The organism is Bizionia sediminis, assembly GCF_042684585.1.
Classification (GTDB): Bacteria; Bacteroidota; Bacteroidia; order Flavobacteriales; family Flavobacteriaceae; genus Algorimicrobium; species Algorimicrobium sediminis.
This window is the reverse complement of sequence record NZ_JBHULS010000001.1, coordinates 666,783-782,125: the sequence shown is the minus strand read 5'-3', so window position 1 is coordinate 782,125 and position 115,343 is coordinate 666,783. Positions and strand designations below refer to the sequence as shown.

At 36.4% G+C, this 115,343-nt stretch carries 107 protein-coding genes and 1 pseudogene; 61 read left to right on the top strand and 47 right to left on the bottom strand.

Annotation, left to right across the window (positions count from 1 at the left end; all coding sequences use genetic code 11):
- Nucleotides 1-71: 71 nt before the first annotated feature.
- From ACFSQP_RS03490 to tpx, 4 genes are all read right to left on the bottom strand, one after another.
- Nucleotides 72-710: a LolA family protein gene (locus ACFSQP_RS03490; RefSeq protein ID WP_376891807.1), complete on the bottom strand. Its 639-nt coding sequence runs from the start codon at nt 708-710 to the stop codon at nt 72-74.
- A 44-nt stretch (nt 711-754) separates the two neighbouring features.
- A complete protein-coding gene (locus ACFSQP_RS03485) occupies nt 755-3,139 on the bottom strand; it encodes a DNA translocase FtsK (protein WP_376891805.1) in 2,385 nt (794 codons plus the stop codon).
- Between the two features lie 104 nt (nt 3,140-3,243).
- A complete protein-coding gene (locus ACFSQP_RS03480) occupies nt 3,244-3,633 on the bottom strand; it encodes a diacylglycerol kinase family protein (protein ID WP_376891803.1) in 390 nt (129 codons plus the stop codon).
- Nucleotides 3,626-4,132: a thiol peroxidase gene (gene tpx, locus ACFSQP_RS03475; RefSeq protein WP_376891801.1), complete on the bottom strand. Its 507-nt coding sequence runs from the start codon at nt 4,130-4,132 to the stop codon at nt 3,626-3,628. Before tpx ends, ACFSQP_RS03480 begins: the two co-directional genes overlap by 8 nt.
- Nucleotides 4,133-4,283: 151 nt before the next feature.
- On the opposite strand from tpx, the gene ACFSQP_RS03470 reads away from it, so the two are divergent.
- Nucleotides 4,284-4,805 (top strand): fasciclin domain-containing protein, encoded by a 522-nt coding sequence (locus ACFSQP_RS03470; RefSeq protein ID WP_376891799.1) that lies wholly within the window; start codon nt 4,284-4,286, stop codon nt 4,803-4,805.
- Nucleotides 4,806-5,027: 222 nt separating this feature from the next.
- Here ACFSQP_RS03470 and ACFSQP_RS03465 read toward each other — a convergent pair whose 3' ends face one another.
- From ACFSQP_RS03465 to ACFSQP_RS03445, 5 genes are all read right to left on the bottom strand, one after another.
- Nucleotides 5,028-5,285, bottom strand: coding sequence for a DUF6952 family protein (locus ACFSQP_RS03465; RefSeq protein WP_376891797.1), 258 nt, complete (start codon nt 5,283-5,285; stop codon nt 5,028-5,030).
- A gap of 5 nt (nt 5,286-5,290) precedes the next feature.
- Nucleotides 5,291-5,599, bottom strand: a complete 309-nt coding sequence (locus ACFSQP_RS03460) for a thioredoxin family protein (RefSeq protein ID WP_376891796.1) — start codon at nt 5,597-5,599, stop codon at nt 5,291-5,293.
- A 107-nt stretch (nt 5,600-5,706) separates the two neighbouring features.
- Nucleotides 5,707-6,345 (bottom strand): peroxiredoxin, encoded by a 639-nt coding sequence (locus tag ACFSQP_RS03455; RefSeq protein WP_376891794.1) that lies wholly within the window; start codon nt 6,343-6,345, stop codon nt 5,707-5,709.
- A gap of 142 nt (nt 6,346-6,487) precedes the next feature.
- Complete coding sequence (gene nhaC / locus ACFSQP_RS03450) at nt 6,488-7,954, bottom strand: Na+/H+ antiporter NhaC (protein WP_376891791.1); 1,467 nt, start codon at nt 7,952-7,954, stop codon at nt 6,488-6,490.
- 246 nt (nt 7,955-8,200) lie between these two features.
- On the bottom strand, nt 8,201-9,400 hold the full coding sequence (locus tag ACFSQP_RS03445) for an aminotransferase class I/II-fold pyridoxal phosphate-dependent enzyme (protein WP_376891789.1): 1,200 nt from the start codon (nt 9,398-9,400) through the stop codon (nt 8,201-8,203).
- Nucleotides 9,401-9,569: 169 nt separating this feature from the next.
- On the opposite strand from ACFSQP_RS03445, the gene ACFSQP_RS03440 reads away from it, so the two are divergent.
- The 4 genes from ACFSQP_RS03440 to ACFSQP_RS03425 all read left to right on the top strand — a co-directional run bounded on the left by ACFSQP_RS03440 (nt 9,570) and on the right by ACFSQP_RS03425 (nt 13,824).
- On the top strand, nt 9,570-10,028 hold the full coding sequence (locus ACFSQP_RS03440) for an Lrp/AsnC family transcriptional regulator (RefSeq protein ID WP_376891787.1): 459 nt from the start codon (nt 9,570-9,572) through the stop codon (nt 10,026-10,028).
- A 56-nt stretch (nt 10,029-10,084) separates the two neighbouring features.
- The gene (locus ACFSQP_RS03435) at nt 10,085-11,668 is read left to right on the top strand and encodes a S41 family peptidase (protein ID WP_376891786.1); all 1,584 of its coding nucleotides are present in this window, start codon (nt 10,085-10,087) and stop codon (nt 11,666-11,668) included.
- Nucleotides 11,669-11,832: 164 nt separating this feature from the next.
- A complete protein-coding gene (lpdA, locus tag ACFSQP_RS03430) occupies nt 11,833-13,233 on the top strand; it encodes a dihydrolipoyl dehydrogenase (RefSeq protein WP_376891785.1) in 1,401 nt (466 codons plus the stop codon).
- A gap of 216 nt (nt 13,234-13,449) precedes the next feature.
- Nucleotides 13,450-13,824 carry a DoxX family protein gene (locus ACFSQP_RS03425; protein WP_376891784.1) on the top strand — a complete coding sequence of 125 codons (375 nt, stop codon included), beginning with the start codon at nt 13,450-13,452 and terminating at the stop codon, nt 13,822-13,824.
- 12 nt (nt 13,825-13,836) lie between these two features.
- Here ACFSQP_RS03425 and ACFSQP_RS03420 read toward each other — a convergent pair whose 3' ends face one another.
- Nucleotides 13,837-14,223, bottom strand: a complete 387-nt coding sequence (locus ACFSQP_RS03420; protein ID WP_376891783.1) for a DoxX family protein — start codon at nt 14,221-14,223, stop codon at nt 13,837-13,839.
- Between the two features lie 159 nt (nt 14,224-14,382).
- On the opposite strand from ACFSQP_RS03420, the gene ACFSQP_RS03415 reads away from it, so the two are divergent.
- On the top strand, nt 14,383-15,717 hold the full coding sequence (locus tag ACFSQP_RS03415; protein ID WP_376891781.1) for a DEAD/DEAH box helicase: 1,335 nt from the start codon (nt 14,383-14,385) through the stop codon (nt 15,715-15,717).
- A 110-nt stretch (nt 15,718-15,827) separates the two neighbouring features.
- On the top strand, nt 15,828-16,772 hold the full coding sequence (locus ACFSQP_RS03410) for a hypothetical protein (protein ID WP_376891780.1): 945 nt from the start codon (nt 15,828-15,830) through the stop codon (nt 16,770-16,772).
- Between the two features lie 364 nt (nt 16,773-17,136).
- On the opposite strand, the gene ACFSQP_RS03405 is transcribed toward ACFSQP_RS03410, so the two are convergent.
- Together ACFSQP_RS03405 and ACFSQP_RS03400 are read right to left on the bottom strand one after the other, a co-directional pair.
- Entirely contained in the window at nt 17,137-18,186 is a 1,050-nt protein-coding gene (locus ACFSQP_RS03405; protein ID WP_376891779.1) for an NAD(P)-dependent alcohol dehydrogenase, read from the bottom strand.
- Between the two features lie 67 nt (nt 18,187-18,253).
- Complete coding sequence (locus ACFSQP_RS03400; protein WP_376891778.1) at nt 18,254-19,357, bottom strand: alkene reductase; 1,104 nt, start codon at nt 19,355-19,357, stop codon at nt 18,254-18,256.
- 386 nt (nt 19,358-19,743) lie between these two features.
- Here ACFSQP_RS03400 and ACFSQP_RS03395 point away from each other — a divergent pair, with 386 nt between their 5' ends.
- The 12 genes from ACFSQP_RS03395 (at nt 19,744) to ACFSQP_RS03340 (ending at nt 31,274) form a co-directional block, all read left to right on the top strand.
- On the top strand, nt 19,744-20,661 hold the full coding sequence (locus ACFSQP_RS03395; RefSeq protein ID WP_376891776.1) for a peptidoglycan DD-metalloendopeptidase family protein: 918 nt from the start codon (nt 19,744-19,746) through the stop codon (nt 20,659-20,661).
- A 154-nt stretch (nt 20,662-20,815) separates the two neighbouring features.
- The gene (locus ACFSQP_RS03390; protein ID WP_376891774.1) at nt 20,816-23,110 is read left to right on the top strand and encodes a type IA DNA topoisomerase; all 2,295 of its coding nucleotides are present in this window, start codon (nt 20,816-20,818) and stop codon (nt 23,108-23,110) included.
- A gap of 90 nt (nt 23,111-23,200) precedes the next feature.
- Nucleotides 23,201-23,368, top strand: coding sequence for a hypothetical protein (locus tag ACFSQP_RS03385; RefSeq protein WP_376891773.1), 168 nt, complete (start codon nt 23,201-23,203; stop codon nt 23,366-23,368).
- An 86-nt stretch (nt 23,369-23,454) separates the two neighbouring features.
- Nucleotides 23,455-24,066, top strand: coding sequence for a TetR/AcrR family transcriptional regulator (locus ACFSQP_RS03380; RefSeq protein ID WP_376891771.1), 612 nt, complete (start codon nt 23,455-23,457; stop codon nt 24,064-24,066).
- A gap of 5 nt (nt 24,067-24,071) precedes the next feature.
- Entirely contained in the window at nt 24,072-25,325 is a 1,254-nt protein-coding gene (locus ACFSQP_RS03375) for a TolC family protein (protein ID WP_376891769.1), read from the top strand.
- A gap of 79 nt (nt 25,326-25,404) precedes the next feature.
- Nucleotides 25,405-26,307 (top strand): HlyD family secretion protein, encoded by a 903-nt coding sequence (locus tag ACFSQP_RS03370; RefSeq protein ID WP_376891768.1) that lies wholly within the window; start codon nt 25,405-25,407, stop codon nt 26,305-26,307.
- A 15-nt stretch (nt 26,308-26,322) separates the two neighbouring features.
- Nucleotides 26,323-26,823 carry a hypothetical protein gene (locus ACFSQP_RS03365; RefSeq protein WP_376891766.1) on the top strand — a complete coding sequence of 167 codons (501 nt, stop codon included), beginning with the start codon at nt 26,323-26,325 and terminating at the stop codon, nt 26,821-26,823.
- An 18-nt stretch (nt 26,824-26,841) separates the two neighbouring features.
- Nucleotides 26,842-27,300: an OsmC family protein gene (locus ACFSQP_RS03360; protein WP_376891764.1), complete on the top strand. Its 459-nt coding sequence runs from the start codon at nt 26,842-26,844 to the stop codon at nt 27,298-27,300.
- Between the two features lie 6 nt (nt 27,301-27,306).
- Nucleotides 27,307-28,209 (top strand): ABC transporter ATP-binding protein, encoded by a 903-nt coding sequence (locus tag ACFSQP_RS03355; RefSeq protein WP_376891762.1) that lies wholly within the window; start codon nt 27,307-27,309, stop codon nt 28,207-28,209.
- Nucleotides 28,210-28,286: 77 nt separating this feature from the next.
- A complete protein-coding gene (locus ACFSQP_RS03350) occupies nt 28,287-29,021 on the top strand; it encodes an ABC transporter ATP-binding protein (RefSeq protein WP_376891761.1) in 735 nt (244 codons plus the stop codon).
- A 28-nt stretch (nt 29,022-29,049) separates the two neighbouring features.
- Entirely contained in the window at nt 29,050-30,156 is a 1,107-nt protein-coding gene (locus ACFSQP_RS03345; protein ID WP_376891759.1) for an ABC transporter permease, read from the top strand.
- On the top strand, nt 30,153-31,274 hold the full coding sequence (locus ACFSQP_RS03340; protein ID WP_376891757.1) for an ABC transporter permease: 1,122 nt from the start codon (nt 30,153-30,155) through the stop codon (nt 31,272-31,274). The genes ACFSQP_RS03345 and ACFSQP_RS03340 overlap by 4 nt, the downstream gene beginning before the upstream one ends.
- Nucleotides 31,275-31,283: 9 nt before the next feature.
- Here the strand turns inward: ACFSQP_RS03340 and ACFSQP_RS03335 are convergent, their stop codons facing one another.
- From ACFSQP_RS03335 to ACFSQP_RS03320, 4 genes are all read right to left on the bottom strand, one after another.
- Nucleotides 31,284-32,285 (bottom strand): metal-dependent hydrolase, encoded by a 1,002-nt coding sequence (locus tag ACFSQP_RS03335; RefSeq protein WP_376891755.1) that lies wholly within the window; start codon nt 32,283-32,285, stop codon nt 31,284-31,286.
- 32 nt (nt 32,286-32,317) lie between these two features.
- On the bottom strand, nt 32,318-33,517 hold the full coding sequence (locus ACFSQP_RS03330) for a porin (RefSeq protein WP_376891754.1): 1,200 nt from the start codon (nt 33,515-33,517) through the stop codon (nt 32,318-32,320).
- 46 nt (nt 33,518-33,563) lie between these two features.
- The gene (locus ACFSQP_RS03325) at nt 33,564-34,022 is read right to left on the bottom strand and encodes a cold-shock protein (protein WP_376891752.1); all 459 of its coding nucleotides are present in this window, start codon (nt 34,020-34,022) and stop codon (nt 33,564-33,566) included.
- Between the two features lie 161 nt (nt 34,023-34,183).
- Nucleotides 34,184-35,302, bottom strand: coding sequence for a DEAD/DEAH box helicase (locus ACFSQP_RS03320; RefSeq protein ID WP_376891750.1), 1,119 nt, complete (start codon nt 35,300-35,302; stop codon nt 34,184-34,186).
- Nucleotides 35,303-35,421: 119 nt separating this feature from the next.
- On the opposite strand from ACFSQP_RS03320, the gene rlmF reads away from it, so the two are divergent.
- Nucleotides 35,422-36,276 carry a 23S rRNA (adenine(1618)-N(6))-methyltransferase RlmF gene (rlmF, locus tag ACFSQP_RS03315; RefSeq protein ID WP_376891748.1) on the top strand — a complete coding sequence of 285 codons (855 nt, stop codon included), beginning with the start codon at nt 35,422-35,424 and terminating at the stop codon, nt 36,274-36,276.
- On the opposite strand, the gene ACFSQP_RS03310 is transcribed toward rlmF, so the two are convergent.
- Entirely contained in the window at nt 36,273-37,493 is a 1,221-nt protein-coding gene (locus ACFSQP_RS03310) for a class I SAM-dependent rRNA methyltransferase (RefSeq protein ID WP_376891747.1), read from the bottom strand. The genes rlmF and ACFSQP_RS03310 overlap by 4 nt on opposite strands.
- 213 nt (nt 37,494-37,706) lie before the next feature.
- Complete coding sequence (locus ACFSQP_RS03305; RefSeq protein WP_376891745.1) at nt 37,707-39,056, bottom strand: T9SS type A sorting domain-containing protein; 1,350 nt, start codon at nt 39,054-39,056, stop codon at nt 37,707-37,709.
- Nucleotides 39,057-39,264: 208 nt separating this feature from the next.
- Between ACFSQP_RS03305 and ACFSQP_RS03300 the strand changes: the two genes are divergently transcribed.
- From ACFSQP_RS03300 to ACFSQP_RS03290, 3 genes are read left to right on the top strand one after another with little or no spacing between them, the layout of a single operon-like run.
- Nucleotides 39,265-39,549 carry a DUF3817 domain-containing protein gene (locus ACFSQP_RS03300; RefSeq protein ID WP_376891744.1) on the top strand — a complete coding sequence of 95 codons (285 nt, stop codon included), beginning with the start codon at nt 39,265-39,267 and terminating at the stop codon, nt 39,547-39,549.
- Nucleotides 39,549-40,805 carry a mechanosensitive ion channel family protein gene (locus ACFSQP_RS03295; protein WP_376891743.1) on the top strand — a complete coding sequence of 419 codons (1,257 nt, stop codon included), beginning with the start codon at nt 39,549-39,551 and terminating at the stop codon, nt 40,803-40,805. Before ACFSQP_RS03300 ends, ACFSQP_RS03295 begins: the two co-directional genes overlap by 1 nt.
- A 15-nt stretch (nt 40,806-40,820) precedes the next feature.
- Nucleotides 40,821-41,636 carry a DUF1853 family protein gene (locus ACFSQP_RS03290; protein WP_376891741.1) on the top strand — a complete coding sequence of 272 codons (816 nt, stop codon included), beginning with the start codon at nt 40,821-40,823 and terminating at the stop codon, nt 41,634-41,636.
- A 12-nt stretch (nt 41,637-41,648) separates the two neighbouring features.
- Here the strand turns inward: ACFSQP_RS03290 and ACFSQP_RS03285 are convergent, their stop codons facing one another.
- Entirely contained in the window at nt 41,649-43,205 is a 1,557-nt protein-coding gene (locus ACFSQP_RS03285) for a DEAD/DEAH box helicase (protein WP_376891739.1), read from the bottom strand.
- Nucleotides 43,206-43,342: 137 nt separating this feature from the next.
- Here ACFSQP_RS03285 and ACFSQP_RS03280 point away from each other — a divergent pair, with 137 nt between their 5' ends.
- Nucleotides 43,343-43,924, top strand: coding sequence for a pseudouridine synthase (locus tag ACFSQP_RS03280; RefSeq protein ID WP_376891738.1), 582 nt, complete (start codon nt 43,343-43,345; stop codon nt 43,922-43,924).
- Nucleotides 43,925-43,926: 2 nt separating this feature from the next.
- Here ACFSQP_RS03280 and ACFSQP_RS03275 read toward each other — a convergent pair whose 3' ends face one another.
- The gene (locus tag ACFSQP_RS03275; protein ID WP_376891737.1) at nt 43,927-44,610 is read right to left on the bottom strand and encodes a hypothetical protein; all 684 of its coding nucleotides are present in this window, start codon (nt 44,608-44,610) and stop codon (nt 43,927-43,929) included.
- Between the two features lie 348 nt (nt 44,611-44,958).
- Between ACFSQP_RS03275 and ACFSQP_RS03270 the strand changes: the two genes are divergently transcribed.
- The gene (locus tag ACFSQP_RS03270) at nt 44,959-46,308 is read left to right on the top strand and encodes a dipeptidase (protein WP_376891735.1); all 1,350 of its coding nucleotides are present in this window, start codon (nt 44,959-44,961) and stop codon (nt 46,306-46,308) included.
- Between the two features lie 82 nt (nt 46,309-46,390).
- Here ACFSQP_RS03270 and ACFSQP_RS03265 read toward each other — a convergent pair whose 3' ends face one another.
- Nucleotides 46,391-48,397 (bottom strand): alpha-ketoacid dehydrogenase subunit alpha/beta, encoded by a 2,007-nt coding sequence (locus ACFSQP_RS03265; RefSeq protein WP_376891733.1) that lies wholly within the window; start codon nt 48,395-48,397, stop codon nt 46,391-46,393.
- Nucleotides 48,398-48,523: 126 nt separating this feature from the next.
- On the opposite strand from ACFSQP_RS03265, the gene ACFSQP_RS03260 reads away from it, so the two are divergent.
- The 5 genes from ACFSQP_RS03260 to ACFSQP_RS03240 all read left to right on the top strand — a co-directional run bounded on the left by ACFSQP_RS03260 (nt 48,524) and on the right by ACFSQP_RS03240 (nt 52,170).
- A complete protein-coding gene (locus tag ACFSQP_RS03260) occupies nt 48,524-49,474 on the top strand; it encodes an isopenicillin N synthase family dioxygenase (RefSeq protein ID WP_376891732.1) in 951 nt (316 codons plus the stop codon).
- A gap of 1 nt (nt 49,475) precedes the next feature.
- Nucleotides 49,476-49,805, top strand: coding sequence for a translation initiation factor (locus ACFSQP_RS03255; RefSeq protein WP_376891730.1), 330 nt, complete (start codon nt 49,476-49,478; stop codon nt 49,803-49,805).
- 267 nt (nt 49,806-50,072) lie between these two features.
- The gene (locus tag ACFSQP_RS03250; protein WP_376891729.1) at nt 50,073-50,945 is read left to right on the top strand and encodes a nucleoside phosphorylase; all 873 of its coding nucleotides are present in this window, start codon (nt 50,073-50,075) and stop codon (nt 50,943-50,945) included.
- Entirely contained in the window at nt 50,942-51,796 is an 855-nt protein-coding gene (locus ACFSQP_RS03245) for a substrate-binding domain-containing protein (protein ID WP_376891728.1), read from the top strand. Before ACFSQP_RS03250 ends, ACFSQP_RS03245 begins: the two co-directional genes overlap by 4 nt.
- 188 nt (nt 51,797-51,984) lie before the next feature.
- The gene (locus tag ACFSQP_RS03240; protein WP_376891727.1) at nt 51,985-52,170 is read left to right on the top strand and encodes a hypothetical protein; all 186 of its coding nucleotides are present in this window, start codon (nt 51,985-51,987) and stop codon (nt 52,168-52,170) included.
- A gap of 31 nt (nt 52,171-52,201) precedes the next feature.
- Here ACFSQP_RS03240 and ACFSQP_RS03235 read toward each other — a convergent pair whose 3' ends face one another.
- Nucleotides 52,202-52,867, bottom strand: coding sequence for a uracil-DNA glycosylase (locus ACFSQP_RS03235; protein WP_376891726.1), 666 nt, complete (start codon nt 52,865-52,867; stop codon nt 52,202-52,204).
- 67 nt (nt 52,868-52,934) lie between these two features.
- On the opposite strand from ACFSQP_RS03235, the gene ACFSQP_RS03230 reads away from it, so the two are divergent.
- The 7 genes from ACFSQP_RS03230 to ACFSQP_RS03200 all read left to right on the top strand — a co-directional run bounded on the left by ACFSQP_RS03230 (nt 52,935) and on the right by ACFSQP_RS03200 (nt 61,566).
- Nucleotides 52,935-54,428 carry a YfcC family protein gene (locus tag ACFSQP_RS03230; RefSeq protein ID WP_376891725.1) on the top strand — a complete coding sequence of 498 codons (1,494 nt, stop codon included), beginning with the start codon at nt 52,935-52,937 and terminating at the stop codon, nt 54,426-54,428.
- A gap of 210 nt (nt 54,429-54,638) precedes the next feature.
- The gene (locus ACFSQP_RS03225; RefSeq protein ID WP_376891724.1) at nt 54,639-56,810 is read left to right on the top strand and encodes an endonuclease MutS2; all 2,172 of its coding nucleotides are present in this window, start codon (nt 54,639-54,641) and stop codon (nt 56,808-56,810) included.
- Nucleotides 56,811-56,854: 44 nt separating this feature from the next.
- Nucleotides 56,855-57,274, top strand: coding sequence for a thiol-disulfide oxidoreductase DCC family protein (locus ACFSQP_RS03220; protein ID WP_376891723.1), 420 nt, complete (start codon nt 56,855-56,857; stop codon nt 57,272-57,274).
- Nucleotides 57,275-57,373: 99 nt separating this feature from the next.
- The gene (locus tag ACFSQP_RS03215) at nt 57,374-58,042 is read left to right on the top strand and encodes a hypothetical protein (protein WP_376891721.1); all 669 of its coding nucleotides are present in this window, start codon (nt 57,374-57,376) and stop codon (nt 58,040-58,042) included.
- A 146-nt stretch (nt 58,043-58,188) separates the two neighbouring features.
- A complete protein-coding gene (locus tag ACFSQP_RS03210) occupies nt 58,189-59,100 on the top strand; it encodes an EamA family transporter (RefSeq protein ID WP_376891719.1) in 912 nt (303 codons plus the stop codon).
- 159 nt (nt 59,101-59,259) lie between these two features.
- Nucleotides 59,260-60,036 (top strand): TIGR02757 family protein, encoded by a 777-nt coding sequence (locus ACFSQP_RS03205; RefSeq protein WP_376891718.1) that lies wholly within the window; start codon nt 59,260-59,262, stop codon nt 60,034-60,036.
- 45 nt (nt 60,037-60,081) lie between these two features.
- Complete coding sequence (locus tag ACFSQP_RS03200) at nt 60,082-61,566, top strand: S10 family peptidase (RefSeq protein WP_376891717.1); 1,485 nt, start codon at nt 60,082-60,084, stop codon at nt 61,564-61,566.
- A gap of 112 nt (nt 61,567-61,678) precedes the next feature.
- Here the strand turns inward: ACFSQP_RS03200 and ACFSQP_RS03195 are convergent, their stop codons facing one another.
- A complete protein-coding gene (locus ACFSQP_RS03195) occupies nt 61,679-63,571 on the bottom strand; it encodes a M61 family metallopeptidase (protein WP_376891715.1) in 1,893 nt (630 codons plus the stop codon).
- Nucleotides 63,572-63,652: 81 nt separating this feature from the next.
- Between ACFSQP_RS03195 and ACFSQP_RS03190 the strand changes: the two genes are divergently transcribed.
- The 5 genes from ACFSQP_RS03190 to ACFSQP_RS03170 all read left to right on the top strand — a co-directional run bounded on the left by ACFSQP_RS03190 (nt 63,653) and on the right by ACFSQP_RS03170 (nt 68,924).
- Nucleotides 63,653-64,684, top strand: a complete 1,032-nt coding sequence (locus ACFSQP_RS03190) for a glycosyltransferase (protein WP_376891713.1) — start codon at nt 63,653-63,655, stop codon at nt 64,682-64,684.
- Nucleotides 64,685-64,755: 71 nt separating this feature from the next.
- Complete coding sequence (locus ACFSQP_RS03185) at nt 64,756-66,687, top strand: vWA domain-containing protein (RefSeq protein ID WP_376891712.1); 1,932 nt, start codon at nt 64,756-64,758, stop codon at nt 66,685-66,687.
- The gene (locus tag ACFSQP_RS03180) at nt 66,684-67,937 is read left to right on the top strand and encodes a dihydroorotase (protein WP_376891710.1); all 1,254 of its coding nucleotides are present in this window, start codon (nt 66,684-66,686) and stop codon (nt 67,935-67,937) included. The genes ACFSQP_RS03185 and ACFSQP_RS03180 overlap by 4 nt, the downstream gene beginning before the upstream one ends.
- Before the next feature lie 4 nt (nt 67,938-67,941).
- Entirely contained in the window at nt 67,942-68,271 is a 330-nt protein-coding gene (locus ACFSQP_RS03175) for a hypothetical protein (protein ID WP_376891708.1), read from the top strand.
- A 2-nt stretch (nt 68,272-68,273) separates the two neighbouring features.
- A complete protein-coding gene (locus tag ACFSQP_RS03170) occupies nt 68,274-68,924 on the top strand; it encodes an alpha/beta hydrolase (RefSeq protein ID WP_376891706.1) in 651 nt (216 codons plus the stop codon).
- Here the strand turns inward: ACFSQP_RS03170 and ACFSQP_RS03165 are convergent.
- Nucleotides 68,907-69,422, bottom strand: a complete 516-nt coding sequence (locus ACFSQP_RS03165) for a hydrolase (RefSeq protein WP_376891705.1) — start codon at nt 69,420-69,422, stop codon at nt 68,907-68,909. The genes ACFSQP_RS03170 and ACFSQP_RS03165 overlap by 18 nt on opposite strands.
- Nucleotides 69,422-70,183 (bottom strand): MBL fold metallo-hydrolase, encoded by a 762-nt coding sequence (locus ACFSQP_RS03160; protein ID WP_376891703.1) that lies wholly within the window; start codon nt 70,181-70,183, stop codon nt 69,422-69,424. Before ACFSQP_RS03160 ends, ACFSQP_RS03165 begins: the two co-directional genes overlap by 1 nt.
- 90 nt (nt 70,184-70,273) lie before the next feature.
- On the opposite strand from ACFSQP_RS03160, the gene ACFSQP_RS03155 reads away from it, so the two are divergent.
- Genes ACFSQP_RS03155 through ACFSQP_RS03145 form a run of 3 tightly spaced genes read left to right on the top strand, consistent with a single transcriptional unit; the run spans nt 70,274 to nt 72,517 of the window.
- A complete protein-coding gene (locus ACFSQP_RS03155) occupies nt 70,274-71,737 on the top strand; it encodes a TonB-dependent receptor (RefSeq protein WP_376891701.1) in 1,464 nt (487 codons plus the stop codon).
- 11 nt (nt 71,738-71,748) lie between these two features.
- Entirely contained in the window at nt 71,749-72,303 is a 555-nt protein-coding gene (locus tag ACFSQP_RS03150) for a thioredoxin family protein (protein ID WP_376891700.1), read from the top strand.
- A gap of 28 nt (nt 72,304-72,331) precedes the next feature.
- The gene (locus ACFSQP_RS03145; protein WP_376891699.1) at nt 72,332-72,517 is read left to right on the top strand and encodes a hypothetical protein; all 186 of its coding nucleotides are present in this window, start codon (nt 72,332-72,334) and stop codon (nt 72,515-72,517) included.
- 178 nt (nt 72,518-72,695) lie between these two features.
- Here ACFSQP_RS03145 and ettA read toward each other — a convergent pair whose 3' ends face one another.
- From ettA to ACFSQP_RS03130, 3 genes are all read right to left on the bottom strand, one after another.
- The gene (gene ettA, locus ACFSQP_RS03140) at nt 72,696-74,387 is read right to left on the bottom strand and encodes an energy-dependent translational throttle protein EttA (protein ID WP_376891697.1); all 1,692 of its coding nucleotides are present in this window, start codon (nt 74,385-74,387) and stop codon (nt 72,696-72,698) included.
- Between the two features lie 41 nt (nt 74,388-74,428).
- Complete coding sequence (locus tag ACFSQP_RS03135) at nt 74,429-74,611, bottom strand: CAL67264 family membrane protein (RefSeq protein WP_376891695.1); 183 nt, start codon at nt 74,609-74,611, stop codon at nt 74,429-74,431.
- 452 nt (nt 74,612-75,063) lie between these two features.
- Complete coding sequence (locus ACFSQP_RS03130) at nt 75,064-75,648, bottom strand: RNA polymerase sigma factor (protein WP_376891694.1); 585 nt, start codon at nt 75,646-75,648, stop codon at nt 75,064-75,066.
- Nucleotides 75,649-75,884: 236 nt separating this feature from the next.
- On the opposite strand from ACFSQP_RS03130, the gene uvrA reads away from it, so the two are divergent.
- Nucleotides 75,885-78,671, top strand: coding sequence for an excinuclease ABC subunit UvrA (gene uvrA / locus ACFSQP_RS03125; protein WP_376892114.1), 2,787 nt, complete (start codon nt 75,885-75,887; stop codon nt 78,669-78,671).
- On the opposite strand, the gene ACFSQP_RS03120 is transcribed toward uvrA, so the two are convergent.
- Nucleotides 78,668-79,762, bottom strand: coding sequence for a DUF3667 domain-containing protein (locus ACFSQP_RS03120; protein WP_376891692.1), 1,095 nt, complete (start codon nt 79,760-79,762; stop codon nt 78,668-78,670). The genes uvrA and ACFSQP_RS03120 overlap by 4 nt on opposite strands.
- A 165-nt stretch (nt 79,763-79,927) precedes the next feature.
- Here ACFSQP_RS03120 and ACFSQP_RS03115 point away from each other — a divergent pair, with 165 nt between their 5' ends.
- Entirely contained in the window at nt 79,928-80,647 is a 720-nt protein-coding gene (locus ACFSQP_RS03115) for a hypothetical protein (protein WP_376891691.1), read from the top strand.
- A gap of 176 nt (nt 80,648-80,823) precedes the next feature.
- On the opposite strand, the gene ACFSQP_RS03110 is transcribed toward ACFSQP_RS03115, so the two are convergent.
- Genes ACFSQP_RS03110 through ACFSQP_RS03095 form a run of 4 tightly spaced genes read right to left on the bottom strand, consistent with a single transcriptional unit; the run spans nt 80,824 to nt 86,291 of the window.
- Nucleotides 80,824-82,284 carry a lipopolysaccharide biosynthesis protein gene (locus ACFSQP_RS03110; RefSeq protein WP_376891690.1) on the bottom strand — a complete coding sequence of 487 codons (1,461 nt, stop codon included), beginning with the start codon at nt 82,282-82,284 and terminating at the stop codon, nt 80,824-80,826.
- Entirely contained in the window at nt 82,272-83,561 is a 1,290-nt protein-coding gene (locus tag ACFSQP_RS03105) for a glycosyltransferase family 4 protein (protein WP_376891689.1), read from the bottom strand. The genes ACFSQP_RS03110 and ACFSQP_RS03105 overlap by 13 nt, the downstream gene beginning before the upstream one ends.
- Nucleotide 83,562: 1 nt before the next feature.
- Nucleotides 83,563-85,974, bottom strand: a complete 2,412-nt coding sequence (locus tag ACFSQP_RS03100) for a YfhO family protein (RefSeq protein WP_376891687.1) — start codon at nt 85,972-85,974, stop codon at nt 83,563-83,565.
- Between the two features lie 29 nt (nt 85,975-86,003).
- The gene (locus tag ACFSQP_RS03095) at nt 86,004-86,291 is read right to left on the bottom strand and encodes a DUF4834 family protein (protein ID WP_376891686.1); all 288 of its coding nucleotides are present in this window, start codon (nt 86,289-86,291) and stop codon (nt 86,004-86,006) included.
- A 102-nt stretch (nt 86,292-86,393) separates the two neighbouring features.
- Here ACFSQP_RS03095 and ACFSQP_RS03090 point away from each other — a divergent pair, with 102 nt between their 5' ends.
- Both ACFSQP_RS03090 and ACFSQP_RS03085 read left to right on the top strand, forming a co-directional pair.
- The gene (locus ACFSQP_RS03090; RefSeq protein ID WP_376891685.1) at nt 86,394-87,374 is read left to right on the top strand and encodes a transporter; all 981 of its coding nucleotides are present in this window, start codon (nt 86,394-86,396) and stop codon (nt 87,372-87,374) included.
- A gap of 17 nt (nt 87,375-87,391) precedes the next feature.
- The gene (locus ACFSQP_RS03085; protein ID WP_376891683.1) at nt 87,392-88,510 is read left to right on the top strand and encodes a GTP cyclohydrolase; all 1,119 of its coding nucleotides are present in this window, start codon (nt 87,392-87,394) and stop codon (nt 88,508-88,510) included.
- Between the two features lie 196 nt (nt 88,511-88,706).
- On the opposite strand, the gene ACFSQP_RS03080 is transcribed toward ACFSQP_RS03085, so the two are convergent.
- From ACFSQP_RS03080 to ACFSQP_RS03070, 3 genes are all read right to left on the bottom strand, one after another.
- Nucleotides 88,707-89,966, bottom strand: coding sequence for an aminotransferase class I/II-fold pyridoxal phosphate-dependent enzyme (locus ACFSQP_RS03080; protein WP_376891682.1), 1,260 nt, complete (start codon nt 89,964-89,966; stop codon nt 88,707-88,709).
- A 137-nt stretch (nt 89,967-90,103) separates the two neighbouring features.
- Nucleotides 90,104-91,141: a PLP-dependent cysteine synthase family protein gene (locus ACFSQP_RS03075; protein WP_376891681.1), complete on the bottom strand. Its 1,038-nt coding sequence runs from the start codon at nt 91,139-91,141 to the stop codon at nt 90,104-90,106.
- Nucleotides 91,142-91,217: 76 nt separating this feature from the next.
- Nucleotides 91,218-93,275: a S9 family peptidase gene (locus ACFSQP_RS03070; protein ID WP_376891679.1), complete on the bottom strand. Its 2,058-nt coding sequence runs from the start codon at nt 93,273-93,275 to the stop codon at nt 91,218-91,220.
- A gap of 73 nt (nt 93,276-93,348) precedes the next feature.
- On the opposite strand from ACFSQP_RS03070, the gene ACFSQP_RS03065 reads away from it, so the two are divergent.
- Nucleotides 93,349-93,672 carry a YbaB/EbfC family nucleoid-associated protein gene (locus ACFSQP_RS03065; protein ID WP_376891677.1) on the top strand — a complete coding sequence of 108 codons (324 nt, stop codon included), beginning with the start codon at nt 93,349-93,351 and terminating at the stop codon, nt 93,670-93,672.
- Nucleotides 93,673-93,732: 60 nt separating this feature from the next.
- Here the strand turns inward: ACFSQP_RS03065 and ACFSQP_RS03060 are convergent, their stop codons facing one another.
- Nucleotides 93,733-94,758, bottom strand: coding sequence for a threonine aldolase family protein (locus ACFSQP_RS03060; RefSeq protein ID WP_376891675.1), 1,026 nt, complete (start codon nt 94,756-94,758; stop codon nt 93,733-93,735).
- A gap of 89 nt (nt 94,759-94,847) precedes the next feature.
- Between ACFSQP_RS03060 and prfB the strand changes: the two genes are divergently transcribed.
- The 3 genes from prfB to ACFSQP_RS03045 all read left to right on the top strand — a co-directional run bounded on the left by prfB (nt 94,848) and on the right by ACFSQP_RS03045 (nt 98,899).
- Nucleotides 94,848-95,958, top strand: a protein-coding gene (gene prfB, locus ACFSQP_RS03055) for a peptide chain release factor 2 (RefSeq protein WP_376891674.1) whose coding sequence is annotated in 2 segments (ribosomal slippage) — nt 94,848-94,910 and nt 94,912-95,958 — 1,110 coding nt in all. Because the reading frame shifts where the segments join, the coding sequence is not laid out codon by codon here.
- Between the two features lie 14 nt (nt 95,959-95,972).
- Complete coding sequence (gene arsC / locus ACFSQP_RS03050; RefSeq protein WP_376891672.1) at nt 95,973-96,314, top strand: arsenate reductase (glutaredoxin); 342 nt, start codon at nt 95,973-95,975, stop codon at nt 96,312-96,314.
- Between the two features lie 107 nt (nt 96,315-96,421).
- The gene (locus tag ACFSQP_RS03045) at nt 96,422-98,899 is read left to right on the top strand and encodes a TonB-dependent receptor domain-containing protein (RefSeq protein WP_376891670.1); all 2,478 of its coding nucleotides are present in this window, start codon (nt 96,422-96,424) and stop codon (nt 98,897-98,899) included.
- 200 nt (nt 98,900-99,099) lie between these two features.
- Here ACFSQP_RS03045 and ACFSQP_RS03040 read toward each other — a convergent pair whose 3' ends face one another.
- Entirely contained in the window at nt 99,100-99,285 is a 186-nt protein-coding gene (locus ACFSQP_RS03040; RefSeq protein WP_376891669.1) for a hypothetical protein, read from the bottom strand.
- Between the two features lie 315 nt (nt 99,286-99,600).
- Here ACFSQP_RS03040 and fumC point away from each other — a divergent pair, with 315 nt between their 5' ends.
- Both fumC and hutI read left to right on the top strand, forming a co-directional pair.
- On the top strand, nt 99,601-101,001 hold the full coding sequence (gene fumC, locus ACFSQP_RS03035) for a class II fumarate hydratase (protein WP_376891668.1): 1,401 nt from the start codon (nt 99,601-99,603) through the stop codon (nt 100,999-101,001).
- A gap of 177 nt (nt 101,002-101,178) precedes the next feature.
- Nucleotides 101,179-102,417, top strand: coding sequence for an imidazolonepropionase (gene hutI, locus ACFSQP_RS03030; protein ID WP_376891666.1), 1,239 nt, complete (start codon nt 101,179-101,181; stop codon nt 102,415-102,417).
- A 95-nt stretch (nt 102,418-102,512) separates the two neighbouring features.
- Here the strand turns inward: hutI and ACFSQP_RS03025 are convergent, their stop codons facing one another.
- On the bottom strand, nt 102,513-103,397 hold the full coding sequence (locus tag ACFSQP_RS03025) for a chromosome partitioning protein ParA (protein ID WP_376891664.1): 885 nt from the start codon (nt 103,395-103,397) through the stop codon (nt 102,513-102,515).
- A gap of 128 nt (nt 103,398-103,525) precedes the next feature.
- On the opposite strand from ACFSQP_RS03025, the gene ACFSQP_RS03020 reads away from it, so the two are divergent.
- Together ACFSQP_RS03020 and ACFSQP_RS03015 are read left to right on the top strand one after the other, a co-directional pair.
- A complete protein-coding gene (locus ACFSQP_RS03020) occupies nt 103,526-104,566 on the top strand; it encodes a formimidoylglutamase (RefSeq protein ID WP_376891663.1) in 1,041 nt (346 codons plus the stop codon).
- Nucleotides 104,567-104,794: 228 nt separating this feature from the next.
- A complete protein-coding gene (locus ACFSQP_RS03015) occupies nt 104,795-105,037 on the top strand; it encodes a hypothetical protein (RefSeq protein ID WP_376891662.1) in 243 nt (80 codons plus the stop codon).
- Between the two features lie 90 nt (nt 105,038-105,127).
- Here ACFSQP_RS03015 and bcp read toward each other — a convergent pair whose 3' ends face one another.
- Entirely contained in the window at nt 105,128-105,580 is a 453-nt protein-coding gene (gene bcp, locus ACFSQP_RS03010; protein WP_376891660.1) for a thioredoxin-dependent thiol peroxidase, read from the bottom strand.
- Nucleotides 105,581-105,621: 41 nt separating this feature from the next.
- Between bcp and ACFSQP_RS03005 the strand changes: the two genes are divergently transcribed.
- The gene (locus ACFSQP_RS03005) at nt 105,622-106,278 is read left to right on the top strand and encodes an endonuclease III domain-containing protein (RefSeq protein WP_376891658.1); all 657 of its coding nucleotides are present in this window, start codon (nt 105,622-105,624) and stop codon (nt 106,276-106,278) included.
- Nucleotides 106,279-106,347: 69 nt separating this feature from the next.
- Here the strand turns inward: ACFSQP_RS03005 and ACFSQP_RS03000 are convergent, their stop codons facing one another.
- From ACFSQP_RS03000 to ACFSQP_RS02990, 3 genes are read right to left on the bottom strand one after another with little or no spacing between them, the layout of a single operon-like run.
- Nucleotides 106,348-106,785 carry a MarR family winged helix-turn-helix transcriptional regulator gene (locus ACFSQP_RS03000; protein WP_376891656.1) on the bottom strand — a complete coding sequence of 146 codons (438 nt, stop codon included), beginning with the start codon at nt 106,783-106,785 and terminating at the stop codon, nt 106,348-106,350.
- 16 nt (nt 106,786-106,801) lie between these two features.
- On the bottom strand, nt 106,802-107,086 hold the full coding sequence (locus ACFSQP_RS02995; protein ID WP_376891654.1) for a GNAT family N-acetyltransferase: 285 nt from the start codon (nt 107,084-107,086) through the stop codon (nt 106,802-106,804).
- Nucleotides 107,076-107,624, bottom strand: a complete 549-nt coding sequence (locus ACFSQP_RS02990) for an NADPH-dependent FMN reductase (RefSeq protein ID WP_376891652.1) — start codon at nt 107,622-107,624, stop codon at nt 107,076-107,078. The genes ACFSQP_RS02995 and ACFSQP_RS02990 overlap by 11 nt, the downstream gene beginning before the upstream one ends.
- Nucleotides 107,625-107,779: 155 nt before the next feature.
- Between ACFSQP_RS02990 and ACFSQP_RS02985 the strand changes: the two genes are divergently transcribed.
- Nucleotides 107,780-109,408, top strand: a complete 1,629-nt coding sequence (locus tag ACFSQP_RS02985) for an acyl-CoA carboxylase subunit beta (protein ID WP_376891651.1) — start codon at nt 107,780-107,782, stop codon at nt 109,406-109,408.
- Nucleotides 109,408-110,664, top strand: a complete 1,257-nt coding sequence (locus ACFSQP_RS02980) for an MFS transporter (RefSeq protein WP_376891650.1) — start codon at nt 109,408-109,410, stop codon at nt 110,662-110,664. The genes ACFSQP_RS02985 and ACFSQP_RS02980 overlap by 1 nt, the downstream gene beginning before the upstream one ends.
- Before the next feature lie 45 nt (nt 110,665-110,709).
- Here the strand turns inward: ACFSQP_RS02980 and ACFSQP_RS02975 are convergent, their stop codons facing one another.
- Genes ACFSQP_RS02975 through ACFSQP_RS02965 form a run of 3 tightly spaced genes read right to left on the bottom strand, consistent with a single transcriptional unit; the run spans nt 110,710 to nt 113,802 of the window.
- A complete protein-coding gene (locus tag ACFSQP_RS02975) occupies nt 110,710-111,789 on the bottom strand; it encodes an AMP-binding protein (RefSeq protein WP_376891648.1) in 1,080 nt (359 codons plus the stop codon).
- Between the two features lie 4 nt (nt 111,790-111,793).
- Complete coding sequence (locus ACFSQP_RS02970; RefSeq protein WP_376891647.1) at nt 111,794-112,747, bottom strand: CPBP family intramembrane glutamic endopeptidase; 954 nt, start codon at nt 112,745-112,747, stop codon at nt 111,794-111,796.
- A 2-nt stretch (nt 112,748-112,749) separates the two neighbouring features.
- The gene (locus ACFSQP_RS02965; RefSeq protein ID WP_376891646.1) at nt 112,750-113,802 is read right to left on the bottom strand and encodes an o-succinylbenzoate synthase; all 1,053 of its coding nucleotides are present in this window, start codon (nt 113,800-113,802) and stop codon (nt 112,750-112,752) included.
- Nucleotides 113,803-113,858: 56 nt separating this feature from the next.
- Here ACFSQP_RS02965 and ACFSQP_RS02960 point away from each other — a divergent pair, with 56 nt between their 5' ends.
- Nucleotides 113,859-114,773 (top strand): sterol desaturase family protein, encoded by a 915-nt coding sequence (locus ACFSQP_RS02960; protein WP_376891644.1) that lies wholly within the window; start codon nt 113,859-113,861, stop codon nt 114,771-114,773.
- 209 nt (nt 114,774-114,982) lie between these two features.
- Here the strand turns inward: ACFSQP_RS02960 and ACFSQP_RS02955 are convergent.
- Nucleotides 114,983-115,343: pseudogene (locus tag ACFSQP_RS02955) on the bottom strand (hypothetical protein); the annotation flags it as partial.

Below are 115,343 nucleotides of genomic sequence, written 5' to 3'. Positions count from 1 at the left end.
AACTACCTAAAATTTAAAAGTTCTGAATACAAACGTTGTATTTAGGTTGTTACAGGGGGTTTTTAGCAGCATTAATCTAGCTTATTAATGTAATGATCCTTGTATTTATTGGCGTCAAAGGTAAATAAGGTTTTTGAAAGCGGTTCGTTAGTTTTAAAAGAATTAACGGTTAAGGTTGTTTTTGTACTGTTTTTCCCGGTTTCTATTAGGTTATAAATATGAAACGTTTGGGCATCAATACCAAGAAGAATATTTTTAATTTCTGAATTTGAATCGATTGGGGTTAACTTAACGTACTGAATTTTCCGCCCTTGCACATTCTGCATGATATCCATTTTATAGGTGTAGCCGTCTTCGTAAAACGATAGCATTTTGCTAGGTGTAATGCTGTTTTCGTCTTCGGTATTGTTGGATGAAATGGTGACTTCTTCATCGTCTGGACTAATGCTATATAAAGTTTTGCCATCAAAAATTCGGGTAATTCCCAAAATATTTAAACGATATTTATCGCCTTCAATGACCACATCGCCACGAGTTTCCTGACGAATGTTTTCTTTTTCGTTGTGTAAAGCGTATTTAAAATCGATTGAAATATTGTTGTAACTCTTTACTTTTTTAGACACTTTGTTCAACAATTCTTTTGCCTCTTTATCTTGCGCAAATGAGAAGGAAGTAGTGAGCACTAAAAATAATACCAATAATTTTTTCATTCTGTGTGTTGTTAGTTTAAACGGTTTTAAAAAAGCGTGTTATATTATGTGTTTTCGTTATCTAATAATTGGTTTAAGGCAGTTAAATCGGGCACCAGCACTTGCCGTGCTTTACTGCCTTCAAAACCACCAACAATACCTGCTGCCTCTAGCTGGTCTATAAGTCGGCCGGCTCTGTTATAACCTAATTTAAGCTTACGCTGCAATAAGGATGCCGAGCCCTGTTGCGCGGTTACAATAATTTCTGCGGCATCTCTAAACAACGCATCTCTGTCGCTAATATCCACATCAATACTTGTGCCACTTTCTTCGCCCACATACTCGGGAAGCAGGTGTGCATCTGGATAGGCTTTTTGCGACCCAATAAAGTCGGTTATTTTTTCAACCTCTGGAGTATCTACAAAGGCACATTGTAACCTAATCATTTCGTTTCCTTGGGTAAATAGCATGTCGCCTCTACCAATAAGTTGGTCGGCTCCAGCACCGTCTAAAATGGTTCTAGAATCTATTTTACTGGTTACCCGGAATGCAATACGCGCAGGAAAGTTTGCCTTAATAATACCGGTAATGACATTTACCGATGGCCGTTGCGTGGCCACTATTAGGTGAATACCAATAGCTCGGGCTAACTGTGCCAAACGCGCTATAGGTGTTTCTACCTCTTTTCCGGCAGTCATAATTAAATCGGCAAACTCATCGACCACCAAAACAATATATGGTAAAAACTGATGGCCGTCATTCGGGTTTAATTTTCGGGCCTTAAATTTAGCGTTGTATTCTGCAATGTTTCGGCAAAACGCATTTTTTAGAAGCTCATACCTATTATCCATTTCAATACACAAGGAGTTTAAGGTATTAATAACCTTGGTATTGTCCGTTATAATGGCTTCCTCGCTATCGGGTAGTTTTGCCAAATAATGGCGTTCAATTTTATTAAATAAGGTTAGTTCCACCTTTTTCGGATCGACTAAAACAAATTTAACTTCAGCCGGATGCTTTTTGTATAATAAGGATGTTAAAACCGCATTTAAACCAACAGATTTACCTTGTCCGGTGGCACCAGCCATAAGCAAGTGAGGCATTTTGGCTAAATCTACTACAAACGTTTCATTGCTAATGGTTTTACCTAATGCAATGGGCAAAGCCATTTCTGATTTTTGAAATTTTTGCGAGGCAATAACCGAACGCATAGATACTATGGTAGCGTTTTTATTGGGCACCTCAATACCAATAGTACCTTTTCCAGGAATAGGCGCTATTATACGAATACCAAGAGCAGATAGGGACAAGGCAATATCGTCTTCTAAATTTTTTATTTTTGAAATACGCACACCCGCATCTGGAATAATTTCATACAAGGTTACCGTAGGGCCAATGGTAGCTTTTATATTGGTAATTCCTATTTTGTAGTTGTTTAGGGTTTCTACAATTTTGTCTTTATTTTCCTCTAATTCTGATTGATTAATGGTAATGCCTTCAGAATCGTATTTTTTTAATAAATCTAAAGAAGGAAATTGGTAATTACCAAGCTCTAATGTTGGATCAAACTGACCAAAATCTGCTACCAACTTATTAGCTAAATTATCGGTTTCAGATAGTTCCTCGGGCGTTTCTTCCACCTCAATAGTCATTTCTGGAGTTTCCACATCTACCTGAAAGCTTGGCGCTGTATCAGTTGGTTTTTCGGGTTTAGGTGGCTCTGATTGTTTCGTGTTTTCTGTTTGCTTTTCAACATCTAGTGCGAATGCGGTTTTAATGGCTTCGGCCTCTTCGGCTAAATTATTATCCAAAGGCACCATGTCGTCTGTGTCTGTTTTGGTGTTTTGAATGTTACTTTCTACACCAGATTTTACGCGAAAAAATAGATTTTTAATATGGTCGAAGGTTAGTTTAAACCGAATAGCCAAATACGTTATTAAACCAAAAAGGAGTAGGAGGATGGTGCCAATTTTACCTATATATATTTGTAAATAGGCATTCATTTCATAGCCTATTACACCTCCTAATAAAGGCCATGTTTTAGAAAAGAAACCAAATAATACAGCAAACCAAACAGTAATTAATATGCCCCAAAACCAGTGTTTGCGTAGCTTTGCTAGCGGACTATTGGTAATTACAAAAATACCCGACAAAAACACCAGTCCTGCAAACATAAAGGCAGCAACGCCAAAGCCTTTGTAAATGAAAAAATGACTTAACCAAGCACCTAATTTACTTAACCAGTTTTTGGATGCTACTGTTTTGTTGGTGAATTCGGAAAGCGTGCTTTGATCTTGTGTGCCCGTAAAAAAATAGGAAATAAAAGAAATGAAAAGCAGTACCCCAGCAATAAGTAAAAAACTACCAAGTATCAGTTTTTGCTGATTTGATAGTTTTAAACGCGGTTTTGACAACTTGGTTTTGGTTGCTTTTGTTTTCTTTTTAGCCATACATATTTTCCGTAAACGGAAAAATTTAATTTATTATTTAAAGCCTTATTTATGGGCGTTGTCCACGTTGGGACAACCAAGGCAAAAATACAAATAGTTAGCGTTTATCCTAAACCAAAATGTATTTTAAAAACTTTGGGAATGTAAATAATTAAACCCATAATAATGGCTATTATAGCAAATAAAAAAACAGCACCAGCGGCTATGTCTTTTATAACACCAATTTCCTTGTGCTGATGCGGATGCACAAAATCTGCCAATTTTTCAATGGCAGTATTAAGTCCTTCAAGGGCTATTACAATACCAATTACCCCAATTTGAATTAACCATTCTGTTGGCGATATGGCATAATAATAGCCCGCAAATGTTACTATAAACCCAATAACTATTTGCACTTGCAAACTAGCTTCGGTACGTATTAAAATACACGCTCCGTTAACAGCATAAGCAATGCTTTTTAATCGGTTTATAATAAAGGACTCTTTTTTAGGCATCCATTAAGGCCTCTAAAGCGGCTTTGTAATTAGGCTCGTTTGCTGTTTCTTGTACTTGTTCGGTATGTAAAACCGTACCGTCTTCATTTAACACTACCACGCTGCGCGACAATAAACTTTCTAAAGGTCCTGTGGTAAAGGTAACCCCGTAACTAGCGCCAAAATTACCATCCTTAAAATCGGATAAGGATACAACATTGTCCAAACCTTCCGCTGCACAAAAACGGTTTAAAGCAAAAGGTAAATCTTTAGAAATACACAAAACTTTGGTATTATCTAGTTCGCTTGCTTCTTGGTTAAATTGCCTAACCGAGGCCGCGCAAGTACCTGTATCAATACTCGGGAAAATATTTAATACCACTTTATGACCTGCATAATCTTGCAAGGATTTAGTTGCTAAATTGGTATCTGTTAGTTTAAAATCAGGCGCTTTGCTTCCTACTTTTGGAAGGTTTCCTTTTGTTTCTATGTTATCGCCATGTAATGTAACTGTTGCCATTTTTTATATTTTAAAATTGAACTTAAATGTAAGAAATTAAGTGGAAATATCAGGTTCATTTTAAAAAGGCTAACGTTAAAGTTTTGGTAAAAGGATCTTATTTGTTTAACTTTAATCTATATTTGTTAAACAAAAAATAAACAAAATTGCTATGAAAAAGAAAAATTTAGTAAAAACGCTTGCTGTTAGTTTTATGATTTTAATCGCTATGAACGTGCAAGCACAGGACAAAAACATTGTTGAAACTGCGGCAGCATCAGCCGATTTTAGCACCTTGGTAGCCGCTGTAAAGGCAGCCGATTTGGTAACTGTATTATCTGGAAAAGGACCTTTTACAGTGTTTGCACCAACTAATGAGGCCTTTGGAAAATTGCCAGCTGGCACTGTTGAAGGTTTATTGAAACCTGAAAACAAAGAAACCCTTCAAACTATTTTAAAATACCACGTGGTGTCTGGATCTGTTATGGCAGCCGATGTTGTGGCATTAATTAAAAAGTCGAACGGAAAAGCACAAATTGAAACGGTTGTTGGTGGGAAACTAACGGCCCAAATGAAAGATGGCGCTGTTTATTTAGTGGACGAAAAAGGTAACTGGTCGCAAGTAACGGCAACCGACTTAAAAACTTCTAATGGTGTGATACATGTTATAGACACCGTAGTCATGCCCAACTAAACCTACTTTAATGTTATTTAAAAGCCACCTTTTACAGGTGGTTTTTTTTATATTAATGTTTTGGATTTCGTTACAGATATACTACGACAATTACTAAAACCTAAAGAAGTATCAATCACATTCTGTTGTACAAAAAATAAAAGACAAGCCCTTTTAAAGGGCAAAAAAAAACCTTTAAACGTTTCCAGTTTAAAGGTTTTTTTGGTTTGGCTCAAAGCAAATTTACTTATCTATAGCACCTAAAACACGTTTCATAAAATTATTTAACGCTTCTTTTTTAGGCGTGCCCTCTTTAATCATTGTATTCACCTCAATGGCACCATACATATTGGAAATTAATTCGCCAATAACATCCAGTTCTTCATCTTTTAGCGATGGCACCTCTGTAAGGGCTTCCAATGTTTCTATAGTTTCTAGAACAAAATCTTCATCGTTTTCTTCTATAAACTGGGTTAAATGTTTAATTACAGGAAGTTTCATAGTATTTAAATTACGTTAGCCACCAAATCCTTTAAAACATCGAACTTGTTTGTTTGTTCTTGGCCAACAAATGCGCCCTTTTTAAACGTTGCAAAAGTAGGTAAGTTGTTTACTGATGCTAGTTTTCTACTTTCAGGGAATTTTTCAGCATCCACAATAACAAAAGTTGCGTTTTCGTGCTCTGTAGCTAATTTTTTAAATTTAGGTTTCATAATACGGCAATTACCGCACCATGTAGCTGAATATTGAACGATTACAGTATCGTTGGTATTTACAATTTCTTGTAAGTTATCTTGATTAAGTTCCTGTACCATTGTTGTTTATTTTTAGGTAATTAAAGCCCTCCTGTAACAGAAGGACTTTAATTATAATGATTAAAAAATTTGTAAATATTGGGTTTAAAAAACCTAACAGAAGTGCTTTAGTGAGAAGCTAAATAAGCTGCTGTACCTTTAGCATTAGCTTGCATAGCGTCTTTGCCTTCTTCCCAGTTTGCTGGACAAACCTCGCCATTCTTTTGAACGTGCGCGTAAGCATCAATTAAGCGTAAAAATTCGTTTACATTTCTACCTACAGGCATGTGGTTAATACCTTCGTGAAACACCGTTCCTTCCTCGTCAATTAAGTAAGTAGCACGGTATGTTACGTTGTCTCCTTCAACAGTTACAATACCTGTTTCTTCGTTGTACTGCTCGTTTGTAATATCTAATATACCTAACGTAGAAGATAGGTTTCTGTTGCTATCCGCTAATATTGGATACGTTACGCCTTCAATACCACCGTTGTCTTTTGCTGTGTTTAACCAAGCAAAATGTACCTCTGGTGTATCGCAAGACGCACCTATAACAATAGTATTACGCTTTTCAAACTCTTTTAATGCTTCTTGGAAAGCGTGTAACTCCGTTGGACATACAAACGTAAAATCTTTTGGATACCAAAACAACAATACTTTTTTCTTGTTATTTACTGCTTCTTCTAATACGTTTAATTTAAATGTATCGCCCATTTCGTTCATTGCGTCTACGTTTAAATCTGGGAATTTTTTTCCTACAAATGCCATGTTTTTATATTTAATTGTTAATACTAATTACTCTGATGCAAATATAGGAACAAGCAAGCGTTATATGCTGTTTTTGAAATTCAAATTTCTTATTGAAGTATAGTTTTAAACTATTGTTTTGATAGAGGTCAATAGTTTAGCGTTATTTAGTTTTTAACGTTCTAATTTTTAGGTTTATAGCCGCAAAAAATAGGGTCATAAAAGGGCTTAACCAGTTAAAAATGGCGTACACAAAATAATCTGCCACGGATACCCCTAAAACACTACTTTGATATGCTCCGCAGGTATTCCAAGGAATTAAAACCGAGGTTACGGTTCCAGAATCCTCTAAAGTACGACTTAAATTTTCGGGTGCTAGGCCTTTATCTTGGTAGGCTTTTTTGAACATTTTTCCTGGAATAACAATAGCCAAATACTGATCGCTTGCAATGGTATTTAAACCTAAACAGCTTATAACAGTACTTGCAAACAATCCGAAAATAGTTGTAGCAAAGGATAGCAACACTTTAGTAATGCGTGCTAATGCGCCAATGGCATCCATAACACCGCCAAAAAACATGGCGCAACATATTAAAAGAATGGTCCATATCATACCTTTCATACCTCCAGCCGCAAATAAATCGTTTAGTTTACTGTTATCGGTTACAATTTGTGTGTCTGTAAAAATGGCATTAATGGTAGCACGAATTTTACTTTCTGCTAACGTATCCAGAATATTAGGTTGAAAAATAAAAGCAAATACAGCCGCTAGCAAAACACCCACGCCCAAAGCTATTAGTGGTTTTGTTTTTAGAAGTATTAAAATAATAACCACCAATGGTACAATAAAAAGAAATGGCGTGATGGTAAAGGTGCTCTCAATGCTTTGTAATAAACTACTTAAATCGGCTGTACCAGTTGTGTTTATAGTCATGCTCATAATGGTAAAAGCTATTAAGGTTATTATAACCGTTGGAACAGTAGTAAAAGCCATATACCTAATGTGCGTAAACAAATCGGTTCCCGCCATGGCTGGTGCCAAGTTAGTAGTATCGCTTAATGGCGACATTTTATCGCCAAAGTAGGCGCCGGAAATAGCAGCACCTGCAATCATTCCGGTGGGTATGCCCAACGCACTTCCAATACCAATAAGCGCAATACCTACCGTGGCCGCGGTGGTCCATGAACTTCCAGTAGCAATGGAAATAATGGCACAAATAATAACCGAAGCTGGCAAAAAAATAGCCGGACTTAATACTTGTAAGCCGTAATAAACCATGGCAGGAATTACGCCGCTTATAAGCCAAGTACCAGCCAAAGCACCGACTAAAAAAAGAATCATGATAGGTACAAAAACACTCTGAAGATTCTCCCAAACCTCCTTTGCCATAGCCTGAATTTTAACTTTGTTAAAAAAACCAACTATAGCAGCAATTCCCGCACCAATTAATAGTATAAATTGATTGGAATATTCGCCTAAAGCTTCGCCATCGGCTAGAAATATATTGTAAGCTAACATACACATTAACAATAGTACTGGGGTTAAGGCTTCCCAAATTGTCAACTCTTTGTTTTCAATTATTGTTTCATCCTCCAATCCCATGTTGGAGCTAGTGTTGTCATTCTGCATCTGTTTTTTGAATTTGTTGGGGCTGTAATGTTACGATTTTCAGATAAAGTATGCAAATGCCTGTTATGCTCTGTTTTGTTAATATTTTAGTTGGAACAGAGCTAGCATCATATATGTTACCCAAAATTACCTTTTTCTTAAAAAATGGAATTTTATGTTTTTACCTCTCTCTTTATATAATTTTGAACAAAAAAAAGGAGTTTAGTGAATAAACTCCTTGATATGTAAGTAACAACCAACACGGCGTTATAATATGTTAAGTGTTGTCATGCATTCACGCATCATTTTATAGGTACGCTCAATATCGGCATCCAAACCTATGGAGAAACGGATTAAACCATCGCTTAACCCCATTTCTTTTTGCTCTTCTTCCGGAATTTCAGAGGATGTAGAACTTCCTGGAGCTGAAAATAAGGTTTTGTAAAATCCTAGACTAACCGCCAGGTATCCAAGATTTTTTTCTTGCATTAATTCCATTAAAGCGTTTGCCTTTTCTAACGAACCCACATCTATAGTAAGCATGCCACCAAAGCCATAGGTATCGTTCATCATAGCTTTAAATATGTTGTGAGATGGATGCGAGGCTAGGCCAGGATAAACAGTTTTTAAGCCATCTGCTTCAAATTTTTCAGCTAAATAATGTGCATTTACACTATGCTGTTTTACACGAATATGCAAGGTGCGCAAGTTTTTTAATATCGACGCAGCACGCAAACTGTCCATAGTAGCCCCTAACAACATGCAAGCGCCATCGTTTACGTTGCGCAAATTGTTTATAAATTCTTCTGTACCACAAATAACACCGCCTACGGTATCGCTGGAACCGTTTATAAACTTCGTTAAACTATGAATTACAATATCGGCACCTAATTGTGCTGGTGAAATAGACAATGGTGAAAACGTATTATCTACTACCAGCTTTAAATCGTGTTTTTTAGCTATTGCAGCTAAACTTGCAATATCTGCAACCTCTAATAATGGATTACTTACGGCCTCGCAATATAAAATTTTAGTGGTGGGAGTAATAGCTGCCTCTACAGCCTCTAAATTTGTTATGTCTACAAAACTAGTTGTTACTTGAAATCGAGGTGCAAAATTCTTTAAAAACGCGTAAGTACCACCATAAATAGTTCGACTAGACACTACGTGGTCGCCAGCGCCACATAGCTGCATAATAACCGGCGTTATGGCACCCATTCCAGAAGCGGTTACATTAGCTGTTTCCGTACCTTCCATAGCCGCTAGCGCTTGCCCTAAATAAAGGTTGGAAGGCGTGGAGTGACGCGAATATAAATAACAACCATCTGCGTTGCCCTCAAAAGTATCGAACATGGTTTTTGCAGATAAAAAAGTATAGGTTGATGAATCGGAAATAGATGGGTTTACACCCCCAAATTCGCCAAAATATTGTAAATCTTGAATGTTGTTTGCTGGTTTGAATGCCATTTGCTACAGGAATTTAAATTAATATTATGGTAAAAATCGTAAATTTTAGATAATTAATCAATGTTCATGCTATCATTTAAACTATAAAACTAAAAAAATAGTCTTTTATAGATTCTGTTTCTTTAAATATGATTATTATTGTTTTTTAAAGGAAAAATTATCCAAAAAGATGACTTTTGATACTACCGATATTCAGTTGCTGCATTATTTGCAAGCAGATGCCAAACAAACTACTAAAGAGCTCGCTCATAAATTAAACCTATCTGTTACAGCAGTTTACGAACGCATTAAAAAGTTAGAGCGCAGTGGTGTTATTGCGCAATATGTAGCGCTAGTAGATAAAAACAAAATAGATAGAAGTTTTGTTGCCTTTTGCCACATAAAACTGGTACAACATACGCAAGATAATATTGTAAAATTTGAGCGGGAAGTTACTAGTTTAAAAGAGGTTGTGGCTTGTTACCATATAAGTGGCGATTATGATTATCTTTTAAAAGTAGTGGTACAGGATATGGAAAAATTTAGGGACTTTATGGTTAAAAAATTAACATCTATTAGTCATATAGGCAGTACACACAGTATGTTTGTAATTAATGAAGTAAAGCATACCACTGCTATTCGTTTGTAATAACAGTTTTACGCTTTCTTACTTATAATTATATTAAAACCATTTTAAACGTGTTTATGAAACCACATCTTATTTTGGCAGCACTGTGCTTCTTACTGTTTAACGCTTGCAAGAGTGTCAAAAAACACAATATGTTGGTTGCTAGTTTGCATCCGGTACAGCACTTGCATGAAGATGTGGATGCCGTGCACAAAAAACTAAAAAAACACCATCCGCGTTTATACCAATACATAAGTAAGTCTGCATTAGATTTTAAATTTGATAGCTTAAAATTAAGTATTTCCAAACCGTTAAGCAGTGCTGAATTTTATGAAAAATTAGCACCTGTTTTAATGGCTGTAAAACAAGGCCACATTGGCGTAGCACCGCCACAAAAGTGGTTTACAAAATCTGAAAGACGCGTGCTTGGCAAAAGCAAATTTGAATTTTATGATTTGGAATTTAAGTACCTAGATTCTGCCTTATATGTTTCTAACACAAAACCAGACTCCCTTTTATTGGGTAGCCAGGTTTTGGCGGTAGGGGGAGACCCGGTATCCACTTTAATAGAAAAATACAAAACGCTTTTTGCTTCAGACGGCTACAACACCACATTATTTAACCGGCAAATTGGCAGTAGCTTCCACAAACTCTATTTCCGAGATCAAGGTTTTTCAGATAGCTTACAAGTTACCTTCAAAAAAAGTGACTCGGTGTTTACGCGCATGTTTAGACGTATTCCCAAAGATACCCCGCAAACAGAACGCAGTAATAAAACCCATGTAACAGAAAACATAAAACAACTTACCCGAACAGAAAAACTTCGGAAAAAACAAATAGCTCGAGAAAAACGCCAACGCGATAAAATTTACGGTTTAGAGAAGGAAGCTGGCATTTACACCCGAAACTTTAATTTTGCACCAGCCGATAGTAGTGTAGCTATCATGAAAATTAGAGCCTTTAGCAACGGTAATTACAAAAGATTTTACAAACAAAGTTTTGCGCTACTAGATAGCTTAAAAACACCTCATTTAATCTTGGATTTACGTGATAATGGGGGTGGTCGTATTTCGGAAATAGCTTATTTGTTCCGTTTTTTAGCCCGAGAGGACTATCAATTTATAAACCCAAGTCAAGTAACTAGCAGACTGCCCATTTTAGATTATGCCTTTAGTAATGGCGCGCCCGTATCCTTAAAAATAGTAGCTGGGGTGTTTTCACCGTTTATTGCAACGCATAACCTAATTAAAACAAAAAAAATTAACGACACCATTTATTACCGTTTTCGTTATTCCAAAACGCAATCGCCATTTAAAAAGGCTTTTAAAGGCCATATGTATGTGCTAATAAATGGTAATTCCTTTTCGGCCTCGGCTATATTGGCAACTAACCTTCACGGGCACAAACTAGCAACATTTATAGGAGAAGAAACCGGAGGCGCTTATAACGGAACGGTTGCTGGGCTATTTAAAATTTATAACCTACCACACAGCCGTATAAAAGTGCGTTTAGGTATTATGCAAATAGAAGCACCTTTTAAAACAGAACCCGATGGCTATGGCATAAAACCCGACGTGTCTATAAAACCAACTTGGCAGGATATTGTAAACAAAAACGACCCCGAACTTGAATGGCTATTGGAGGCCATTAATAAGCATTAGCACATGCATTTCTATACAGCAGCATGTTAACTTTGCATGCGCCTGTATTATCCAACATCTTTTTTATTGTCTACCTGTAAAACATTTGTATTTTTGTGGTAGTTAAAAAAAACGGCCTATTTACAGTGCCAAAGAAAATCTTTTATAATTAAAGAAACAACACTATGAATTCATACGATGTAGCCATTATTGGCTCGGGACCTGGAGGTTATGTAGCAGCCATTCGTTGCGCCCAACTTGGATTAAAAACAGCAATAATAGAAAAATATCCAACCATGGGAGGAACTTGCCTAAATGTGGGCTGTATACCTAGTAAAGCCTTACTGGACTCCAGTCATCATTACGAAGATGCTGTCAAGCATTTTGAAGAGCATGGTATCGATATTCCAGGAGAAATTAAGGTGAATTTAAAACAAATGATTGCTCGTAAGCAAGCTGTTGTAGATACAACCACTGGTGGTATAAATTTCCTGATGAAGAAAAACAATATAGATGTTTACCAAGGGGTGGGAAGTTTTAAGGATGCTACGCATATTGAAATTTCGGGTGATAAATCATTAGAAATTGAAGCAAAAAATACCATTATTGCCACTGGAAGTAAACCTTCTAATTTACCTTTTATTAAGCTGGATAAAGACCGTATCATAACATCTACCGAAGCTTTAAAACTAAAAGAAATCCCAAAACACATGATTGTTATTGGTGGTGGTGTTATTGGTTTGGAACTCGGGCAAGTATACAAGCGTTTAGGTGCAGAGGTTTCTGTTATAGAATACATGGACCGGATAATCCCAACTATGGATTCTGGTTTATCTAAAGAATTAACCAAGGTATTAAAAAAGCAAAAGTTCAAAATTAATACCTCGCACAAAGTGAAATCGGTTGAGCGCATAGATAACGAGGTGATTGTAAAAGCGGAAAACAAAAAAGGAGAGGAAGTTACGTTTAAAGGCGACTATTGTTTGGTTTCTGTTGGTAGAAGTCCCTATACTGCAGGCTTAAATGCCCAGGCAGCGGGTGTAAACCTGAATGAACGCGGCCAAATTGAAGTTAATGAGCACTTACAAACAAGTACAAAAAATATTTATGCCATTGGCGATGTTATAAAAGGCGCCATGCTGGCACATAAAGCCGAGGAGGAAGGTGTGTTTGTTGCCGAAACTATTGCAGGACAAAAACCACATATAGATTACAATTTAATTCCAGGTGTTGTTTACACGTGGCCTGAAGTTGCTTCTGTTGGAAAAACAGAAGAGCAGTTAAAAGAAGCTGGTGTAGCCTATAAAACAGGACAGTTTCCTATGCGTGCCTTGGGCAGAAGTAGAGCGAGTATGGATTTAGACGGTTTTGTTAAAATTCTAGCCGATGAAACCACAGATGAAATTTTAGGTGTTCACATGATAGGTGCCCGTGCAGCCGACTTAATTGCGGAGGCTGTTGTGGCCATGGAGTACCGTGCCTCTGCCGAAGATATTTCGCGTATGTCTCATGCCCACCCAACCTTTGCAGAAGCCGTAAAAGAGGCTGCTTTAGCTGCTACGGAAAACCGTGCTTTACACGTTTAAACCTTATAAATAGTCGTAAAAAGCGATAACTAATTTAAAGTATAATTAAAACCACTTCTGTATTGAAGTGGTTTTTTGCTTTCTAATAAGGTTATCTCTAGCCAGTATATTGCCTATTTATTCTAATTTTAAAGCGGTAAGAAATATAATAGTAATAAAACCGAATTGCTATAAGTTAATTTTGTAAATTGTTGGAAATGAATTAAAAAACCAACTATGCAGTTTACAGATTATTTAAGTATTACCCTAAAAATTATTGTTTCATTAAGCATTTTAAACGTGTGGTTGGTACAGTTCAACAAACCAACCAGATGGCGCGGCGGCGATGCAAAAACAATATTGGAAGAGTTTAAAGTTTACGGATTATCAAAAACGCAGTATTATATTATTGGGTTTCTTAAAATAAGTCTGGCACTTGTGTTATTAGTGTCCATACAATTTCAAAACCTTACCCTTTTAGGAAGTTTAGGATTGGCACTATTATTACTCGGTTCTATAGCCATGCACCTTAAAATAAAAGACCCACTGTACAAATCCTTTCCTGCGTTTTTGTTTTTAGTAATGACCGTAGTAATAGCCATTTTAGCTTGAAAATAAGCAATTTTATAAGGGTTTATAATGAATAAGGTAGGTAAATACAGCTATACTAGCTTGCAATAGCGCAAAAAAACATGCTGGCAAGCTCTGAAAAAAACTATCCTTAATGCGTATGCGAACTACAAATCCTGCTAGCATTAAAATACTTAAACCAACCGAAGCTGCTAGGAGCCAAGATGGCTTATAATAATAACCATATAACAAGCCTAAAGCACCCGCAATTTGCAAATAACCCGTAAGTTGTCTGTATTTAGGCAGCCCATAGCGTAAAAATTCTGTTTTTATAAAGTTGGAAACAAAGCAATTAATTCCAAAATAAAGGAATGCCAAACTAGAAAACCATATTAATACTGCCAAAAAATGCACCTTATCATTAAAAGTTGAAATGGCCATAAAGTATAACCACGATGTAAGGTTACAATAAAAAAGCGTGGTTTTTGCCACAAAACACCGTCTTTATTCATAAAAAACTATTTTACCCCACTAATTAGTTTCGTTGTTTTATGCCCGCCGCTCTTAAAAGAGTGTTTATATTTGTTGAAAATTACAAATATGTTAAAACAATTTTCAGCGTTAGGAATTAGAAGGGATCTTCAAGAAAGCTTAAAAAACTTGGGTATTACCGCGCCTACATCCATTCAAATAAAAACCATTCCAGTTTTATTAAATACGTCAAGCGATGCGGTTGTTTTAGCAAAAACAGGAACCGGCAAAACGGTAGCCTTTGGTTTGCCTATTTTACAACTTACTAATACGGATAGTACCCATATTCAATCCATTATTTTGGCGCCCACTCGCGAGTTAAGTCAGCAAATTTTTACGAATTTAGAATCATTTGCCAGCAACAGTCCAGATATTTCAATAGCCTTACTTTGTGGAGGCGTGCCCATAAAGCCACAAATTGAGCGCTTAAAAAAAACCACGCATATAGTAGTAGCAACACCCGGACGACTAGTAGATTTAATAGAGCGAGGCGCTATTAATCTGGAACATGTAGCCCAACTGGTGCTAGATGAGGCAGACGAAATGATAAGTGCTTTAAAAGAAGCTGTGGATGTTATTATTAAAAAACTTCCTAAAAACAGAAGACATTTGCTATTTACAGCAACCATGCCCGGAACCATTAAACAAGTAGTTCAAAACTATATGTCTAAACATGTTACCTATATAGAAAACGATATGGAAACAGTGGGGCACTCTGGTATTGAGCACGCCTATATTGTAGTTGAACCTATTGAAAAGCTTGATGTGTTATTACATTTTATTAACACGCAAGACGGCCAACAGGGACTAATTTTTTGTAAAACCAAAGCAGCCGTAAACAAATTAGCCAAAAAATTGGCGGCAAACAAATTTTCTGCAAGTGCCTTGCACGGCAGTTTGGCTCCAAGTATTCGAAATCGGGTCATGCAGCAGTTTAAGGATGGTTATATTAAAATTTTAGTAGCTACAGATTTGGCAGCACGTGGCATAGATGTTAAAAACATGGCTTATGTGGTTCATTACCATTTACCCGACACCTACGAAACTTACGTACACCGAAGCGGCCGAACAGCTAGAGTAGGGGCCAGTGGGTTATCGTTAAGCATTATACAAGCAGAGGAAGAACAAGATATTCCTGATTTTGAGCAAGAACTGGGTATTCAATTTCATACATATAAAAAGGCCGATCCGCAAAGTATTGCCGAAAACAACACCCTTATTTGGGCTAAAAAACTCTTTAAAACAAAACCAAATAAAACAGTTTCTGCCGATTTAAAAGCGCGTGTAAAAACTATTTTTCATCATTTATCGAAAGAGGAACTCGTAGAAAAACTTTTAGCAAATTATTTAGCGGAAACGAGCATAGAAACAACCAAAAAAGAGCATAAAACCAAACATTCGTAGCTGCTTTCAGTATGTCTATAAGGTACAGAACTAATAAAAAAAACGGGGATGTTTCCTCAAAATCTTGTATCTTTAAATTAAAATTGAAGAGCCTAAAAAGAATAAATTCTATGAAATATTTATCCGTTCTTACCTGCATATTGCTTTTATTTGTTAGTAGTTGTAATGAGGTAAATCCGAAGGGCGAAAAAGACTTGCGTGACTTTGTAACCCAATGGAACAACTTACATACCCAACTTAAAGCCCCATACCTGGAAAGTCTTTATATGCCCACCGTTACGTATTTTGGAAAAGCACGTACCCGGGTTCAGGTGCAGGCCGATAAAAACAGACTGTTTCAAGAATTCCCGAATTACACGCAAGAAATTTTAAATAACAACATAACTATTGCTAAAAAAGGCGCCAATTATTTGGTAACCTTTGTTATGCGCGTTTCCTACAACAATATTGAAGAAAATTACCCATTTTTTATCTCCGCCATGTTGCGTAATGGCGAATTTAAAATTTTAAGAGAAGGCTTAGCAGAAGATGCCGTAAACACAAATGCACCCATTTTTCCAAATTCCGAAATTTCCAGAGAAATAATATCCAAAAACAGGAAAGTTTATGGCGATTTTGATGGCGATGGGTTATCGGATTATGCAACGGTAATAGGACCTGAAATTATTGAAAATGATATAAATAGCACCTCGCAACAACCCAATTGTAACGGGCCGTGCAATAGTATTATTTCCTTTAGTAGTTCAAAATTAACCAATATTGTTGTTTTAAACTCATACCAATCTGATTTAGAGAATTTAAAAGATTTAAACAGCGATGGAGCCGACGAATTAGGATATTGGGATATTAAACCCAATACCAAAACATTGTATATATATAATGCTGTAACCGGAACCTTGTTGGCAGAGCCGGTTGTTATAAACACAGCGGTGCATAAAAACTTGAAACTTATTGATGTATTCAAAAAAACTGGTCCTAATAAGATAACAACCACTCAAAGTGCTTTCGAAAACGGCAAATGGATGCTTAAAACAACAACCGTTTATTTAGATTAGTTGGGCCGTTTATAAATTATAAAGTGATTTTTTGGGTTTATATTTTCTGAAATGGTAACTCGTGAGAATCGCGTATTTGAAATTTTAAGCATACTTATTCAGAATACGAAAGTTTTCAGCAGTTAAAAAACCCTGGTGTTTAGAAATTATAAATAGAGCTTGTTGAAGTAGCACATGTTAAAGCAATTTGTCAGATTATAGATTTATAAACTAGTAACTCGTAAAATCAGGTATTTGAAATTCGATGCTCAAAATAAGGAAAATCAAATTATTTAAAAAACATATATTGTATCATAATTTATATTATGTAAAATAGAATAAATTAAACAAAGGGAATGCGTTTGGTTGCATTCCCCTTTAGCTTTTACTTCAAACTTGCCATGTCTATAACAAACCGATACTTAACATCATTTTTAAGTACCCGTTCGTAAGCTTCATTAATATCGGTTATGTTAATAGTTTCAACATCTGAAACAATGTTGTGTTCCCCACAAAAATCTAACATTTCTTGTGTTTCTTTAATACCACCAATTAACGATCCGGCTACACGTTTACGACCTAACACCAAATTACCGCCATGAAAGGGTTTCATACTTTCAATAGCGCCAACCAAAACCATGGTAGCATCTAGACCTAATAAACTTAAATATGGGTCCATTTCATGTCCTACAGGTATGGTATTTAATATAAAATCGAAACTATTGGCATGCGCTTTCATAGCTTCAGTATCTGTTGATATTAAAACCTCATGAGCTCCCAAAGCTTCAGCATCTGCGGCTTTACTTGGCGATGTTGTTATCATAACCACGTGGGCACCCAATGCATTAGCAAATTTTACACCCATATGGCCCAAACCGCCTAATCCTACTACACCTACCTTATCACCTTTTTTAACATTCCAATGGCGTAAAGGCGACCACGTAGTTATTCCGGCACATAATAGCGGCGCTGCACCTTTTGGATCGATATTTTCAGGAACTTTTAAAACAAAGGCTTCGCTACAAACAATAGATGTACTATAGCCTCCATAGGTTTGGCCGCCTAAATGTTTATCCACGCTATTATAGGTGTACGTTTTATCGTTTTGGCAAAACTGTTCTAAATCTTGAGCACAGCTTGGACAGGTCTGACACGAATCTACCAAGCACCCTACTCCTACTAAATCACCTTCTTTAAATTTGGTAACATCGGCACCAACAGCCTTTACACGACCAACTATTTCATGGCCTGGCACTACAGGATAAGTAGTACTTTTCCAATCATTTCGTGCGGTATGAATATCTGAATGACACACGCCACAGTACAGAATATCAATATCTACGTCGGTAGCTTTTAAATCGCGACGCGCAATAGTCATTGGCTCTAAATTTGCTTGGGCACTGCTTGCACCATAAGCTTTTATATTATTTGTCATTTGTTTTGTTTTTAGGTTACTATTAAACACCTTAACTTTTAAGGCGTTTATTTACAGTCTAGCTTGGCTATTCTGTAACTTTTTCGTAATCGGTGTAGCCTTTTTTTCCTGGTACATAAAAGGTGGCTTCGTCCCAATCTGTTAAAGCTATGTTTTTTTCAAAACGTGCTACCAAATCCGGATTAGAAATAAAAGGTTTACCAAAGGCAACCAAATCGGCATCGCCACTTTCTATAACGGCATTTCCAGATTGTTGATTAAAATTAGAATTAATCATTAATGTGCCTTTATATATTTTTCGGTAGCGTTTAGCTATTTGAGTTTCAGCGTGTGGCACCTCTGAAACATCTGTAAAAGGTTCAGAAATATGCACATAAGCCAAATTATACGCGTTTAATTTTTCTAATATATAATCGAAAGTTGGTATGCTTTCTTCATCTAATGTCATTCCAAAAATACCGTGTAACGACGGGTTAAACCGGGCACCAATTTTATTTTCTGGTATAACAGATTTGATAGCGTCTAGTACTTCAAAGAAAAATCGCGCTCTATTTTCTATGCTGCCACCATACGCATCGGTTCGCGTATTGGATGTAGCACTAAAAAACTGATGAAACAAATAACCGTTTGAAGAGTGAATTTCCACACCATCAAAACCAGCCTCCATGGCATTTATGGCAGCTTGTTTAAAATCGGCTATCGTTCTGTTAATATCTTCTTGGGTCATAGCCTTTGGCGTTTCGGTGTCTTTAAAACCCTCCGGCGTGTAAGTTTGAGCATTCGGATTAATAGCAGAGGGCGCCAAAGGCAATTTGCCTTCGTGAAAATCGGGATGCGACATGCGACCTACATGCCATAATTGAATAAAAATTTTACCTCCTGCATCATGCACCTTTTTAGTAACTAATTGCCAACCTGCAACTTGCTTCTCTGTGTAAATACCAGGTGTATTTATGTAACCAACGGCTTCTTTTGAAACCTGCGAGCCTTCTGTAATGATTAATCCTGCCGTTGCGCGTTGCTCGTAATACGTGGCTTCTAATGCTTCTGTGGGTACGTTATCTGGGTTATCTGCGCGACTACGTGTCATGGGAGCCATAACGACCCGGTTTTTTAAAATTATGTCTTCGGTTAATTTATAAGGTTCTAATAGGGCTTGTTTGGTACTCATATTATATTGAATTGTATTTAAAATTAAGTTGTGTAAAAATACAAAGCATAAAACAGATACGTGCATCTTAAAGCCCAATCCGCTGTTAAATTTTCCTTAAGATTATGATGTAGGTTTTATTACAACCTCTGCAAATTGTTGTAATTAATGTCTAGTTATTGTATCTATTTAAATACCTAAACTACTCATTATCAAGCACAAAGCACCAATTTACTCGTAATTTTTTATTGGTTAGAATTTCCGTATTACAGGCGTTGGTTTTAGCTTTTGGTGCCTAGCAAGGGTTAATTTTAAAATTTGTTTCATTATTTTTCCTATTTTCGGCCACCTTAAATACTAAACGGCACTTTTTGGCGTTAAGGCATGTTTTATAATCAGATACTTGTATGCGGAAGTTTATTTATATTGTATTTTTTTTATGTCCTTTAATACAGGCATTCGGACAAATTATTGCCACCAATGGCGTATCTTCTAATTTACGAAAATTTGTTGCCAGTAGCTACGATTTGCTTGAAACCTACGAAGCAGAAGCCCCTGCTCCACTTACCGAAACAGCCGATATTACAACCAATTACTGGGATACTAATAAACTCACTATTGCCTACGAAACCGATTTAAAATTCCCGATTCATTTACAGTTTAACGACTCTAGTTACGTATCGCCCATTGCTAAAAATAAGGTAATAACCTCCCGTTATGGCTGGCGTAAAGGTAGAGCGCACAAAGGCATAGACATCGATTTGGAAACTGGCGATAGTTTATTTGCCATGTTTGATGGCATTATACGCTTTGCCAAGTACAGTTCCGGACACGGCCATACAGTTGTGGTGCGTCATTTTAATGGTTTGGAAACCGTGTATGCACACTTATCGCGATACGGTGTAAAAATAAACGATACTGTAAAAGCCGGAGATTACTTGGGTAAAGGAGGTGCATCTGGTAATGCCCGAGGAAGTCATTTACATTTAGAGGTAAGCTACCAAGGTATTCAAATTAATCCGGAATACTTGCTTCAGTTTAACGATTCTAACAAAATTCGCGCAAAAGAACTTTGGATAACAAAGGACATGACACGCCCCGAATTATTTAACAGTAAACGCAAACCAGATGTTGCCGTTGTAACATCGGAGGCCGATGCTTTAAAACAGGCCAGCAAACCCAAAACTATTTACGTGGTAAAACGCGGCGATACCTTATCCCGAATCTCTGCAAAAACTAATATGAGTATCAGTGCGTTGTGTAAATTAAATAATATTCAGAAAAATGCTATTCTAAAAATTGGTCAGCGCTTACAGGTTATTTAATTAGTTTGCATTTCTTAATCAGGCCCATTAGCAGGTACTATCTTGCTTTACACTGTTGCTTGTTGTTATTTACTTTTGTAATGATGCCTGTAAAATAGCTGTTTATTTTTTCATAAAATTCTGTACTTTGCAGGCTCGTTAAAAACCAGTTATTGTGAAAGTTTGTATTGCCGAAAAACCAAGTGTTGCCCGAGAAATTGCCTCTGTATTAGGTGCAAACACGCGGCATGATGGTTATTTTGAAGGTAACGGCTATCAAGTAACCTATACATTTGGCCACTTATGCACCTTATTAGAACCAAACGATTATAAACCGCATTGGAAACGTTGGGATTTAAATAACTTACCCATGCTCCCCGAGAAATTTAAAACGAAAGTGGTTGCTAATTCGGGTATTCAAAAGCAATTTAAAATTGTAAAAAACTTATTCCAAAAAGCCGATTTAGTAATAAACTGTGGCGATGCTGGCCAAGAAGGTGAACTTATTCAGCGCTGGGTAATAGACCAAGCCAATTATAAAGGACCCGTGCAGCGTTTATGGATTTCATCGCTAACAACAGAGGCCATAAAAGAAGGTTTTGATAACTTAAAACCAGCAACAGATTACGATAATTTGTACTATGCTGGATTTTCCAGAGCTATTGGCGATTGGCTTTTAGGTATGAATGCTACCCGCTTATACACCCTAAAACATGGCGGCTACAAGCAAGTATTATCTGTAGGACGCGTACAAACGCCAACACTTGCCATGGTAGTAAATAGGTTTAAAGAAATTGAAAACTTTAAACCCCAACCCTACTGGGAATTACAAACACAATACCGACATACACTTTTTAGCTACGAAGAGGGCCGTTTTTTAAATATGGCTGACGGCGAAGTGCTAGCTAATAAAGTAAAAGAATCGGACTTTGAAATTATTTCAATAACCAAAAAGAAGGGAAAAGAATATGCTCCAAAATTATTCGATTTAACGGGCTTACAAGTACATTGCAACAAAAAATTTGGCTTTACAGCCGATGAAACTTTGAAATTAGTTCAGAGCTTATACGAACAAAAAGTAGTTACCTACCCACGTGTAGATACCACCTTTTTACCCAACGATGTATATCCTAAAGTAGCCGGTATTTTAAAAAAGTTAACAAAATATGCCGCATTAACTGCCCCTATTTTAGATAAAAAAATAAAAAAATCGACAAAAGTATTCAACGATAAAAAAGTAACAGACCACCATGCTATTATTCCAACAGGTGTAGAAATGACCTTGCAATACAATCAGCAACTAGTTTACAATAGTATCGTAAAACGCTTTATAGCCGTATTTTATGACGATTGCCAAGTGTCCAATACCACGGTTATAGGAGAAGCGGCAAGTGTTAATTTTAAAACAACAGGGAAAGAAATACTAAAAAAAGGCTGGCGGGTTGTCTTTGAAAATCCAGAAAAAGAACAAAAAACACCCGATACCCTTCCCGCCTTTGTTGAAGGCGAAAAGGGTCCGCACGAACCTTCTTTTTTAGAAAAACAAACCAAACCACCAAACCAGTTTACAGAGGCATCCCTATTGCGCGCCATGGAAACAGCTGGCAAACAAGTGGACGACGATGCTTTAAGAGAATTAATGAAAGATAACGGTATTGGAAGACCTTCTACGCGCGCAAATATTATTGAAACACTGTTTAAGCGCAAATACATTACTAGAAATAAAAAACAAGTTTTACCAACCACTACGGGCATTCAGTTAATTGAAACCATTCAAAATGATTTATTAAAGTCGGCCGAACTAACAGGAACCTGGGAGAAGCAGTTAAAGGATATTGAAAAAGGCACTTTTAAAGCGAGTACCTTCATAAAAAATATGAAACGTATGGTGGACGAATTGGTATACGAAGTCCGTAGCGAAACCCAACGTGCCAATATTTCATTTGCAGCCGAAAAGCAGGAAATACCCAGAAAAAAAACATCAAAAAAAACAACAGATTTAGCTGCCGAAACCTGTCCAAAATGTAAGCAAGGCCAATTAATTAAAGGAAAAACAGCCTACGGCTGTTCCAGTTATAAATCCGGTTGCACCTTTGTACTGCCTTTTAAAGTACATGGCAAAACGGTTTCAGAAAAACAGTTTATTCGTATGCTGCAAAAAGGATCCACGGTAAATTTAAAAGGTTTTAAAACGGAAGCAGGAAGCGTCCAGGGCTTATTGCGTTTTGACGCTCATTTTAACTTGGTATTAGAACCTAAAAAAAGCAAACAACTGGCCGTTCCAGACATTATACATTGTCCAAAATGTAAAACAGGCACCATAGCTAAAGGTAAAACAGCCTACGGCTGCACCCATTACGGTAAAAATTGTACTTTTTTGTTGCCCTTCCCAACCTTAAGAGCACGCGCAAACGGAGAAAAACTTACTAAAGAACTGGTTTACAATATTATTCAAAACCACAAAGAATAGGATTTTTTTTATAAATTGTGATAAATATCATATTTAAAACGGCTTGTTACCTATAACTTTACCGTCTATTAATAACCAAAACTAACAACTATGATTGCTCAAAACCTTGCACTGTACAACTGGACTAACGGTGTTATTATGATAGCCATTTTTGCGCTAGTGTGTATAACTTTAGTCGGTTTCTTAATTAAATTTATGATGAGTGGAAAGCCTAAAGAGGAATCGCAGGACCAAGATAATACCACTACAACCCTATAATATTTAAATTAGTTGAACAATTCATTCGCGTAATGAATTGTTTTTTGTAAGTTTGTTAACCAAATGGTTAAACTTAAAAGTTAGTTATGGCAAAAAAGAAAGACGACACAACGGAGTTACAAATATTAGAAGCTGCAAAAAAGATATTTCAAGCCAAAGGTATGGCAGGCGCACGTATGCAAGAAATTGCAGATGCCGCCAATATAAACAAAGCAATGTTGCATTATTATTACCGCAACAAACAACTTTTATTTGAAGCTGTTTTTAAACAGGCTTTTGCCCTATTAGCGCCGCAATTAAATACCATTTTGAATGATGATACCTCTGTAGAAGAAAAGGTGAAAAATTTTTCGGCTAGTTACATACCTTTTATAATGAAACACCCCTATTTACCCAGCTTTGTAATTCAGGAATTAAACCAAAATCCAAACTTTATTCAAAACTTACCTCATGAAACGGCGCCACTACAAAGCACAAAATTTGAAGCGCGCGTAAAACAAGAAGTGGACCAAGGAATTTTAAAGCCTATTTGTGGTAAACAACTTTTTATTAACATATTGGCTCTAAATATGTTTCCTTTTTTAGCCAAACCCTTGGTTAAAACCTTTACAAGCGATACCGAAGCCAGTTTTAACGCTTTAATGGAACAACGCCAGCATGCGGTATCGGAATTTATAATTAGTGCGATAAAAAAATAGGCTCTATGAAACCAGCAGTTACCTTTTTGTGGCTTATAATATTCCCTTATATAGGGGTATCGCAAGCCACCATTTCCTTGGAAACTTGTTACAACTTACTGGCAGAAAATTATCCGTTGGTGCAACAAAAAATGCTAATAGAAAATCAACGAACTTTAAATTTAGCAGAAATAAATGCAGGTAAATTACCGCAAATAAATTTAGATGCGCAGGCTGTATACTTATCCGATGTTACACAAATTCCTTTACCGGATGTAGCAGTAAATCCACCAAATAACGATCAGTACAAAGCCACACTATCCATAAATCAGCTAATTTTTGGCAACGGCCAAATTGCTGCGCTAAAAAGTGTAAAAAGCGCCGAATTAAATACCCAACAAAAACATTTGGATGTACAGCTGTACAATTTAAAACAGCAGGTTAATAGTTTCTACTTTTCCATATTGCACCAAATGGAACACCATCGCTTGCTGCAGGCAAAAAAAAGACAGTTGGAGCAAAAACTTCAAGAGGTTAAATCGGGGATTGCATATGGGGTTATACTACCCGCATCCGACAATGTTATTGTAGCCGAATTGTTAAAAATAGAACAACAATCTACCGAAGTAATCAGTACAAAAACAGTTTTAATGCAATCGCTTTCCGCCCTTTTAGGAACGCCTATTTCAATTAACACCACCTTTGAAACACCTGAAATTACAGTTCATATTTCCGATAGTATTAACCGGCCAGAAATGGCGTTGTTTGCCTTAAAAAAAGAAGAAATTGAAAGCAAAAAAGAACTCATTCAAAAGGAAATTAGTCCTAAATTAGTCGGATTCGCCTCGGGAGGTTATGGCAATCCAGGCTTAAATATGTTAGACAATTCCTTTCAAACTTTTTATACTGTTGGGGTTAAATTACAATGGTCTGTTTTTGACTGGCAAATAAATAAAAAGAAACGCCAATCGCTTCAAATAAATCAGAATAGATTGGATAATGATGCCGAAATATTTCACTTAAATACATCTATAGCAGTTAACGCCTATGAACAAGAAATTTCAAAAATTTCGAGTATGCTTCAAATGGATCTTGAAATTATTGCGCTTCGGAAACATGTTTTAAAAAGCACGGAATCGCAACTCCAAAACGGTGTCATACCCGTTTCCAACTATATAACAGAATTAACCAATTTATTTGAAGCTGAAAATCGTTTTGCGCAACACAGTTTAACCTTACAATTAGCAAAAGCCAATTACAATTTAGCCAAAGGCCATTAAATTAATTCAAAAAAATGTGGTGCACAGCAACCTTTACAAAGTCAAACCATATAAAACCATCTAAAAGTTAGAAAATTAAATGAAAACCAACACATATTTATTAGGATTAAGTGTTATGCTTACCAGCCTTATTTCGTGCAGCAATGGCTCGGAAAAAGCAGATGGCTACGGCAATTTTGAAGCTACTGAAGTTATTATATCTGCCGAAAATTCAGGAAAACTCATGCAGTTTTTAGTTGAAGAGGGTGTTACTTTACAGGCAGCCAATTTTGTAGGTTATATTGATACACTACCCTTACATTTAAAACGTACGCAATTACAAATAAATAAAGATATTATAACTAGCAAATCTGCCGGCGTATTATCGGAGATTCATGTTTTAAAAGCCCAATTAGAAACCGCAACGAAAAACAAAACTAGAATTAAAAACTTACTAAAGGACCAAGCAGCTACCCCACAACAATTGGATAATATTTTGGGTGAAATTGCTGTTATTAATAGTCAAATTCGTCGGGTGGAAATTCAAAATGCACCGGTGGTAAACGAATTAAAATTAATTGACATACAAATTGAGCAAATTAAAGATCAGATTAAGAAAAGTACGCTTATAAACCCGGTAAAAGGAACTGTTTTAACAAGTTTTATGGAAGCAAACGAGATAGCAACCTTTGGCAAACCGCTATATAAAATTGCAAATTTAGACACCATGGAATTGCGTGTTTTTGTAAGTCAGACACAGCTTGCTAATATAACATTGGGAGAAACCGTGACAGTAAAAATTGATAAAAACGACGGTTTAAAATCCTATAAAGGTACCGTTATATGGATTGCTAATGAAGCGGAATTTACTCCAAAAATTATTCAAACAAAACAAGAGCGTGTAGCTTTAGTATACGCCGTAAAAATTGCCGTAAAAAACGATGGCGATTTAAAAATAGGTATGCCCGCAGAGATGTGGCTAAACACGGAATTAATAAATTAATTAAAACTTAAAATTATGAAACAAGTCATGCTTACATTTTGTGTGCTAGCCTTTTTAGGCTGCAAAAATAATAACAACAGCCAGTCCGGTAACACGGTTAGTCAGGATACAAATAATCCGGTTAGAGAGGTGCCAAAAGATGAGCAAAATCACGACAATAGTCCTATTTACACCAACAACTGGACAACAGAAATACAGTTAAATAATGGCGAAAAATGGGAAGCCGATGCCACCACCAACAACGGCGCACAACAGCTTGAAAACGCTATAAATAGTATGCAACCAAATTCTATTAAAGAGTACCATGAGTTGGCTAAAGAACTAAATGAAGTTAAAAACTTCCTAGTTAAAAATTGTTCTATGACGGGTCCTGCTCACGATAATTTACATATTTGGTTACATCCGTTAATTGATAAAATAAATGCACTTTTAATAGTTGACAATTTAGATGATGCTAAAAAATTAGAGCAGGCAATTACAGTAAATATTGAGGCCTACACGCAATATTTTAATTAATATACAACTTCAGTTATCATGGAAAAACACAAATATCATGTTCATATAAAATGGACTGAAAACAGAAAAGGACTAATGTGTTCCCCCGAATTGGAAAACACACAAACAAACGAAACCAATTGCATTCCTGTAGCCACGCCGCCCGAGTTTCCGGGTGGTGTACCACATATATGGTCGCCAGAACATTTGTTTACCGCTGCGGTAAGCAGTTGTTTAATGACCACATTTTTGGCAATAGCAGAAATGTCTAAATTAGACTATGTAAGTTTTACATGCGCTTCCGAAGGAATTTTGGAAAAAGTAGATGGCAAATTTATAATGAGCGAGATACACTTATTTCCCGAAGTAGTAATAACAGATGCCAGCAAGCAAGAACGTGCCAAACGCATAGTAGAGAAAGCAGAAGCGGCATGTTTAATTTCAAACTCAATAAAGTCGAAAGTCATTATGACAACCAAAATAACCATTCAAAACTAATTAGTTATGGGGATTTCGGTAAATGGGGTAAGCAAAAATTACAAAGCAGTTAAAGCCTTACAAGACATTTCATTTCAAGTAAAACCAAATGAACTTTTTGGCTTAATTGGTCCCGATGGCGCTGGTAAAACAACTTTATTTAGGATATTAACAACCCTTTTAAAGCCTAGTACCGGCACCGCATCTGTAGCGGGTTTAGATGTTGTAAACCATTTTAAAGATATCCGAAATCAGGTTGGCTACATGCCAGGAAAATTTTCGCTATATCAGGATTTAACCATTGCCGAAAATTTGGCGTTTTTTGCCACTATTTTTGGAACAACTATAGAAGAAAATTACGATTTAATTAAAGATATTTATGTGCAAATTGAGCCTTTTAAAAACAGGCCTGCAGGTAAACTATCGGGTGGAATGAAACAAAAGCTTGCCTTGTGTTGTGCCTTAATTCATAAGCCAAAAGTTCTTTTTTTAGATGAACCAACAACCGGTGTAGATCCCGTTTCCAGAACCGAATTTTGGGTCATGCTAAAACGCTTACAGAAAAAAAATATTACCATTTTAGTTTCTACTCCCTATATGGATGAAGCTGCCATGTGCGACAGAATTGCACTGATACAAGATGGTAAAATTTTACAAATTAATACGCCCGAAGCCTTGGTAGCGCAATACCCTAAAACCATTTTTAATATAAGTGCAAACAATATGTATTTATTAATTAAAAGTTTGCAGGCATATCCGTACCAACACAGCGTGTATCCGTTTGGTGAGTTTGTTCATTATTCAGATACCCGCGATACCTTTTCAATAGAGGCCTTAAAAACCTATTTAGAAAATAACCAGTTAAGCCATATTTATATTGAAGAAACACAGGCCACCATTGAAGACAGTTTTATGGCCTTGGCACGCTAAAAAAGGTGAGTCCAGAGCTATTTTAAACCTGCTAGCAATTAAAAAAAGTATCTACCACATCCATAACCAGTAATACTATGTACCCAGATAATAACACCGTAATTGAAGTGAATAAACTAACAAAAATGTTTGGAAATTTTACAGCTGTAAATGCCCTATCATTTAAAGTTTATAAAGGCGAAATATTTGGGTTTTTAGGAGCTAACGGTGCCGGAAAAACAACGGCTATAAAAATGCTTATTGGCATTTCAAACCCCAGTTCTGGTGCTGCAAAAGTAGCAGGTTTTGATGTGTTTACAGAAACCGAAAGCCTTAAAAAAAGTATTGGTTATATGAGTCAGAAATTTGCTTTATACGATGATTTAACCGTAACCGAAAACATTACTTTTTTTGGTGGCATTTACGGCTTATCAAAATTGCAGATAAAAGAAAAAGCAGCAGCATTGATAGCCGACTTAAACCTGGAAGCGGTTTCCAATAATTTAGTTGGTGCCTTGCCGTTGGGCTGGAAACAAAAATTAGCATTTTCAGTGGCTTTACTTCACGATCCAAAAATTGTCTTTTTAGACGAACCTACAGGCGGTGTGGACCCCATTACACGACGGCAATTTTGGGAATTAATTTACCGTGCTGCTAACAAAGGCACCACCATTTTTGTAACAACGCATTACATGGATGAAGCAGAATATTGCAATCGGGTTTCTATAATGGTAAAAGGAAATATAGAGGCTTTGGATACACCAAAAAACTTAAAAAAATTATTTAATGCGGCAAGTATGAACGATGTTTTTTTAAAATTAGCAAGAACATAAAAATCAAAAATCTTTATAGGTACACCAAATGAAACGTTTTAAAGGCTTTATAAAAAAAGAGTTTTTTCACATTTTTAGAGATAAACGCTCGTTGTTTATTCTTTTTGGTATGCCCATTGTTCAAATTCTTTTATTTGGTTTTGCCATAACTAATGAAATTAATAATGTAGATATTGCCATTTTAGACCGTGCAAATGATAGCGCCTCGAAAGCCTTAATCCAAAAAATTTCAGCCTCAAACTATTTTAGTGTAAAGCAATTTATAACGAACGAAGAAGCTATTGAAACGGCATTCAAAAAAGGAAAAATTAAGGCTGTTTTACATATAAATATTCATTTTAATCAAGAGCTTATTAAAACTAAAACTGCTTCAGTTCAAATAATTACGGATGCCACAGACCCCAATACGGCCAATACCGTAGCAAATTATATGGGCTCCATAATTAGTCACTATTCAAAAGAACGCAATGCAGCTATTCCAGTTAACCAGGTAGTTGTTTCGGAAACCCGAATGGCCTACAATCCAGAATTAAAAAGTGTGTATATGTTTGTGCCTGGTGTCATGACGGTTATACTTATGCTTGTTTCGGCCATGATGACCTCCATTTCAATAACTCGGGAAAAAGAACTCGGTACCATGGAAATACTTCTGGTGTCGCCAATTACGCCTTTACAAGTTATACTGGGTAAAGTATTTCCTTATGTTTTCCTGTCTGTTATTAACGCCACTGTTATCGTGCTGTTAAGCATTTTTGTATTTAACATGCCGCTACAGGGAAGTTTGTGGCTGTTGGCGCTGGAAAGTATTCTTTTTATCATTTCGGCTTTAGCATTAGGTATATTAATTTCAACCATTTCAGCAACGCAACAAACGGCTATGATGATTTCCTTAATGGGATTAATGCTACCCGTTATTTTGTTATCTGGTTTTATTTTTCCAATAAGCAGCATGCCTCTGCCTTTGCAATATATAAGCAACATTATTCCTGCAAAATGGTTTATAATTATTGTAAAAGGTATTATGCTAAAAGGAGTTGGATTAGAAGTTTTATGGAAAGAAACGGTTACTTTAATAGCCATGACCGTGGTGTTTATTGGCATTAGTATTAAAAAGTATAAAATAAGATTGGAGTGAAAACAATAGGCTATATTATTCAGAAGGAATTCAGACAGATATTTAGAAATAAAGGGATGTTACCTATTATTTTTATTCTGCCACTACTCCAATTAATTATTTTATCGAATGCAGCTACATTCGAAGTTAAAGCCATAAAATTTGCCTTTGTGGATAACGATGGCAGTGCTTGTTCGCGCGCGTTAATAGATAAGTTTCAGGCCTCTAATTATTTTAACGTTGTGGCTAACTACCCTACACATGGTTACGCCAATAAAGCCATGCAAGCTGGTTATGTAGATGTTATTTTAGAGATACCCACTAATTTTGAACGGCATTTAAAAAATGAAAAATCGCAAGCACTTGGCGTTACCGTTAATGCCATTGATGGCGCTGCCGCCGGACTTGTTAACGTTTACGTATCGGAAATTATTAAGCGTTTTAATAGCGGTGTTCGCCCAACCTATATAACGGCAAGCAACACCGTTTATATGCCTGTTAGCATAACCACCATACCACTTTTTTGGTACAACGAAACCTTAAATTATAAAACCTATATGGTTCCTGGTATTTTGGTGCTATTGGTTACTATGATTACACTTTTTTTATCGGGAATGAATATTGTTCGAGAAAAAGAGATAGGAACTTTGGAACAAATAAATGTAACCCCCATAAAAAAAAGTCAGTTTATTATTGGCAAACTCTTGCCTTTTTGGATAATAGGACTCGGAATTCTCTCGGTTGGTTTGTTAATAGCCACATTCATTTTTAAAATACCAGTAATAGGTAGTTTGCTATTAATTTATGGTTACACCAGCATTTATTTACTGGTAATTCTAGGAATTGGTTTGTTCATTTCCAACTTTACCCATACCCAACAACAGGCTATGTTTATAGCTTGGTTTTTTACGGTTATTTTTATTTTAATGAGTGGCTTATTTACGCCTATAGAAAGTATGCCTTATTGGGCGCAAATACTTACCGAGTTTAATCCAATTAGGTATTTTGTTGAAGTCATGCGCATGGTTATGCTTAAGGGTTCTGGATTTATGGATATACTCCCGCAAATATTAAAGACCTTGCTTTATGCCTTTATAATGAATACGTTAGCCGTTTGGCGCTACAGAAAAACCACCTAACCTGGTGATTTAGGTCCCTTTTATGCGCTGCCAAAGTTCGGATAACAGTTTTTTCGCGTCTCTAGGGCGCTTGGGAAGTTCTGTAAATTGAAGGTTATTTGTTTGCGAATCATACTCTATTAAAAACTGAAATACGAAACTATCCGAACCCGGTTCTAAACTTAATAACCCAAAACGCAAATCGTTAAAATACAACTGATTATTGCGCTCGGAAATGGTGTACCAACCTTTCGATATATGAATCATGCGCTGCATTTTTTCATGATCCTTAAGGTGCTTGATTAAATGTTGGTTTTTTGGATAAGCTACAAAACTTATGGGTTGGGTATCGAAAAATGAATACGAACCGAGTAAAAAAGAAGTTTCAGTTTCAATATTGGCACTCCATAAAATGGTATTTAATGGTGAAGGCCTTGTATCTATTTTATTGTAGCTTATATTCTGGGCGGCTAGTGCTGACTCAAATTTAGTATAGGCCGTCCACTTTAACACCAATGTAAGCGCTAGATAGGCAGTACTTATAAAAAGTCCTGTTCTATTATATATACGGCGTTTTTTGGATGTCCGCTCCTGAAACATGGTTAAAATTAGAAATACCAGCAGTGGTAGTGTGTACAACGGGTCTATTACAAAAATAGTTTTAAAAGCAAGGCGTAAATCCAATGGCCATAAAAGTTGGGTTCCCCAAGTGGTATGGGCGTCTAAAATAGGATGCGTTAAAAAAGCCCAAAAGAAAAGTAAGGCCCAACCTTTAAAGGATTTATAACGCTCGTAACGCGAAACAAGCCAACCAAACAGGGGCCCAAATATAACCGAAAACACCACCGAATGTGTAAAACCTCTGTGAATTTCAAGTGCCGTAACGGTGTCGGTGTAAAAATTGGCAATAATATCTAAATCTGGAATAGTACCCGCAATAGCGCCATAAAACATAGCGCGATTACCTACTTTTTTTCCTAAAACAGCCTCTCCTACAGCCGCTCCTAAAACAATTTGGGTTAAAGAATCCATGGCAGCCTAACAGCGATTATGTCCAACATTTATTAGAAAGAAATATCCCATTGAACTCTAAAACGCCATTGGTTATCGCTTATGTTATCAATTGTTTTGTAAGAAAATCGGGTTATCTCCATGGTAAGCTTATTTCTATGCTCTTTAAAAAACCAATTAAACGCCACACCATACTCTTGTTCATAGCTATTGCTAAAATCCGTATCCGGGGTATAATTAGCAAAAATACCAGCCACTTCCAACGGGGCCGGAACAAAATCTGCTATATTGGAAAAGAAATACCCTGCTTGTAAGTAGTAACCCGAAAGTGTTTTATCGGTATTTGTTTCGTAGTCCGTAATTTTTTTCAAATGCGATTCGTGCTGCCAAGAAAATCCGCGGTATTTAAACGCTGTTTCAATTAATCCTTGATTAATACGATATTGCCCAGGGGCGTTACTAGTATATCCTTCTAAATTACCACCTCCAGAGGTTGAAAATCGGGTAAACTGACTTCTATTCGTGGCAGCAGCAAAGGCTAAGGAAGCCGTTGGTTTGTCGTGAAACTTTAAATCGGATCCAGTAATTTCTAGTTCTCTACCAAACATATTCCACTGCAAACGGCCTACATACATTAAATGCGAATCGTCATTCCTTGTCGCGCCTCTGCCTGTACCTGTTAATACCGAAACATGGTAAGTAAAGTCTGCCAACGTTTCTGGAAACACGCGCCCAGAAAAGGCAACACCCGTTTGTCTGTCTATGGTAAAAGCTCGGTTTATAATAGAACGGTCCATCATTTGCTGTTTACCAGATGAAATGGTTCGTTCTCTACTATAAGCAGTTTTCCACTGCCCTAGTTCTACCTTAAAAAAGTCCCAACGATCTAGCGTTACCCTAAAATCCAATAAAGTACCGCGCGCATAATCGTATTGTATGGCGTATTTAAACCACGGCTTGTATGCATGTCCTCCAATTTTTAAACGTGCCCTATGAATTTTAAATCCGGTTTCGTCTGGTTTTGAAAAATCATCGAAAGCCGTTGGACTCTGATCTGTTGGTGTAAAAAATCGAAATTGAATTTGCGATTGTATGTGCATGGCATAATTATCATCTGCAGTACTAAAGGTAAATCCCTTTTTTGTGTAATCTACTTTTATCTTATTTACGGCAGTGGTATCGGTTTGTGCCAAAGCACTATTAAACCCAGAAAATACAAGAACAAAAACTAATAATAGCGTGGTTACTTTCATATGGAAACAAAAAATTTATTGAGAGAATACAAAAATAATGCTTTTTTTAAATACGGGTAACCTTAACGGCGTTCATACCTTTCATGCCTTTTTCAAGTTCGAAAGAAACCGCATCGTTTTCGGCTATATCGTCTACTAACCCGCTAACGTGACAAAAATATTTTTCTTGGTTTTCCGAATCAATTATAAAACCAAAGCCTTTGGAGTTATCGAAAAACGACACCTTTCCAGTACGAACAGGATCGAAAGCTTCCACCTCGCTGTCATCGCGTTTTGGAATGCTAACCTCTATACTTTCGGCATCTACTTTTACACGCATAGACGGATCGGGAGGCGTGTCGGTAAGATTTCCGTTAAAATCTACGTAGGCAAATTGAATGCCATCGGAACCACCAGCTTCTTTATTCATTTTTCTGGCTTCCATTTTTTTGCGTTTTTCTTCGCGTTTTTTTAAACGTTTTTTTTCTTTTTCACTTTTATTAAATGTCTGTTGAGATTTTGCCATTTTTATTTTATGGAAATAGTTTTAAGGGTTAAATTGAAGAAATAAAATAATAAAAGCCTGTTATAAAAAAGAACCACGGTAGTATTATTAATCCAAATTCCTTGTTTGGATTACTCCTGCAACGTCTACAAAGATAAGACTTTAATTTTCTTTTTTAAAAACTACCGGTGGAATTCTGTAAATTGGATGCCTAACTTTTTTTCAAGCTCTTGAATGTTTTTTTGTTCATCGTCCAGAATTAAAGCTATAGAACGGCCTTTTTTACCCGCACGAGCTGTCCTGCCACTGCGGTGCGTATAATAAGCAGCTTGCTCGGGCAATTGATGGTGAATTACAAAGGCTAAATTGCTTACATCAATGCCTCTAGCCGATACGTCGGTGGATATTAATATCTGAATTCGTTCGTTTTTAAAGGCTCGCATGACCTTGTCTCGCTCCTTTTGGGGCATATCGCCTTCCAATGCGCCAACTAAAAAGCCTTCGTTTTTTAGAATATTATATACGTTTTGGGTACTGGCTTTGGTGTTGCAAAATACAATACCGCGCTGTTTGTCAAATTGATCCAACAAGCTTATTAAAACAGTTTCTTTACGCTTTAAGGCGGTTCGTACAAATTGGTGACTAATATTGGTGTTTACTACTTCCTGTTTGTTAACCGCTATTTTTATGGTTTTAGGCGACATGTAGGTTTTTACAATGCTTTGAATTTCGGGCGGCATTGTTGCCGAAAACAACCACGTATTACAATGGGTAGTAGCATATTTTAGGATTTTATTCAAATCGTTTTTAAAACCCATGCTTAACATTTCGTCTGCCTCATCTAAAATAAGCGTTTGTATTTGCTTAATATTTACAGCATCTCGTTCTATTAAATCCAATAATCGGCCTGGTGTAGCAACAACAATATGAGACGGCCGTTTTAGGGCTTTTATTTGCCGGTCTATTTTCTCACCGCCATAAACGCCTTCACAATAAACCGAATCATTACAATATTTGGTAAATTTAAAAAGTTGTTTCTTTATTTGTTGCACCAATTCGCGCGTGGGTGCCAAAATAAGCGCCTGAACTTCTAAATTTAAAGGGCTAATTATATGTAGTAGCGGTAAACCATAAGCAGCCGTTTTGCCGGTACCTGTTTGAGCTAAACCTATAAAATCGGTTTGGTTATTTAAAAGTATCGGTATGGTTTGCGCTTGTATAGCTGTTGGTGCTATAATATTTAATTCCTTTAGGGCTTTTACGTATTCTTTTTGAATACCTAAATGAGCAAATGTTGTCATGACGCTTGTAAATTGAGCGGTAAAGGTATTGTTATTTAAGCAGTTTTATATTATTTGCAGCAAAAACTAGTTACAAAAACAGAAAGTATATATTTGTTACCTCCTTTAATTTAAACACCATGCACGTTAAAAACATACACAATAAACCGTATAATTTTAGCAAATTAACGGCCGCCAATCCGGCTTTAAAACCTTATGTTTTTACAAACGAATATCATAAAGAATCTGTAAATTTTGCGCTACCAGAAGCCGTTTTCGAGCTTAACAAAGCCTTACTAATGGCGCATTATGGTTTGGTAGACTATCAGTTACCTGTAGGATATTTATGTCCACCTGTTCCTAGTAGAGCCGATTATTTATGGCATTTAAAAGACTTAATTACTCCAAAATTTAATATGGTGAAAGGCCTAGATATTGGTGTTGGCGCAAATGCAATTTATTCTATTTTGGGCGCGCAACTATTTGGTTGGCAAATGCTTGGTGTGGATACAAATGAAAAATCGGTACAACTTGCCGAACATAACTGCCTTTTAACTCCAAATGTTTCAAAACTTGTAACCATCCGATTGCAAAATTATCCCGGATTTATTTTCAAGAATATTATTGAGCCAGATAATTATCTAGACTTTACCATGTGCAACCCGCCGTTTCATAGCTCCCCGGAGGCTGCTTTAAAAGGCACTAATAGGAAGCTTAAAAATTTGAATTTACAAGCAGCACCTCGTTTAAACTTTGGTGGTCAGGCACACGAACTTTGGTGCAATGGTGGCGAAGCCTTGTTTATTAAGCGCATGATTAAGGAAAGTGTTCAATTTAGTAATCAAGTAGGCTGGTTTACAACGTTAGTGTCTAAAGCAGCCCACCTACCGAAGTTAATAAAACAGTTAGAAAAATTGAAAGCCGAGCACCGTATAATAAACATGGAACAAGGCCAAAAAATAACGCGCATTTTAGCTTGGAGGTTTACAACTTAATCCAATTGATAATAACCACATTTTAAATAAGCACCCTCTGCAAAGCCGATTGGGTGGTCTACATCATGGCCTGTTTTTAAAATAACTTTAAAAGGACGTTTGGTACCACTCAAGGCATTGTGGTTAATTGCGAAAAAAGCTTCTGCTAAAATTCTGGATGAACACGAAGCCAACACCAGAATACCTTTGAAAGCCGTAAGCTGCATGCCCAAAAGCGCTAATTGTCGGTATTTTTTTTTAGCCAGTGCTATTTCCGATTGCTGTTTTGCAAAGCTAGGCGGATCTATAACCACGATATCGTAGGTTTTTCCTGCCTGAATAAGTTGCTTCATTTCTGTAAAAGCATCGCCAGCTATGGTATAATGCTTACCGGTATACGCATTTAGTTTACCATTTGCCACGGCTACATTTAACGCCTGTTTACTTATGTCCAAACTGGTAACAGATGTGGCTTGATTTGCTAACGCATGAACAGAAAAACCACCAGCATACGAGAAAACGTCTAAAACCGTTTTTCCGCGACTTAAAGCACCCACGCGTTGCCTATTATGACGGTGATCTAGAAAGTAGCCGGTTTTATGACCTTTTATAACATTAGCAGAAAATTGAACGCCGTGTTCTGTAAACGGAACCACTTCTTGCGCTAAAGATCCATATATAACAGAGCCATCTGTTACGCGTTTAGTAGTTTGTTGCAGGTGTCTGCTTAATCGTAACACAACAGTGCTTACGCCAGATACCTGAATTAGATTTTTAACAATTGTGGGTAAATAAGGTAGCCAAATTTCGGAATACAATTTTACAACCAATACAGAACTGTAAACGTCTGCAATAAGACCAGGAAAGCCATCATTTTCACCAAACAATAAGCGGTAACTTGTGGTATTGGTTTTTAATAAGGTAGCTCTTTTTTTAAAGGCGTCATTAATAGCGGTTTCAAAAAAAGTGGCATTTATAATTTTGGGCAATCCGCTATGTAATATTTTTATGCGAATAGGCGAACTAGGGTCGAATAAGCCAACGCCTATAAAAGCATTATCCCGTTTTCTAAAAATTACAGCCACCTGCCCCATTTCGCCTTTTTTATTTAGCTTCTCAATACTATTTTCAAAAACCCACGGGTGTCCTTGTACCACAGAACGTTCTGCATTAGCATTTAATTTAACGGCTAAACGGGTTGATGGCTCCGGAATATGCGGTAATTTTATATCGGGCATGTGCTTCTTAATTTCAGCAAAAATAGAAAATGCAAGGCAGCTTTAAACCTCCGAAACATTTTTAATTACAATTTCGTAAAACCAAAAGGGTTTTGCTTGCATTTTAAATAAGAAAACCAGAATGTGGAGCGTCTTAAATTACCACATTTGTTTACCACAATCGTTTTAAAACCGTGATGATATTGGTTGGGTTTTGCTCAAATAGTGTCCCAATTATTTGATAATAATTTTTTGGCTTTGCGTGCCAGTTACTGTTTTAATTTGAAGGATGTATAAACCAGAAGCTAAATCGGATACCATTATTTGCGTGCTACCCATTAGGGTCGTGTTATTTTTAATTAGCTGTCCGTTGGCATTAAACAAGGCTATACGGGCATTAGCTTCCAAATTTTTAATGTTAATAACGTTGCTTGCCGGGTTTGGATAAACAACCAAATTAGTCTTATTTTCCTCTGACGGATTAAGGCTCAAGGCGTTGCAAGCGGTGGAACTTTGAACAAAATTTGAATTGGCGTCTATTGTCCAATTTAATAAATAATCGGCATCTACATTGTCTACCATAATGCAAGATAAATTGGTATTACCCAAGGTAGAAAACATTGAAATAGTTTGATTGCTATTATTTCGGATGTCCAATGTTTGCAGATTGTTATTGGCTAATCTTACAAACCGCAAAGCCGTATTTAAGGATACATCTAAATTTTCTAATTGGTTTCCACTTGCAAAAAGCAACATTAAATTAGGCGCATGGAACAAATCTAAATTTGAAATCTGGTTGTTTTCAATGAATAAACGCACTAGCGAGTTATTTTCACTTAAATCCAATTCAGAAAAACGGTTGCCACTAATATCCAAATAAGAAATTACCGAATGGTTATTAAACGCAATAGCATTTAAGTTGTTATTAGGTGCCATAAGCGTATGCAAGCTGTGGTTTTGCGACACGTTTAAATTATCCAAATAATTGTCGCCACAGGCCAACGTTTGTAAAAGTTGGTTATTGGTAACATCCAAAGTTGACAGGGCATTATTATAACACCAAAGTACTTCTAAATTGGTATTTTGAGAAACATTAAGTTGCGTTAAATTATTTAAACTGCATGACAGTAATTCCAAACCTACTAGGTGGCCAATTTCCAAAACTTCTAATTGGTTATTTGCCACGTATAACTCCTTTATGTTGGCATTTTGCGAAATATTAAGAGTTTGTAAATTATTTGATTCCACATCTACAATTTCCAATTGTAAATTAGCAGACAAATTTAAGGTTGCTATGTTATTGTTGTAAGCCGATAAATAGGTTAAATTTTCGAACGCTTCAATACCTTCAAGACTAGATATGTTTTTCTCGAATACGTTTAAAGCCGTTACCATAGCGGCATCTGTATTTAAAATAGTACCGTTAAATCCGTTGGTATCAATGCCCAAATCTATAAGCGCTTGCTCAAAATTTGGATCGATTATATTGGTTGTATTTTGAGAAAAAATAGTGTTGGAAGTTGCAAACAATGCAAGAATTAACAAGACGTTAAGCTGTAGATTTTTAGGTAAAAGTGTAATCAAAATAAAATAGGTTTAGAGCAATATTGAGGCAAATTTATTAGCTTATTGTGTATGAGCCTATTAAAATCGTTATCCGCAATGTAAAATTCGGTAAGCTACTGTGTTGTGCAGTTTATCGGTGAAATTGACAGAAAAAATAGTGTTAAATGCTTAAAGTCTTTACTACCTGTATTGTATTTTTGTAATCCATTTTTAAATTTTATTCGTTATGTTACAATTGTTTAGGCTTATTGCATTTTTAGAAGGTGTTTCGTATGTATTATTATTATTTATTGCAACACCCATAAAATATCTGTCTGACGACCCACAATATGTAAAAATGCTAGGCATGCCTCATGGCGTTTTATTTATGGCCTACGTTATTTTTGCGCTTATAATTAGCAAACGTATGCACTGGAACAATTCGGATTTATTTAAAGTATTAATCGCTTCAATTATACCTTTTGGAACATTTTATGTAGAATATAAATACCTAAAACGCCCACAACTGTAATGCAACAAATACAAAGTTTTATATACGATTATGCGCTAAACGCTGGTTTTTCGGAGAATGCAGCCAAGTTACTAAACACCTTTGCTTTAATGCTGGGGTTGCTAATTATTATTGTAATTTCAGATTACATAACCAGAAAATTTTTACTTAATATTTTTAGCAAATTTGCATCTCGGTCTAAAACTAATTTCGACGATTTGTTGGTGGACCATAAGGCGCCCAGAAATATAGCACACATTGTTCCGCTTTTAATTACCCTGCAATTATTTCCTTTTGTTTTTTATCATTATCCGGAATTAGAAGAGAACATAATCATTTTAATTCGTGTTTACGGTGTTTTATTAACGGTATGGATTATTAGAAGCATTTTAAAGACTTTCGAATCGTACTTCAAAACCTTACCCAGATTAAAAGATAAACCAATAGATAGCTACATACAAGTAGCCATGCTTTTTATATGGGTTATTGGTGCTGCCTCTATATTTGCTGTTGTTATTAATTTATCTTTCATCGAATTTTTTACAACATTAGGTGCAGCTTCTGCCGTTTTACTCTTAATTTTTAAAGATACCATTTTAGGATTCGTGGCCAGTATTCAAGTAGCTATAAACGATTCTGTTCGGATTGGCGATTGGATAACCATGGATAAATATGGCGCGGATGGCGATGTTATAGAAATAAACTTATCCACCGTTCAGGTACAAAATTTCGATAAAACCATTACACACATCCCAACATATGCCCTTATTTCCGATTCGTTTAAAAATTGGCGCGGTATGGAATCTTCGGGAGGTCGACGCATAAAACGTGCTATATTACTAAAAGCGAAAAGTGTGCAATATTTAACAGAAGCCCATATTTCTGAATTAAAAAACATTCAACTTATTACCGCCTATTTAGAAAGCAGACAGCAAGACATTAATACGTATAATACCAATAATAATATCGATAAATCTACCCTAATTAACGGTCGAAATTTAACCAATTTAGGTGTTTTTAGGAAGTATATTCAATCCTATATTGAAAATCATTCGGCCATAAATAAAGATATGACAATTATGGTGCGACAATTAGCGCCAACTCCACAAGGTATTCCTCTAGAAATTTATGCTTTTAGTAGCGATAAACGCTGGGCTAATTATGAATATATTATGTCCGATATTTTTGATCACGCTCTGGCAGCTGTCCCTTATTTTAAGTTAGAATTATTTGAAATTCCCACCACGTTTACAACCGAAATTTTAAATACCGACTAATATGCCTTGTTTTTAATGCACAGCGAAAAAAACAGCATACAGGACCAATACTTTGGATATGTAAACACACCTAACTTATGGCACAACAAATCGGTTTTTAATATTCAGCAGTTTGATTTTGCTAAAAATTTAACCAAAACTACTTTTAAAAGAATATTACCACCCAATTTACGATTAGGGAAACGCGTAGAACAATTTGTTTTAAACAATCTGGAACAACAAAAAGGCCTTAAAATTCTAGCCGAAACTATTCAAATTCAGCAAAACAAAGAAACCATAGGCGAATTGGATGCCATACTTACCTATAATTTGGTGCCCATTCATCTGGAAATTGTCTATAAATTTTATGTATACGACCCAACGGTTGGAAGTTCGGAAATAGACCATTTAATTGGGCCAAATAGAAAAGACCTTTTAACTGAAAAATTAAACAAGTTAAAAAACAAACAGTTTCCACTACTTTACCGGCCAGAAACCCAACCCTATTTGGAACATTTAGGGCTAAATGCCGCCCAATGCCAACAAGCTGTATGCTTTAAAGCCCAATTATTTGTACCTCTAAACATAAATATCAAGTTAACCACTGTTAACCAAGCTTGTGTGGTTGGTTATTATATTTCGATTGCCGAAGTCCTGCAGTTCAAAAACAGTTTGTTTTATTTTCCGAGTAAAGCAGATTGGCTAATATTCCCACACCATCAGGTAGTTTGGGAGTCTTTTACTGGCATACAACGACGTTTACAAAACATAAAAAACAATCAATATGCTGCTTGCTGTTGGATTAAGCAAGCTAACAAGCCTCTTATAAAAGTGTTTATTGTTTGGTGGTAATGTTTTTGGTTATTACTCGGCTGGTTTACCGTGAATTTCCAAAAACACCTCGTCGAAATTAGATCTTAAATAAGCTCGTAATTTTTTACGATAATCGTCTTTAAGCCATTCCACAAAATTAAACGTACTTTTACTAATACATTTGGTATAGCGTTGAATGCGGTAATCTATATCGTCGCCCAATTGTTTGGCCAAATCTAAAGCATCGTATAAATCTTCCGAATTTTCCACACAAATTTTTGCATGGTGTTCTATGGAACGTTCTAGTACCACTTTAGAGGATTCCCCTGCTCTAACTGCTGCAATGTATGTTTTTTTGATATCGAAATACACATCTTCGGATGCTGCAAATAGGTCGCGCAAATGTTGCGGCATTTCATACCTAAAGTTTTCTTCAATTTCTTCATCGCCCAGTATACCATCTAAATAGAAGTTAGGCGATCTGAAAATGCGATGCCAATCCAAATCGGCTCCCCAAGGCCCAAAACGGTGTAAGTTGTTACCTAAATCCAGAACAATAAATTTCTTTTTATCCTTATAAATACGCGACCCTCTACCAATCATTTGGTAATACAAGGTTAAGGATTTAGTGGCTCTGTTTAAAATAATAGCTTCTACCGAAGGCTCATCGAAACCTGTGGTAAGAATACTTACCGAGGTTAAAATAGCATCTGGGGTTTCTTTAAACCACTTTAATATTTTTTTTCGCTCTTTTTTGGTGTTGGTATTATCTAAATGTGCAACGGGGTAACCTGCCATTCTAAACGTATCGTACACATGTAGCGAGGTGTTTATACCATTATTAAAAATAAGTGTTTTTTTACCCTTACAACGCTCTTCATACGCTTGCAATAGCTTTGTAAGCATGTCGTTATTAGTGTATAAATCTTCGGAAGACTTTACGGTATAATCGCCGTTTGCTCCTACCACCAACGATGTTAAACCTACATTATAGGAATACACCTCGGCTTTTGCCAAAAACTCATTAGAGATTAACGATTCAATACTTTCACCTACAATAAGTTCATCATAATTATCCTTCATCGGTAATTTTATGTTTGAACTTAACGGGGTTGCCGTAACACCCAAAATAAAGGATTTTTCAAAAAACTTAAATAGCTTGGTAAACGAGTTGTAGTGAGCCTCGTCTATAATAACCAACCCAATATCCGAAATATCTAATTTATCTTCGTTTAAACGGTTGTTAAGGGTTTCAACCATGGCCACAAAACAGCTATATTGCGCCTGGTCGTCCAGGTTGGCTTTACTGTTTACCACTTTATTTTCAACACCAAACTCGGTTAGCATACCGGATGTTTGACGGCACAACTCGATGCGGTGCGTCATGACAAGCACCTTCTTTTTGTGGTGTTTTAAATACTGTCTTACAATTTCGGAAAAAATTACTGTTTTACCACCACCCGTAGGCAATTGGTACAGCAAATGGTAATCATCCGGAGCCTCTTCAAAACTTTTAAAAATTTTATTTATGGCGCCTTTTTGATAGCTATACAGGTTTTTACCCTCTTTTCTGTCTTCTAATTCTGATAGTGAAATACGCGTGCTCATAGATTTTTTCAATGTGCAAAAATACGTTCTTTTCAAGGTTTATCAAGAATTTTTTTAAAATAATTGTTTACTGTTTTCTTTCTCAAAGAAATTAAAGGCTAATTTTACCGTCACTTTTACGAAGCTCCATACCAATTATGACCAAAAAAGCCGACAAACACTATAAACTTTTTAAACCATACGGATTTATTAGTCAGTTTGTTATAAACGGTAAACAAAAACGCCATAAACGTTTGCTGGGCGAATTATACGATTTTCCCAGTGGCACAATGGCTATTGGGCGTTTAGATGAAACATCGGAAGGTTTATTGTTATTAACAACCTCTGGTGCCACCAGCACCTATATTACCAGCACAGGTATTGAAAAAGAATATTACGTACAAGTAGACGGCCTTATTACAAACCAAGCACTAGAAACCTTACAAAACGGCGTAAACATTACTATAAACGGAAAAAAATATCTGACAAAATCATGCAAAGCGGCTGTTTTATTACAGGCACCAGATTTTCCGCGGCGCGGTAAAAAGATAAGAGACTCAAGGCATGGCCCTACTTCCTGGCTGTCCATAACGCTTACAGAAGGTAAATTTAGACAAATTAGAAAAATGACTGCCGCTGTTGGATTTCCAACGCTTCGCTTGGTGCGTGTAAGAATAGGAACTATTACATTAGGTAATTTACAAATGGGCGCCGTGGCACCTTTACAGACTATTCAATAAAGCTAATCTTTTACCACAATAAGGGTGGCTTTTACGCCTGTGGCTAAATTCCATTGACTGGCCGCAATAATATTTCCAGACTCATCTAAAATTTGAAGTTCGGCCGTGTTAGGTCCGGATTCGCCTTGATTCAAGGCTTGAAAATCTATTTTATTAAATCCCTTTTCCAACGGCAAATAAAATCCAGAAAACGACGAATGTAGCAAAACATTTGGTTGCACAACTTGGTCGTTTACAAATACACGAACTTTGTCGCCATCAGGATACATGTGGTCTCTGTACCGAATATTTACCCGTTCCGCTTTGGTAATAAAATCGCCTAAATATTGTGTTGTGGTACTACCACTTTGCGTATTTCTAGGGTCGTTTTCAGCATATTTCAAATGTTTATTAACCTGTTTTTCGTAACGCTCGCCTGGATTGCCAAATTCTTCTCCAAACATAGAAAATGGCCTATTGGTAGATGGCAATGGGGTGGTTTTAGGCACTGAAAGCCCGTTAAAGGTATTGGCATTAGGTTGCAGTAAACCACTATTTTCATTCGGTTTAAATTCTAAACCACTGGCATCAGATTCGCTTTTTACAGCAGGAATTGAAGTTGATAAACCGGAATTACTGTCTATTTGTGCCGCACTTTCTGCAAAGCACAAAAAAACAAATGCAGTAAATAAAGTATACCGTATCATGGTCATAAAAACTGTTAGGGTGTTTTTTTATAAGCCTATTCCAAAAATCGTACCCAAAATTAATTTGGTATAAATATAGCAGAATTCAGATATAATTTTGAACACTTAGGCGTTTTTTATGAAAATTATTAAAGCGTCATAGGGTGTAATTATATGCGGTAATAAACCCTTTTTCACATTCAAAAAAACCGTTTCGGACGATACGGATTAGGCCTTATATATTTTTTAAACCCCCTTTACCGATAAAAGTGTGCAAATTGCCGCATATTTAGGAAGTATGTTAGTAAGTAACTGTTAAATTTCTCACTTTTTTGTAACTTTCAAGACGCATACTTAAATCCTGAAAATATGGCTAATAAAACCCTATTTATTATTTGCCTCCTACTTACAATAAGTTGTAAAAATAAATCTGAACCAATACCTACAAAAAATACCGATCCCGCAGTGGCTTCTGTTATTCCACCAAATAAAGACCTAATTGCGCTCGCACAAAAAATTCATGACAGTGTGATAATTATGGATACGCACATCGATTTTAGCGTTAAAAACTTCACGGATTCTATTAATTATACGCAAAATTTAAAATCGCAAGTTACGCTGCCAAAAATGAAAACTGGCGGTTTGGATGTGGCATGGTTTAGTGTTTATACCGGGCAAGATTCTTTAAACGAAGCCGGATATACCAAAGCCTACGAAACGGCTATGGGCAAATTTAACGCCATTCACCGGCTAGTTACAGACATTGCGCCTAACGCCATAGAACTTGCCGTAAATTCCAACGATGTTAGGCGCATACATGCCTCTGGTAAAAAAGTGGCTATGATTGGTATTGAAAATGGCTACCCTGTAGGCCTAAATATAAGTAATGTGGGTAAGTTTTATAATTTAGGAGGTCGCTACATGTCGCTTGCCCATAATGGCCATAGTCAGTTATCCGACAGCCATACAGGAGAGAAGGACAGCCTTTGGTTGCACAATGGTTTAAGTGCATTTGGCAAAGACGTTATTATTGAAATGAACCGATTGGGTATGATGATTGATGTTTCGCACCCTTCCAAAGAGGCGATGCGCCAAATTATAGCGCTTACCAAAGCACCCATTATAGCCTCGCATTCTTCGGCAAGAGCTTTATGTAACCACAGTCGCAATTTAGATGATGAGCAATTACAATGGATAAAAACCAACAATGGTGTGGTACAAACGGTTGCTTTTGATGCTTATTTGCATACCGAAAAAACTAATAAACGCAAAGAAGCCATGAAAGCTTTACAACAAGAAGTTGCCGACTCTTTGGGCGTGCAGTGGCATACATCGCGGGAGGCGGTAATGGCATTAAGCAAAGACGAAAGAAAACAGTTTTACAATTATTATAACGATGTAATACGTTTGGCCGAAGAAAAAGCTACCAAAAAACAAGATTTTCCCCCTGCGGTTAATGTATCGGATTTAGTAGACCATATTGACTATATGGTGAACAAAATAGGTATTAATCATGTTGGTATTAGTAGCGATTTTGATGGTGGTGGTGGCATAGACGGTTGGCGCGACGCTTCAGAAACATTTAATGTGACGCTAGAATTGGTTAAACGCGGTTACACGGCTGAAGATATAGGTAAACTGTGGAGCGGTAACCTTTTGCGCGTTTTAGATGCTGTTGAAAAGGTAGCCAAAAATATACAAGATGCCGCCAATAGCTAAAACCTATTTTTAACAACAAAAAAACAGCATTTTCAAAAAGTCTTGAAAATGCTGTTTTTATTTATCTAGTTTGTTGCTTTAATTAGTAGGCCAACAATGTTTTCAGCGCATCTTCAAACTTGCCTTTTCCTAAATATTGCGCTTCCAGTTGGTTTATAAACGGAATAGGTGTTTCCATACTGGCCACGCGTGTTACTGGTGCGTCTAGATATTCAAAACAGGTTTCCATTATAAGCGCAGAAATATCTGATGCAATACCACCAAACAAGGAATCTTCTTGTACAATTATGGCACGTCCTGTTTTTCTAACCGAATCAAAAATGGCCTCGGTATCTAGTGGTTGTAAACTACGCAGGTCTATTAAATCGGCTTTAATATCTGGGTTCTTGTCTAAGGTTTCCAAAGCCCAATGTACAGCGGCACCATAAGCTATAATGGTAACATCTGTTCCTTCGCGTAAACGCGCTGCTTTACCAAACGGAATTGTAAAGTAATCTGTAGGAACATCCTGACGGATGCTACGGTAAAGCGCTTTATGTTCAAAATACAACACAGGGTTAGGATCGTTTATAGCGGTAGCTAACAAGCCTTTTGCATCGTAAGGAAAAGCAGGGTATACCACTTTTAAACCTGGTGTTTTGGTAAACCAGGCCTCATTAGTTTGCGAATGAAACGGTCCGGCAGCAACACCGGCACCACAAGGCATTCTAATTACCACGTTAGCCTCTTGATTCCATCGGTAATGAGATTTCGCTAAATAGTTAACTATCGGATTAAAGCCAGACGTAGCAAAATCTGCAAATTGCATTTCCATAACCGCTTTCATACCAGCTATAGAAAGCCCCATAGCAGCCTCCACTATAGCCGATTCGCAAATTGGTGTGTTTCTAACACGTTCTTTACCAAAAAGTTCTACAAAACCATCGGTTATTTTAAAAACGCCACCGTATTCTGCAACATCTTGTCCCATAATAACCAAATCGTCGTGGCGCTCCATAGATTGTTTTAAACCTTCGGAAATCGCATCAATAAAACGTAACTCTTGGGTCTTTTCACCGGGTTTGTGCTCGTTATAGGTAAAAGCTTTGTAAACGTCTGCTAATTCTTCCGTTTCACTTGGTTGAATAGGACTTTCATCGAAAGCCATTTGCAGATGGGCATTAATTTCGTGCACAATGGCCTCTTTCATGGCCACTTCGGCTGTTTCGGTTAGGATGTTTTCGTCCCTTAAAAATGCTTGAAAGTTTTCTAACGGATCCTTTTTAGCCCAGGCATCCATTAAATCTTGCGGCACATATTTGGTACCGCTCGCTTCTTCGTGTCCGCGCATTCTAAAAGTTTTAAACTCAATTAAAACAGGACGTGGATTTTTGCGAACATCGGCGGCTAAATCGCGCATTCTGGTATACACTTCAATAATATTGTTACCATCTATAATATGCGATTCCATACCATAACCAATACCACGTTCTGCTAAATGTTCGCAATTGTACTGTTCGCTAGTTGGGGTAGATAGCCCATAGCCATTGTTTTCAATGCAAAATAAAACCGGTAACTGCCAAACCGAGGCAACGTTTAAAGCCTCATGAAAATCGCCTTCACTTGTGCCTCCCTCGCCGGTAAAAACGGCTGTTACTTGGTTTAAGTTTTTAAGCTTACTAGCTAAAGCAATACCATCGGCAACCCCTAATTGTGGGCCTAAATGAGAAATCATGCCCACAATATTGTAGTCTTGCGTTCCAAAATGAAACGACCTATCGCGTCCTTTTGTAAACCCGTTAGCTTTTCCTTGCCATTGACTAAATAGACGGTGCAGTGGAATGTCTCGAGTGGTAAATACACCTAAATTTCGGTGCATGGGTAAAATGTATTCTTCGGGCTTTAGGGCCATTGTTACCCCTACCGAAATGGCTTCCTGCCCTATTCCGGCAAACCATTTGGAAACTTTGCCCTGTCGTAACAGGATTAGCATTTTTTCTTCAATTAAACGTGGCTTTAGCATGCGTTCGTAAAGATGAAGTAAGGTGTTGGTATCCAAACCCGATTTATTGTATTTTATAGTGCTCATTGATGTTGCTGTATGGCTCATAATTAATGTTTGTCAAATATACTATAAATTGATAATTCCAAATAACAATCCTTCAATAAATAGTCATTCAAACTTTGTAATGTTTTTGTACATTTGTAGTCTATGTACGTATAAAAAATAACCATCATGAAAACCATACCAAGCGTTAATTTAAACGATTTTACATCCGGCAATCCAGAACGTAAACAACAATTTGTGGATGCCATAGGCAAAGCTTACGAAGACATTGGATTTGTAGCCTTAAAAGGTCATTTTCTGGATGATTTGTTGGTAGATAAATTATATGCAGAGGTGAAAAATTTCTTTGCACTACCTCTAGAAACAAAACGCAAATATGAAATTGAAGGTATTGGTGGCCAACGTGGTTATATTTCGTTTGGAAAAGAAAGTGCAAAAGGAAAAAAAGAAGGCGACTTAAAAGAGTTTTGGCACTTTGGGCAATATGTGGAAAACAATCCAAAATTAGAAGCCGAGTATCCACAGAATGTTATTGTTGAAGAATTACCCGAATTTAATAAAGTTGGTAAAGAAGCCTATAAAATGCTAGAAAAAACTGCCAAATATGTGCTCCGTGCGCTGGCGCTGCATTTAAATTTAGAAGAAACCTATTTTGACAATTACATACAGAACGGCAACAGTATTTTACGTCCTATTCATTACCCCCCTATTTTAGAAGAACCAAAAAATGCGGTTCGAGCAGCTGCACATGGCGATATTAATTTAATTACATTATTAATGGGTGCCCAAGGGAGAGGTTTACAGGTTCAAAATCATGAAGGCGAATGGCTAGATGCTATTGCCGAGCCAGATGAATTAATGATTAATGTTGGCGATATGCTTTCCAGACATACCAATAATAAATTAAAATCTACCATACACCGCGTTATAAATCCGCCAAGAGAACTCTGGGGAACCTCCAGATACTCTATTCCATTTTTTATGCATCCGGTTAGCGATATGAAACTGGATGTACTGGAAAGTTGTGTAGATGCAGACAACCCAAAACAATTTGAACCTATTACAGCAGGTGCGTTTTTAAATGAGCGACTTGTAGAGTTGGGTTTAATAAAAAAATAGAATGGATTTAAAAGACCAATTAAAAAACTTGTTTCCAGATCATGTTTCAGAAACACCAGAACCGGAAAACAACACCCAGAACGACCTGTGGATTCAGGACGACCCACTCTTGTGCAAATACGAAAAACGAAAGGGCAAACCTATAACAATTATAGCTGGTTATACAGGTGCTACAGAAGATTTTAAGGCTTTGGCCAAAGAACTAAAAACCACATTAAGTGTAGGTGGTAGCTTTAAGGACGATACCATTATAATTCAGGGTGATTACAGAGATAAAATTATGACCATTTTAAAAGAAAAAGGATTTTTAGTGAAACGCGTAGGTGGCTAACTTTTAAGGCATGGCACAGCCCAATAAAACCATCAAAAGGTTTGTAAATACTATTTACTTTAGTAACTTTCAGTTTTGTTTAACCGAAATTTTTAGTGCCTATTCAGTTTAAATTGGTAGCATCCAAATAGCCATAGGACGATACCATTTTAGCGAGTTCTTTACCCCTAATTTCTGCGTCGTAGCATAACACATAACAGTAATTTTAGGCAACAACCATTTTAATGGTAAACCAATATTTTGAAAAAAAACCAAATACACAAGCACATGAATATTAAAGAATCTGAATTAATATTAAATCCAGATGGTAGTGTTTATCATTTAAATTTAAAACCAGAAAACATTGCCAATACCATCCTTTTTGTTGGCGATCAGGGTCGTGTTGAGAAAATTACCAAGCATTTTGACACCATTGAATTTAAAACACAAAAACGTGAGTTTAAAACCCAAACAGGTACCTATAAGGGTAAAAGGCTAACTGTAATATCCACAGGTATTGGTCCAGATAATATTGATATTGTTATGAATGAGTTGGACGCTTTGGTAAATATCGATTTAGAAACCAGAAAAGCAAAACCAGTACAAACAGCTTTGAATATTATCCGTGTTGGTACATCTGGCTCTTTACAAGCAGATATACCAGTAGATAGTTTTGTAATGGGTTCGCATGGATTAGACTTAACAGGCTTACTTCACTTTTATCAAATAGACCAATTTACACACCCCGAAATAGAAGACGCTTTTAAGTCACATACCCAGTGGTACTCAAGAAAAGCGGATCCACTTATTATTAGCAATAGCTCTTTTCTAGAAAAGCATTTTGCCTCTGCACAAACCTTTATTGGTATAACAGGAACGGCTATTGGTTTTTACGGTCCACAAGGCAGAGTTTTACGCTTACCGGTGCAAAATCCAGAATTAAACCATAAAATGGATACTTTTAATTTTAAAGGCATGCGCATAACTAATTTGGAAATGGAAACATCTGCTATTTATGGATTATCAAAACTACTAGGACATCACGCACTTTCACTAAACGCTATTATAGCCAATCGTGCCAATGGTACTTTTAGTAAAAATCCACATGCCGCAATTGAAAACCTCATTCAATACACCTTACAGAAAGTGATTACCTTATGAAAACCATAAACATTGGTGGTGTTCCCGAACATTTTAATCTAGCTTGGTATTTAACCCTAAAGGAAGGTCTTTACAAAAAAGACCAGATAAACCTACGTTGGCACGACTACCCCGATGGAACCGGTGCAATGTGTGAGGCGCTTCGGGACGGTCATATTGATATGGCTGTTATTTTAACCGAGGGCATTATTAAAGATGTAATAGCCGGAAACCCTACCAAGATTATTCAAACCTTTGTGAAAACACCTTTAATTTGGGGTATTCATGTGGCGGCAAAATCGCAATTTCAAGCCATTTCAGACTTAAAAGGCAAAAAAGCCGCTATTAGCAGATACGGATCAGGATCGCACCTCATGACATATATCCATGCGAAAAATAATGGGTGGGATTTAAAAAATGATTTAAAATTTACCGTTGTAGATACCTTGGAAGGTGCTGTTACAGCCCTAAATAATGGGACTGCAGATTATTTTATGTGGGAAAAATTTATGACAAAACCCTTGGTAGATACAGGTGTTTTTAGGCGTTTAGGAAAATGTCCTACGCCATGGCCTTGCTTTGTTATTGCTGCTAGAACTAATTTTATTAGCCAAAATAAACCCGAACTTCAAAACATCATAAACACTATAAACAAAGCTACCAAACAGTTTAAAAGCATTCCCGATATAGACAAGCTAATAGCAGCACGTTATAACCAACAATTGGCAGATGTTCAAGAATGGTTATCTTTAACAGAGTGGTCCGACAAGCAGCCTTCAGAGGCCACAATTTACGATATACAGCAACAATTACTAGCTCTAGATATTATACCTAAAACCGTACCCTACAATGCCTTGGTACACCTGTTTTAAAAAATAAATAAGACGGTAATAAGTTAGTCGCCTAGCCTACTGAAGCACGTTTAATAAATTATTAAGTAAGGACAGGTTAGTTATACTTGGGCTAAAGTGGGGCTTTAATGAGTTTTTGTTAAAATTTCTTTAAATTTTAAAATAATTCTCTTATATTGAGGGTATCAATTAAACTAAAACCCTTTTTCATGCTTTTAACCATCACAATTTCCTTGGTTATTTTGGTGGGTATTAATTTTTTGTTGCTTACCTATAGTTGTAATAAAATAAGCAAACATCCCAGCAAAATAAAAAAGGAAGCGTTTTCCGCCCAAATCCAGAACAGGCGTAAACCAGTGGAGAATCCAACAGAGTTGGCGCCAACTGGCAGTTAAGCGGATACACGTTGTTTAGGATAATAACCAATTACCATTTTATAGGTAGTTGGTTATTATTTTTTAGCACCCTATTTGTTTCACTAAAATGTTTATTTCCAAACCAAAAACCACGATTAGCGCTTAAGGGCGACGGATGGCCACTGGTTAAAATAGTATGTATGGGATTGGTAATAAGTTTTGCTTTCTTTTTTGCAAATCCACCCCAAAGTAAAAAAACAACGGGTGTTTGTTTCCTATTAATTATTTTAATGGCGGCATCTGTTAAAATCTCCCAACCGGCGTTTTTATGACTTCCGGGCTCATGGGCCCTAACACTTAATATAGTATTTAGTAAAAAAACACCCTGCTTTGCCCATGCTATTAAATCCCCGCTTTGTGGATAAGGTTTTTTTAAGTCCATTTCTAATTCTTTAAAAATGTTTCGCAAGGAAGGTGGATGCGCTATCTGTTCATGTACGCTAAAACATAAACCATTAGCTTGATTAGGTCCATGATAAGGATCTTGCCCAATAATAACCACACGAATATTGGTTAAACCCGTTGTTTCAAAAGCTTTAAAAATTTCATTTTTTTGAGGGTAACAGGTATTATTAGCATATTCGCGATTAATAAAGGTTTCCAATTCTTTAAAATAAGAAGCCTTTTTCTGTTCAGCAAAAAAAGGCTGCCAACTGTTATTTATTTTTATGTCCATTTGTGAAATCTTTTTTACCAACACACTAAATTAATATTATCTTTAAGGCCACAAAATTATATACGTCTTGAAAAAAATAAAATTCCCTACAGCTCAAACCATTTTATTAATTATTGCCGCATTGGTGGCCTTACTAACCTGGTTTGTACCCGCGGGAAAATACGACACTTTAACCTATAATAAAATTGACAATAGTTTTACTAAAACACATTTAGAAACAGAGTCGAAACTACCAGCCACTCAAGAAACCCTAGAAGCTTTAGCTATTAAAATACCTTTAGAAAAATTTACTAACGGCGATATCTGGAAACCCATATCGATACCCAATACCTATCAAGTTGTTAGTGCAAAGCCTCAAAATTTAGTTGCTTTTTTTAAGGCTCCCATAAAAGGTATTATTGAAGCAGCTGATATTATTTTTCTGGTGCTAATAATAGGTGGATTAATTGGTATTATGAATTATACCGGTGCCTTTGATGCTGGAATTTCTTGGCTGGCCAAAGCCCTAAAAGGCCATGAGTATGTTTTAATTATTTTGGTTACAGCACTGGTAGCATTAGGTGGTACTACTTTTGGTTTAGCCGAAGAAACGATAGCCTTCTACCCTATTTTAATTCCCATGTTTTTAGCTGCTAAATACGACGCCATGGTACCGCTTGCAGCTATATATTTAGGCTCTTCCATTGGAACCATGTTTTCCACCGTAAACCCGTTTAGCACTATAATTGCTTCCGATGCTGCTGGAATAAATTGGACTACAGGGCTTACAGGGCGCGTAGTTGCGCTTGTAATTGGCGTTGCTATTTGTATTATTTACATTTTAGTGTATGCACAAAAAGTAAAGAAGGATCCTTCAAAATCTATTATTTACCATCAAAAAACCGAAATTGAAGCGCATTTCGGAACAAAAACTAAAAATATTTTGGCCTTAAGTACCCGTTTGCGGCTAATCCTTCTTGTTTTTTCTGCCTGTTTTGTGGTTATGATTTACGGCGTTTCGCAATTAGAATGGTGGTTTGTTGAAATGACTACGGTCTTTTTTGTTGGTGCTATTTTAATTGGTATTATAGGCAAGATTCAAGAAACTACTTTCGTGGAAACCTTTATTAAAGGTGCAGCCGATTTACTGGGTGTGGCGCTTATTATTGGTATTGCCCGCGGTGTGTCTGTTTTAATGAACGATGGCCTTATTAGCGACACCATGCTCTACCATGCTAGTACTGTTACAGAAGGCATGAACAAAGGTGTATTTGCAAATGCGATGCTGTTTATTTATAGCGGTTTATCATTCTTTATTCCAAGTTCTTCAGGAATGGCGGTTTTAACCATGCCTATCATGTCGCCTTTGGCAGATACGGTTGGTTTTGGCAGAGAAGTTATTGTTAACTGTTACCAGTATGGTATGGGTTTATTTGCTTTTATAAATCCTACAGGTTTAATTTTAGCATCACTAGCCATTGTAAAAATTGGTTATAATAAATGGTTAAAATTTGTACTTCCATTATTGTTAATACTCACCATTTTTACCATGATTATTATTACCATTCAAGCTTTTTATTAGAAGGAAAACACCCATTTTTAATCTGAAGGTGTTAGGGTTCATACAAAAAACACCATCAGGTTATTAGCGTAACCAACACTGTTTAATCCAGTAATGCCCTCTGAAATCTGTTTGGAATAAACCAAACAGGCTGTTTAAGTACGTGAGGTTTTAAAACATTATCCGTATTTTTACAAGCTCATAAATGAGATTTTCATCAGCTAAAACTATATGATACATATTCACGAAAAAACACGCCAAGATCTGGAATTTTCTACCGTTTTGCAACAAGTAAGCGCTTTGTGCATAACGCCTTTAGGACAACAGGCCGCTTTGGAAATTAGTCCCTTAAAAACCCACGACCAGGTTGTGAAATCCTTATCATATACCAACGAATATTTAGCATCCTTGTATAACGATAACCGGATTCCAAACCATGGTTTTGATGCCATAACAAAAGAATTAAAACTACTTAAAATAGAAAACACCTTTCTGGAAACACCTAGTTTAAAGAAACTTGTTAGTATGTCTATTACAGTTAATGCACTGGTTGTTTTTCTGAAAAAATTTAAAGAATATTATATAAATCTTAATGAGTATGCATCACATATTGAGGTTACAAAGGTATTAATTGAAGAAATTGATAGCATAGTAGATAGGTTTGGCGACATAAAAGACAGCGCATCGCCTTTGTTGCAAGAGCTACGGCAAAGTATTAATAAAGTAAAAGGAAAAATAAATAGCAGTTTTGGTGCTGCCCTAAATACGTATCATCAATTAGACTATCTGGATGATATTCGGGAATCGGTAGTAGACAACAAACGGGTACTAGCTGTAAAAGCCATGTACCGTCGTAAAGTAAAGGGCGCCATTATGGGCGGAAGTAAAACCGGAAGTATTGTATATATCGAGCCGGAAACCACATTACAGCACACCCGCGAATTAAACAATTTAGAATATGAAGAACACGAAGAAGTTATTCGCATTTTAAAGGATGTTACCAATTTTATCCGACCATTTATACCACTGTTAGAGGACTATCAAAGCTTTTTAATAAATATTGATGTTATTTCGGCCAAGGCAAAATATGCCAAATCTATGAACGCCGTGTTGCCAGAAATTAATACCAATCGGGAACTTAACTTACGCGATGCCTACCACCCGTTATTATACTTAAGCAATACCCAAAAAAATCAAAAAACATATCCGCAGTCCATAAAATTAACACAAGAAAACCGGATTATTGTTATTTCTGGACCTAATGCTGGCGGAAAAAGTATTACTTTAAAAACGGTAGGATTGTTGCAAGTAATGCTGCAATCGGGGTTTTTAATACCAGTACATGAACGCAGTAGTGTTTTTTTATTCAAGCGAATTATTACGGATATAGGCGATAATCAATCTATTGAAAACCATTTAAGCACTTATAGCTACCGCTTAAAACAAATGAATTATTTCCTTAAAAAATGCCATAAAGACACCTTGTTTTTAATAGATGAGTTTGGCACTGGTTCCGATCCAGAATTGGGAGGTGCTTTGGCAGAAACCTTTTTAGAGGAATTTTACCACCGCGAAGCATTTGGTATTATAACCACACACTATGCAAACCTGAAAATGTTAGCCAATGAGCTACCGTTTATGCAAAATGCCAACATGATGTTTGACGAAAAAACATTAGAACCCGTTTATAAACTGGCTTTAGGACAAGCAGGGAGTTCCTTTACGTTTGAAGTAGCCCAAAAAAACGGCATCCCCTATTCTTTAATAAATAGGGCCAAAAAGAAAATTGAAAAAGGCAAAGTTCGTTTTGATAGAACCATAGCAAAGCTTCAAAAAGAACGATCTAAATTAGAGAAAACGGAACAGTCGTTAAAAGAAAACGAACGCAAGAAACAAACAGAGGCCGAAAAATTAGAGGAAATCAATTTAAAAGTTCAGAAGAAGTTAGAAAGCTATCAAGAGCTATACGATACCAACCAGCGCCTCATTTATTTAGGGCAGAAAGTAAACGATTTATCTGAAAAATATTTCAACAACAAACAGAAAAAAGCACTCTTGAGTGAACTATTTAAACTAGTTCAAATTGAAAACTCCAAACGCAAAAAAATCTCTGTTAAAAAACAAAAGGCTGAAAAAGCAAAAGTTGAGAAAATAAAAGAAGAAGCTGAAAAAAAAGTAGCCGTTATTAGGGAGAAAAAAAAGGCTGAAAAAGCAAAAGAAAAAAACAAACCAGCACCGCCAAAACCCGTTTTAAAAATTGGCGACCGGGTTAGAATGCAGGATGGCCGCGCGGTTGGAAGCATAGATAGTATTGAAAAAAATAAAGCTGTTGTTAATTATGGCATGTTTACAACAAATGTCAGTTTGGAACAATTAGAACTTGTGGAAGCTGTAAACAAATAAACGCTTTGTTTTTTAGCTTAAAACCACTAAAAACACCTGCTATTATGATAAAAAATCTGCCAGAAAACAAACATTTAATACTATTTGATGGGGTATGTAATTTGTGTAATAACGCCATTAACTACGTTATTAAACACGATAAAAATAATGTTTTTGTGTTTGCTCCATTACAAAGCAACATTGGAAATCAGGTCCTAGAGGCCCACCAAATAGATACTACTAAATTGGACTCTATTTTATTGTATACTGCTAATAAACAACTTCATTACAAATCTACCGCAGCCTTAAAAATAGCTTCTAAACTAGGGTTCCCAAGAAATTTATTACCAATTTTTTTCATTGTTCCTGCATTTATTCGCAATTGGGTTTACGATGTTATTGCTAAAAATAGGTATAAATGGTTTGGAAAAAAAGAAGCGTGTATGATACCTACCAAGGAATTAAAAGCAAAATTTTTAGAATAAAGAGGCAGTTTGTTTTTTTATGCTATTTTTGACTCGTTATTAGCTTTTTGAAATAAAATGTCTAAATAAAAATATCTTAATAAACTTAACACCAATTTTATGAAAAACACGTTCACATTAGCAGTGCTACTTTTAATTTTTGCTTCTAGCTGCTCCAGTATTAAAGTTTTGGATGCTTGGAAATCCGATTCCATTAGCGACTTTCAAGATAATAAAGTTCTAGTTATTTCCAGAACCGATAATAAATCTGTTAGAATTGCTTTTGAAACGGAGTTAGCCAAGGAACTTCGAGCTAATGGTATTCAGGCTACTGAAAGTTTTAAAGAAATGCCAGAATTTAGCCATGACAAGGAACTAAATCAAGAACAATTAACAAACTTTCGATCGTTTTTGAAAAATGAAGGTTATAACGGTATTGTACTAACTGTTGTAAAAGATTACCAAGAACGCACCCAAACAACACAGGATGGTGGTTACTATGCCGGCGCTACATACTGGCCTTCCTATTACCCTGCTTATTACGGTGGTTTTTATGGTTATTATGCCAATCCGTTTTCGTATTCAACATACGGATCTTATGTTCCAATGACGGCCACCACACAAGTTATTAAAACTTATGTGGTTGAAACAGTTGCTTACGATTTAACAAAAGCAGACGGCAAACAATTAGCTGCGGTAGTAACAACACAAATTGACGACCCGCAAAATATTCGTAAAAATGCCGCCGATTATACAGCTAAAATAACAAAAGCACTTACGCGTAAATAAGCTAAAAAGCGTTTTTTAAACAACTAAGCCTCGGTACTATTATCGGGGCTTTTTTTTTGGGCTTTAATAGCAAGCAAATTATAACTAGAAATTGCCTTGCAACTTTATAAATTAAAGCTACATTTGCCCATTATTTAAGTTGCAAAATGAATACCACCAAACATTATCTAGCCGCCACCCTTGCCTTTACAATTTGGGGATTTTTTAGCCTGGTTTTAAAACCGTTGTCGGCGTTCTCTGCTTTCGATATTTTAAGTTATCGCTCTGTGGTATCTGTTGCCATTATGCTTGTAGTAAGTCTTTTATTTAGGCCAAAGGTTTTAAAAAATACCCTAAAGCGCTACCAAGCGCTGGAGAAAAAAGAGAAAATTCGCATTGCAGTAATTAATTTAGCTAGTGGCTTGTTTTTGGCTTTAAATTGGTACGTATTTATTTATGTAATGAATAATGTAAGTGTAAAAGCCACATCATTAGCTTACTTAATTTGCCCAATTTTAACCATGGTTTTAGCTTTTATCATTCTGAAAGAAAAATTGTTTAAATTACAATGGCTGGCGGTTACCTTAAGTTTTTTGGCTTGTTTAATTATTTCGTTAGGAAATTTTACCGATTTATTTTACAGCATGCTTATAGCATTAAGCTACGCCATTTACCTTATTTTACAACGTCGAAATCAGGAACTCGATCGGTTTTTAATATTAACTGTTCAAATAGCATTTGCTGTAATTTTATTAATACCTTTTTTTGCCACACACCAGTACAATACACCTAAAACACCTTACTTTTATAGCATGATAGCTGTTATTGCTGTTGGTTTTACCATTTTACCCATGTTTCTTAACATTTATGCCCTTCGTGGTTTAAATTCGGCTGTGGTAGGAATATTTATTTATTTAAATCCGCTAATTAACTTTTTTCTAGCTGTATTTTACTTTAAAGAAACCATCACCACTGCTCAAGCTTTAAGTTATAGCCTGATTATTACCTCGGTTATTATCTTCAATATACCAGCTATTAAACATCGTATTAATAAACGGCGTGCAGCTCATATTCAATAAAAACTTATAAAAATTACCTGCTATTTTGTAGCTTCTTAAAAAAGCGTCTAATTTTATTAACCCTCCTGGAATGTGTATTTTTGCCCAATATAAACGTTGCAAATTGGTTTTTTTAACCATGTAAGCAACTAGAATGTAACCAAACCTAAATCCCTATACGTGCAAAAATTATTATCTAGTTCGGAATTAAAAGCATTTCTGGATGCTAAAGTTAACTATTACAACACCCCAGAGTTTCTAGATACCGATCCTATTAAAATACCTCATACCTTTTCAAAAAAAGAGGATATTGAAATAGCTGCTTTTTTAACCGCTACTATTTCTTGGGGAAATAGAAAAAGTATTATTACCAATGCGCAACGTATGATGGCACTTCTGGAACAAGACCCATACCATTTTGTTATGCACCACCAAGAGCCTGATTTAAAAAAACTACTACCTTTTGTGCACCGCACTTTTAATGGTACAGATTTCATAACTTTTATATCTGGATTAAAACATATTTATAGCAATTACAACGGCTTGGAAACTATTTTTGCCGAGCATGCTAAAAGCACGCATTTACAAGCCGCTATTCATACGTTTAAACAACGTTTTTTTGAAATACCACACCTAACACGAACCGAAAAACACATTTCGGATCCCCTAAAAAATTCTGCTGCAAAGCGCATTAATATGTTTTTGCGTTGGATGGTAAGACCAGCAGATACTGGTGTGGATTTTGGTTTATGGAAATCGGTTCATACCAAACAATTATCCTGTCCGTTGGATGTACACTCCGGAAATGTAGCCAGAAAACTGGGTCTGCTTACCCGAAACCAAAACGATGCCAAAGCTGTTCTAGAGCTTGATACCAATTTGCGACAATTAGACCCAAACGATCCTGTAAAATACGATTTTGCACTTTTTGGATTGGGTGTTTTTGAGGGGTTTTAAGTAATTTCTGTATCTTTATTCCGAAAACCTTTTTAATAAAAATCTATGAAAAAAATTCTTTTTTGCATGGCGGCTCTAGCGCTGCTTACCGCTCACGCACAAAACAGGCAAATACCAACAGATACGGTGGTTGTTACCAACCATAAGGCAACAATTAACAATGTTAATTTAGAGTATAAAGCCTTTACTGGCACGCAACCCGTGTGGAATAAATCTGGTGAACCTATGGCAACATTATTTTACACCTATTACGAGCGCAGTAATGTAAAGAACCAAGCCAACCGACCTTTGGTTATTTCGTTTAACGGCGGTCCTGGTTCTGCATCGGTATGGATGCATATTGCCTACACCGGACCACAAATTTTAAATATTGATGATGAAGGATATCCTGTGCAGCCATATGGTGTTAAAAACAATCCTTATTCTATTTTGGATGTTGCGGATATTGTTTTTGTAAACCCTGTTAACACCGGTTACTCGCGCATGATAGAAGATAAGGATGGTAAACTTCCAAACAGAGACCAATTTTTTGGTATAAATGCCGATATACGCTATTTAGCAGAGTGGATAAATACCTTTGTTACACGATACAACCGCTGGGAATCGCCAAAATACTTAATTGGTGAAAGTTATGGCGGACCACGTGTTATGGGATTGGCAGAAGAATTACAAAACAACCAATGGATGTATTTAAATGGGGTTATTTTAGTATCGCCAGCCGATTATAAAATCTATTCAACCGATCAGCCCATTTATTCTGCTTTAAATTTACCCTATTTTACAGCAGCAGCCTGGCACCAAAAAGCATTACCACCGCAGCTTCAACAAAAAGATTTAACCGAAATTTTACCGGAAGTAGAAACATTCGCTATCAATACTTTAATGCCTGCCATAGCAAAAGGAGGTTTTATTTCGGCTGAAGAGCGCAACCAAGTAGCCGAAAAAATGAGTTTGTATTCTGGCTTAAGTAAAACAGCTATTTTACAACACAACCTAAATATACCAACGCGATTTTTTTGGAAAGAATTGCTCCGTGATCGCGGTTATACTATTGGTAGGTTGGATTCTCGCTATTTAGGTATTGATAAAATGGCGGCGGGAAATGCGCCCGATTATAATGCCGAATTGTCCTCGTGGTTGCATTCCTTTACCCCTGCCATAAACTATTATTTACGCGAACATTTAAATTTTAAAACAGATATTAAATACAATATGTTTGGCGATGTACATCCTTGGGACCGCCAAAATGATACAACGCGTGAACGGTTGCGTCAAGCTATGGCACAAAATCCGTATTTAAAAGTTCTTGTGCAGTCTGGTTACTACGATGGTGCTACAACCTATTTTGCTGCAAAATATACGGTTGGCCAGTTGGATCCTTCGGGTGTCATGAAAGATAGATTTACTTTTAAAACCTACAGAAGTGGCCATATGATGTATTTAAGAAAAGCCGATTTAGAGGCTTCTAATAATGATATTCGCGAATTTATTGCCAATTCATTAACCAACGGAAAGCCAGCTAAATATTAACGATGGTTTTTAGCTTATAAGCCTTATCGTTACAGAAAGGTTAAAAAAAGAAACACCTGATAGCCTACAAAATCTATCAGGTGTTTTTTATTAAAGTGGTTTTAAAGTTGTTTTACCCTTTTAACCAAGCATTTCGTAAGGCTATTTGGTCTGGCGTGGCAGTATCTTTCTCTATAATGCGTTTGCCTGTAGTAAAAGTAGGTGTTAACGTTGTGTTGATAACAATTTCCTTACCACCTCTATCAAGTATTACGGAAACTTCTCGGCCTGCTTCCCAAGAAAATACCTCTTGAAAAACCTGATTGGCTGTTTGTAACGTTACTGTTGTGCCATCTATGGCTTTAATTACATCGTTTGGCATGGCTCCTTGTGCTTTCCAAAAGCTATTGCCCAACACGTTTTCTGTAAAAAATATAGTCCCTTCACTTTGGTCTGCAGATACAATTAAGGCTCCATTACCTTGAATATAATTGGTTTCTACAGCGCCTTCGCCAATTTCTAAACCAACTTTCTCAAAGAAATCTTCGTAAGGTATAGGCGTATTCCCTATGACATGCGCATCAAAAAAGTCGCGTAAACTAGGATATGTCATGGCTACAATTTCATCAATTAAGGCATCATCTTCAAAGGGTTTGTTTTTACCATATTTGTTGGACAATTCTTTCATTAACGATAAAATACCGCGGTTGCCATTACTGCCTTCACGAATTAAAATATCTAAGCACATACCAATTAAAGCACCTTTTTGGTACACATTATAGTACTGGCTTGCATAGGGTTCGTCCAATACATTTTCGCTCATCTCTGTAAAACTCATGCTATCGTTCATACTTCGCGATGCCGAAATTTTACCCAATATTTTATTGTAAAAATCCGTTTCAGAAACAATACCTTGATCTACTTGAAATAAGGTAGCAAAATATTCGGTTACCCCTTCATACATCCATAAATGTTTAGAAAATGTTGGGTTGTTGTAATCAAAATAATGTACATCTTCAGAATGCACACTTAAAGGCGTTACAATATGGAAAAATTCGTGCGATACGATATCAATCATACTATTATCAAGCGCTTTTTGTGGCATAGACTCTGGCATAACCACTACGGTAGACGTATGGTGCTCTAGGGCTCCAAATCCTTTTGGAGAATCTGCTTTTCCTTCAGACAAATACACATATATGTCGTAACGTGGTGTACTATCAATATCGCCCATGTAAGCTTTTTGACCCTTCATCATGGTTTCCATAGCACTCTTCATAGAAGCTGCAGTATGCTTGCCGTTAGGTGAGTACACACTTAAAACGATTTTAATACCCCCAATTTCAAATTCTTCAACATCCAGATTACCGTACATCATAGGATTATCTGTAATATCAAAATAACGCGGTGCAAAATATGAGGAGGTTATAACCTTACCATCGGCACTTGTTGTGGCTTTTGATTGTTGCAAGGCCGAGGACCGCACAAAATCGGCCGGCGCGATAACATCCAGCGTGTATTGGTTATTTTTAAGTGAATCGAAATACCCAATAAAACCGTGTAAATTTAGTACATAGTTGTCAGGTTCAATGTTAGTACCTGCAGGCGAAAATGGCACATCACCTCCTATACCACCTACTTCTTCTTGGTCGAACGTATCATTAACCAAGTAGCTTACATAATCTAGCTCGGTAGCATTGGTAATAATCCAAGAGTTGGTATCAATTTTATTTACTGGTAATGTATTACCATCATAATCGAATGCTTGAAGTCCTTCAATATATTTTCCAAAGTCACTAACAGAATATGTTCCTTGCACCACTTTTGGTAACCTGTAAGTTACGGTATCTGTTGTAAAACGGCCTGGATTTATAGTTACTGGCACTTTATCGTCCGATACTTTGGTTATATCAATAACGGAAGCTATTGGCGTATTAGTAGCCAAATTAGCTGTAGTTGATTTTGAAGAAGAGCCACAGGCTGCAAGTAGTAAAGACATACCTACAAGGGCTAATGTTTTTTTCATGATAAAAGAATTAAATAAAAAGGTTAATTACTGTTCAAAAATACAATGTGCTTGCAATAAATAACACAACTTTATGTTAAAATGAAGAATCGCTATCTTCGCAACATGGAACAGGAGCTAATAAGCATTATTACGCCTTTTAAAAACACCGAATCCTTTCTTGCAGAATGTGTTCAATCTATTATTAATCAGTGTTATACAAACTGGGAATTACTAATAGTGGACGATGGTTCAACCGATGCTAGTTACCGTATTGTAAGTGCGTTTGCAAAAAACGATAGGCGTATAAAATTATACAAAAATCCGGGTACGGGTATTATTAGTGCGCTGCAATATGGCTTTTCTAATAGCCGTGGCACTTTTATAACACGCATGGATAGCGATGACGTTATGACACCAAATAAATTGGCAGTTTTAGCACATAATTTAAAAACATTTGGTAAGGGTCATGTGGCCGTAGGACAAGTTCGTTATTTCCGAAAAGACGGCTTAAGTTTGGGCTACAAATCATACCAAAATTGGCTTAATTCGTTAACGCAAACAGGTAACAATTACTCTGAAATTTATAAAGAATGTGTTATTCCTTCGCCTTGCTGGATGGTATATAGACAAGATTTTATAAACTGCAATGCTTTTAATAACCAAATATACCCAGAGGATTACGATTTGGCTTTCCGGTTTTATGAAAACCAGTTAACCATTATACCCTGTTCCAAAAAAATACATTTATGGCGGGATTATAGTACCCGAACTTCTAGAACCCACGAGCATTATGCAGAAAACCATTTTTTACCGCTTAAATTAAAATACTATTTAAAACTAGATTACAATCCAAAACAACCGCTTGTAATTTGGGGCGCCGGAAAAAAAGGAAAAACAGTGGCGAAATTGCTGTTAGAAAATGCCGTTAACTTTATTTGGATTTGCGATAATTCGAAAAAAATTGGTAAAGAAATTTATGGGATTGTTATGCACGATATTTCCCGTTTAAAAACACTTACCAATCCGCAATGCTTAATAACGGTAGCCAATAAAGCAGAACAAAAAACCATTCAGGCCTATTTACAGTCTATAGGACTATTGCCCAGTAAGCACTATTTCTTTTTATGTTAGGACGTTAATTTATGTTGAAAAGGTTTACTTTCTCATGTTAAACACTATTTTTGTAATAAATTATCCGTGGAATGCAGTTTAAACATCCAGAAATACTTTACGCGTTATTTTTACTAGTAATTCCAATAATTGTACACTTATTTCAATTACGAAAATTTCAAAAGGAATCCTTTACCAATGTGGCGTTTTTAAAGCAAATAACGCTTCAAACACGTAAAAGTTCGCAGATAAAAAAATGGCTTACCTTGCTTACGCGCATGCTTTTGCTGGCTTGCTTAATTTTTGCTTTTGCACAACCTTATACAGCTTCAAAAAACCAGTTTAATACCCAGCCCGAAACGGTTATTTATTTGGACAACAGTTATAGTATGGAGGCCAAAGGCGAAAAGGGCCCCCTGTTGAAGCGCGCTATTCAAGAACTCATTGAAAATCTTGACCCAGAAGCGCCAATTTCTGTGGTTACCAATACAACTTCTTTTAGCAATACTAATTTAAAGAGTATTCAAAACGAACTCTTACAATTACCCTACGCACCAAACGCACTGCCGTTTGAAGCTGCATTGCTTAAAAGTGAAAAGCTTTTTTCAAATAAACCGAACAGTCCTAAAAATTTAGTATTTATTTCGGATTTTCAGGAACAACAAAAACCGTTTTCCAAACCACTAGATACCAGTTACACCTTACATGCTGTAAAACTAAAACCACAAGTAGAAAGTAATGTTTCTGTGGATAGTGTTGCCGTAACCGGAAAAGAATTAGGTAAATTAAAGTTACGTGTATTTTTAAAAGCCACTGGACCAACAGCTGGTACTGTACCTGTTTCGGTATATAATAATCAGACTTTATTAGCTAAAGCTACCATTGATTTTTCAGAAACTAATGTAACCACTTTTACACTAACGGAAAACCACATACCTAATGGTAAAATAGTTATCGAGGATGCGGGCCTACCCTTTGATAATGTGTTGTATTTTAGTTTAAACAAGCCTGAAAAAACCAAGGTGTTACACATACACCATCAGGATAATTTAGATGTTTCGTATATAGAACGTTTATTTAATAACCCGGAATTTGAATTTTCTACAACCTTTTTAAACAATTTAAACTACAGCGTTATAGAAAACCAGCAACTGCTTATTTTAAACGAATTAACTACCATTCCAAGCTCCCTTATAAACGCTATTCAAAGCTTTATAAAGCGCGGCGGCTATGTTTTAATGATACCAAATAGTCTAGCAAACCTCCAAACATATAATGCATTTTTGGAGCCTTATAATATGGTCATGCAAGCGGGTATAACAAGTGAAAAGCGGGTGTCTAAAATCAGTTATGCCCATCCACTTTACAAAAACGTTTTTGAAAAGCAAGAAACAAACTTTCAGTACCCAAAAGTAGCCAGTTATTATCCTGTTAAAGCCAACACGAGTTCTGTGGCTTTGGCTTTTGAAGATGGCAAACCATTTTTAGTCACCCAAAACCAATTGGCCCTATTTACAAGTCCTTTAAATAAAACTAATTCCAACTTTAGCGAATACGATTTAATTGTTCCAACCTTTTATAACATAGCACAGCAAAGTTTAAAAACGGCGCGACTTTATTTTACAATAGGCGAAGAAAACAGTTTTGATGTACCAGTTGCTATGCAAGCCGATGGCGTATTAACATTGCATTATAACGAACAAACAACCATACCGCTCCAGCAGTATTTTAACAATAAGGTTACCATAACCACAACAGATATTCCAGATGTTGCAGGATTTTACCAGGTTCAAGATAAGCAAAATCCTATAAGTACGGTTAGTTACAATTACGCCAGAGCAGAAAGTAAATTAAGCTACCAAAATTTAGAAAACCTGGAACAAGTTCAAGTAAGTAGCGCTATTAACACTGCTTTTGATACAATAAAAAGTGATACCAAAATTAATGCCTTATGGAAATGGTTTGTTATTTTTGCCTTGGTATTTACTTGTATCGAAATGCTCATCTTAAAATATTTTAAATGAACGCACTCATAAAATCTGCCAAAATTATAGACCCTAAAAGCGATTTCCACAATCAGGTAGTGGATATTTGTATCGAAAACGGCAGCATTACTAAAATAGCACCAAATATCTCCAATTCACATAATTTTAAAGAAGTAACGCGGCCTAATTTGCATGTGTCGCCAGGCTGGTTTGATAGCAGTGTTAGTTTGGGTGAACCAGGATTTGAGGAGCGTGAAACCATTCAAAATGGTTTGCAAACGGCGGCACTTTCAGGTTTTACGGCCATTGCTTTAAATCCGAATACAAATCCTGTATTAGACAGCTTTGCCGATATTTCCTTTGTAAAAACCAAAGCACAAAATCATGCCGTTTCATTATATCCTATTGGCGCATTAACAAGCGGATCGGATGGTAACAACATGGCAGAATTATACGACATGAGCCAAGCTGGTGCCGTGGCTTTTTACGATTACCAAAAACCTTTAAATAATCCAAACCTAATGAAAATTGCTTTACAATATGCTAGCAATTTTAATGGTTTAATCTTTTCATTTCCACAGGAATCGCGTATTGCTCGTAACGGGGTTATGAATGAGCACGTTTCCAGCACTAAATTAGGTTTAAGCGGGATACCGGCCTTGGCAGAGGAACTTCAAATAGCAAGAGATTTATTTTTATTGGAATATACTGGGGGCAGTTTGCACATACCTACAATTTCCACAGCCAAAGCGGTAGCACTTATTCGTGAAGCGAAACAAAATAAATTAAATGTTACCTGCAGTGTTGCCATTCACAATCTTATATTTACGGATAGTGTTTTAAATACTTTCGACACAAAATTTAAAGTACTACCACCTTTAAGAACTGAAACAGATACAGCTGCGCTTATTGCAGGTTTATCCGATGGTACTATTGATATGGTTACAACGGATCATAACCCATTAAATATGGAACTAAAAAAAGTGGAGTTCGAGCAAGCTAAATTTGGCACCATAGGATTGGAATCGGCTTTTGGCGCCTTGCAAACCATTTTCTCTACAGAGCAAGCGGTGTCTTTATTAACTAAAGGTAAAAGCCGCTTTGGTATAACCCAATATACTATAAACCAAGGAGAAACAGCCAACTTAAGTCTGTTTAACCCAAATACAACTTACCATTTTAATAAAGCAAATATCCAATCTACTTCCAAAAATGCCATTTTTGAAGGGGCCTCGTTGGTTGGAGAGGTTTATGGTGTGTTTGCAAATAATAAACTGATTTTAAAATAATTAAATGACAGCACAAGATATTAACGACGGGAAAACAATGGCTATTGTAGCCTATTTAACCATAATTGGTACCATAATAGCTATTATTATGAATAGCGATAAAAAAAATCCGTTTACCTCTTTTCATGCCAAACAAGGTCTAGGTTTAAATGCAACATATTTGGTTTTAGGCTATTTTATAAGTGCTTTCGATAGCTTTGCCATATCCATCGGATTTTGGATTGCTATGAGCATTTTATTCCTTTATGGTATATTTTTAGCGGTAACAGGCGCTTGTAAAGAGGTGCCTGTTTTAGGAGCCACGTATCAAAAACTATTTGCAAGCATTGCTTAATTATGACCACACCAAACTTACATTATATTACCAGACCATCTACATTAAAAGAAAATGCACCTTTATTAATATTGTGTCATGGTTACGGCAGCGATGAAAACGATTTGTTTTCGTTTGCTTCCGAACTCCCTGAAACATTATTCATTATTTCATTACAAGCACCTTATAAGCTACAACCTTATGGTAACGCTTGGTATGCTATTAATTTTGATGCCCAGAATGGAAAATGGAGCGACGATGAGCAAGCTAAAACCTCGCGCGATAAAATAGCAGACTTTATAGACTATGCTTGTAACACCTATCCGGTAAATAGAAATAACGTGAGTTTGTTAGGCTTTAGCCAAGGCACTATTTTAAGCTACGCAGTGGCATTAACCTATCCAGAAAAAGTAAAAAATATTATTGCCTTAAGCGGCTATATAAATTCGGAAATTATTCCTGAAAATCCGCAATCCCAAAACTATAAGCATTTACAGTTTTATTGTTCGCATGGCAGCGCCGATCAGGTAATTCCTGTAGATTGGGCCAGAAAAGCGCCACAATTTCTTAAACATTTAAACGTGGCGCACCAATATTCAGAATTTCCTGTAGGCCATGGCGTGGCTCCACAGAATTTTTATGAGTTTAGAAGTTGGTTAATTGATAGGATATAGAAACGATTCCACCACTTTAAAGCTTAATTGTTTATCTTCCGAAATGGAATAGGTTAAAAACATTTCGCCCCAGTATTTACCATCTGTAAAATTAGCTATAATCCATTTATGGTTTAAAATGCGTATTTGATCTATCATCATTTTACCGCCGTTAAGAGCAGCGTACGGAATTAAAGGATGCTCCTCGCCTTTTACCAGGTTTAATTCATAAAGGGCATCCTTTACAAAGGGAATTAACTCGTCTACACGATAACCTTCGGCTTCTATATAGCTTAAAGCCGCTTCGGTATTCATAACAGAAAATTCTGATAACCGGAGTACATCATCACGAAGTTTTGAAATGGTATCCTGATATTTGGTAATTGATTTTTCGAAATTAGCTTCCTTTTTATCAATTATACCTTCATAAGAATCTAAAATACGTTTCGAATTTACAAATTGAAACACCAACAAAAGCGCCACAAAAATAAACAGGTAGTTAAAAATTTTCTTTTTCATTATAGAGTTATTTGTAAATTATCGTAGGCTAAAAATACGTTGTCTGGTAACTTGCTTTCTACTTCATCATGGAAGCCTAACAAATGACTTATATGGGTAAGGTAGGCCTTTTTAGGTTGTAGTTTTTTAATTATTTCCAAGGCTTCTGGTAAATTTAAATGCGACGGATGCTCGGTTTCACGCAAAGCATTTAAAACCAATACGTCTAAATTTTTCAGTTTTTGAAGCTCTGTTTCCTCAATAGTTTTCATATCGGTTAGGTAAGCAAAATTGTGAAAACGGAAGCCAAAAACCTGTAAGTTATAATGGGTACCGTTTATGGGTAAAACCGATTTGTTTTCAAGCCTAAAAGGCTCATTTTTAATTTCGTGCTGTATCACGCTAGGAGCACCAGGGTATTTATTTTCAGTCTGAAAAATATAATCAAAACGCCTGGTTAATTCGTTTAAAACACGCTTGTGGGCGTATACATGAAGCGGACCTTGTTTAAAGAAAAAAGGCCTGATATCGTCCAAACCAGCAGTATGGTCTGCATGCTCATGGGTAAAAATTATGCCGTCTATTTTTGGGCAATTGGTACGCAACATTTGTTGTCTAAAATCAGGACCACAGTCTACAACATACGTTTTAGAATCCCACTCTATTAAAACAGAAACACGTAGGCGTTTATCTTTAGGATTAGTGCTTAAACACACTGGGTGTTTGCTTCCTATAACTGGTATCCCTTGCGAGGTTCCGGTACCTAAAAATGTAACTTTCAATTGTATTAATTTTGAAACAAAAATAAGGTTATTTTTTTGTTTAACCTGCTGTTTTGGTACCTTTGTAATACAAAAACTCAATTATTTATAATGGAAATAAGCTTAAAAGGCGATAAAGAATTTGATGATGTACCATCAATAAAAACAAAGGCTCTCCGCATAAATTTGAATGAAAACATTTATGGAACCTTCGCCGAAATTGGTGCTGGCCAAGAAACTGTACGGCAATTTTTTAGAGCTGGTGGTGGCTCCGGCACTATAGCCAAAGCCATGTCTGCTTACGACAAGGATTTTAGCGATGCCATTTACGGTGTGGAATCGGATGGCCGCTATGTTACCGAAGCACGCTTATTAAAAATGCTTAACCATGAAATTAATTTAATGGAAAAGCGTTTGCCACGCGATAAACATCCAAATAAATTGTTTTTTTCTTTTGCCAATACAGTGGCTACTATAGATTTTGCTAAAAAATATAAAGGCCATGGCTGGGTTGGTATTAGGTATCAAATAGATGCTGACGACCCTACCTACAACGAAATTTCGCTGCATTTGCGTTTTAAAGAAAATGATGCACGTTTGCAACAAGAAACACTCGGAATTTTAGGTACCAACTTAATTTACGGCGCTTTTTATAAATATAAAGAGCCTAAAAAATTACTGCGCTACTTATACGATCATTTAGACCAAGATCAATTAGAGATTGATACCATTAATTTTTCTGGTCCCGTGTTTAAAAATGTGGACAACCGATTAATGAGTTTGCAACTGGTAAAAAATGGCATGACCGATGCGGTTATGTTTGCTCCCGACGGTAATAATGTGCTACCTGCCAGAATCCTTTACAAAAAGAATATTTTAGCCCTTCGAGGTAGTTTTAGGCCTGTTACAAAGGTGAATATAGACATGTTTCAAAAATCGTACGACATGTTTATAAAAGAAAATAAAGTAGATGTAAACAAAACGCAGGTTGTTTTCGAGATTACATTATCTAATTTACGTGCAGAAGGCGAAATTAACGAACAGGATTTTATGGATCGTGCCAAATTACTTTGCTCATTAGGGCACACGGTTTTAATTTCAAACTTCCAAGAATATTACAGATTGGTAGAATATTTTTCGCAGTATACCAAACTCCGTATGGGATTAGCCATGGGTGTAAATAATTTAGTGGATATTTTTGACGAAAAATATTACCGCCATTTAAGTGGTGGTATTTTAGAGGCCTTTGGTAAATTATTTTTTAAAGACTTACGCGTATACCTATATCCTATGCAGGATGAACATGGCGAACTTACCACTAGCGAGAATTTAAAAGTTCATCCTCGTATGAAAGAGCTTTACAAGTTTTTTAAATACAACGGAAAAGTGGTGGACATTACGGATTACGACAGCAACATTTTAAACGTGTTTTCACGCGATGTTTTGAAAAAAATTGCCAACAATGAAAATAACTGGGAAACCATGCTCCCTGAAGGCGTTTCGAAATTAATAAAAGAAAAGTGTTTATTTGGCTATGCCCCACAAGAGGCTGTAACCGACATTAAAAATAATTAAACCATACCGCTATGATTAGTAAACAGCTTGTTGCTTTCTGCCTTTTTTTTACCACATTTTTTGCCTTAACGCCATTACAGGCACAAACAAAGGTTGCCCAAGGCACCGATTGCACAGGCGATTGCCACTTGGTAGGTAAATTTGATAGAAGGGTTTTAGAAAGCAATGAAACCTACGCTTCTTGGTTTTTGAAAAATTATAATGATTACCAGATAGATGCTACCATTCTAGATACCTTACAAGCATTATCAAAAAACAACATAACGTTTAAAATAATTATGGGTACTTGGTGTAGCGATAGCCAGCGTGATGTACCCCGATTTTCAAAAATTTTAGATACCTTACAAATAAGTAGCGAAGCTATTACCTATTATGCTTTGGATACCAATAAACAATCTGCTGAAAAAATTGAGGAAACTTATAATGTACGTTTTGTACCAACTTTCATAATTTTAGAAAATGGTGTGGAACGCAACCGTATTGTGGAAATGTCTATACAAACTTTGGAAGCCGATTTATTAAATATTTTAACCAGTAACACCTATAAGCACGTTTATGCCGAGTAGTTTTACACTATGAAACCCACCATTCATTATGAACAAATTAAAATTAGTTTTATACACGTTGTTAGTGCTCGCTTTGGTTGTTAATTTTTTAGTAAATGGTTTGCCAGAGAATTTAACGGGTTACCAAAGTATGGGTATTATTGCTATTTTAATTTTGTTGGTTGTTTTAATTGGTTATCAAATTTTAAAAATTAAAAAAAATAAGTCGCATTAACTGTTTTTAAAACGCTCTAAAAAAACATACGTTAAAGCGTTTATATTAGTCTGCTTGTTCCATAAAAAACGAGCCGCATCAAAAAAACAAAAAAGAGTCAAAAAAAATATTTTTTTTGACTCTTTTGCTTTATAAATTCTGGTTATACCAGAAAAGTTAGAATGTACGGTACTAGTATTTACCGAACCAATTTTTTATATTTAATACGTTTTGGCGTTAAATCGCCACCCAATCGTTTTTTCTTATTTTCTTCATATTCGCTAAAACTCCCCTCAAAAAAGTACACTTCACTATTTCCTTCAAAAGCTAAAATATGGGTACAGATTCTATCTAAAAACCAGCGATCGTGACTTATAACTACGGCACAACCAGCAAAATTTTCTAAACCTTCTTCTAGGGCTCGCAGTGTGTTAACATCCAAATCGTTAGTAGGCTCGTCCAATAATAACACGTTTCCTTCCTCTTTCAAGGTCATTGCTAAATGCAAGCGGTTTCGTTCGCCACCCGAAAGTAGTTTTACCTTTTTATTTTGTTCGCCACCAGAAAAATTAAAACGACTTAAATATGCGCGAGAATTAACTTCCTTGCCTCCCATCATAATAAGGTCTTGCTCGTCGCTAAAGTTTTGCCAAATAGTTTTTTCGGGGTCTATATTGGCATGCGACTGGTCCACGTAGGCAATTTTGGCCGTATCGCCCACAAGAAACTCACCTTTATCGGGTTTAATTTCGCCCATTATCATTTTAAAGATGGTTGTTTTACCAGCGCCGTTAGGTCCAATAATACCAACAATGCCCGCTTGTGGCAGATTAAAGTTTAAATTATCGTAAAGTAATTTATCGTCGTAAGCCTTACTAACACCAACAGCCTCTATAACATTGGTTCCCAAACGCGGTCCGTTAGGAATATATATTTCCAGTTTTTCATCCAATTGTTTTTGGTCCTGGCTCATTAACTTATCATAATTTTTTAAACGCGCCTTTTGCTTGGTTTGTCTGCCTTTTGCACCTTGACGCACCCACTCCAATTCGCGTTCTAATGTTTTTTGACGTTTAGAAGCCACTTTATTTTCTTGCGCTAAACGCTTGGATTTTTGATCTAACCAAGAGGAATAATTTCCTTTCCACGGTATGCCTTCACCTCTATCCAATTCCAAAATCCAGCCTGCCACATTATCTAAAAAGTACCTATCGTGGGTAACAGCTATTACGGTTCCTTTATACTGGGCTAAATGTTGCTCTAGCCAATGTACAGATTCAGCGTCCAAATGGTTGGTAGGCTCGTCCAGAAGTAATACATCTGGTTCCTGCAACAGCAAACGGCATAGTGCCACTCGCCTGCGCTCGCCACCAGAAAGAACACCAATTTTTTTAGCACCATCGGGGGTTCTTAAAGCATCCATTGCAATTTCTAGTTTGGTGTCAAGCTCCCAAGCATTTAAGGCATCTATTTTGTCCTGAAGTTCGGCTTGGCGGTTCATAAGCTTCTCCATTTTATCAGGATTAGAGTATACTTCCTCCAAACCAAACATATCGTTTATTTTGTTGTATTCATCCAGAATAGCCACCGTTTCGGCCGCACCCTCTCTTACAACTTCCATAACCGTTTTGTTATCATCCAATTGTGGTTCCTGCTCCAGGTAACCCACAGAATAATCTTGTAAAAAGGTAACATCGCCTTGATAGTTTTTATCCTGTCCGGCAATAATTTTAAGTAAAGTAGATTTACCCGAACCATTAAGACCTAAAATGCCAATTTTAGCGCCATAAAAGAAACTTAAATAAATATTTTTTAACACTGGTGTATTGGCACCCTGAAATGTCTTGGTTAAGCCAGACATGGAGAAAATAACTTTTTTATCGTCGCTCATAATATTTTAGTATTGTAAAGTGTGTGTAAAATGTATTGTGGTTATACTCTACCTTTTAGTGCATTAAAAACCCACGCTACAGAAAAAAAACCAATTCCAACAGCGGCAAATCCCCAACCAGCTACATCATCGTACCGGAATGCGCCCAATGCAATAAGTCCTAATCCTACAAAAATCATAATCCATGTTGCCCATGCTAAAACGGTATTTTTATTCATTGCCATAGTTTATTAAATTAAAAGTTAGCAATCACAAATATCGGTATTTATTATAAAAAAGGAAGTAATTTATTGCTTTTTAATAGCTAATTAACGGGGCTCCAATACTACAAAATAAAAGGCATTAAAGTCAACGGGTTAACAAGTTTAACCGCCACATTAGTAGAGATATTTATAAAAATAAGAAAACGCAAGTACCCGTATTAAGTTTGCAACAAAAAAAAGTCCTGAGACTAATCAGGACTTTTCAAAGTTTAGTTGAGAAGCGCTTCAAACTTCATCTTATTACAATTTATAACACTTAAAGCCTTCGAGTAATCAAGAAGAAATTTTATGGTTTCTTCTTTTGGGTTCACATTAATAGGGGTTTGTTGTTTTTTTGAGTAAAGTTTTGCCATGCAATTTCATATTTATATGGTTTCTACTTTACAAAACGCACCTAGTTAATTAATATTGTGCTAATTAGTTAAAATAATATTATTTTTCTCAATTATTTTTCGCATGTTAATTAAGGCGTAGCGCATACGCCCCAAAGCCGTATTTATACTAACTCCTGTTTTTTCTGAAATTTCTTTAAAGCTCATGTTATTGTACATACGCATTATTAAAACTTCTTTTTGATCGTCTGGGAGTTCTTCTATTAACCGCCTAATATCATGCGCTACTTGGTCTTTTATAATGCTACCTTCGGCATCTAGCGCATTATCGTGCAACACCGAAAAAATATTAAAATCGCCTGTATTACTAAATTTGGGCATTCTATTATTTTTTCTAAAATGATCGATTATTAAATTATGAGCAATACGCATTACCCATGGCAAAAACTTACCCTCTTCGTTGTATTTACCTAATTTTAGCGTTTTAATTACCTTTACAAAAGTATCCTGAAAAATATCGTCGGTAATATCCCGATCGTATACTTTGGAATAAATAAAACTAAAAATACGCTGTTTGTGCCTATTAATTAAAACTTCAATAGCCTGTTCGTTTCCGTGAATATAATTGGTAACCAATGTAGCATCTGCAACAAGATTGTTTTGCATAATCATAACTTTTTTTTGCCGAAACACATCGGCAGTAATTAAAAAAACGTTGTTTAGTAAAGTTATGCTTATAGGCTACTGTTATGATTTTTAGGTTTGTAGAACTCAAATATAACAACAAAACTTCTTAAAAAACAAACTTATTTTAAATTTTTACGAAAAATATTTGCATACTAAACCATTTTCTAATGGCATTTTCTTATAGTATCTTTACAGCCTTAATGAGGCCAAAGCTTATGACTACTAATATTTCTGAAGTTAACCCAAAAGAAAACATTATTATTAAGGGTGCTAAATTGCATAATCTAAAAAATATAGATGTTATTATACCCAGAAACAAACTGGTTGTAATAACAGGCTTATCGGGCTCTGGCAAATCTAGCTTGGCTTTCGATACTTTATATGCCGAAGGACAACGCAGATATGTAGAAAGTCTTTCTAGTTATGCCAGACAATTTTTAGGGCGTTTAAACAAACCAAAAGTAGATTATATTAAAGGCATTTCGCCAGCTATTGCCATAGAACAGAAGGTAAATTCCACCAATCCCCGATCCACGGTTGGTACCACCACAGAAATTTATGACTACCTAAAACTTTTGTTTGCCAGAATTGGTAAAACCTACTCGCCTAAATCAGGCAGAGAGGTAAAAAAAGATACCGTTGCCGACGTACTCAACTATATTAAAGATATGGCAGCTGGAGAAAAACTGTTGTTATTAGCGCCTATACTTTTAGAAGAAGGACGCAGTTTAGCCGATAAACTTAAAGTACTAAACCAGCAAGGTTACGCCCGCGTTAAAATTAAAGACGAGGTTGTAAGAATTGATGAAGCCATAAATACAAAAGAAAAGCCAGAACACGTATTTTTAGTGGTAGATAGGGTTATTACCAAACATGAAGACGATTTTTACAACCGTTTAGCAGATGCTATTGAAACTGCTTTTTTTGAAGGTAAAGGATCTTGTTTCATTGAAAGTTTGTCCAGCAAAGAGCGCATTCATTTTAGTAATAAATTTGAATTGGATGGTTTAAATTTTCTGGAGCCGAATGTGCATTTGTTTAGTTTTAATAATCCTTATGGGGCCTGCCCAAATTGCGAAGGTTATGGCGACGTTATTGGTATAGATGAGGATTTGGTAATCCCTAATACTGGCCTTTCGGTATTCGAAAATGCTATTTTCCCATGGCGCGGCGATTCTATGAGTTGGTATCGAGATCAGTTAGTTAACAATTCGCATAAATTCGATTTCCCTATTCATAAACCCTATTATCAATTAACAGCAAAGCAAAAGCAACTTATTTGGGATGGTAATAAATTTTTTGAAGGCCTAAATAGATTTTTTGCTGAACTGGAGGCCAAAGCTTATAAAATTCAAAACCGCGTAATGTTATCGCGTTATAGAGGCAAAACAAGCTGCAAAATATGCCATGGAAAGCGATTAAGACCAGAGGCTAACTACGTAAAAATAAACGACGCTACCATAACCGATTTAGTGGATATGCCTTTAAACAAACTGGCCACATTTTTTAAAAATTTAACCTTAAATCCCCACGATTCTAAAATTGCAAACCGCTTACTAAAAGAAATTAATAATCGGTTAGGCTTTTTGGATAACGTAGGGCTGGGCTATTTAACACTAAACCGAAAGTCCAATACCTTATCTGGTGGCGAAAGTCAGCGCATTAATTTAGCTACCAGTTTAGGCAGTAGTTTGGTAGGATCTATGTATATTCTGGATGAGCCTAGTATTGGTTTACACCCCAAGGATACCGAACGTTTAATTACGGTATTAAAGGCTTTACGCAATCTGGGTAATACGGTAATTGTAGTTGAACATGACGAGGATATTATGTTGGCAGCAGATACAATTATAGATATTGGACCAGAGGCTGGTACTTTTGGTGGCGAAGTAGTTGCTATAGGTAGTTTTCAGGATATCTTAAAATCCAACTCCCTAACAGCAAACTATTTAAATGGCGACATGGAAATAAAAGTTCCTAAAAAACGACGTCAGTCTAAATATGCTGTTACAGTTATTGGTGCCAAGGAAAACAATCTGAAAAATATAGACGTAACCATTCCTTTGGGAATGCTTACAGTAGTAACAGGTGTTTCTGGGAGTGGGAAAAGTACGCTAATTAAAAAAATTGTGTACCCGGCTTTACAAAAGAAAATTACAGATATGAGTGATAAGCCCGGTCAGTTTTCAGAATTGAAAGGGAACTTTTCTAATGTTCAGCATATTGAATTTGTAGACCAAAATCCTATTGGTCGTTCCTCCAGATCAAACCCGGTTACCTATGTTAAAGCCTACGACGACATTCGCGCACTGTATGCAAGTATGAAGTTAAGTAACATAAGAAACTACCAAGCCAAACATTTTAGTTTTAATGTGGATGGCGGCCGTTGCGAAACCTGCAAAGGTGAAGGCGAAGTTACTATTGAAATGCAGTTTATGGCCGATGTGCACTTAACTTGCGAAACCTGTAACGGCAAGCGTTTTAAAAAGGATGTTCTAGAGGTGTTGTTTGAAGGAAAATCTATTGACGATGTTTTAAACCTGACCATTGATGACGCTATTGCCTTTTTTAGTAAGCACCATCAGAAAAAAATTACCGCTAAATTACAACCATTGCAAGACGTTGGATTGGGTTATGTAACATTAGGTCAAAGCTCCTCTACCCTTTCCGGCGGCGAAGCACAACGTATTAAACTAGCCACATTTTTAGGAAAAGGCAGTAAAAGCAATCAGGCACTTTTTATTTTTGACGAACCTACTACAGGTTTGCATTTTCACGACATACAAAAACTCCTAAAATCGTTTAATGCCTTAATTGAGAAAGGGCATTCTGTTTTGGTAATTGAGCATAATTTAGATTTAATAAAATGTGCCGATTATATAATTGATTTAGGACCTGAAGGAGGCGAAAATGGTGGTTATCTTATTGCTGAAGGTACACCAGAAGAATTAGTTACTAATAAAAAATCGGTTACGGGTAAATATCTAAAAGACAAAATTTAAGCAAACATAAAGGCAAATCCCAGCACAACCATTCCGCTAATTAAAACAACTGGAAAAAAAAGACACATCGTAAGGCTCGCCTTTATATAACTTTTAAAAGCACTTTGCTTGTAAAAGCGTTTCATAGCATGTACAAGATAGAGAAATGTACAAACTACAATAATCCAATCCAACCACCCTGGAATTTGGAATATATAATTTACTATTAAAATAAAACTGAATACTGTGAATAAAAAGGAGAAATAGTAAAAGCTAAACACCAAATGATGTGCATAATTTCTTACGTTTCTGAATACTATGAATAGGATTAGTGCAAACAGTGGCAGTACAAAAAACATAGCTATAGGTAGGGCATCAAAAAACTTCTGAATTAAACCACCCGCTTTTCTGACTTTATAAAATTTTAACCCTTGTTTATAAATTCGGGTTTTTATTATGCCGGCGTCATCTGGTAGCCCCATTTCTTTTAAAATAAGGTGCATTGGCGCATTTATAGCAATTAACGAATCCAGGGTTGCGAATTCATTTTCTGCCGAAAGCGCTGCTGTTTTGGAAATAGTATCTTTAGCTATGGCTGCAACTTGCTCATCTTCTCTGCTAAAACCAGCATTAGCGTCTTCGAAAGTTTTTAATACGTTTGTATTTTCCGTGGAATCTATTCTTGCTTTTTCTGCTGTGGTTTCAACAATCTTTAAATTTTTTAAGTCGTTGGTAGTATATTTTTCTTGTACTTCAGTTCTTTCAAAATTCTGGAGTAAATCTGCATCTACAAGCTCCTTTAAATTGGACACTTTAAAAGAGTTTAAAAAGAAAAACACAATAGCACTAAACAAATACATTTGTGCCGGATGTAGGTACAATAAGCGTTTGCCTTCAATAAATTTTTCAGCTAAAAATCCCGGTTTCAATACGAGTGGAAAAAAACTTTTAAAGAAGCGGGCATCAAAAGAAAAATAGTTGCTAATGGTATTGTAAAATAAAACTTTAAGTGTGAGTTTATCATTTCGTTTTTGACCACAATGCGGACAAAAAGCGAACCTATCATTGAAAAACGAACCACAATTTTTACAAATATAATTGCTGTGAGCCATATTATTTTATTGATGCTTTAAAATTAGAAAAAAGAAAATACTTATTTAAAATTTTACTACACTAGTAATCAGTTGTTTAAAATTTTGGCACGACAATTGGTGTTTTTCTGAAAACAGCGAAAGCCGAAAAGCTAACGAGTAGGCTAAACAAAACATCCTAGTATTATGAAAAAACAAGTCCATTTATTTACAGCTTTGTTAATAGGATTAGCAACTGTTACCGCTAAAAACGAACCCGTTTTAACATTAGCCAACAACGCAAAAACAGCTGAATCATTTTATGCCCAGCCAATCATTTTTATGGAGCGAGGTATAGAATTTATGGTTTTTCCGGATGGTAGTTTCGATTTTAACACACATAGCATAAACCAGTTAGGACATGTTAACTCTGGTTACTATTACAGAAAACCAGCTCCTGTAAGACGTCATTTAACCAATAATACCTATGGGGCTCCAATTCCACGAAGACCAATAACTTATGCGCCGCATCCAAATCATGGTGTTGTTATTACGCACAGCCCTAACGGACAAATACGTCGCATAGGAAACGTGTACATTAATTACACTCGTTTGGGTAAAGTTAAACGTGTGGGAACGGTGTATATGCAATATAATAGAAATGGTATGTTAAGGCAAATTGGCGGTTTACATGTACACTATAACTATTGGGGCCAGCTAGTTAGCACACACGGTATGGTTAAGCCTTTTAATAGGAATTGTACTTTTTGCGGTATTGTTGGCTGCCGTACCAATCACCATCCTAAAACTTACATGCCACATGAGCAAGCTTACACACAGGAAAATGATTTTTACTATTATAAACATAGTGGAAGTAAAAAGGATACGCCTAAATTGGAAAGACCAAAATTAAAACACGGTCGTTAATATGTCGCACCATAAACCAAGCATTTACTTACAAATGCTTGGTTTTTTTATAGTAGTCATAATAAAAAATACTAGACTTACGCTACTTATGTAACCTGTAAAGGCCTAAACTAATACAACAGTTTAATACCTAAACCAGCTTATTAATTTTCTTGAAACCAAATAATTACTTCGTATTACACAAACTTGGCTAGTAGTGCTTTTAGGCGCCAAGTTATATCTTCAGATAAATTAAAATAAATCACAAAACCGCCGTAGAAAAAGGTAATTAAAACAGATTTTAAAGCAATGTTTAACATAGGGTGCCACCAAAAATCCCAAAAATAAAACATTAAAAAGCTAGCTGCAATTAGCGCAATTGTACCTAGTGTCTGTTTTGTAAATGGTTGCATGTGCATTTTAATCATAACAAAAAAGAGCTTGGCTAAATTATATAGCAAAATAGCAAAAAATGTAGCATAAGCCGCACCATTTATACCAAACCTAGGAATAAATATAATATTTAAAACCACAGTTAATACGGTTAAAAAAACACCTAAAACTAAAACCATCCGATAATAATCGCTATTGAAAAGTATGGCATTATTGTTTCCTAAAAAACTGTCTGTTAGTTTAGACAACCCAATTATTAAAACCACCACCAAACCTTGTTTGTAGCTATCGTTTATAATACTATATAATTCGTTTACATTTAAAACGACCAGTAAAAATATAAATCCAGATATTATACACAGGTTTAAGGAGCTTTTTTTATACAATTCTAAAAGTGCTACTTTATTACCACTATTAAGCAATGAGGCCGTTAACGGACTAATTATTTGATGCATAGAACGGCTGGGTACAGCAATTACAGATGCCATATAAATAGCAACACTGTAGTATGCCACATTTTCGATGGCTACATAACGATTAATCATAAACTTATCCAATTCTAAAATAATATTGGCCACAGAACCAGCTACTATAATCAGGCCGCTGTATTTTAACACCGAAGATAAATTGGCAATTTTTCCCACATAAAAGGAAGGAAAACGCAAACTAAAGGCGTACAATTTCATAATCACCACACGAATAACATAAACAGCAGTTAAACTATAAACTAACTGGTCGGTTGTAATAAAATCCACATACAAACACAGGAGTAAAACCATGGTTCCAATACGGTGAAAAACCTCTTTCATGAAGTTTCCAAAAACACTTTGCATTTGCACGCGAGACCATGCGTAAAAAACTTCAAAATAAGCAAATGCAACAGCAGAAATGAAAATTAACCACGTGTAACCTTCAACAATATTATTAGATCCTGCCAGCCATGTGCTTATGGTTTGGTACGAAAAATACCCCAAAAGAAATACGGGTATAATAATAGCCATTGGTAGCAAAAGCATTAGTAACAAAAAACTATTTTGTGACTTACGTGTTTTATAAGAAGAGTAAAACTTAATTAGCGTATTATGCACGCCAAATGCCAAAATAGGCATCATAACATTAGCTGTGGAAAATATATATTGTATCAGGCCAAAATAAGCATCGCTAACAAATTCGGTAAATAAAAACAATACATTAATGGCACCCAACCCAAAACCCAAGTAGGTAATAATGGTATTTTTAATGGACTGATTTGCTACAATTCCCATGTTAATAAATCTGCTAGTTGTTTCGTTAAAGCCTTTCTACTGTATTTTTGTAAGCCAATACCGTAAGTTTGCAATTTGTTGGCTTTAAAGGCCTCAAAATAAGCTAAAATTTGCTTTTTTAGACCCTCATAATGCGCATAATTAAAATAAACTCCTGTGTTGGTTTCTTTCAAAATTGAAGCCACATCGGAACCGTCTGGCCCTATGGCTAATATGGGCCTTTCAGAAACCATATACTCAAACAATTTACCGGGAATAATGCACTTAGTGTCTGCCGAATTTATTTCGAGCAACAACAATACTTGCGATTTTTTTTGAAACACAACTGCCTCTTCATGAGAAACATAGCCATATTCATTTACATAGTTACTTAAACCATAATACGCCAAGGTTTTTAGAATTTCATCGCTAACATACCCAACCAAATTTAGCTGAAAATACGCTCTAAAATCGGCTCTTTCTTGAATAATATCCTGTAAAGCACGCCATAGAATGTCTGGATTTCGTTGCGATAGTAAAGAGCCTATATGCGACACCGTAAACATCGTATCTAATTCTGGTTTTGCCACCGAGGTTACATCATAGCCATTGGTAATAACCGTAATAGGTTGTTTGGTTTTTGCTTCAAACTCCCGTTTAGTTACCTTACTGGTAACCAAAATATGATCTGCTTCTAAAAGAACCTTGCGCTCCATTTTTAGGTGTTTACGCCTAGCAAATTTTGTTAATTTCAATTGCTTATGATAACCTATGGTGGTCCAGGGATCTCTAAAATCTGCTACCCATTTTACCGCTAAAGAGCGTTTTAAAGCCAAACCTATAAGATGCATACTATGCGGTGGCCCTGTAGTAATAACCGTATCAATATGGTTACTTACAATATAGCTTTGTAAATACCTTACCGAGGGTGATACCCAGTTTTTGCGCGCATCCGGAATAAAAAAATTACCTCGTATAAACAATAGTAGTTTTTCGGCAACAGACTGTCTGTTTTTACCCGTTATAATGCCTTTACTTATTGTTTTAGTTTTCTTTTTAAACAGCCAGCCAGCCCATTTATAGGGCTCCGAAATTGGTTGCTTTATTATGGTTACTTGTTTAGAAACCTCTTCTTCTAAACTGGCATCTAAAATGGGATAGCTTGGGTTTTCAGGAACATAAACTATGGGCTCAATGTTAAAATCGGGCAAATATTTAACAAATTTCAACCAACGCTGAACGCCAGGTCCGCCGGCAGGAGGCCAATAGTAGGCAACAATAAGTACCTTTTTCCGCACACTAGTTTGTTTTTTGTTTAAAAAAGAACAGTATGCCACCTACACACAGCAATCCAAAAATTACGGTACTTGCCAAGGCTATAGAACTACCTGTTTCCACTATTGTAGGTTCAAATTTGAATTCAATGGTGTTATTTCCGGCAGGAATAGGCATGGCTCGTAATAAATAATTTACGCGGGTATGTGGCGTTAATTCGCCATTTATATAGGCATTCCATCCATGCGGATAGTAAATTTCAGAGAAAACACCAAAACCAGGCTCACGCGATTCCGATACGTACTTTATATAATTAGGCTGGTAGGTTTCTACAGTAATGGAAGCTGTTTCATCTAAATTAAAAGTCTGATTTTCAATCCCAGGCACCGAAGTTATGGCCACACTTTTTGTGTTTAAACTGTCCAACTTTACAATTTCGGTGTTAGCATCGGGTACACGTACCAGTTCCTTAACAAACCAAGCATTGCCGTTAGCATCTGGATTTGTGTAAGGAAAAATGACACCTTCATCATCCTGTGCTATAATGTATTTTGTATTCAGCATATTTAAAACATTCATATTGTTTTTAGCAATATGGAAATCGTATAGCTCATTGTAGCGCTTTAATTTGGCCGCATGGTAACCCGTAATGGAGTTATGGAAATAGGATGCACGCGCGCCACCAGATGTCACGTCTAACACCCTAAAATGGGTAGTGTCCTTTAGTATCTGATTATCTGCAGCATTAGGTTGAAAAGGTTTATTTACTTTTATAGAGGATACAAAATTATCGGTATTTACATAGCGCCTATTTACCCCCACCAAATCGAATACAATAAGAACGGCAAACATAATGGTTACTACCGTTTTAGTAATTTTTTGCTTCAGATACAAAAATAGTGCGGCAGCTGCTAGTAATACAAATATAAGCGATCTCAAGGTGTCCTGATTAAAGAACATTTTCCTATCGTCCACCAAGGCATTAACAAATTGTAAACCATAATTTTGTCTGAAAAACCCATCGTTAGCACCAGCAAAATTAAACAGTGTATCTTTAAACAGTAAGAAAATAAGTGCCAAACCTCCTAAAATAGCAGTACTGTATTTAAGCGCTTTAAGCTTATTGGCCGCGGTTTCTTTCGCATGAAATATACGTACCAAACCAAAAACTGCTAGTATTGGTATACACAATTCTAAAATTACTTGAATAGAACTTACCGCTCTGAACTTATTATAAAAAGGCACATAATCGATGAAAAAGTCGGTTAAAAAACCTAAATTTTTCCCGTACGAAAGCAACAAGGAAAAAATGGTGCCACCTAGTAACCACCATTTTAACCGTCCTTTTACTAAAAACAATCCTATAACAAACAAAAAAAGCACCACGGCTCCAATATAAGCCGGCGCTTCTACAATGGTTTGGTCGCCCCAGTAAGTAGGCATTTGTTTTGTCTGTTCTAAAGCCTGCAGAGGCGTAGCACCTAAATTTAAAAAATAATTGTATGAGGCTGAATCTGTTCCGACATCCTCGTAACTCCCACCACCTAAAAACCGCGGTATAAACAAATTAAAAGTTTCTAAAATTCCGTAGCTATATTCCGTTATGTAAGCCTTATCTAAACCCGAAGTTATTTCTTTTGGCGTACCGTCCACATTTATGGTTAAATCGCTTTTGCTACGGGTACTTTCCTTGGCGTATTCTTGTGTCGCTAAAATATTGGTTGCATTTAGCCCAATTGCCAAAACAACGGCAAGTAGTAAAATCCCAACCGACTTAAAAAAGTGTGGTAAAATGTGTTTCCGATACGCATCTACCAGATAGGCCACACCCAAAATTAAAACCAAGAACAGTAAATAGTAGGTCATTTGAAAGTGATTAGCTACCAACTCCAAAGCCATGGCAACGGCCGTGAGTAAAAAACCCAATATATAGTATTTTCTAAAAGTTAAAACAATACCGCTTAACACGAGTGGCATATAAGCAATAGCGTGCGCTTTGGCATTATGCCCAACGCCCAAAATAATTATTAAATAGGTTGAAAAACCAAAAGCAAGCGCACCCAAAGCAGCTAATTTATAATCAACTTTTAGTGTAAGTAACAGGATGTAAAACCCAATAAAATAGAGAAATAGATAATCTGCTGGCCTAGGTAAAAACCGAAGGGTTAAATCTAGTTTTTTAATGTAATTGTGTGGGTATTTGGCACCAAGCTGATACGTAGGCATTCCGCCAAAAGCCGAATTTGTCCAATAGGTTTCTTCGTTTGTTTCCGCTTTAAAATCCTTTTGCTGTTTTGCCATACCAATGTATTGCATAATATCGCTTTGGAAAATTTCTTTACCCTGTAACACAGGACTAAAATAAGCTATAGAAATACTAATAAACCCAAGTAATACCAGTAAGTGCGGTAGGATTTTTTTAAATGAAAACTGCATGAAAGTGTCTTATACTATGAAGCCGAAAATTAATCAATTTCTTCGTAATCTACATATTCACCAACGTTTTTATTTGAAGTATTTGTGCGCGGCACTTTATCGATAACGGTTTCGCCTTCTTTTTTTGGTGGCTCTTGTTGGTTGTTACGCTTGTATTGCTGATTAAATTGTTCGCCAAATTTGGCCTCGGCTTTTTTAGCAACATACCGCATTAAGGCAGGCGCAAACAAACGAGAAAGTATTTTTATGCCATACCAAACCAGTAAAATTATTAAAATTGTTTTAATTAAACCTGTAAAAGATGCATATTGAAGCATAGTACCAAATTTTCACAAAAATACAAATCTTACGAGTTAAATTGGCCGTTATTAGCTTAAAAAAAACTAAAAATATCTATATTTGAAATCAAACAGATACTTATGAAATTCATAAAAACCTATTTACTGATAACTTCTTTGTTTGCAAGCTGTTATTCGTTTGCACAATATACAGAAGTCATAAACTCCAACAGGCCTGGCGTTTCCAGTAGTGCCTTTTCTGTGGGCACCAATGTTGTTCAGTTTGAGGTGGGACCATACATTTTAAACGAAAATCATAATTTGTTAAAAAGAGAAGATAAAAGTTTGGGCGTAGATTTTGCAATTCGCTACGGCTTTTTGTTTCCGCAGCTAGAACTTAATGTAGCAGGGACGTTTCAGTCCACTGAACGAGTTTTTACCAATACTTTACAAAACGAGGACAGTTTTAGCAACTTTAAAACCTTAACCATAGGTGCCAAATATTTGGTTTACGATCCCTATAAAAATGCAGAAGACGAAAAACCTAATATTAGAAGCTGGAAAGCCAATAACACCTTTAAATGGAAGCAATTAATTCCTGCAGTGGCTGTTTATGCGGGTGCTAACTTTGACTCCAAAGATAATCCGTTTACCGCTGCTGGGGTTGAAGGTTTTAGTCCAAAGGTTATGCTTGCTACACAAAACAACTTTTCCAGCGGTTGGGTTTTTGTAACTAATTTTATTTTAGATAGAATTGGTACAGATCAATCGGACTTCTCATACATCCTAACCCTAACAAAATCGGTAACAGACCAATGGGTTGTTTTTGGGGAAACACAAGGCATTAGCAGCGATTTTTATGCAGATAATCTAATACGCTTTGGTGGTGCCTATTTATGGAGTAAAAACTTTCAGCTAGACACTGCGTTAACATTTAATACCAAGGACACCCCTACGGTATTTGGCGTTACTATAGGTGCTTCTTACCGATTGGATTTTCATAAAGATAAAGAAGCTAAAGATGGTACTTCTGCCGAAGAAGAACTTGAGCGCCGCCTAAACAAATCGCGCGGAAAATCCAAAAACAAGCGCGAAAAACAAAATACCGATTTTAACGATTAAATACCGTAGTAAACTATATGATACAACTGTACGAAGTTAAAAACAAAAGCGATTTAAAACGTTTTGTAAAATTCCCGTTTTCATTATATCAAGATTCTCAATACTGGGTACCGCCAATTATTTCGGATGAAGTGGCCACCTTAAGTGCCGATAAAAATCCGGCATTTGAACACGCGGAAGCACGCTTCTTTTTAGCCATAAAAAATAATAAAGTTGTAGGCCGGATAGCCGCTATTGTAAATTGGCTAGAAGTAAAAGAACAAGGTGTTAAAAAAATGCGCTTTGGCTGGTTCGATTTTATAGACGATCTAGACGTATCCAAGCAACTCTTAAATAAGGTTGCCGAAATTGGTAAAAGTCACCAGCTTGATTATATGGAAGGCCCTGTAGGTTTTTCTAATTTAGATAAAAATGGCGCCTTAACAGAAGGTTTTGATCATCTGGGCACTATGGCTACTTGGTACAATTACCCTTACTACATAACACATTTTAAAAAATTAGGCTTTACTACTGAAAAAGAATACATTGAAAGTAAATTTTCCTTCGGAAACTTGCCTGTGGAACGCTTTATACGCGCCAACGATATTATTTTAAAACGATTTAATTTAAAGGCTGGAAGTTATAAAAAAGCAAGCGAAATTATACCGCATTTAGATAGTATGTTCGATTTATTTAATCTTTCATATTCCAAATTATCAACTTTTGTTCCGGTTTCTGCCGCACAACGCGAATACTTTAAAAAGAAATTTATAAACTTTATTAATCCCGAATTTATAAAATTTGTCTTCGACGCCAATAATAACATGGTGGCATTTGCCATTGTGCTACCTTCTTTTTCGGAAGCCTTACAAGAAACTAAAGGCAAATTATTTCCGTTTGGATTTTTAAAATTATTACGAGCAAAAAAACAATCGGATACCGCGCTATTTTACTTAATTGGTGTGGATCCGCATTACCAAAATAAAGGCGTAACCGCTATTATTTTTAAAGAAATGCACGAAGCTTTTTTATCTCATAATATTAAAACATGTTTGCGTTTACCGGAATTAGCAGACAATGTGGCTTCGCATCAAATTTGGAAAGATTTTAACGCCAAAATTATTAAACGCCGGGAAACATTTAAAAAAATGTTATAGTAATCTAGCGGCGCTACGTTTACAAGTAATATCCAAAAATATTTTGTAATAGCTAATATGTGGTTTTCGGCTTATTTGCAAGGCTAAATATGGTTGTTAGCTAGAAGTTGTTAAAAATGAAATGGCCTTAAAAATACCTATAAAAAAAGCCGATTGTTATAATCGGCTTTCGTTTTATATGCTATTTCTACTGAAATTATTTTTCCATAGCAGCCGTTACTGCAGCCGATAAACGCTTATACGTACCGTTTTCTAAACGGGTACGGATGGCATCAAAAGCTTCCAAGGTAATTTCAACATCTTCCAAAGTATGTGTTGCAGTAGGTATCATTCGCAACAAAATGAGCCCTTTAGGAATAACCGGGTATACAACAATAGAGCAAAATATACCGTAATTTTCACGAAGGTCCTTTACCAATGCCATAGCCTCTGGAATACTTCCTTTTAAATAAACAGGTGTTACACAGCTTTGTGTTGTACCTATATCAAAACCACGTTCTTTTAAACCAGACTGTAAGGCATTAACAATTTTCCATAAATTTTGTTTAAGCTCCGGCATGGTACGCAACATATCCAAACGTTTTAAAGCACCAACCACCAACTGCGATTGCAGCGATTTAGCAAACATTTGCGAGCGTAAATTATATTTTAAATAATCTATAATTTCCTGATCGGCTGCAATAAACGCACCTGTACTTGCCATAGATTTAGCAAAGGTAGCAAAGTAAACGTCTATTTCGTCTTGAACACCTTGCTCCTCACCTGCTCCCGCGCCAGTTGCTCCCAAAGTTCCAAAACCGTGCGCATCATCTACAAAAAATCGGAAATTATATTTTTTCTTTAATGCGGCAATTTCTTTTAACCGCCCTTGCTCACCACGCATACCAAACACACCTTCGGAAATAACTAATATACCACCACCTGTTTGTTCGGCCATTTTTGTGGCGCGCTCCAGATTTTTTTCTAAACTTTCTACATCGTTGTGTTTGTAGGTAAACCGTTTACCCATATGCAAACGAACGCCATCTATAATACAGGCGTGGGCATCCACATCGTACACAATAATATCGTCTTTAGCTACTAGGGCATCTATGGTAGAAACCATACCTTGATAACCAAAGTTAAGCAAGTAACTGGCCTCTTTTTTTACAAAAGCAGCAAGTTCATTTTGCAGTCTTTCGTGAAGGTCTGTATGTCCAGACATCATTCTAGCTCCCATAGGATAAGCAGAACCATAAGTAGCACCTGCCTCCGCATCTACTTTACGAACTTCAGGATGATTGGCTAAACCTAAATAATCGTTTATACTCCAGGTAATAACTTCTTTTCCCTGAAATTTCATCCGGTTCGAGATTTCGCCTTCTAATTTAGGAAACACAAAATAGCCTTCGGCATGGGAAGCCCATTTTCCTAAAGGTCCTTTATCTCTATATATTTTATCAAATAAATCTCTCATAAAGTAATATACTGGTTAGTTGTTGCAAAATTAAATATTTAAAATTTTACAACATAATAATTTCACATTCTATTGTTAACAAAAACATGACAGCTTGTAAACGTTTTTAAAGCTATTTGTGTTTGTGTAAATAGGGTTTAAATGAACTGGATATCTTTAGTTTCTTTAACAACATCCTCATCTAGGAAACCCTGTTCTTCCATCCATTTATCGCTATACACTTTACTCATGTAACGCGATCCATGGTCTGGGAATATAACCACAATTAGGTCGTTTTCAGAAAACACATCGTCCTCTTGGAGTTGCTTAATGGCTTGCATAGCAGCACCAGAAGTATACCCAACAAATAAGCCTTCGGTTTTGGCAATTTCTCTTGCCGTTAAAGCACTTTCGGCATCCGTTACTTTTACAAACGAATCTATTACATCAAATTCGGTAGCAGTTGGTATCAAGTTTTTACCCAGACCCTCAATTCGGTAAGGATAAATTTCTTTTTCGTCGAATTCTCTTGTTTCGTGATATTTTTTTAAAACAGATCCGTAGGCATCCACACCCAAAATTTTTATATCCGGATTTTGTTCTTTTAAATATTTAGCAGTTCCCGAGATGGTTCCTCCTGTACCACTACAAGCAACTAAATGGGTTATTTTGCCATTGGTTTGCTTCCAAATTTCGGGACCGGTGGACTGGTAGTGTGCATCTATATTTAAAGCATTAAAATACTGATTAATATAAACAGAGCCCGGTGTTTCTTTGTGCAAACGTTTGGCCACTTCATAATACGATTTTGGATCGTCTGCTGGAACATGCGCAGGACACACATATACTTGGGCGCCCATGGTTTTTAACATGTCTATTTTATCTGCTGAAGATTTAGAACTTACGGCCAAAATACATTTGTATCCTTTAATAATACTTACCATTGCTAAACTAAATCCCGTGTTACCGGAAGTTGTTTCTATAATGGTGTCTCCTGGTTTTAAAACGCCCTGTTTTTCGGCTTGTTCTATAATGTATAATGCAATTCTATCTTTGGAGGAATGCCCTGGGTTAAAGGCCTCAACCTTGGCAAAATAATGCCCTTTAAAGTCTGCTGTAATTTTATTAAGCTTAATTAAAGGGGTATTTCCTATAAGGTCTAGTGCATTGTTGTAAACTTGATTGTTGTGTTTCATATTTACTTTTTAACTAACTCCATTTTTTAGGTGAAATGCAGCTTAAAACCTCGCAAAAATACAATTTTTTTTTTAACTATTTTGAAATCCCTTCCAAATCCAATAAAAAGGCATATTCCAAGGCAACCTCCTTTAAACTCTCAAACCTACCAGAGGGGCCACCATGGCCCGTGTCCATATCTACTTTTAATAATAGTTTGTTACTATCTGTTTTGGTTGCCCGTAATTTGGCAACCCATTTAGCGGGTTCCCAATATTGCACCTGCGAGTCGTGCAAACCAGTGGTAACCAACATATGTGGATAATCCTGTGGCACAACATTATCGTATGGCGAATAGGATTTCATGTAATGGTAGTAGGTTTCGTCGTTAGGATTTCCCCACTCGTCGTATTCGCCAGTTGTTAATGGTATTGTATCGTCCAACATGGTTGTAAGCACATCAACAAAAGGTACTGCTGCAATAACCCCTTTATAAAGTTCGGGATTCATATTTACAACGGCTCCCATAAGAAGGCCACCGGCAGAGCCACCATTAGCGTATAAATGCGCTGGACTGGTATAATTTTCATTTATTAAATGTTTGGAGCAGTCTATAAAATCGTAAAAGGTATTTAATTTATTAAGAAGTTTACCATTTTCATACCATTGGCGGCCCAAATACTCGCCGCCACGAATATGCGCAATTACAAATATAAAGCCTCTATCCAAAAGGCTTAATCGGATAGTTGAAAAGTAAGGATCTATTGTAGCGCCATAAGAACCGTAGGCATATAAAAGCAGCGGTGTATCCGCGCTTTTTACAAGGCCTTTTTTATGCACGACAGACATGGGTATTTTCTGACCATCGCGTGCCGTTGCCCAAATGCGTTTAGCGGTGTAATTTTCTTTTTTAAAGCCTCCTAAAACCGGTTGCTCCTTTAGTACTTTGCTTTTTTTGGTTATAAAATTATATTCAATTACCGAGCTAGGTGTTGTCATGGCATTATAACCATAACGCAACGAATGGGAATTAAATTCGGGATTGTTACCCAAATAAGCTGTGTAAGTTTCGCTATTAAATGGTAAATAGTAATCTTCACTTCCATCCCAACTGCAAATTCGTAATTTGTTTAAGCCCTGAATGCGTTCGTTTAGAACATAATAATCCTGAAAAATTTCAATATCTTCCAATAATACATCGTCTCTGTGGGGAATAACATCTGTCCAATTTATTTTTTCAGTAGCTGTTTCAGGTGTTTTTTGAAGTTTAAAATTAGTAGCCCCGTCGGCGTTGCTTATAATATAAAATGTATCCTTGTAATGCGCCACGGCATACTCCAAACCACGTTCCCGCTCTTGAAAAACCTCAAAATTACCATCTGGCCTATTGGCCAAAAGTATGCGGTATTCCGATGTTAGCGTGCTAGAAGAACCAATAACCAAATATTTTCTTGATTTAGTTTTGTATACAAAGGTGTTAAAGGTTTCATCGGTTTCATGAAAAACAACCGAGTCATTTATGGCCTTTTCATGTATTTTATGCTTCATTATTTTATGAGCACGCAGTGTAACAGGATCTTTTATGGAATAAAAAATAGTATGATTATCATTGGCCCATGTGCAACCTCCTGTGGTGTTTTTAATTTTATTCGGCAAAAGTTTACCAGTAATTAAATTTTTAATTTGAATAGTGTACTGGCGTCTACTTACAGTATCTACAGAAAAGGCGGCCATAGTATTATCTGGACTAACAGAAATACCACCCAGTTTAAAATACTTATGGTTTTTTGCTAATTGATTGCAATCAAACAATGTTTCCTCTTGGGCCTCTAAAATTTCTTTTTTTCGGGTGTAAATGGGGTAATCTTTACCGGTTTCAAAACGGGTAATATACCAATAGCCATTGTAAAAATAAGGTACAGATGTATCGTCTTCTTTTATTCGTGCTTTCATTTCATTAAAAAGCACTTCTTGCAAGTCCTCCGTATGCGCCATCATAGCGCTGGTGTAACTGTTTTCGCTAGTTAAATAATCAATAACTTCCGGATTATCCCGATTGTTTAACCAAAAGTAATTATCAATTCGCTCGTCGTTATGCGTAACCAACAATTTTTTTAACGTTTTGGCAGCTGGCGGTGTTATATTTTTTTCCAAAAAAGTAGATTTATTTCGGGCGCAAAAATAGAAAAATTAAATAGCTTTGTGCGAAATATAAAATGATAAAAATATGTTTGGAGATTTAATGGGTATGATGGGTAAAATTAAAGAAACCCAAAAGAAGGTTGAAGAAACTAAAGCACGCTTAAATTCTGTTTTATTGGATGAAACAAGTGCCGATAACCAAATTAAAGTTACCATTACAGCCAATAGAACGCTTAAAGACATTCAAATTAACGAAGCACTTTTAAACGACAAAGATGCTTTAGAAGATTATTTGGTTTTAACACTAAACAAGGCTATCGAGCGCGCCACTAAAGTACATGAAACCGAAATTGCTGCCGTTGCCAAGGACGGTATGCCAGATATTCCTGGATTGGATATGTTTAAATAAAAACGTGATTAAAACAGCAACAATTTAAAAGCCCCAACTTAATAGGTTGGGGCTTATTTTCTACAGCGCCATGTTAGTAAAAACCTGTAAAACATATTCATGCATGGTACTGGTATAATCCAAATGCGTAACCAGGCGCATTTTACCGCTACCCATACTACTAAACCGGATGCCTTTTTCTAAACAATAATTAAAGAACCTATCCTCTGTTTCTGGTTGTTGTAATTCAAAAATAACAATGTTGGTTTCAACTGGTACCACTTTTTTAACAAACGAAAGTGTTTCCAGAACAGCAGCTAACTCCTTCGCTTTGCTATGGTCCTCGGCCAAACGGGTAATATGATTATCTAGGGCGTAAATACCTGCCGCTGCCAGATAGCCTACCTGACGCATACCACCACCTAAAATTTTTCTTATGCGCATGGCGTTTTCCATTACAGGACCATCGCCAATTAAGACAGAGCCTACTGGACACCCCAAACCTTTGCTTAAACAAACAGAAATGGTATTAAAAACCTGGCCATAATCTTCGGGGGCTTCATTTTTTGCAACCAAAGCGTTCCAAATACGCGCACCATCTAAATGCAATCCTAAATTATGGGTTTCACATACCGTTTGGATACTTTTAAGCGTGTTTATATCCCAACAAGTGCCGCCTCCCCTGTTGGCGGTATTTTCTACGGCCACCAATCGCGTAAGCGGACTGTGATAAAAATCTGGCGGATTTATTGCTGCAACTACCTGGTCTGCTGTAAACATACCATTATTACCCGCCAATAGTTTACAGGACACACCACTATTAAAAGATACGCCACCACCCTCATAATGATAAATATGTGCATCCTTATCGCATATTACTTGGTCGCCCGGGTTAGTATGCAATTTTATGGCTGCCTGGTTAGCCATGGTTCCCGTAGGAAAAAACAATGCTTTAGGTTTACCAAACATAGCCGCCAAACGCGCCTCAAGCATGTTTACTGTTGGGTCTTCTTTGTACACATCATCGCCTACTTTGGCAGACATCATGGCTTGTAGCATACCTTCGGTTGGTTTTGTAACAGTGTCGCTGCGTAAATCAATTTTCATAAAATATCCTTTAAATAAGGCTTTAAAATTAATCCATTTTAAGTTTTTTGTTGGCGCTTTTAATTTTATTTTTGTTAAAAATTTATACTATGATTACTTCAGATCAGCTAAAAGATCTTAAAAACCGCCTGGATAAGTTAAGGCACTATCTTTGACATAGATGCCAAATTAATTGAAATTCAAAACGAAGAAGAACAAACATTTTCGCCAGATTTCTGGAACGATTCAAAAGCAGCCGAATTGGTTATGCAAACCCTGAAAACCAAAAAAAAATGGGTATCGGAATACGACGAAGCTTGCACACTTTACGACGATTTGGATGTTATTTATGAGTTTTATAAAGAAGGAGAAGCTACGGCCCAAGACCTTACTGAACGCTATAACCAAACCCGTGATTTAGTTGAAAAATTAGAGTTTAAAAATATGCTTTCAGACGAAGGCGATAACTTAAGTGCAATTCTACAAATTACCGCTGGCGCTGGCGGTACTGAAAGTTGCGATTGGGCTAGTATGCTTATGCGTATGTATTTAATGTACGCAGAAAAAAGTGGCTTTAAAGTGAAGGAGTTAAACTATCAGCAGGGCGATGTAGCTGGTATAAAAACGGTAACACTAGAAATTGAAGGCGACTTTGCCTTTGGTTGGCTTAAAGGCGAGAATGGTGTACACAGGCTGGTTCGTATTTCGCCTTTCGATAGCAATGCCAAACGCCATACCAGTTTTGCATCGGTTTATGTGTACCCAATGGTGGACGACTCTATAGAAATTGCTATAAATCCGGCAGATATTGAAATAACAACGGCCCGATCCAGTGGTGCCGGAGGCCAAAATGTAAACAAAGTAGAAACCAAAGTACAACTAACACACAAACCCTCGGGTATTCAAATTTCATGTAGCGAAACACGCTCCCAACATGACAACCGCGCACGGGCAATGCAAATGTTAAAATCGCAATTGTACGAAATAGAATTGCAAAAACAACGCGCACAACGCGACGACATTGAGGCGGATAAGCTAAAAATTGAATGGGGAAGCCAAATAAGAAATTACGTCATGCACCCCTATAAATTAGTGAAAGATGTAAGAACCGGTCAAGAAACCGGCAATGTAGATGCCGTGATGGATGGCAATATCGAATCGTTTTTAAAAGCCTATTTAATGATGATGGGACAAAAAACAGAAGACAACAATCAGTTATAAAATAAACCAGACTAATGATAAAAATTTACCATAACAACCGCTGTCGAATGAGCAGAAACGGATTGAAAATTTTAGAAGATTCCGGAAAGGATTTTGAAATTGTTCACTACCTGAAAGAACCATTAACGCATACCGAATTGGAAAATATTATTGCGTTGCTAAACATTAAACCCATTAATTTAGTTCGTAAAAACGAAGCTGTTTGGAAAGAAAACTTTAAACAGGCTACTTTAACCGATACCGAAATTATTGAAGCCATGGTGGCACACCCAAAACTTATAGAGCGTCCTATTGTTATTAATGGGCACAAAGCAGCTATTGGCAGACCGCCAGAATTAATATTTGATATCCTGTAACAGGCTTGAATTCATGTTAAATTTCCTACTTTTTATTTAACAAACTTTTAACCGATTACGGTTAAACCATACCCTATTTTTGCAGTCTTAAAAGCAAAAATAGATCCATGAATAAACTTATTTTAAGCCTTTCTTTCATTTTTTTGACTGTTTATAATGTAGCAGCACAAACTAAAAAAGAAGTTACCGTAACAGGTAAAGTTTTTGAAAAAGCAACAAGCGCACCACTTGAGTACGCCACCGTAGCCTTTATTAACAACGCTGAAAACCGTATTGTTACCGGTGGTATTACCGACCAAACAGGAGCCTTTAGCATAAGGGTACCTTCAGGAACCTACAATATTACAATAGAGTTTATAGGCTTCGATAAGTTAACCATTCCCAACCAAACATTAACAGCCAACAAAAATCTCGGGACCATAGGCTTGGCAGAGAATGCACAATCCTTGGACGAAGTTGAAATTATTGCAGAAACCACAACGGTGGAGATAAAGTTGGACAAAAAGATATACAACGTAGGTAAAGATTTAACAGTAAGAGGCGGTACCGTAAGTGATGTACTGGATAATGTACCATCGGTTGCAGTAGACGTGGAGGGCAATGTATCGCTGCGAGGCAATGAAAATGTTCGTATTTTAATTAATGGCAAACCTTCTGGACTGGTTGGTTTAAACAGCACCGACGCACTGCGACAATTACCAGCAGAATCCATAGAACGTGTGGAAGTTATTACCTCGCCATCGGCTAGATATGATGCCGAAGGTACAGCTGGTATCTTAAATATTATTTTACGCCGTAGCAAATTACAGGGCTTTAATGGTGCTATTACCACAAACATTGGATACCCAAACTCGGCGGGCGTTTCTGGAAATATTAATTACCGCACCGGCGATGTAAATATTTTTAATACCACTAGCTACGATTACCGTGAAGCTCCAGGTAACTCATCGTCTTACACCCGTTATTTTAACCAAAATAATATCCTGGATGAAACCAACGATTTTGATCGCGTCCGAAAAGGCTTGAGTACCAATTTTGGTGTTGAGTGGTATATTACCGAATCGGCTTCGTTAACGGGTTCTGTTTCTTACAGAGATGGTGACAATGAGCGCAATACCACCAATGTTTTAAAGCAATTTGATGCTAATGGCAATTTTATTTCGCAAACTAACCGATTTGATCCAGAGCGTGAAAAAGACAAAGTATTACAGTATTCATTAAACTTTATGAAGGACTTTAATACCAGCGGCCATAAATTAACATTGGATTTTCAATACGAGGATAACTCGGAAGACGAATTTTCGGATGTTTTTATTGAAACCGTAAATTCAGAAAAAGTCACCACCCTAGAAGACCAAACACGCATTTTATTACAAGCCGATTACGTGTTACCTATTGGCGAAAAGAGTCAGTTTGAAGCTGGATACCGCGGTAACTTTAACAACCAAGACACAGATTATACGGTTTCGTTGTTAAATAATAATACCAATCAGTTTGAAATAAACCGAAACCTTTCTAACTTTTTAGATTACAGAGAATATGTAAACGCAGCCTACACGCAGTTTGGCAGTAAAATAGGTTCAAAATTCTCTTTTTTATTAGGTCTTCGTTTAGAAAACACCCGTATTACCGTAGACCAGCCAACGAGTGGCGACTATAGTAAAAATGATTACACCGGACTCTTCCCTACTGTAAACCTTAGCTATGAAGTAAGCGAAGACGAAAATATTACTTTAGGGTATAGCAGACGTATTCAGCGTCCACGATCTTGGTTTATAAATCCGTTCCCATCGCGTGCTAGCGTTACCAATATTTTTAAAGGTAACCCAGAATTAGCACCTAGTTACTCTGGTTTATTTGATATTGGTTACTACAAGAAATTTGGTAAAGTATCTTTAAATGGGTCGGCTTACTACCAACATGCTACTGATGTATTTAGTTTTGTAAGTTTTGAAACCGACGATTTCTATATTTTTGAAACCAACCAAACAGTAAATATTAATGATCCCAATTTTGACGATTTAAACAACTTATACGAACTCGTACCTGTATTACAGCGCTCGCCTATTAATTTGGCTACAGAGGATAGGTTTGGTTTTGAATTTACGGTTACCTACAAGCCAACTAAAAACTGGAACATTAATAGTAACTTTAATATTTTCAGACAGTCTATTACTGGAACCACACCAAATGGGCTATCATTGGATAACGATAATACCAGCTGGTTTGCGCGTTTAAATAACAAATATACCCTGCCGGGAGCTGTGGAATGGCAAACAAGCTTAAATTATCGCGGTCCATCATCGGATGCACAAAACGAACGCGAAGGAGTATTTTCAGCAAATATGGCTTTTAGTAAAGATATCTTAAATGATAATGCCTCTATTGCTTTAAACGTAAGCGATTTGCTAAATAGTAGAAAACGAATTATGAATACCACAACGGATACTTATTACAGTGAGTCGGAATTCCAATGGCGTGAGCGCAGTATTAACTTATCCTTTACCTACCGTTTCAACCAGCAAAAGAAACGCGCTAACCGTGGCGGCGGCCAAAACGGTGGTGACTTCGATTTTGAAGGCTAAATTAATGCAAACTATAAACAAAAAAACTGCCTATTCAGGCAGTTTTTTTTTGCGCTTTACCGCACCTTTTAAAGAGCTTGTACTTTATAATTTTACAATAAAAACAGTATTACCATTAATAGGAATCCAATTATAAAATAAGAATAAAAAAAACGCCTGATTGTTTAATCAGGCGTTTTAGTATATACGTTACACGTTTTTTAAGACTCTAAAGATTTTTGTTGTTTCGCTTTTTTCTCCTCGCGCATTTCTTTAAAACGCTCCAATAAAGCACCACCTAGCCAATACGGTACAACAAATGTCAATAAAAAAATCATTAACCAAAAACCAATGGTCAAAATGGTTAAAAATGCTAAAAATCCTAAATATTGGTCAAATTCAAACATGTTTTTGTGTTTCAGTTATGTTGCAAAGATAACATAAAGAGTTTAGTTTTACAATAGTTGTTGCGCAATTTATTCACACTAAAAATTAAAAAAAGTTACACCTGCTACTAGTTTGGTTGGTTTATTAGCCTGCTATCTTTTGTATCAAGTTTTCACAGCGTTTACCAAAATACACGCCATTAAAAATACTTCTAAATTTTCCAGACGTCTTATTTTTTAGAAAACATTAATACCATAATTATGTGTAATTGCAGCAGTTCATTAGTCAATAAAATTGTAATTTTGTTACGATATTAATTTCAATTCTTCCAAATTATGACATACAGAACAGAAAAAGATACTATGGGTACCGTTAAGGTGCCGGCAGACAAACTTTGGGGTGCCCAAACAGAACGGTCGAGAAACAATTTTAAGATAGGCGCGGCAGGCTCCATGCCACTTGAAATAATATATGGCTTTGCGTACTTAAAAAAAGCTGCTGCCTATACCAATTGCGATTTAGGTGTACTTTCGGAAGAAAAGCGCGACTTAATAGCCCAAGTATGCGACGAAATCTTGTCGGGTATGCACGACAACCAATTTCCTCTTGTTATTTGGCAAACGGGTTCGGGTACACAAAGTAATATGAATGTGAACGAAGTTATTGCCAACCGGGCACACCAATTGGCCGGTAAAACTATAGGTGAAGGCGAAAAAACCATTCAACCAAACGATGATGTAAACAAATCGCAATCATCCAACGATACCTTCCCTACTGGCATGCACATTGCTGCCTACAAAAAAATTGTAGAAACAACCATACCGGGAATTATTGCCTTACGAAATACCCTTCACGAAAAATCGATAGCTTTTAAAGATGTTGTAAAAATAGGTCGTACACATTTAATGGATGCCACACCACTTACTTTAGGGCAGGAATTTTCTGGCTATGTATCGCAGCTAGACCACGGCTTAAAAGCTTTAGAAAATACCCTACCACACCTTTCGGAATTAGCTTTAGGCGGAACTGCCGTTGGAACTGGCCTTAACACACCAGAAGGTTATGCCGAATTAGTGGCAAAATATATAGCCGATTTTACAGAATTACCATTTATAACAGCTCCCAATAAATTTGAAGCCTTGGCCGCGCACGATGCTTTAGTAGAAACTCACGGCGCTTTAAAACAGCTAGCAGTTTCTTTAAATAAAATTGCCAACGATATTCGTATGATGGCTTCTGGACCACGTTCGGGCATTGGCGAAATTACCATACCTGCTAACGAGCCAGGTAGTTCTATTATGCCTGGGAAAGTTAATCCTACACAATGCGAAGCTTTAACCATGGTATGTGCTCAAGTTATGGGTAATGACGTTGCGGTAAGTGTTGGGGGTGCACAAGGCCATTACGAATTAAACGTATTTAAACCTATTATGGCAGCCAATGTGTTGCAATCTGCGCAACTATTAGGCGATGCCTGCATGAGCTTTAATACGCACTGTGCCAGTGGCATTGAACCTAACCACGAGGTTATTAAACAATTGCTTAACAACTCGCTTATGTTAGTAACAGCGTTAAACACCAAAATAGGTTATTACAAAGCGGCCGAAATTGCCAACACGGCACATAAAAATGGTACAACATTAAAAGAAGAAGCGGTTAATTTAGGCTATGTAACAGCCGATGAATATGACGCTTGGGTAAGACCAGAAAACATGATTGGAAACATGGGTAAATAAACCACTATTTACGCCATAAGCATATAAACTTTTTAAAACCAAAAGAGGAAAATACATCGTATTTTCCTCTTTTTTTTTTTTTACTGTAAAGCTTTTATACTAGGTAAAAAGTGTATCCAAGCCAGCAGCCGTTTTTTTATTAGCTAAAAATTAAAGAACTTTGAAAAAAACATGGGTATGACAACACTTATAAAAAATATACAAGAATTACTTCAGGTTAGAGAAACTAGTATCCCTAAAGTTTCCGGAACTAACATGCGCCATTTACCTACCATAAAAAATGCGTATTTATTATTAGACGACGATACCATAGTCGGATTTGGTAGTATGGACGACTGCAAAAATATAGATGCCGATACCATTATAGATGCTACAGGAAAGCTTGTTTTACCTGCTTGGTGCGATTCGCATACACATATTGTTTATGCAGGAAACAGAGAGCAAGAATTTGTGGATAGAATTAATGGCTTAAGTTACGAGGACATTGCCAACCGTGGTGGCGGTATTTTAAATTCTGCCGAAAAATTACAAAACACCTCCGAAGAAGATTTATACCAACAATCGGCTAACAGACTAAAACAGGTTATAGCCCAAGGAACTGGTGCTATTGAAATAAAATCGGGTTATGGACTTACCGTTGAGGCAGAACTTAAAATGCTTCGGGTTATTAAACGTCTAAAACGCGACTTTTCTGTTAAAATAAAAGCAACCCTTTTGGCAGCACATGCCGTTCCAACAGCCTATAAGAATAACAAAACTGCTTATGTAGATTTAATAATAAATGAACTAATTCCGCGTGTTGCCAATGAGCAACTAGCCAAATACATTGATGTTTTTTGCGAAAAAGGCTACTTCAATTTAACCGATACACAACGTATTTTGGAAGCTGGTACAATGCACGGTTTAACACCTAAAATTCATGTTAATCAATTTAATGCCTTTGGTGGTATTGAGGTGGCCGTAAAAAATAATGCGCTATCTGTAGATCATTTAGAAGAACTACAAGACGCAGATATTAAGCATTTACAACAAAGTAACACCATGCCGGTTGCTCTGCCTAGTTGCTCTTATTTTTTAAGCATTCCTTATACACCAGGACGAAAATTAATAGATGCTGGATTGCCTCTAGCCTTGGCTTCAGATTATAATCCAGGGTCTACACCAAGCGGCAATATGAATTTTGTAGTTAGTACGGCCTGTATAAAAATGAAACTTACTCCAGAAGAAGCTATAAACGCTGCTACCATAAACGGCGCTTATGCCATGGGCGTTAGTAACATGTATGGAAGCATAACACGCGGAAAAAAAGCCAACCTTATTATTACAAAACCCATTCCTAGTTATGCCTTTTTACCCTATGCTTTTGGCGACAACCATATAGAAACCGTCCTTATTAACGGTGTTAAAGCAAATTAAAACGGATATGGTCTCTTTTTAATTACTAAAAAACCCACGAATTATGCGTGGGTTTTTTTAGTAAAGGATACTATAAACGTTTAGGTATATAGGTATTAATCCAAGGTAAAGCTAGATGTGGCTACCAAATCCTGCTGATTGAAAACATTTACTATGTAACGGCCTTTCTCAAAATCGGCGTCGTTGTTTTGTGCTATAAACTCGCATATATCCAAACTCGCATTTTCATAATAAAATTTACTTACCAAACTGTAGTTTAATATTTTTTCACCAAACGCAATTTGTTCATTTACACCAAGGGTATTATTTTTAGGGTTAATTACCTGAACATACAATTCTTGATCACCACTTTTTACCAGTGTGTTACTTGGTACTGTAAAGCATATTCGAATTTTATCGGAGCGTCTAGCGCTTTCTGTAGGTATTAACTTTCCAGAATTTCTAACAATAACCCCATAACCTTCTAAACCAACCGCGCCTAATACAGAGGCCTTACTTACTACTTTGGCTAATTCTGTATTCTGAACTAACAAGGAGTCTGTAAACATAGTACGTTGCTCCAAACGAATTTTGGTGCTGTCCAACGAACTAGACAGCTGTTGATTTTCGGTTTTTAAACGATCATTTTCTGTTAGTAACACGTCCATTTCTTTTTGAAGTGCTAAAAACTTGGATTTATACCTATAAAGACTTTTAACATTTGTTTCTGCCACTTTAATAGAGTCTATTAAACCCTCAATACGGCTTTTAGCTGCAACTAACTTATCGTTCGAAATGGCATTTTCACTAATAGCCTTATCATATTGTTTGGCCATATTAGTTAAATCTGTCATTACCATATTTTTTTCTTCCAATAATTGGGCTTCAGTTTCTTGTTTTTCTTTGTAAAGTTGTGCTGTATATATGCCGGTACCCACAAATAGTATCAGGGCAATTACCAAAGCTATTTTAAATCCTGTTGAAGTTTTGTTACTTTCCATAAACTTGTTTTTTTATTTATTTTTATCGAATTATTATTTTTTAGCAACCTTTGCAAGAAGCTTTTAACTGGTTTTGTTTTCAAAGTTTCAAATAAAACCTACTTTTATGGCAGCTTAAAACCATACTTATGAGTAAATTAGTTTTATTTAATGAATTAGACCGCGAAAACTACCTAAACAAACGTGCTGGCGAGTCTAAATTTGGTGAACATATTAGCTATTTAAACCAAATTACTAATATATACGACGATTTAAAAAATTTAGATGTTCAATATGTAATTTTTGGTATTCCAGAGGATTTGGGCGTTTTTGCTAATTTAGGCAACCATGGTACCGCTGGAGCATGGCACGCCTGCTTAAAGGCTTTATTAAACATCCAGAGCAACCAATTTACACTTGCTAAAAACGTATTAATATTGGGGTATTTAGATTTTTCCAGCTATACAGCCAAACTCGCAAATTTTGATAAAAACAATCCCAAGGATTTACAAAAGTCCCGAAAACTGGTGGCTAAAATAGACAACCATGTGGCGGAATTAGTAACACAAATTGTTGCTGCCGGAAAAACGCCTATTGTAATAGGTGGCGGGCATAATAACGCTTATGGCAACATAAAAGGAACTTCTTTAGCCTTAAAAAAACCATTGAATGTAATAAATTTTGATGCGCATACAGATTTAAGGGCTGAAGAAGGAAGACATAGTGGCAACGGTTTTAGTTATGCCTATTCTGAAGGCTTTTTAAAAAATTATTTCATTTTTGGTCTGCACGAAAATTATACCTCTAAAGCTATTTTTAAACAACTAGATACCAACAGTAACTTTCAGTATAACACATTTGAAGCTATAGAAATTAGAAAAGATTTAAAGTTTAAATCGGAGATAAAACGGGCTTTATTATTTATGCAAGGTAAGCCCTACGGGATTGAAATAGATTGCGATGCGATACAAAATATGCCTAGCAGCGCCAAATCTCCGTCGGGTTTTAGTAGTAATAAAACTAGACATTTTGTACATAAGGTTTCGCAATCTAAACACGCTATGTATTTACACCTGTGCGAAGCAGCTCCAACACCTGAAACGGACACTCAAGTGGGCAAAATGCTTGCTTATTTAATTACCGATTTTATAAAAGGACATTATGCTGCACGTGTAGGCGCTACCTATTAAATTAAATACGTTTAATAATTATATTCGGTGTAAGCAACCTAACAAACCTGTGAGGCACCTAATCTTAACTTGTTAAACATGTTTTTATTAGGTAACTGTTTCATGAACAAATTAACATATCGTTTAAAAAGTTATCAAAAAAAACACATAATCTTATCACTTTTAACACATTAGTAATCAAAATACATTATATTTGACAAGCTATTAACCCAATCTAAAAACACTGTTATGTTATTTTCATGGTGGACAAACCTTGTCCCAACCTCTCTTTTTATAGATCAAACCAATATAGTTATGGTGCTGGGCATAACAGTTGTTTTTTTCTTAATACTTTTAATTTTAGGTATCAGAAAGTCTATTATTTTAAAAAAGGAAAACGACCGTTTAAGCCAATCTTCTCCCTACGTAACCAAGGGTAAAAAAGAAGCGTATAAAGATTTTACAGAAGGTCATATATACGAAAACAAATAACTAGGTAACTATTTTAAGTTAAATTATCCGCTTTTGGATTTTTGCGTAATGCAGCCAAAAAAAGCGGCCTAAACAGACCGCTGGTGCTTTTTAATCTAAAATCTGGTCTGTGTGTGCTTTGGTTTTTACCTTGGTAATAACGTCCTCAATGTGTCCGTTTTCATCAATAATAAAAGTAGTTCTATGAATACCGTCATATTCCTTACCCATAAACTTTTTCGGGCCCCAAACGCCATAAGCTTCGATAACAGATTTATCCTCATCGGCTAATAACGGATAAGGAAATTGGTATTTATTTTTAAAATTACTTTGTCTTTTTTCGCTATCGGCACTTACGCCTAAAATAGCGTATCCTGCACTTTGAAAACGGTTGTAATTATCACTTAAATTACACGCTTCAGCCGTACAACCTGGTGTGCTGGCTTTTGGATAAAAAAACAACACCAGTTTTTTTCCTTTATAGTCGCTTAATGAAATGCTATTTCCATCCTGATCCTTCGCCGTAAAATCTGGTGCTTTATCGCCCGGTTTTAAATTTGTCATAGTATCTTTGTTTAAAATCAATTTCCGTAAAAATACAACTTATGACCAAGCAAGAAAAGGTAGATTTCGTTATAAAAACGTTAAAGGAGTTGTACCCAACCATACCTGTACCACTGGACCATAAAGACCCATATACCTTGCTAATAGCCGTTTTACTATCGGCACAAAGTACAGATGTTCGTGTTAACCAAATTACGCCATTGCTTTTTGCTAAAGCGGACAATCCTTACGATATGGTTAAGCTATCGGTTACAGACATTAGAGAAATTATAAAGCCTGTGGGCTTGTCTCCTATGAAAAGTAAAGGCATTCACGGCCTTTCGCAAATATTAATAGACAAGCATCAAGGCAAAGTTCCTAAAACATATGAAGATTTAGAAGCGTTACCCGCAGTAGGCCATAAAACGGCTGCGGTAGTATTATCGCAAGCATTTGGCATTCCAGCTTTTCCTGTGGATACGCATATTCACAGACTTATGTACCGGTGGGGTTTTACCAATGGCAAAAATGTGGTTCAAACCGAAAAAGATGCCAAACGCTTATTTCCAGAAGCACATTGGAACGACTTGCATTTGCAAATTATTTGGTACGGCCGCGAATATTCTCCAGCTCGTGGTTGGGATCTAGACAAAGATATTATTACCAAAACCATTGGTCGTAAATCGGTTATTAAGGCTTATTACGCTAAAAAAAAATAGTACGCACCCAAATTAGAGATACCTTAAAAGGGCTAAACCTCTGTATTCAGGCATCTTGTGTTTAAAATATTACCTTAATTTATCCAATAAATTACTTAATTGCTGGGCCTCATCATTGGTTAATTTACTTAATAAGTGTATGTTAAAATCCGATGGAATGGTTTGTAATAAGGCCAAACCTTTTTCTGTTATCTGGACATGAACCACACGACGGTCGCTGTCGCATGGCTTACGTTCTATCAATTTTTTAGCCGATAATTTATCCATTAACCGCGTCGCGTTAGGCGCACGTTCAATCATGCGCTCCTTAATGGTTTGTGCTTTAAGTGGTTTTTCTGCTCCTTTTAAAATGCGCAAAATATTATACTGCTGGGGCGACAAATCGAAGGATTTAAAAAACGCATTCTGTTTATTAGTAAGCCAATTTGCCGTGTACAAAATATTAATAAGCGCCTTTATTTTGTCATGATTAAAACGCGACTGAATATCTTTAGCAAGATCTCCCATAATTTTAAAGCATTAATTATACAAGAACATCTGCGTAATCCTCCCTGTTTTTCTTAAATACATGTGCGGCGTATGAACAACTAGCTTCCGCTTTCAAGTTGTTTTGACGCAAAAATTGAACTGCGGCAGCCACTAATTTATAGCCTACACCCTCGCCTTGCAAAGCCTCGTCCACATGGGTGTGGTAAATATCTACGGTATCGTTAGCTTTAAGTGTGTATGTCATTTCTGCTTGACGCTTTCCATTTACTTCTGCGTAAAACGTACCACCTTCCGATTCTTTATGATGTTTAATTTCCATGTAATATCGTGTTTTTAAATTGGTTAATAGTATTAAGTAATGCTGTTTTAAGCGCCGGTTCTGTTACTTGCTGGCCATCAAAATTTGTGGCAAAAAATGGCAATGAAAATTCGGCTGTTAAGCGTGCCTCATGTCTTGGAAATCGGTCTTTTGCAATAGCCAAAACAGATGCACCACCACGACCTCCTGGAGAAGCTGACATTAACATAACGGGTTTGTTAGCAAAAATCTTGGCGTTTATACGCGACATCCAATCGAATGCGTTCTTAAAAACAGCACTGTAAGCACCGTTGTGCTCCGCTAAAGCTAACATAATACCATCAGCATTTTGAATGTAATGCAATAAATTGTGTGCGGTATCGGGTACGCCTTCGGAAGCTTCTAAATCAACGCCAAACAAAGGCATTTCAAAATCGTTTAAATCCAAAACAGTCACTTCAAAATTGGCGTCTGTTGTCAAAGTAGCAGCGTACTGCACAAGTTGCTTGTTAATAGATGTTTTACTGTTACTGCCTGCAAATGCTATAATTTGTTTCATAAAAAGTATTTAATTTTTTACAAATATACTGTAGCAACTTTATATTTTCCAAGGAAACTATTTCCATGTAATGCATTTTAACAAAATATTCACTTTCAAACCATGATCAACTTTCGTAAATTCGTGCCAACGTATAACCGCCAAAGAAAAACTATATGGACATAAACTTCAACAAAAACGAAGATCATAATAAATTACTACTTTCCGAATTAAAAAAACGCCTAGCCCAAGTTAAACTAGGAGGTGGCAAAAAAAGCATTGAAAAACAGCATGCTAAAGGAAAACTAACCGCGCGCGAGCGAATAGATTATTTATTGGACGCCAAGAAACCGCAGATTGAAATTGGTGCCTTTGCTGGCGACGATATGTATCCCAATCACGGTGGCTGCCCGTCTGGAGGTGTTGTTGTAAAAATAGGTTATGTAAAAGGTAAACAATGTTTGGTAGTGGCCAACGACGCTACGGTAAAAGCGGGTGCTTGGTTTCCTATTACGGCCAAAAAGAATTTACGTGCTCAAGAAATTGCCATTGAAAATAAACTGCCCATAATTTATCTTGTAGACTCTGCTGGCGTTTATCTGCCCATGCAGGATGAAATTTTTCCAGACAAAGAACATTTTGGACGCATTTTTAGAAATAATGCCATTATGAGTAGTATGGGCATCACGCAAATTGCGGCCGTTATGGGAAGCTGTGTTGCCGGTGGCGCTTACTTACCAATTATGAGCGATGAAGCTTTAATTGTTGATAAAACAGGTAGTATCTTTTTAGCGGGTAGCTATTTAGTAAAAGCGGCTATTGGCGAATCCATAGATAATGAAACTTTGGGCGGCGCAACAACGCATTGTGAAATTTCGGGCGTTACAGACTATAAGGCCGCAGACGATAAAGATGCACTAGATAAAATTAAAAATATTGTAGATAAAATAGGCGATTATGACAAGGCTGGTTTTAACCGAACAGATGCTTTAAAACCAAAAGAAAATCCGGAGGATATTTATGGTATTATACCAAAATCGCGCGCCGACCAATACGATATGTATGAGGTAATAAAGCGTTTAGTAGATAACAGCGAATTTGAAGAATACAAAGCCGGGTACGGACAAACCATTATTACCTGCTATGCCCGAATTGATGGTTGGGCTGTAGGCATAGTAGCCAACCAACGAAAACTGGTTAAAAATGCTAAAGGTGAAATGCAATTTGGTGGTGTTATTTACAACGACTCTGCCGACAAAGCCACGCGATTTATAGCCAACTGTAACCAGAAAAAAATTCCTTTGGTTTTCTTACAAGATGTTACAGGTTTTATGGTAGGCAGTAAAAGTGAGCATAGCGGTATTATAAAAGATGGTGCTAAAATGGTTAATGCCGTAAGTAATAGCGTTGTGCCTAAATTTACAATCATTTTAGGCAACAGTTATGGTGCTGGTAATTACGCCATGTGCGGAAAAGCCTACGACCCCCGACTTATAGTTGCTTGGCCAAGTGCCGAGTTGGCCGTAATGAGTGGCAATAGTGCTGCAAAAGTATTACTACAAATAGAAAAGGCTTCATTACTTAAAAAAGGTGAAGATATTACCGCCGAAAAAGAAGCAGCGCTTTATAAAGAAATTAAAGATAGGTACGACAATCAAGTGTCGCCATACTATGCCGCTTCGCGTATTTGGACAGATGCTATTATAGACCCATTAGATACCAGAAAATGGATTAGTATGGGTATAGAAGCCGCCAACCATGCTCCTATTGAAAAACCGTTTAATATGGGCGTTTTACAGGTGTAATGCAGAAAAAACAAACAGCTTCATCCATATTTAATATTGTTTTACTAATACTAGCGGGTGAAGCTGTTTTTGTTTTGCCATTTGTTTTAGCCCGCATATTCAGGCCTACATTTTTAGATGTATTTTCAATAAACAATACAGAACTAGGCAGTTGTTTTTCTGTTTATGGTGTTGTTGCCTTTGCATCGTATGTGTTTGGTGGACCACTAGCAGATAAATACAAACCAAACTTGCTCATGGCTGTAGCACTTTGGCTTACGGCTTTAGGCGGTTTTTTTCTTGCCTCCTACCCGTCTGTTATCGCACTGCACCTGTTATATGGTTTTTGGGGCTTTACAACCATCTTTTTATTTTGGGCAGCTATGATTAAAGCGACCCGAATTTGGGGCGGTGCTAATCATCAAGGGCGCGCTTTCGGGTTTTTGGATGGTGGTCGGGGTTTAACAGCCGCACTTTTTGGTACTTTAGGTTTGTTGCTATTTGCAACATTTTTTAGCACACCAAACACAGCTGATAAGCAACTGGCCTTTAAGCATGTTATTTACGCTACCTCCATCCTTGTTGCCATTATTGGCTGTTTCGTTTATTTTTTCTTGAATTCCAATACGCCATCAAAAAACTGGACTGAAACCAAACATAAGCTTACTTTTAAAGATTTTAAAACGCTTACAAGGCTACCCACTGTATGGCTACTTATGATTATTATTTTATGCGCGTACTTTGGTTATAAAATGACCGATGTGTTTAGTCTTTACGCGAAAGATGTTATGGCTTATAATGACATTGAATCGGCACAAATAGGAACTTTTTTGCTGTATTTACGACCCATTATTGGTTTTGTTATTGGTATGTTGGCCGATAAAACCAAAGCATCCTTATGGCTTATAATTGGTTTTATATGCATGCTGGTTACAAGCCTTGTTTTTTCAACTGCAGTCATAAATAGTCAGGAAACTTTTTTATTTCTCCTTTCTATTAGCATCATGGCTTTGGGCGTTTACGCAGCTCGTGTTTTATACTTTGCTACCTTTAATCAAGCCAATATCCCTATGGCTCTTACCGGCACAGCGGTTGGTTTTATTTCGCTTGTTGGCTACACGCCAGATATTTTTGCGGGCCCTTTAATTGGGTTGTTACTGGACGGCTCGCCTGGCCCATTGGGTCACAGACATTTATTTATGGTTATGGCTCTTATTTCTGGCATTGGACTTTGTGCCGCCCTATGGTTTCATAAAATTAGTGCACGCAAAACATAGTTCTAAAAGCTATTTGGCTCTATGTGTCAGGTTTTGAAGCTGATTTTACACAGCATTTTTTTTGGCCGCTTCTAAAGTTTGCTTGCGCTGTACTTTTCCCGAATGTGTTTCTTGAAACGCTTTTGTAAATAAAATATCTTTTGGAATTTCGTGCTTTTTTAATTCAGAAAAAATACGCGCATCTATAAGCTGCTTGTCGCCTTCTACAACCATAATAACACGTTCGCCTAAACTTTTATCTGGTACGGAAGTGATAAAAAATCGGTTGGATATGGAAGGTGCCAAAATGCGCTCAACAACTTCTGGATGTATTTTTACGCCTCCAGAATTTATAGCATAATCCGCTCTTCCAAGCCATTCAAAAGTTGTTGGCGAATAACAGGTTACCACATCGTTTGTTATAATTTTTTGGTTTGTAATTTTTTCAGCATCAATAACCAAACACCCTCTGGAGTCCTGTGAAATGGTTATTCCAGGTAAAACTTGAAATAAATTTTCATTTTTTTTAGCTTCCACATGATTGCTTTGTTTTACTGCAATATGGCTTACCGTTTCTGTCATGCCATAGGTTTCAAAAACTTTTGTTTTAAGTGTTTGAATACTGCTTTTTAATTCTGCCGACATGGGCGCACCCCCAACAATTAGGGTTTCAATATTGTTTAGCTTGTGCCTGTTTGCTTGCAATTGCAAGGGTATCATGGCCGCAAAAGTGTAGGCTTTTTTGGCGTTTATTTCCAAATCCTTTTTTGGAGGAATACTGTCCAAATGCCATCCTAAAACCATTGCGCGTACCAACATCATCTTGCCGGCAATGGTAGTAGCAGGCAAACATAAAAGTGCTTGGCTTTTTGGCTCTAAATGGAAAAAACGTCCCGTGGTAAGGGCCGATTCTACCATGTATTGCTTTTTCAAACTTATTGTTTTAGGTTTTCCTGTAGACCCAGAAGTTTGCACGGTAATAGTTGCCGATTGGTCTAACCAGTCGCTTATAAATTGGCCAATAGGTATTTCGAAGTCATTACCTTCCTTAACGAGTTCATAAGCTAATTCCTGTAAGGTTTTACGCGTGTAAGCGTAGCCATTAAACTGAAAATCCTTGTGTACATTTGCGGCAAAAGTACTCATACTCCTAGACGTTTTGGTTGTCGTTTTGAATGGGTTTTTGAACAGGCCCTATAAGCTTTGATTGCCAATTAGTCCATTTATATTTTTTCGAAAAAACAAATAAAATAATTGGAAACACCACAAACACAGGCATAAAAACATCCATAAAGCCTGCAACTTCAGGTTCCGATACATCTTTAAAAAGTGAATGCGTTTGAAAAGCTGTCCAGTCGGCGGTAACCAACAAAGCGGTAAACAAATTGTTTGCGGCATGAAAGCCTAGAGCCAATTCCATGCCGTCGTCCATGAGTGTCATAATTCCTAAAAACAATCCGGTGCCTATGTAGTACACCATAACCACATAACCCAATTGGTCTATTTCGGGATTCGCAATATGAAGCAATCCAAAAACAACAGAAGTCGTTAACAACGGTATCCATTTCGTTTTGGTAACCACACCAATACCTTGCATTAAATACCCTCGAAAAAGGTATTCCTCAAAACTTGTTTGTAAAGGAATCATAACAACCGCTATAACACACAAAATAATAAATGGTACCACGTTGAAGTTTAAAACGTAATTTTCTGGCGTTACATAAAAATCCAGCACAATAAAGCTAGTAGAAATAATACCCCATAGCAAAAAAGCAAACCACACACGCCTCCAGTCCATTTTTGGGCGTGCTGTTGTTACCGATACAAGCGATTGTTCATGAACTTGCTTTACAACAAAAAAAAGTCCTACCAAACCTGCGGCAAAGGACAGTAACATCAGAAATAGGTTTAAGTTTGGTTCCAGCAAACTCATTATATTTTGTTCGTTCAGTAGTGTTAACTCATCGCCATTTTGCCAAGCTTTAAAAAAGAAGGCAATCGTTAAAGGAATCTGCCCTAAAAACACGGCAATAATAATAAGTAGTAAGCCTAAAACATAACGCCACCAATCGTGCAAACCTTTATATGCTTGTTCTATATACATGGTTATACGTTTTTTAATTCATTAAAATTAACATGCCAATTTGTATGCGTATCATAAAACAAACAGCCATTTTTAACTGTTAATGGGCTATCAAAATTATTTGTAAATAAACTACCCGTACCCAAACCTTGTGGCATGTTGCTCTGCAAGGTAAAAGTCCACTGTGCAATAGCATTTAGGCCCACATTACTTTCTAAAGCGCTGGTAACCCACCATCCTATTTGGTTGTTTTCGGCATGTTTTATCCAAGATTCACTTCCTTTCCAACCACCAATAAGACTGGGTTTTAAAATGATGTATTGCGGTTTAATGTGCCTTAAAAGAGCTGCTTTTTGTTGCTCTTTAAAAACACCTATTAACTCTTCATCCAGGGCTATTGGTAAAGGCGTTTTTTCGCACAATGCAGCCAAAGCCTCGGCCTGTCCTGCCTTAATAGGTTGCTCAATACTATGCAACTTAAATGCGGCTAGTTGGTGTAGTTTCTGAAGTGCTTCGGTTTCGGAAAACGCGCCATTTGCATCCACGCGAAGTTCTATATCGGACGGCGAAAACTGACTTCTTATAAATTTCAGTAACTCTAGTTCTGCTTCAAAATCAATTGCGCCAATTTTCATTTTAATACAATTGAAACCTGCCGCAATTTTGGCTTCAATTTGCTGTTTCATAAAATCCTTTGTTCCCATCCAAATTAACCCGTTAATGGGTATGGCCTCTTTATTGGCGGTAAAGTTTGAAGGAAATAAGTGAAAAGGGGTTTCCGATTCTAAAGACTTAAAAGCCATTTCCAAACCAAACTGAATGCTTGGAAATGCCTCAAGTTGGTTATACAAAGCAGCCAATCCCTCATTAATATGAGCACAAGTCCATTTAAGCGTTTCTTCGTAGTTTGGCACATCATCTGCACTCAACCCGCGCAGAATACCACATTCGCCAATACCCCGTTGGCCATTTTTTTCGATAACAATAAACCAGGTTTCTTTTGTTTTTAAAACACCGCGGGAGGTACCGCTTGCTTGTTTAAAGTTAAGCGTATATTTGTAATAAGTTGCTTTCATAGTAATGCCAAAAATACTCAAATTATTTTGTAATTTACAGCACTTAACCAAAGCCTATGCCCGAATTTCCAAATATTATTTTATACGCCATACCGCTTTTTGTTTTGGCTATGTTTTTAGAACTTTATGTAACCCTAAAACAAGGAATAAAAACTTACGAAACTAAAGATGCGTTAACGTCCATAACCATGGGCTTGGGAAATGTTTTTATTGGCTTTGCAAGTAAAGCGCTTGTACTTTTAGCCTTTTTCTGGGTTTACAATAACTTCCGGTTATTTACCATTCCTGCTACTTGGTGGAGTTTTGTATTGCTGTTTTTTGCAGACGATTTTTCGTATTATTGGTTTCACCGCATATCGCATGAAAACAGATTTTTCTGGGCGTCGCATGTGGTGCATCACTCTTCCAAGCATTATAATTTAAGCACGGCGTTACGCCAAACTTGGTCTGGTGGTTTTTTTTCTTTTATATTTTGGTTGTGGCTGCCCTTAATTGGATTCCACCCAGGCATGATTTTATTTCAAATGTCTGTTAGTTTGTTATACCAATTTTGGATTCATACCGAAGCGGTTAAAACACTACCAAAATGGTTTGAAAGCATATTTAATACACCGTCGCACCACCGCGTTCATCACGGAAGTAACCCCCTATATTTAGATAGAAACCACGCTGGAATTTTAATAATCTGGGACAAACTTTTTGGCACATTTCAAGCAGAATTAAATACCGAAAAAGTGGTGTACGGCTTGGTACAGGATATTCAAACTTATAACCCGGTAAAAGTTGCTTTTTTTGAATGGGTTTCCATGTTTACAGATGTTTTTTCAGGAAAGAAATCGGTTAAAAATAGGTTGCTATACTTTATTAAACCGCCCGGTTGGCGGCACGATGGTACGGGTAATTTAAGTACCGATTTAAGAAAAAAATGGTTAAATAGGCAAACGGTAGCTTCTGAAAACAAAGCTAAATAACACCAAACACCTGTCTTTTTTAGTGGCAGATTAACGCGCGTAGTGGCACGTTTTATTTTATAAGAACTACTAACGGTTTTCTTTACTTTTAATTAAGCAAATAACTCACTATAAGTTATATGCGTTGTTGCGCATAGTGCTTTTCTCGTGCAGCTTGGTTTGGTAGTGTTTGTTATTTAATTCAAATGTGAGGGTTGGCAAGACGCTTTTTATTGAGTTGCTTCTTCTACAATTTGAATCTCATCATCAGTTAAGCCATATAAAGCATACACCATGGCATCGATTTCTTTGTCTGTTTTCTCAATTTCTGATTTTAATTCGGTGGCTTTTTGCTTTTGCTCGTTGAAGTACTGCATCCATTCGGCTTGTTCTGGTAATGCAAGGGGTTTATACCCCTTGTTGGCGTTTTTCGCCTCTTTTTTACGGGCCTTTTCCAATTCTTTTAAAAATTCTGCAAAATCTAATTCGTGCCAGTTTTGGAGTTTTTTGCTGATTGCAAGGGGTTTATACCCCTTGTCCGTAGGTACGAAAAACTTGCTTTGTAGTAAATCTATAAAAGCACCTTCTTGG

What these genes read in the sequence shown, in the direction of transcription:
- ACFSQP_RS03490 (WP_376891807.1), bottom strand. Translation starts at nt 710, where the DNA reads ATGAAAAAATTATTGGTATTATTTTTAGTGCTCACTACTTCCTTCTCA.
- ACFSQP_RS03485 (WP_376891805.1), bottom strand. Translation starts at nt 3,139, where the DNA reads ATGGCTAAAAAGAAAACAAAAGCAACCAAAACCAAGTTGTCAAAACCG.
- ACFSQP_RS03480 (WP_376891803.1), bottom strand. Translation starts at nt 3,633, where the DNA reads ATGCCTAAAAAAGAGTCCTTTATTATAAACCGATTAAAAAGCATTGCT.
- tpx (WP_376891801.1), bottom strand. Translation starts at nt 4,132, where the DNA reads ATGGCAACAGTTACATTACATGGCGATAACATAGAAACAAAAGGAAAC.
- ACFSQP_RS03470 (WP_376891799.1), top strand. Translation starts at nt 4,284, where the DNA reads ATGAAAAAGAAAAATTTAGTAAAAACGCTTGCTGTTAGTTTTATGATT.
- ACFSQP_RS03465 (WP_376891797.1), bottom strand. Translation starts at nt 5,285, where the DNA reads ATGAAACTTCCTGTAATTAAACATTTAACCCAGTTTATAGAAGAAAAC.
- ACFSQP_RS03460 (WP_376891796.1), bottom strand. Translation starts at nt 5,599, where the DNA reads ATGGTACAGGAACTTAATCAAGATAACTTACAAGAAATTGTAAATACC.
- ACFSQP_RS03455 (WP_376891794.1), bottom strand. Translation starts at nt 6,345, where the DNA reads ATGGCATTTGTAGGAAAAAAATTCCCAGATTTAAACGTAGACGCAATG.
- nhaC (WP_376891791.1), bottom strand. Translation starts at nt 7,954, where the DNA reads ATGCAGAATGACAACACTAGCTCCAACATGGGATTGGAGGATGAAACA.
- ACFSQP_RS03445 (WP_376891789.1), bottom strand. Translation starts at nt 9,400, where the DNA reads ATGGCATTCAAACCAGCAAACAACATTCAAGATTTACAATATTTTGGC.
- ACFSQP_RS03440 (WP_376891787.1), top strand. Translation starts at nt 9,570, where the DNA reads ATGACTTTTGATACTACCGATATTCAGTTGCTGCATTATTTGCAAGCA.
- ACFSQP_RS03435 (WP_376891786.1), top strand. Translation starts at nt 10,085, where the DNA reads ATGAAACCACATCTTATTTTGGCAGCACTGTGCTTCTTACTGTTTAAC.
- lpdA (WP_376891785.1), top strand. Translation starts at nt 11,833, where the DNA reads ATGAATTCATACGATGTAGCCATTATTGGCTCGGGACCTGGAGGTTAT.
- ACFSQP_RS03425 (WP_376891784.1), top strand. Translation starts at nt 13,450, where the DNA reads ATGCAGTTTACAGATTATTTAAGTATTACCCTAAAAATTATTGTTTCA.
- ACFSQP_RS03420 (WP_376891783.1), bottom strand. Translation starts at nt 14,223, where the DNA reads ATGGCCATTTCAACTTTTAATGATAAGGTGCATTTTTTGGCAGTATTA.
- ACFSQP_RS03415 (WP_376891781.1), top strand. Translation starts at nt 14,383, where the DNA reads ATGTTAAAACAATTTTCAGCGTTAGGAATTAGAAGGGATCTTCAAGAA.
- ACFSQP_RS03410 (WP_376891780.1), top strand. Translation starts at nt 15,828, where the DNA reads ATGAAATATTTATCCGTTCTTACCTGCATATTGCTTTTATTTGTTAGT.
- ACFSQP_RS03405 (WP_376891779.1), bottom strand. Translation starts at nt 18,186, where the DNA reads ATGACAAATAATATAAAAGCTTATGGTGCAAGCAGTGCCCAAGCAAAT.
- ACFSQP_RS03400 (WP_376891778.1), bottom strand. Translation starts at nt 19,357, where the DNA reads ATGAGTACCAAACAAGCCCTATTAGAACCTTATAAATTAACCGAAGAC.
- ACFSQP_RS03395 (WP_376891776.1), top strand. Translation starts at nt 19,744, where the DNA reads ATGCGGAAGTTTATTTATATTGTATTTTTTTTATGTCCTTTAATACAG.
- ACFSQP_RS03385 (WP_376891773.1), top strand. Translation starts at nt 23,201, where the DNA reads ATGATTGCTCAAAACCTTGCACTGTACAACTGGACTAACGGTGTTATT.
- ACFSQP_RS03380 (WP_376891771.1), top strand. Translation starts at nt 23,455, where the DNA reads ATGGCAAAAAAGAAAGACGACACAACGGAGTTACAAATATTAGAAGCT.
- ACFSQP_RS03375 (WP_376891769.1), top strand. Translation starts at nt 24,072, where the DNA reads ATGAAACCAGCAGTTACCTTTTTGTGGCTTATAATATTCCCTTATATA.
- ACFSQP_RS03370 (WP_376891768.1), top strand. Translation starts at nt 25,405, where the DNA reads ATGAAAACCAACACATATTTATTAGGATTAAGTGTTATGCTTACCAGC.
- ACFSQP_RS03365 (WP_376891766.1), top strand. Translation starts at nt 26,323, where the DNA reads ATGAAACAAGTCATGCTTACATTTTGTGTGCTAGCCTTTTTAGGCTGC.
- ACFSQP_RS03360 (WP_376891764.1), top strand. Translation starts at nt 26,842, where the DNA reads ATGGAAAAACACAAATATCATGTTCATATAAAATGGACTGAAAACAGA.
- ACFSQP_RS03355 (WP_376891762.1), top strand. Translation starts at nt 27,307, where the DNA reads ATGGGGATTTCGGTAAATGGGGTAAGCAAAAATTACAAAGCAGTTAAA.
- ACFSQP_RS03350 (WP_376891761.1), top strand. Translation starts at nt 28,287, where the DNA reads ATGTACCCAGATAATAACACCGTAATTGAAGTGAATAAACTAACAAAA.
- ACFSQP_RS03345 (WP_376891759.1), top strand. Translation starts at nt 29,050, where the DNA reads ATGAAACGTTTTAAAGGCTTTATAAAAAAAGAGTTTTTTCACATTTTT.
- ACFSQP_RS03335 (WP_376891755.1), bottom strand. Translation starts at nt 32,285, where the DNA reads ATGGATTCTTTAACCCAAATTGTTTTAGGAGCGGCTGTAGGAGAGGCT.
- ACFSQP_RS03330 (WP_376891754.1), bottom strand. Translation starts at nt 33,517, where the DNA reads ATGAAAGTAACCACGCTATTATTAGTTTTTGTTCTTGTATTTTCTGGG.
- ACFSQP_RS03325 (WP_376891752.1), bottom strand. Translation starts at nt 34,022, where the DNA reads ATGGCAAAATCTCAACAGACATTTAATAAAAGTGAAAAAGAAAAAAAA.
- ACFSQP_RS03320 (WP_376891750.1), bottom strand. Translation starts at nt 35,302, where the DNA reads ATGACAACATTTGCTCATTTAGGTATTCAAAAAGAATACGTAAAAGCC.
- rlmF (WP_376891748.1), top strand. Translation starts at nt 35,422, where the DNA reads ATGCACGTTAAAAACATACACAATAAACCGTATAATTTTAGCAAATTA.
- ACFSQP_RS03310 (WP_376891747.1), bottom strand. Translation starts at nt 37,493, where the DNA reads ATGCCCGATATAAAATTACCGCATATTCCGGAGCCATCAACCCGTTTA.
- ACFSQP_RS03300 (WP_376891744.1), top strand. Translation starts at nt 39,265, where the DNA reads ATGTTACAATTGTTTAGGCTTATTGCATTTTTAGAAGGTGTTTCGTAT.
- ACFSQP_RS03295 (WP_376891743.1), top strand. Translation starts at nt 39,549, where the DNA reads ATGCAACAAATACAAAGTTTTATATACGATTATGCGCTAAACGCTGGT.
- ACFSQP_RS03290 (WP_376891741.1), top strand. Translation starts at nt 40,821, where the DNA reads ATGCACAGCGAAAAAAACAGCATACAGGACCAATACTTTGGATATGTA.
- ACFSQP_RS03285 (WP_376891739.1), bottom strand. Translation starts at nt 43,205, where the DNA reads ATGAGCACGCGTATTTCACTATCAGAATTAGAAGACAGAAAAGAGGGT.
- ACFSQP_RS03280 (WP_376891738.1), top strand. Translation starts at nt 43,343, where the DNA reads ATGACCAAAAAAGCCGACAAACACTATAAACTTTTTAAACCATACGGA.
- ACFSQP_RS03275 (WP_376891737.1), bottom strand. Translation starts at nt 44,610, where the DNA reads ATGATACGGTATACTTTATTTACTGCATTTGTTTTTTTGTGCTTTGCA.
- ACFSQP_RS03270 (WP_376891735.1), top strand. Translation starts at nt 44,959, where the DNA reads ATGGCTAATAAAACCCTATTTATTATTTGCCTCCTACTTACAATAAGT.
- ACFSQP_RS03265 (WP_376891733.1), bottom strand. Translation starts at nt 48,397, where the DNA reads ATGAGCCATACAGCAACATCAATGAGCACTATAAAATACAATAAATCG.
- ACFSQP_RS03260 (WP_376891732.1), top strand. Translation starts at nt 48,524, where the DNA reads ATGAAAACCATACCAAGCGTTAATTTAAACGATTTTACATCCGGCAAT.
- ACFSQP_RS03255 (WP_376891730.1), top strand. Translation starts at nt 49,476, where the DNA reads ATGGATTTAAAAGACCAATTAAAAAACTTGTTTCCAGATCATGTTTCA.
- ACFSQP_RS03250 (WP_376891729.1), top strand. Translation starts at nt 50,073, where the DNA reads ATGAATATTAAAGAATCTGAATTAATATTAAATCCAGATGGTAGTGTT.
- ACFSQP_RS03245 (WP_376891728.1), top strand. Translation starts at nt 50,942, where the DNA reads ATGAAAACCATAAACATTGGTGGTGTTCCCGAACATTTTAATCTAGCT.
- ACFSQP_RS03240 (WP_376891727.1), top strand. Translation starts at nt 51,985, where the DNA reads ATGCTTTTAACCATCACAATTTCCTTGGTTATTTTGGTGGGTATTAAT.
- ACFSQP_RS03235 (WP_376891726.1), bottom strand. Translation starts at nt 52,867, where the DNA reads ATGGACATAAAAATAAATAACAGTTGGCAGCCTTTTTTTGCTGAACAG.
- ACFSQP_RS03225 (WP_376891724.1), top strand. Translation starts at nt 54,639, where the DNA reads ATGATACATATTCACGAAAAAACACGCCAAGATCTGGAATTTTCTACC.
- ACFSQP_RS03220 (WP_376891723.1), top strand. Translation starts at nt 56,855, where the DNA reads ATGATAAAAAATCTGCCAGAAAACAAACATTTAATACTATTTGATGGG.
- ACFSQP_RS03215 (WP_376891721.1), top strand. Translation starts at nt 57,374, where the DNA reads ATGAAAAACACGTTCACATTAGCAGTGCTACTTTTAATTTTTGCTTCT.
- ACFSQP_RS03210 (WP_376891719.1), top strand. Translation starts at nt 58,189, where the DNA reads ATGAATACCACCAAACATTATCTAGCCGCCACCCTTGCCTTTACAATT.
- ACFSQP_RS03200 (WP_376891717.1), top strand. Translation starts at nt 60,082, where the DNA reads ATGAAAAAAATTCTTTTTTGCATGGCGGCTCTAGCGCTGCTTACCGCT.
- ACFSQP_RS03195 (WP_376891715.1), bottom strand. Translation starts at nt 63,571, where the DNA reads ATGAAAAAAACATTAGCCCTTGTAGGTATGTCTTTACTACTTGCAGCC.
- ACFSQP_RS03190 (WP_376891713.1), top strand. Translation starts at nt 63,653, where the DNA reads ATGAAGAATCGCTATCTTCGCAACATGGAACAGGAGCTAATAAGCATT.
- ACFSQP_RS03185 (WP_376891712.1), top strand. Translation starts at nt 64,756, where the DNA reads ATGCAGTTTAAACATCCAGAAATACTTTACGCGTTATTTTTACTAGTA.
- ACFSQP_RS03180 (WP_376891710.1), top strand. Translation starts at nt 66,684, where the DNA reads ATGAACGCACTCATAAAATCTGCCAAAATTATAGACCCTAAAAGCGAT.
- ACFSQP_RS03175 (WP_376891708.1), top strand. Translation starts at nt 67,942, where the DNA reads ATGACAGCACAAGATATTAACGACGGGAAAACAATGGCTATTGTAGCC.
- ACFSQP_RS03170 (WP_376891706.1), top strand. Translation starts at nt 68,274, where the DNA reads ATGACCACACCAAACTTACATTATATTACCAGACCATCTACATTAAAA.
- ACFSQP_RS03165 (WP_376891705.1), bottom strand. Translation starts at nt 69,422, where the DNA reads ATGAAAAAGAAAATTTTTAACTACCTGTTTATTTTTGTGGCGCTTTTG.
- ACFSQP_RS03155 (WP_376891701.1), top strand. Translation starts at nt 70,274, where the DNA reads ATGGAAATAAGCTTAAAAGGCGATAAAGAATTTGATGATGTACCATCA.
- ACFSQP_RS03150 (WP_376891700.1), top strand. Translation starts at nt 71,749, where the DNA reads ATGATTAGTAAACAGCTTGTTGCTTTCTGCCTTTTTTTTACCACATTT.
- ACFSQP_RS03145 (WP_376891699.1), top strand. Translation starts at nt 72,332, where the DNA reads ATGAACAAATTAAAATTAGTTTTATACACGTTGTTAGTGCTCGCTTTG.
- ettA (WP_376891697.1), bottom strand. Translation starts at nt 74,387, where the DNA reads ATGAGCGACGATAAAAAAGTTATTTTCTCCATGTCTGGCTTAACCAAG.
- ACFSQP_RS03135 (WP_376891695.1), bottom strand. Translation starts at nt 74,611, where the DNA reads ATGGCAATGAATAAAAATACCGTTTTAGCATGGGCAACATGGATTATG.
- ACFSQP_RS03130 (WP_376891694.1), bottom strand. Translation starts at nt 75,648, where the DNA reads ATGCAAAACAATCTTGTTGCAGATGCTACATTGGTTACCAATTATATT.
- uvrA (WP_376892114.1), top strand. Translation starts at nt 75,885, where the DNA reads ATGACTACTAATATTTCTGAAGTTAACCCAAAAGAAAACATTATTATT.
- ACFSQP_RS03120 (WP_376891692.1), bottom strand. Translation starts at nt 79,762, where the DNA reads ATGGCTCACAGCAATTATATTTGTAAAAATTGTGGTTCGTTTTTCAAT.
- ACFSQP_RS03115 (WP_376891691.1), top strand. Translation starts at nt 79,928, where the DNA reads ATGAAAAAACAAGTCCATTTATTTACAGCTTTGTTAATAGGATTAGCA.
- ACFSQP_RS03110 (WP_376891690.1), bottom strand. Translation starts at nt 82,284, where the DNA reads ATGGGAATTGTAGCAAATCAGTCCATTAAAAATACCATTATTACCTAC.
- ACFSQP_RS03100 (WP_376891687.1), bottom strand. Translation starts at nt 85,974, where the DNA reads ATGCAGTTTTCATTTAAAAAAATCCTACCGCACTTACTGGTATTACTT.
- ACFSQP_RS03095 (WP_376891686.1), bottom strand. Translation starts at nt 86,291, where the DNA reads ATGCTTCAATATGCATCTTTTACAGGTTTAATTAAAACAATTTTAATA.
- ACFSQP_RS03090 (WP_376891685.1), top strand. Translation starts at nt 86,394, where the DNA reads ATGAAATTCATAAAAACCTATTTACTGATAACTTCTTTGTTTGCAAGC.
- ACFSQP_RS03085 (WP_376891683.1), top strand. Translation starts at nt 87,392, where the DNA reads ATGATACAACTGTACGAAGTTAAAAACAAAAGCGATTTAAAACGTTTT.
- ACFSQP_RS03080 (WP_376891682.1), bottom strand. Translation starts at nt 89,966, where the DNA reads ATGAGAGATTTATTTGATAAAATATATAGAGATAAAGGACCTTTAGGA.
- ACFSQP_RS03075 (WP_376891681.1), bottom strand. Translation starts at nt 91,141, where the DNA reads ATGAAACACAACAATCAAGTTTACAACAATGCACTAGACCTTATAGGA.
- ACFSQP_RS03065 (WP_376891677.1), top strand. Translation starts at nt 93,349, where the DNA reads ATGTTTGGAGATTTAATGGGTATGATGGGTAAAATTAAAGAAACCCAA.
- ACFSQP_RS03060 (WP_376891675.1), bottom strand. Translation starts at nt 94,758, where the DNA reads ATGAAAATTGATTTACGCAGCGACACTGTTACAAAACCAACCGAAGGT.
- arsC (WP_376891672.1), top strand. Translation starts at nt 95,973, where the DNA reads ATGATAAAAATTTACCATAACAACCGCTGTCGAATGAGCAGAAACGGA.
- ACFSQP_RS03045 (WP_376891670.1), top strand. Translation starts at nt 96,422, where the DNA reads ATGAATAAACTTATTTTAAGCCTTTCTTTCATTTTTTTGACTGTTTAT.
- ACFSQP_RS03040 (WP_376891669.1), bottom strand. Translation starts at nt 99,285, where the DNA reads ATGTTTGAATTTGACCAATATTTAGGATTTTTAGCATTTTTAACCATT.
- fumC (WP_376891668.1), top strand. Translation starts at nt 99,601, where the DNA reads ATGACATACAGAACAGAAAAAGATACTATGGGTACCGTTAAGGTGCCG.
- hutI (WP_376891666.1), top strand. Translation starts at nt 101,179, where the DNA reads ATGACAACACTTATAAAAAATATACAAGAATTACTTCAGGTTAGAGAA.
- ACFSQP_RS03025 (WP_376891664.1), bottom strand. Translation starts at nt 103,397, where the DNA reads ATGGAAAGTAACAAAACTTCAACAGGATTTAAAATAGCTTTGGTAATT.
- ACFSQP_RS03020 (WP_376891663.1), top strand. Translation starts at nt 103,526, where the DNA reads ATGAGTAAATTAGTTTTATTTAATGAATTAGACCGCGAAAACTACCTA.
- ACFSQP_RS03015 (WP_376891662.1), top strand. Translation starts at nt 104,795, where the DNA reads ATGTTATTTTCATGGTGGACAAACCTTGTCCCAACCTCTCTTTTTATA.
- bcp (WP_376891660.1), bottom strand. Translation starts at nt 105,580, where the DNA reads ATGACAAATTTAAAACCGGGCGATAAAGCACCAGATTTTACGGCGAAG.
- ACFSQP_RS03005 (WP_376891658.1), top strand. Translation starts at nt 105,622, where the DNA reads ATGACCAAGCAAGAAAAGGTAGATTTCGTTATAAAAACGTTAAAGGAG.
- ACFSQP_RS03000 (WP_376891656.1), bottom strand. Translation starts at nt 106,785, where the DNA reads ATGGGAGATCTTGCTAAAGATATTCAGTCGCGTTTTAATCATGACAAA.
- ACFSQP_RS02995 (WP_376891654.1), bottom strand. Translation starts at nt 107,086, where the DNA reads ATGGAAATTAAACATCATAAAGAATCGGAAGGTGGTACGTTTTACGCA.
- ACFSQP_RS02990 (WP_376891652.1), bottom strand. Translation starts at nt 107,624, where the DNA reads ATGAAACAAATTATAGCATTTGCAGGCAGTAACAGTAAAACATCTATT.
- ACFSQP_RS02985 (WP_376891651.1), top strand. Translation starts at nt 107,780, where the DNA reads ATGGACATAAACTTCAACAAAAACGAAGATCATAATAAATTACTACTT.
- ACFSQP_RS02980 (WP_376891650.1), top strand. Translation starts at nt 109,408, where the DNA reads ATGCAGAAAAAACAAACAGCTTCATCCATATTTAATATTGTTTTACTA.
- ACFSQP_RS02975 (WP_376891648.1), bottom strand. Translation starts at nt 111,789, where the DNA reads ATGAGTACTTTTGCCGCAAATGTACACAAGGATTTTCAGTTTAATGGC.
- ACFSQP_RS02970 (WP_376891647.1), bottom strand. Translation starts at nt 112,747, where the DNA reads ATGTATATAGAACAAGCATATAAAGGTTTGCACGATTGGTGGCGTTAT.
- ACFSQP_RS02965 (WP_376891646.1), bottom strand. Translation starts at nt 113,802, where the DNA reads ATGAAAGCAACTTATTACAAATATACGCTTAACTTTAAACAAGCAAGC.
- ACFSQP_RS02960 (WP_376891644.1), top strand. Translation starts at nt 113,859, where the DNA reads ATGCCCGAATTTCCAAATATTATTTTATACGCCATACCGCTTTTTGTT.